This window comes from Rhodanobacter aciditrophus (assembly GCF_050026795.1).
GTDB lineage: Bacteria > Pseudomonadota > Gammaproteobacteria > Xanthomonadales > Rhodanobacteraceae > Rhodanobacter_A.
This window is the reverse complement of sequence record NZ_JALBWP010000011.1, coordinates 392,042-504,697: the sequence shown is the minus strand read 5'-3', so window position 1 is coordinate 504,697 and position 112,656 is coordinate 392,042. Positions and strand designations below refer to the sequence as shown.

Sequence of the window (112,656 nt, the reverse complement as noted above, 5' to 3'; positions counted from 1 at the left end):
CGGTCCGAGGTAGTGGAAAACCGCACTGGCCACGAAATACAGCTGCGGCGGCACCCGGCCTGCAGCAGTCGCGCGCGGCGATGGCGGTTGATCTGCCACGTGGATATCGGGGCGTGCATCCATGACTCCACTTTTGCAGACGAGTGGCGCATGATCCATCGACGATTGCAGGCGACAACCACCGATACTTCAATTTTTGAAGGTTTTCGCATCGATATGCCTCAGATTTCTACGCTACTGGCCGATCCGCGCAACATCGAGCTGCTGCAGGCCCTGCTGGACGATCCCCGCCAGCCGGTGACCAAGCTCGCCAGGCGCGTCGGCATGTCCGCTCCCGCGGTGAAGGAGCGCATGAACCGGCTGGAGGAAGCCGGCGTGATCCGCGGCTGCCGGCTGGAGCTGGAACCGAAGGCGCTGGGCTGGCCGATCACCGCCTACGTGCGCGTGCGACCGGCACCCGGCCAGTTGTCGAAGATCGCCGAACTCGCGCAGAAGATGCCGCAGGTCGCCGAGTGCCACCGCGTCACCGGCGAGGACTGCTTCGTCATCAAGGTGCATCTGGACGCGCTGGAAAACCTCGACCAGATCCTCGACCGCTTCCTGCAATACGGCCAGACCACCACGTCGATCGTGCAGTCCACGCCGGTGCCGCTGCGCGCCCCGCCGCTGCCGAAACCACCCCGGCGCCGCTGAGGCGGCACCTGCACAAGCGCGGGCGGCCCGCCAGCTGTCCCGACGCCGCCGGTTCTGGCACCATCCCCCGGTTATCCGCGCGAATCGCGCGCCTGCTGACGCACCTGCATGAACCTGCAAGCCAACTACGAACAGATCCCGCTCAAGGAATACGCCGAGCGCGCCTACCTCGACTACTCGATGTACGTGGTGCTGGACCGCGCGCTGCCGTTCGTGGGCGACGGCCTGAAGCCGGTGCAGCGGCGCATCGTGTACGCGATGAGCGAGCTGGGCCTGGCCGCCAGCGCGAAGCCGAAGAAATCCGCGCGCACCATCGGCGACGTGATCGGCAAGTTCCATCCGCATGGCGACACCTCGTGCTACGAGGCGATGGTGCTGATGGCGCAGCCGTTCTCCTACCGCTACCCGCTGGTGGACGGCCAGGGCAACTTCGGCTCGCCGGACGACCCGAAGAGCTTCGCCGCGATGCGCTACACCGAGAGCAAACTCAGCCCGATCGCCGAGGCGCTGCTGGGCGAGCTGGGCCAGGGCACGGTGGACTGGGTGCCGAACTTCGACGGCACGCTGGAGGAGCCCTCGTGGCTGCCCGCGCGCGTGCCGCACGTGCTGCTCAACGGCTCGATGGGCATCGCGGTGGGCATGGCCACCGACATCCCGCCGCACAACCTGCGCGAGCTCGCCGCGGCCTGCATCCGCCTGCTGGACGAGCCCGACGCCACGATGGCCGAGCTCTGCGAACACGTGAAAGGCCCGGACTACCCCACCGAGGCGGAGATCATCACCCCGCAGAGCGAACTGCTGGCGATGTACCAGAACGGCACCGGCTCGGTGCGCGCCCGCGCGGTGTACGTGCGCGAGGAAGGCAACATCGTGATCACCGCGCTGCCGCACCAGGTCAGCCCGTCGAAGATCCTCGAACAGATCGCTGCGCAGATGCGCGCGAAGAAGCTGCCGATGATCGAGGACCTGCGCGACGAGTCCGACCACGAGAACCCGATCCGCCTGGTGCTGGTGCCGCGCTCCAGCCGCGTCGACGCCGACGAGCTGATGCCGCACCTGTTCGCCACCACGGACCTGGAAAAGAGCTTCCGCGTCAACCTCAACATGATCGGCCTGGACGGCCGCCCACAGGTGAAGGACCTGAAGAAGATCCTCACCGAGTGGTTGGCGTTCCGCACCAGCACGGTCACGCGCCGGCTCAACCACCGCCTGGCCAAGGTGGAGCGCCGCCTGCACCTGCTGGAAGGCCTGCGCATCGCCTACCTCAACCTGGACGAGGTGATCCGCATCATCCGCACCGAGGAGGAGCCGAAGGCCGTGCTGATGGCGCGCTTCGGCCTCAGCGAGGAGCAGACCGACTACATCCTCGAGACCCGCCTGCGCCAGCTGGCGCGGCTGGAGGAAATGAAGATCAACGGCGAGCGCGACCAGCTCGAAGAGGAGCGCGCACGCATCAACGTGCTGCTGAAGTCGCCGGCCAAGCTCAAGGGCCTGATCAAGGACGAGCTGCGCGCCGACGCCGAGAAGTACGGCGACGCGCGCCGCTCGCCGCTGGTGGAACGCGAGGCCGCGCAGGCGCTGGACGAGAGCGCGCTGGTGGCCAGCGAACCGGTCACCGTGGTGCTGAGCCAGAAGGGCTGGATCCGCGCCGCCAAGGGCCACGACATCGATGCCGAGGGCCTGAGCTACCGCGAGGGCGACGGCCTGCTCGCCGTGGCGAAGGCGCGCACCACGCAACAGGTGGCGGTGATCGACTCCACCGGCCGCAGCTACTCCACGCCCGCGCACACGCTGCCGTCCGCGCGCGGCAACGGCGAGCCGCTCACCGGCCGCTTCACGCCGCCGCCCGGCGCCAGCTTCGACGCCATCGCCGCCGGCGACAACGACACGCGGCTGATCCTCGCCACCGACTTCGGCTACGGCTTCGTCACCCGCTTCGAGGCGCTCACCGGCCGCAACAAGGCCGGCAAGCAGATCATCAGCCTCAGCGACGGCGCCAAGGTGCTGGCGCCGCAGGCCAGCGCCGATCCCGCGCGCGACCGCATCGTGGTGGTCACTACTGAAGGCCACCTGCTGATGTTCTCGGTGGCCGAGCTGCCGGAGCTGGACAAGGGCAAGGGCAACAAGCTGATCGAGGTGCCGAAGAAGCAGCTCGCCGAAGGCGAGCGCGTGGCGGGCATCGCGGTGGTCACCGAAGGCAAGGGCGAGGTGACGATGTACGCCGGCGCGCGCAAGCTCACCCTGAAGTGGGCCGACCTGGTCGAGTACGGCGGCAACCGCGCCACCCGCGGCGGCCTGCTGCCGCGCGGCCTGCGCCGCGTGGAGCGCATCGAGACCACGGCTTGACCAGGGAGCCTGCTACGGCCGGAACTTCCGGCCACAGCAGGCCGTCAAAGCCATGTCGTGTCCACCACGACGCGGTGTCGCGCGTTGTGCACGCCATCTCCCGGAGCATCGCCCCATGAAACGGCTAGTCGTCGCACTCAGTGTCAGCCTGCTGGCCACCTCGGCCCTGGCGCAGAATGCCGGCCGGCCGCTCAACCTCAAGTTGCCGCCGCAGAGCGACCTGCCGCCATCCGACCTGCCCGCCCACGCGAGCAGCGCGCCCAGGCCTGCCAGCGCGCCCGGCGTGTACTACGGCGACACCAGCGGACGCATGGGCGATACCGGCGAGCGCGCCGCCGGCGTGCAAACCTGCGACGACTCCACCTACAACCAGGCGCAGGTGCACGGTAGCGTGGGCATGGGCGTGATGGCCGGCAACCACATGAGCGGCAACTACCAGACCGGCGCGGTGAACATCACCAGGAACCTCGGCGACTGCGACCACCCCCACGGCGGCGTCAGCGTCTCCATCGGCGTGGGCCAGGGGCATTTCCACGGACGCGGCTGGTAGCGCGGCGCCGCGCTAAAATCGTCGCTTCCGTCCCGGCATCGCCGGGCGACAGGCTGGCGAACGTCCGATGCACGGCGAATACAAGATGCCCGGCGGCAAGCTGGTGGTGGTCGATCTCGCGCTGCGCGACGGCCTCCTCGCCGGCGTGCGCCTGAGCGGCGATTTCTTCCTGGAGCCGGACGCGGCGCTGCCGGCCATCAACGCCGCGCTGGAAGGCCGGCCTGTTGCGGACGACGATGCCACGCTCGCCGCCGCCATCGACGCCGCCCTGCCCGCGGGCACCACGATGTACGGCATCTCCAGCGAGGCCATCGTCGTCGCGCTGCGTCGCGCGCTGCACGAAGGAGCGCCGGCATGAGCCGCAGCGGCTGGCGCGAACACGACTGGCAGCTGATCCACACCGCGCCGCAGCCGCCGCTGCTGCACATGGCGCTGGACGAGGCGCTGCTGGTGGAGGTCGGCGCAGGCCGGCGCCCGCCCACGCTGCGGCTGTGGGAATGGGCTTCTCCCGCGGTGGTGATCGGCCGCTTCCAGTCGCTGCGCAACGAGGTCGACGGCGATGCCGCGCAACGCCACGGCATCGAGGTGGTGCGCCGTATCTCCGGCGGCGGCGCGATGTTCATCGAACCGGGCAACACCATCACCTATTCGATCTACGCGCCGCTGTCGATGGTCGAAGACCTGAGCTTCCAGGAGTCCTACGCGCTGATGGACGCATGGGTGCTGGAGGCATTGCGCGAACTGGGCATCGAGGCCTGGTACCAGCCGCTCAACGACATCGCCTCCGCCGCGGGCAAGATCGGCGGCGCCGCGCAGACCCGCCGCGGCGGCGCGCTGCTGCACCACGTCACCATGGCCTACGACATCGACGCGGCAAAGATGCTGGACGTGCTGCGCATCGGCCGCGAGAAGCTCTCCGACAAGGGCACCGCCAGCGCCGCCAAGCGCGTCGATCCGCTGCGCAGCCAGACCGGCCTGCCGCGTGCGGCCGTGGTGGAACGCATGCTCGTCACGTTCCGCCGCCTGCACGGCCTCGCCGACGACCGCCTGCGCGAGCATGAACTGGCGCAGGCGCAGGCGCTGGTGCGCGACAAGTTCGGCACCGGCGGCTGGATCGCCGACGTGGTCTGACGACAGGCCGCACTCCCAGGCCACCGTCATCCGCGCTTCGCCGGCGTCGGCCTTGGTGGCCCGAGCTCCACGCGCATCCGCCCGAAGTCGACCGACCACCAGTCGAACGCATGCAGCACGTCTTCGCCAAGCAGGTTTGGCGATCCCGCGCTGCCGGCCTGCTCCACATCCAGGCTGGCCAGCACCGTCCCGCGCCCGGCCAGGCGCACGCACACGTCAGGCCAAGTCAGTGTGTGGCTGACCGTGGCGCCTCCGGCGCCGGCCACGTGCTGGCGGTGCTGCCGCAGCCCCTGCAACAGGCCCGCGTGGCGGCTGGCAAACCACGAGGACAGCGCCGAACTCGCCGCGCCGCTGTCCAGGTGCATCGCCACCGGCTGCCCGCCGACCTGCGCCCGCACGTACAGGTCGTTGCCGACCATGCGCAGGTTGCCCGTTGCCGCAGCGGCCGGCGACGCGGGCGACAGCGCGGGCTCCAGCCGGCCGGCGGCGGTGATGCGGAAGCGCTGCAGCTCGCGCAGCACCGGGTAGCCGAGGATGGCGTCGATGCGATACCCGCCGGGCACCGGCATCGCCAGCTGTTGGTCGTCCAGCACCAGGAACGCCACGTTGTGCAGGGTGAGGCCGGCAAAGCTGAGCGTGTCGGCGATGCCCAGCCGCACCGCCACCGCGGCCCGGCTCGCGCTGCCCACGCTGGCGTCGCCCTGCCGCATGCGCAGGCCCAGCCGGCGCGCGGTGGACAGTGAAACCACCGAGAGGTTGGCGCCGGTGTCCAGTACCGCCTCCTGCGCGACGCCGTCGATGACTGCCGTGGCGCGCGGCAGGCCCACCTTGTCCGTGTGCACCGGCTCCGCCTGCGGGCGGTACGACGCCACCTGCTGCGCCGGCGCGGCCGCCAGTTGCGCCGCCATCGTCGCCGTCTGCGCGGCACCGGCCCGCTCGTCCTCGCCGCCGGCGGCCGCCACGAGTGCCGCCTGCTGTTCGCGCGCGTCCCGCGCGGCGGCGGCGTAGTCGCCTGCCGCAAAAGCCGCGTCGGCAACGATCGCCCAGGCCAGCGCGCGCTGCCGCGGATCACGCGGGCGACTGGCCAGGAATCGATCCACCAGCCGGCGCGCTCCTGCCGCATCCAGCCGTGCCGCCGCCAGGCGCGCGCGGGCCAGCAAGGCCAGCGACGGCTCGCGGATGCGCGGCAGCGCGGCCTCCAGCGCGAAGATCCCGAGCCCGGGCCTGGACAGCAGCGCCGCGACCTCGGTATCGGGCAGCGGCAGGGGCTGCGGCGATTGCGCCGCCAGCGCACCGGCGTCGATCAGCAGCAGAGTCAGCCCGACAAGCACATTCACGACGATACGGCGCGGCAATCGCACGATGGATAGGCACAGCATGATAGATTCATCCCGTCAGGCAACTAAACTTTATCGTAATACAGAAAATTTTATGCAATCAACAGCAAGCCAAAAGATCATCGGGATGGCCAGTCGCCTGCGCGTGGCGGCCTGGCTGGCTGCCTTCGCCTGCCTGGCCGTCACCGCGCTTGCCGTACTGATGCCCGCGGACGGGACCGCACCGGTCGCCGCCATGCTGTCCAGCGGTGGCCTGCCCCGCGCCTGGGCCGGCGGCATCGCCCTGCTGCTGGCGGCACTCAGTGCCGCGGCATTGATCGAACTGGCGCGCATGCTGGGGCGGCTGCAGGCGCATGCATGGTTCAGCGCCGCGGTCGTGCGCCATTTCCGCCGCTTCGCCGGGCTGCTGGCGCTGGCGGCCCTGTTGCGCGTGCTGCTGCCGCCCCTGGCCACGCTCGCGCTGGCCTGGCAGGCGGGCCGGCACGCCGCCGCGCTGACGTTCGACGGCGGCGACCTGCTGGCGCTGCTGCCGGCTTCCGTGTTCTTCCTGGTGGCTCGCCTGTTCGACGAGGCGGCCCGCCTCGAGGACGACAGCCGCTCGATCGTGTGAGGCGCCGATGGCCATCATCGTCCGGCTCGACGTGATGCTCGCGCTGCGTAAGGTCCGCTCGCGCGAACTGGCCCAGTTCGTGGGCATCACCGAATCCAACCTGTCGCTGCTCAAGTCCGGGCACGTGCGCGGCGTGCGCTTCGAGACGCTGAGCCGGATCTGCGAGTTCCTGCAATGCCAGCCCGGCGACCTGCTGGCCTACGTTCCCGACGACGGAACGACGCACGACGGCGACGGCGAATAGGCGAGGCTCAGCGTCGCAGCAGCGGCAGGATGTGCTCGAGGCTCAGCTGCGCCACCGGCACGTCGGGTGCGGCGGGATCGATCCAGCGCAGCTCGGCCAGCTCGGCCTGCGCGCGGAGCGCGCCGCTCACCGCCACCTCGTAGATCTCGGCCTCCACCACGTGGCCACGCTCGTTCGCGGCCGGCGCGCTGGCGCGGCACAGGAAGCGCGCCGAGCCGGGCACCAGCGTGCAGCCCAGTTCCTCGCGCAGCTCGCGCGCCAGCGTGGCGAGGTCGTCCGCGTCGCCGGGATCGCGCTTGCCGCCGGGCTGCTGGAACACCGTGGCGCCGTGCTTGCGCACCAGCAGCGTGCGGCCCGCCTCGTCGCGGACCACCGCGGCGACGATGCGGATGCGTTTCGCCGCCTCGTTCACAACCGCGTGCACGCCCACGACTGCATGCGGCCGTCGCGGTACGGCATCACGCCGTGGAACGGGCGCGGGTCGGCGTCGAACACCAGCGGCAGGAAGTGGCGGTCGCCCTCCCACATCGGCAGTTCCAACAGCCGCTCGCGCGCCACCCATTCCAGCGTGCCCTCGGGGTTGCGCGCCAGCGGCGTGCCCTCGTAGCGGTCGACCAGGAAGATGAAACCCAGCCAGTCCTCGCCCTGCTTGCCGAAGCCGGGCCAGTTCAGCGTGCCGCGCAGCCGCATCGAGAGGCACTCGATGCCGGCCTCCTCACGGATCTCGCGGCGCATGCACGCGGCGATGTCCTCGCCCGGCTCCATCTTGCCGCCCAGGCCGTTGTACTTGCCCAGGTGCTGGTCATCGGGCCGCGCGTTGCGGTGGATCATCAGCACCTGCGTGCGATCGGGCGACAGCACGTAGCCGAGCGTGGCGACGATGGGCGTGTAGGGCATGGCGCGGCGACCACCAAAAACGGCCATTCTAATCGGTCCTGGCCGCACGGCTGGCGCCGTCCCTGCTTGCGACGGTGCCCCGGCGATCGGGGCGCCGGGCCGCGGCGTCACCTCAGCGCATAGACGTAGCCGTCGTCGCTGCTGAAATACACGCTGCCGTCGTGCACGGCGGCGGACGCGTATACCGGTCCCTCGGCCAGCTTGCCCCCCATCGGCTTGCCGTTGGCCGGGTCGATGAACATCAGGTAGGTGTTCGCGGTGCCGACGTAGAGCACGCTGCCGACCAGCACCGGGGAGGAGAACACGCGCCCCGCCGCCTTGTAGTCCCACTTCTTCTTGCCGGTGGCGGCATCCAGGGCGAACACGTTCTGCGAATCGGAGCCGCCGGCATACACCACGCCATGCGCCACGGCCGGACTGGCGAGGATCCAGGCACCGCCGTTGTCGTACGCCCAGCGCCTGGCGCCGGTCCTGGCATCCAGCGCATAGAGGTGGCCGTCGCGGCTGCCGAAATACACGGCGCCATCCGCCACGGCAGGCGAAGACTGCACTTCGCCCAGCGGGAAATCCGCGTTGCCCTCGGTCTTGAATTTCCACAGCAGATGGCCGTCACGCGCATCCAGCGCATACAGGTTGCCGTCCATGCTGCCCGCGTAGACGACGCCGTTTGCCACCGCAGGCGTGGCATCCACGCGCGCCCTGGTGCGGAACGCCCACCGGCGGCGACCGTCCGCTGCATCCAGTGCATAGACGTTGCCGTCGCGGCTGCCCACGTACACCACGCCATCGACCGGCACCGGCGAGGAGCGGAAGAAATCGAAGCCGTGCGCCGGCGCGGGCAGGGCCCTGCCCGCGCGGAACACCCAGCGCCGCCGGCCCTTGTCCGCGCTCAACGCGTAAACGCCGTCGTCTCCGCCCGTGAAGTACACCGTCCCCGCCGCGACCGCCGGCGAGGAGTTCAACGCGCCGCCGGTGTGGAACGTCCAGATCGCCTTGCCCGTATCGGCGCGCAACGCATACATGCTGCCGTTGTCGCTGCCCACGTAGACCGTGCCGTCGGCGACGACCGGGCTGGAGCGGTTGAGGCTTCCCGTCCGGAACCGCCACGCCAACGGCGGTTCGGCGAGATGCTGCTCGTCGAGGAGCGCCGCGCGAAGGCCCGCCGTCCTGCACACGCCACTGTGCGCGGCGTCGCAACGGAACATCTCCGCCGCCCACGACGGCGAAGCCACGGACAAGCCCGCCGCCATGGCCATCCCTGCCCACCTCCAGACACCTTTCGACATGCGCCCCCCTGCGATCGTGGTTGAAACCGCACGGACCATAACGCATTCCGGGCAGCTCCCGACCGCGCCCGTGGCTGGAGGGGCCTGCGTGTCGCACATGCCGGACCCGGTGCATGGCGACCGGCACGGACTTGCACCGGCAAGCGCTGGCCGGCGACCATCGCCGCATGCGCAAGCCGCCTCTCCACGCCCGACGTCCGCCCCGCCTCGGCATCCACCTGCGGCATTGGCTGCTGCTGGCGCTGATGCCCGTGGGAATCGCCGGCTGCAACGCCACGGCACGGGCGCCGAGCAGCCGCGAGCTGAGCTTCGACGGACAGAACTACCGCGTGGTGACGCTGGACCTGAAGCGCGATCCGCTCAGCCTGCACTGGCGCGACCCGGCCAGCGGCGAGGCCTATGGCGACATCGAGACGCTGCAGCAATGGGGCGAAGCGCACGGCCGGCGTCTGCTGTTCGCCACCAACGCGGGCATCTACGACCGCCGGAACGCGCCGCTGGGCCTGTACGTGGAGGACGGCAGGACCCTGGTGCCGCTGAACATGGCGCACGGCAATCCCGCCTCCGGCAACTTCTCGCTGCTGCCGAACGGCGTGTTCGCGATCTACCCCGACGGCCACGCCGCGGTGCGCACCAGCGCCGACTTCAAGGCCGACGGCAAGCCGGTGCGCTGGGCCACGCAGTCCGGTCCGATGCTGGTGATCGACGGCCAGCTCAACCCGCGGTTCGAGGACGACTCGGGCAGCCTGAAATGGCGCAGCGGCGTCTGCGCGAGGACGCCCACCGAGGTGGTGTTCGCGGTGAGCGAGGTGCCGGTGAACTTCCACGGCTTCGCGCAGCTGTTCCGTGACAAGCTCGGCTGCCGCGACGCGCTGTACCTCGACGGCAGCATCTCGCAGATCTTCGTCAACGGCGAAGGCTACGCCGGCGCGCCGGCCTTCCTGGTCAAGCCGTACGCGGGCATCTTCGCGGTGTTCGTGCCGCAATGAGGCTGCGCCGCCTGCGCTGGTGGCGCGCCCTGCTGCTCGCGGTGGCCGCGCTGCTGCTCGGTGCGTCCGGCGCGGGCTGGTACCTGCTCGCCGGCAGCCGCGCGCGGCTGGACGGGCAGGTGCGCACGGCCGGCGTGCACGCGCCGGTGACGATCCAGCGCGACGCGCTGGGCAGCGTCACGCTCACCGGCCGAAATCGCGACGATCTCGATTTCGCGCTGGGCTACGTGCACGCGCAGGAACGCTGGTTCGAGATGGACCTGAGCCGCCGCGTCGCCGCGGGCGAACTGGCCGCGCTGGTCGGCCCGGCGGCGCTGGCCGCCGACCTCGACCATCGCCGCCACCGCCTGCGCGCGGTGGCCGAGGCGGTCCTGGCACGCCTGCCGCCCGCGCAGCGGCGGGAGCTCGACCGCTACCGCGACGGCGTCAACGCCGGCCTCGCCGCGCTGCGCGTACGGCCCTGGGAGTACCTGCTGCTGGGCGCGAAACCGCAGCCGTGGCGTTCGGAAGACACGCTGCTGGTGATCGCGGCGATGTACCTCGACCTCAACCATCATGGCCGCGACACGCGCGAGCTGCGCATCGCCGAGATGCGCGCGGCGCTGCCCGGACCGCTGGTCGATTTCCTGCTCGCGCCCGATCCCGGGTGGGAGGCGCCGCTCGAGGGACCGCTGTCGCCGCAGCCGGTGCCGCCCGACGCCGGCACGTTCGACCTGCGCGCCCTGCCCGCGGCGAAGCCGGTCGCCGATCTCGCCGCCGTGCTCGCGCCGGGCCGCGACGCGCGCCGGCCCGGCAGCAACAACTTCGCGGTGGCGGGCCGCCTCACCGACACCGGCGCGGCGATGCTGGCAAACGACATGCACCTGGCGCTGCGCGTGCCCGGCACCTGGTTCCGCACCCGCCTGCGCTATCCCGACCCCACCGCCCCGCACGGCGAGCGGGTGGTGGCAGGCGTCAGCCTGCCCGGCACGCCCGCGATCGTGATGGGTTCCAACGGCCAGATCGCCTGGGGCTTCACCAACAGCTACGACGACTGGATGGACTGGGTGCGCGTCGAGCGCGATCCGCACGATCCCTCGCGCTACAGGGTGCCCGGCGGCTGGGCGCGGCTGCAGACGCACGAGGAAATCATCCGCGTGAAGGGCGCGGCGCCGCGCACGCTGACGGTGGAAGACACGCGCTGGGGCCCGATCATGGCGCAGGACACCGATGGCGCTCCGCTGGCGCTGGCCTGGATCGCGCAGCAGCCGCGCAGCTACAACCTCGGCCTGATCCAGCTGGAACGCACCGCCAGCGCCGCCGCCGCGCTGGATCTCGCCCCCACGTTCGGCATGCCGCCGCAGAACATCCTGGTGGCCGACAGCGCCGGCCACATCGGCTGGACCATCGCCGGCAACAGCATCCCGCTGCGCGCGGGCTTCGACCCGCAGCGACCCGCCGACTGGTCGCAAGCGGGTACCGGCTGGACCGGCTGGGCCGCGCCCGCGCAATACCCGCGGATCCTCGATCCCGCCGACGGCCGCCTGTGGACCGCGAACAACCGCACGACAAGCGGCGATGCGCTGGCCCTGCTCGGCAACGGCGGCCACGATCTCGGCGCACGGGCGCGGCAGATTCGCGACGACCTGTTCGCGCTCGCGGACTTCACGCCCGGCAACCTGCTCGACATCCAGCTCGACGATCGTGCGGTGTTCCTCACCCGCTGGCAGCGCCTGCTGCAGGACACCCTGGCCGGCACGCGGGAGCCGGCGCTGCGCGAGCTGCGCGGACTCACCGCCGCATGGCGCAACCGTGCCGATCCGGACAGCGTGGACTACCGGCTGGTGCGCGCGTTCCGCGATGCGGTGCACGATGCGGCGCTGGCGCCGTTCGCCGCCCGCGTCAAGGCGAAGTATCCCGATTTCGCGTGGCCCGGCCTCGGCGATCCCGAGGCCGCGGTGTGGACGCTCGTGCAACGCCAGCCGATGAACCTGCTCGATCCGCAATACGCGGACTGGCACGCACTGCTGCTCGCCGCGGCGCGCCGGGTGGCCGACACGCTCGGCAGGCAACCCGGCGGCCTCGCGGCACGCCGCTGGGGCGAGCTCAACCATGCCGGCATCGACCACCCGCTGTCGCGCGCCCTGCCCGGCTTCGCCGCGTACTTCCTCGACATGCCCGACGACGAACTGCCCGGCGACGACAACATGCCGCGCGTGGCGCGCCCCGGCTTCGGCGCTTCCGAACGTCTCGACGTGTCCCCCGGCCACGAGGCGCAAGGCATCCTGGAAATGCCCGGCGGGCAGAGCGACAACCCGCTGTCGCCGTACTACGGCGCCGGCCACGCGGACTGGGTGCGCGGCCGACCCGCCCCGCTGCTGCCCGGTCCCGCGCAACACACGCTGACGCTGGCGCCCGCGGCCGACTGAGCCACGCCGCCTGCATCCAGCGCGACGGAACCCGGCTGCAAGCACGTCGATGCGACGCGCTGCTCCCGCGCCCCGCCCTGCGGGAAACATCCACGGACCAGCCCCGGCCGCACGGCGCCCTTGCCTTTGCGCGCGTCAGCTGCCTGTGGCAACCGGCCACACGCCGTAGCGAGCACTCTTGACGGTGATCAAGGAGGCGGGGCACCGGGCTGCCCATGATCCGTCCTGCTGACCTTGCAGCTGCTTGCCCTCGGCCGCCCCGCCGGACGTTTCACCAGCCGCCGCATACCAGCCAGGCCCGACGGCGTCGTCGCCCGGCGCCTCGCCACACCGCCCAACCCCTCGACCGGGAGCTCTGCCATGCGTCGCTTGCGCGATCCATCCGCCGAACCGAACTCGCTACCGCGTCGTCGCTGGCTGAAGCTGGTCGGGCAGTCCGCACTGCTGGGCGGCCTGCTCGCCGGTGGCGGCTGGTCGCTGGCCAGGCTGGGCACCAGCCTGTGGCAAGTGCGCCGCGAGCGCACGTTGATGGGTACCTCCGTGGCGATCACCGCGCTGGCCAGCGACCCCCACGCCGCGGGCGCGGCCATCGATGCCGCGTTCGCCCACATGGCCGCCGTCGCCGCGGAGCTGAGCCGCTTCGACGCCGCCAGCCCGCTGGTGCGCCTGAACCGCGAGGGCAGCCTTGCCGTGGTTCCGCCCCATCTGCTGGCCGTGCTGCGCCAGGCGCTGGCGCTGTCGGCGCAGACCGAGGGCGCGTTCGACGTCACCGTGCTGCCCGTGCTGCGCTACTTCGAGACGCTGCGCGGCACGGCCGGCGTGGATGCCCGCGAGCACCGGGTGATCGAGCGCCGCGAACAACTGGTGGACTACCGCGGCGTGCAGCTCGATGCGCTCGGCGCGCGCCTGCTGCGCCCCGGCATGGCGGTGACGCTGGACGGCATCGCCAAGGGCTACGTGGTCGACCAGGGCGCCGCCACCCTGCGTGCCGCCGGCATCGAATACGGGCTGGTCGACGCCGGCGGCGACGTGCACGCGATGTGCGGCAACGATCCCCGCCGGCACTGGAACGTCGGCATCGTCGACCCGCGCGACACCAGCCGGGTGGCTGCGGTGCTGCAGGTGCGCAACGCAGCGATCTCCACGTCGGGCAATTACCGGGTGTTCTTCTCCACCGACCGGCGCCTGTTCCACATCGTCAACCCGCGTACCGGCCTTTCGCCGCTCGACTATTCCAGCGTGACTGTGCTGGCCGAGCGTTCGATGCTCGCCGACGGCATGAGCACCGCGTCGTTCTCGCTGGCGCTGCCGAGGCTGTCCGCACTGATGTCGGCGCAGGGGCACCGCTGGCTGGCGTTCTCGCGCGATGGCGTGCGCCGCTGGCGCTCCCGCGAACTGCCGCTGATCGCCGGCGAGGCGGTACCCGCATGAAGGCGCTGCGGAGCAACGCCGGCCAGCTCGCCCGCCTGCTGCTGGCGCTGGCACTGTGGCTGCCCGCCGCCGCGGCGATCGCCGGCATCGACGCGAAATATCCGGAACTGCGCAAGGCCTTTCCCGAGGCCACCCGCTTCGGCGACATCGAGGGCACGCCGCCGGCGGCGGCCGTGTACCGCGGCGACAAGGTCGTTGGCTACGCGTTCGAGACGGCGATGGTGGCGCCCGTGCCGGCCTATTCGGGCAAGCCGATCAACATCCTCGTGGCCATCGGCGCCGACGGCTCGATCCGCGACACGCGCGTGCTGGAGCAGTCCGAGCCCATCCTCTTGGTCGGCATCCCGGTGCAGCGGCTGTACGACTTCGTGGCGCGCTACGTCGGCCACCGCGTGGACGACCGCATCGTGGTCGGCAGCGGCGACGGCAACGTGCACATCGACGCGATCAGCAGCGCCACCGTGACCTCGATGGTCGCCAACGAGACGATCATGAACGCGGCGCTGAAGGTGGCCGCCTCCCGCCACGTGATCGCCGGCGCCGCCACCGGCGCAGGCCGGCCGGCGAACCAGGTACGCCAGGACAACTACCGCCCGGCCGACTGGGCGTCGCTGGTCGCCCACGGCGCCATCGGGCACCTGCACCTGAGCCGGCAGCAGGTCGCCGCGGCGTTCCGCGGCCAGCCCGAGAGTGGCCTGGTGGACGACCCCACGGCGCCACCGGCCGCGGGCCACGGCGCCGACACCTTCATCGACCTGTGGTTCACCGACGTCACGCCGCCCGTCGTGGGCCGCAACCTGCTGGGCGACGCGGCCTGGGCGGATCTGGCGAAGCGGCTGCAGCCGGGCGACACCGCGGTGGCGGCGATGGCGAACGGCATCTACTCGTTCAAGGGACTGGGCTACGTGCGCGGCGGCATCTTCGACCGCCTGCACCTGCTGCAGGACGGCAAGCTGGTGCTGTTCAAGGACGCCGACCTGGTGCCGATGGGCGATGCCGTGCTGCGCGGCGAGCCCGCCTTCGCCGAGCAGGCGGTGTTCATCGTCCACCACGCAGCCACCGGCTTCGACGCCACCCGCCCCTGGACGCTGCAGCTGCTGGTCAACCGCCAGATCGGGCCGTTGCGCAGCCTGTACCACACCTTCACCCGCGACTACCGCATGCCGGCCGACTACACGACCCATCCGGCAAGCGCCGCGTCCGGCATCGCGCTGCCCGCCGACGCGCCGCTGTGGCAACGCGTCTGGTACGGGCGGCGGGTCGACATCGCGCTGCTGCTCGCCGGCCTGGGCGTGCTCACGCTGATCCTCGCCTTCCAGGATTGGCTGGTGAAGTACCCGCACCTGCTCGAACGCGTCCGCGTGGGCTACCTCGTCTACACGCTGGTGTTCATCGGCTGGTACGGGCTGGCGCAGCTTTCGGTGGTGAACATCTTCACCTTCATCCAGGCGACGCTGCACGGCTTCCGCTGGTCCACCTTCCTGATGGATCCGATGATCTTCATCCTGTGGGTGTTCGTCGCCGCCACGCTGCTGTTGCTCGGGCGCGGCGTCTACTGCGGCTGGCTGTGCCCGTTCGGCGCCCTGCAGGTGCTGGTGAACAAGCTGGCGCGCAGGCTCAGGGTGCCGCAATTCGAGCTGCCGCAGTACGTGCACGAGCGGCTGTGGGCGATCAAGTACCTGATCCTCCTGGTGCTGTTCGGCCTGTCGCTGCAATCGCTTGCCACCGCCGAGCACTACGCCGAGGTGGAGCCGTTCAAGACCGCGATCACGCTGCACTTCGCCCGTTCCTGGGGCTACCTGCTGTACGCGCTGGCGCTGGTCGCGGTGTCCGCGTTCAACAACAAGTTCTATTGCCGCTACGTGTGCCCGCTGGGCGCTGGCCTGGCGATATCGGGCCGCTTCCACCTGTTCGAGTGGCTGCGCCGGCGCAAGGAATGCGGCCGCCCGTGCCAGATCTGCGCCAACGAATGCGAGGTGCGCGCGATCAACCAGATCGGCCAGATCAACTTCAACGAATGCCATTACTGCCTGGACTGTCAGGTGACCTACAACAACGACCACAAGTGCCCCCCGCTGGTCGAACGCCGCAAGAAGCGCGAACGCGCCGCACGACCGCTGCCCACGCCGGTGCTGGTGACCGGCGCGCAGACGCCGCAACCCGCAACGGAACAAGCCACCTCCACCTGACCGAATGGATGAATCGCCATGCATGACGACACCGAGAACGAACCCCGTCAGCACGACCTGATGGCCGCGCCCGGCAACCCCGCGCGCCGACAGTTCATGAGGACCAGCGCACTCGCCGGCCTGGCAGGCGCGGCGGGCCTGGCGCTGGCCGGCTGCGGCCGGCCGGGCGAGCACCCGGGCGCGGCCGGGGCTGCCGGACCGGCCGGGGCAGGCTCGGCCGCGGCCAAGGGCGAGCCCGAGGACCACGTGCCGCCCGGCCAGCTCGACGAGTACTACGGTTTCTGGAGCGGCGGCCAATCCGGCGAGGTCCGCCTGTACGGCGTGCCGTCGATGCGCGAACTGATGCGCATCCCGGTGTTCAACCCGGACTTCACCATCGGCTGGGGCGTCACCAACGAGAGCAAGCGCGTACTCGGGCCGAACTTCCCGCCCGGCGGCGACCTGCATCATCCGCACATGAGCCAGACCAACGGCCAGTACGACGGCCGCTACGTGTTCGTCAACGACAAGGCGCATACGCGTGTGGCGCGCATACGCTGCGACGTGATGCGCACCGACCGCATCGTCAACGTCCCCAACGTGCAGTCGATCCATGGCCTGCGCGTGCAGCGCGTGCCGCGCACCGGCTACGTGTTCGCCAACGGCGAGTTCCTGATCCCGGCACCCAACGACGGCCATGCGCTGGAGGATGTCGACAAGTACCAGACCATGTTCAGCGCGATCGACGGCGACACCATGGAAGTCGCCTGGCAGGTGCTGGTGGACGGCAACCTCGACAACACCGAGACCGACTACACCGGCAAGTACGCGATCTCCTCCTGCTACAACAGCGAAAAGGGCATGGATCTGTCGGCCACCATGGAGGCCGAACGCGACTGGGTGGTGGTGTTCAACATCCCGCGCATCGAGGCGGCGGTGAAGGCGGGCCAGTTCAAGACCATCGGCGATTCCAAGGTGCCCGTGCTCGACGGCCGGCACGGCTCGCCGCTGACGCTCTACATCCCGATCCCGAAGAACCCGCACGGTGTCAACGCCAGCCCGGACGGCAAGTACGTGGTGGCGAACGGCAAGCTGTCGCCCACGGTGTCGGTGATGGAATGGAGCCGCATCGACGACTACTTCGCCGGCAAGCTGAAAGACCCGCGCGATGCCGTGGTCGCCGAGCCGGAGATCGGCCTGGGCCCGCTGCACACCGCCTACGACGGCCGCGGCAACGCCTACACCACGCTGTTCATCGACAGCCAGATCGCCAAGTGGAACATCGCCGACGCGATCGCCGCGCACAACGGCAAGAAGGTCAACTACCTGCGCCAGAAGATCGATGTGGCCTACCAGCCCGGTCACTGCCACACCTCGATGGGCGAGACGCGCGACGCCGACGGCAAATGGCTGGTCTCGCTGAACAAGTTCTCCAAGGACCGCTTCCTGCCCACCGGCCCGCTGCACCCGGACAACGACCAGCTGATCGACATCTCCGGCGACACCATGAAACTGGTCGCCGACGGCCCCGTCTACGCCGAGCCGCACGACGTGATCCTGCTGCACCGCCGCTACCTGCTCGACAAGGTCAAGCGCGTATGGGACCGCAACGATCCGTACTTCGCCGACACCGTGGCCATGGCCAAGCGCCACGGCATCAACGTGCTGGCCGACAGCAAGGTGATCCGCGAGGGACGCAAGGTCTACGTCTACATGACCTCGGCCGCACCGATCTACGGCCTCAACCACTTCAAGGTGAAGAAGGGCGACGAGGTGACCGTGGTGGTGACCAACATCGATGCCGTCGAAGACGTGACCCACGGCTTCTGCATCGCCAACTACGGCATCAACATGGAGATCAGCCCGGGCGCCACCTCGTCGGTGACCTTCACCGCCGACAAGGCCGGCGTGTACTGGTACTACTGCACGTTCTTCTGCCACGCCATGCACATGGAAATGCAGGGCCGCATGCTGGTGGAAGCCTGAGGCCCGGCGGCGCCGTCGTTGCCCGCGACGGCGCCGCACCTGCGCAGCCATGTCCCTCGCCCGCCTGCTCATCCCGGTACTGGCCGCCGCACTGGCGGTGCCCTGCGTGCGTGCCGCGGACGACCTGGCCGCACGCGTGGCGGCCGCCGCGCCGGGCGCCGTGATCGAGGTGCCCGCCGGCGTGCATCACGTCCACCTGCGGCTGGACAAGCCGCTGACCCTGGCCGGCCAGCCCGGCGCGATCCTCGACGGCGACGGCCGCGGCGACGTGCTGCGCATCACCGCCGACCATGTCGTGGTGCGCAACCTGGAAGTGCGCGCCAGCGGCACCGACCTCACCGCGATGAACGCCGGCATCTACATCGAGCGCAGTGCGCATGACGTCGCCATCGAAGGCAACACGGTCGAGGACAGCCTGTTCGGCATCTACCTCGACGGCGCCGCCGGCGTGCGGGTGCGGCACAACACCGTGCGCGGCATCCGCCGCCTGCGCGTGGCCGACCGCGGCGACGGCATCCACCTGTGGAACGACACCGGCTGCCTGATCGCGGACAACGACGTGGCCGACACGCGCGACGGCATCTACGTCTACGTCAGCTCGCACAACACCATCGCCGGCAACGTGGTGCACGACGTGCGCTACGGCGTCCACTACATGTATTCCCAGCACAACCGGCTGATCGGCAACGTCAGCCGCGGCAACCTCGCCGGCTACGCGCTGATGGCCTCCGACCACCTGCGGGTGGTCGGCAACACCAGCGACGGCGACCAGGCCTACGGGTTCCTGCTCAACTACATCTCCTACAGCGAATTCGCCGGCAACACGGTGCGCGGCGTCACCGGCCAGCGCGGCATCGACGGCCAGCCCGTCGATGGCGGCGAAGGCAAGGGCCTGTTCGTCTACCTCTCGCAGTTCAACGCGATCCACGACAACCTCGTCGCCGACTCCCAGATCGGCATCCACATGACCGCTGGCTCGGAGCACAACCAGGTGTGGGACAACCGCTTCATCGGCAACCGCGTGCAGGTGAAGTACGCGCAGAACCTCGCCCAGGAGTGGTCCGAGCGCGGCCGCGGCAACTTCTGGAGCGACTACCTCGGCTGGGACCTGGACGGCGACGGCATCGGCGACGTGCCGTTCCGGCCCAACGACGGCGTCGACGTGCTGCTGTGGAAATACCCGGCGGCGCGCAGTCTGATGTCCAGCCCGTCGATCCTGCTGATGCGCTACGTGCAACGCGCCTTCCCGGTGTTCACGCCGGCCGCGGTGCAGGACAGCCACCCGCTGATGCGTGCCCCGGCACCCTTGCGAGTCGACCATGAACCACGCGATTGAATTCGAGGCCCTGTGCAAACGTTACGGCGCGCTGGCCGCGCTGGACGGCATCAGCGGCTGCGTGCCGCAAGGCAAGGTGATCGGCCTGCTCGGCCACAACGGCGCCGGCAAGTCGACGCTGATCAAGCTGGTGCTCGGCCTGATCCGCCCCAGCGGCGGACGCCTCGACGTGCTCGGCCGCTCGCCCTGGGGGGCGCCCGCGCAACGCCGCGACATCGGCTACCTGCCCGAGAGCGCGACGTTCTACGCCAACCTCACCGGCCGCGAGCTGCTCGACTACCTCGCCCGCCTCAAGCGGGCGCCCAGGAAGCAAGTGGTGGCACTGCTGGAGCGCGTGGGCCTCGCCCACGCCGCGGACCGGCGCGTGGGCACCTGGTCCAAGGGCATGCGCCAGCGACTGGGACTGGCCCAGGCCCTGCTCGGTTCCCCCGCGCTGCTGCTGCTCGACGAACCCACCACCGGCCTCGATCCGCAAGCCACCCGCGAGCTCTACCGGCTCCTCGGCGAGCTGCGCGCGGAAGGGCGCACGGTGCTGATCTGCTCGCACCTGCTGGCGGAACTGGAGCCGCACATCGACGGCGCGCTGATCCTGCGCCAGGGACGCCTGCTGGCCGCCGGCAGCCTCGCCGAACTCGATGCGCAAACCGCCCTGCCCGCCCGCGTGGTGCTGATGGCGCACGCGGGCACCGCCGACGGGCTTCAGCTGCGGCTGGCGACACGCGGTCTCGGCGTGCTGACGCGCACCGACGGCCGCCTCGAACTGGAGCTGCCGCGCGCGCGCAAGCTCGCCGTGTTGCGCGAACTGCTGGCCGATCCGGCGGTGGCCGACCTCGACGTGCGCGCCCCTTCGCTGACCCAGCTCTACGACCACCTGGGCAACCGTGCCGCGGTTGCCGCCGAGGCCCTGGCATGAATCCGATCCTCACCATCGCCTGGAAGGAATTCCGCGACGATTTCCGCAGCCGCTGGACGCTGGCGGTCAGCGTGCTGTTCGCCCTGCTCGCGCTCGGCATCGCCTGGTTCGGCAGCGCCGCCGCGGGCCGGGTCGGCCTGGCTTCGTTCGACGCGACGCTGGCCAGCCTCACCACGCTGGGCGCGTTCGTGATCCCGCTGATCGGGCTGCTGATCGCCCACGACGCCGTGGTCGGCGAGCGCAGCGACGGCACCCTGCTGCTGTTGCTCAGCTATCCGCTCGGGCGCGGCCAGCTGGTCGCCGGCAAGTTCATCGGCCACTGCGCCGCGCTGGCCGTCGCCACGCTGGCCGGCTTCGGCGGCGCCATCGCGGTGACGTTGGCGATGCGGCCCGACGCCGCCACGCCGGCCGACTACGGGAACATCGCGCACTTCGTGGCGAGCGCCACGCTGCTGGGCGCCAGCTTCGTGGCGCTGGGCTGCCTCATCAGCGTCCGCGCCAGCGACAAGGCCCGCGCCGCCGGGCTCGCCCTGATCGGCTGGCTGGCCTGCGTGGTGCTGTTCGATCTGGCGCTGCTGGCGCTGCTGGTGGCCAGCGGCGGCAATCCGGTGGAACGGGCGACCTATCCCTGGCTGCTGCTGCTCAATCCCGTCGACACCTTCCGCCTGTCCATCCTCGGCACCCTGGGCAACGGCGCCGGCAACGACCTGCTGACCGGCATGACCGCCGGCCACGCCTATCCGCCCGCCCTGCTGCTGGCCTCGCAACTGGCGTGGATCGCGCTGCCGTTCGCGCTGGCCATGCTCGCCTTCCGCCGCAAGGAAATCTGAGGATCGCCATGTCGAGCCGCCCGCTGCCACCGCTGTTTGCCTTCGTGCTGTGCGCGCTGGTCGCGACGCTGTCTGGCTGCGGCAGGACGCCAGCGTCCGCCCCTCCGGCCGTCGACGTCCACGCCGACGATGCCTGCGCCGTCTGCGGCATGTATCTGGACGGTTCGCCGGGGCCGCGCGCGCAGGCCTGGGTGGAGGGCCGCTCCCGTCCCCTGGTGTTCGACTCCACCCGGGATTTCTTCGCCTGGGTGCTGCAGCCCGAGCATCAGTCGGGCGTACAGGCGCTCTACGTGCAGGACAGCGCCCGCATCGACTGGCGGCACCCAAACGGCGCGGCGGCGAGCTTCATCGACGCCCGCCACGCGTATTACGTGGCCTGGCAACCGATGCCCGGATCGATGGGGCCCACGCTGGCGTCCTTTGCCACGCGATCGGCCGCCACGGCCTTCGTGGCGGATCACGGCGGCGCCGTGCTCGGGTTCGCGCAAGTCACCCCGGCGCTGGTCGCGATGCTCGCGAACCACTGTCCTTCGGCGTCCGCGACCGCGCCGTCGGCGCTGCCGGCCTGCCGCGCTGCCCCGTCGCCGGGCACCCGGTTGCCTGGCACGCCGGCGCACGGCGCCACGATCTTTGCCCCAACCGCCCTTTCCCACTGAATGGAACCCGCCATGTTCGGACTCGACAGCGTCTCGCACTGGATCGTCCTGCTCGTCCTCGTGCTCCTGGTCTTCGGCACCGGCAAACTGCGCAATGCCGGGCGCGACATCGGCCACGCCGTCGCCGAATTCCGCAAGGGCGTCAAGGGCGACGAGCGGCCCACGGAGTCCATCGGATCGGAGCCGGACGTCGATCGCCGGGGTTCCGGGCGACAGTGACGCCGCACGGCGCCTGCGTCGCGTTCCGCATCCCTCCGGGCGCGGCGCCTCAGGGCAAGGTGTAATCGAACGCGTACGAGTGCCCGCCCTGCGCGTCGATGTGGATCGCCAGCGTGCCGGCGAGCCCGGTCAGCTCGTCCGTGCCCGAGTCCGGCACCACGGCCACGACAAGCGTGGCCGTACCGCGGTCCATGGTGCCCGAGTGCTGCAGCACGAAGGCGCCGCGCCGCCCGTGCAGTGCGCCGGCCACGCGCTCCATCGCCACGTAGCCGGCCGAGCCGTCCACCACGCTGCGGAAGGACAGCATCTCGCCGAGGCTGTGCGCCTCGAGGTCGCCGCTGAAGCGCTTGTCGATGCTCATGCGGCCCAATCCGCTGTCGGCGGATGCGGGCGGCTGCGGTTCCAGCTTCACCGTGAACGTACCGCTGGCGTGCATGGGGTGTCTCTCCGTGTGGGGTGGCGCCGCCGCGGCCATGGCGGACGGCGGCAGCAAGGCGAACAGGCCGGGCCATCGTGCCACGGCGAGGCCTTTGCGATGATGATGGCCGTGCTCACGCATTCCAGCAGTGCTGCCCCGCCGATGATTGGAAAAACGCGACATCCCGCCGGTGCACCGCGCGGCGTGCTGCACACGCGCCTCGGCGAGGGCGCGTTCGAGCACGCGCGACGGGCACCCGCGCCGGCGCTGGCCGGCTTCGTCGAGCACTACTGGTGCGTGCGCTGGGACCTGCGTGGCCGTCCGCCGCAGCTGCAGGAGACGCTGCCACATCCGAACCTGCACCTGGTGGTCGAACGCGGCGAGGCACGCGTGTGGGGCGTGCACGACGGCCGTTTCCGCCGCGTGCTGGAAGGCCGCGAGACGGTGTTCGGGGTGAAGTTCGCCGCCGGCGGCGCGCGGCCGTGGCTGGATCGCCCGGCAGGCGCGCTGGCGAACCGCTCGCTGCCTGCGCATGAAATATTCGGCACGGCGATCGACGCGCTGGTGCCGGCGATCCCCGGCTGCGCCGACATCGCGGACATGGCGGCGCTGGTCGAGCCGCTGCTGCTGGCGACGCTGCCGCCGCCCGACCCGCTGGCGGCGCAGGCGCGCGAGCTGGTAGCACTGGCCGCGACGAACCGCGAGCTGCTGCGCGCCGAGCAGTTGGCCGGACACGCAGGTCTGGGCCTGCGCGCGCTGCAACGGCTGTTCCGCGACTACGTGGGCGCCAGCCCGAAGTGGGTGATCGCACGCTACCGCCTGCACGAGGCGGTGGCGCAACTGCAGGCGGGCCGCACGCTGGCCTGGACCGAGCTGGCGCTGGCGCTCGGCTACTACGACCAGGCGCACTTCATCCGCGACTTCCGCCGCCTCGTCGGCTGCTCGCCGGCCGGTTACGCGCGGCGCGAGAGCATGCGTTGAGGCGGCTCAACTTTCCGCTGCATGCCGGGTTGCGCCAGCACCACCGGCGGATGATTCGGACTGCCGCCTCGGCGCACGGCGCTGTAGAGCGGCACGACCTCCGGTTCGTGCGGTGCGTGCCCGTGGTTTGCGCGCGGCGTTGTGCTCGGCGGGGAGGCGGCACCGGGCAGCATGACGGGAAACAGATCGCAGGTGGCCGCCTGCGCGCATATCGGCCCGCCGCCGCCGCGCTCGACCGGGAGCGGCACGCGGCCGACGGGGCCGGTGTGCGCGTGGCTGAGCACCAGCGCGTCGATCGCCGCCGGATCGAACGCGAACGGTTCCGCGTTGTGCGCTTCCGCGTCGCGGCTGCCCTGCTCCATGCCGCGGTCGAGCAGGATGCGCCGGCCGGCCGCCTCGGGCAGGTGGCAGGAGCCGCGCCTGCCGTGCCGCGGAACTCGATCCGCGTGTCGTGCCTCATGCCGAAACCAGGCGGCGCCGGAAACCGCCGCGATCAGCCGGTGAGCAGCCGCTCGCAGATCGCCCGGTACAGATCCGGCAGGCGTTCCAGCTCGGCCACGTCCACGCATTCGTCCACCTTGTGGATGCTGGCGTTGACCGGACCGAGCTCCACCACCTCGGCACCCAGCGGCGCGATGAAGCGGCCGTCCGAGGTGCCGCCGCCGGTGCTCTGCGCGGGCTCGACGCCGCACAGCTCGCGGCACACGTCCACCACCACCTTGCGCAGGCGCCCGTCCGGCGGCGTGAGGAAGGGTTCGCCGGAGAGGTTCCAGTCCAGTACGAAATCCAGGCCGTGCCGGCACAGGATCGCCTCGGTGCGCGTGCGCAGGTCGTCGGCGCGGCTGGCGGTGCAGTAGCGGAAGTTGATCAGCGCGGTGAGCTCGCCCGGGATCACGTTGTTGGCGCCGGTGCCTGCGTTGAGGTTGGAAACCTGGAACGAGGTAGGCGGAAAGTCCGCGTTGCCCTCGTCCCAGCGTTCAGCGGCCAGCTCGGCCAGCGCAGGCGCGAAGGCGTGGATCGGGTTCAGTGCCTTCTCCGGATAGGCCACGTGCCCCTGCACGCCACGCACCGTGAGCGCGCCGGAGAGCGAGCCGCGCCGGCCCACGCGGATCAGGTCGCCGAGCCTCTCCTTCGCCGAGGGTTCGCCCACCACGCACCAGTCGATCTGCTCGCCGCGGGCGCGGAAACCTTCGGCCACCTTGCGCACGCCGTCGAGGTTGGTCGGGCCCTCCTCGTCGCTGGTGAGCAGCAGCGCCACGCGGCCGGCATGTCGCGGGTGCGTGGCCACGAACGCTTCCAGCGCCACCGCCATCGCCGCCACCGAGCCCTTCATGTCGGCGGCGCCGCGACCGTAGAGACGAAGGGTGCGGCCATGGATGGTCGCATTCCGATTCTCGCGATCAGGAAGATCGCAAAGGCGAACCACCGGCTCGAACGGCGGACTGTGCCACGAAGCCTCCGGCCCGCTCGGCACCACGTCGGTATGGCCGAGGAAAACGAGCGTCGGGCCGCCGTCGCCGTGCACGGCCCACAGGTTGTCCACGTCGCCATGGCGCAGATGCTCGATGCGGAAGCCCGCGCGCTGCAGCCGTGCGGCCAGCAGTGCCTGGCAGCCGGCGTCGTCCGGCGTCACCGAGCGGCGGCGGATCAGTTCGCAGACAAGATCGAGCACGTCGGACATGGCGGCGGCGGGTCGGCAAAGACGATGCGGCAGCATAGCAGCGCGCCGACGGCGCTCAGCCGGCGATCACCGCTCCCAGCAGGTGCCCCACGCTCCAGGTGATCGCCGCCGCGGCCACGGTGATGGCGAACTGGCGCGCGATCGCGAACAGCATGCCGCGCCCGGTGAACAACGAGGTGCCGGTGCCGATCACCGCCAGCCCCGCAGCGGTGGCGGCGATGCTGCCGAGCACGGCGGCGTGGCCGTGCAGGAACAGGTATGGCACTACCGGGAACGTCGCGCCGAACGCGAACAGGCAGAACGAGGACACCGCCGCGCCCCACGCCGAGCCGCCCAGTTCGTCGGGATCGACGCCGAGGTCCTCGCGCACCACGGTGTCCAGTGCGGCGCGCGGCGTTCCGGCGAGGTGCCCGGCGAGGTGCTCCGCCTCGGCGTGGTCCATGCCCTTGCCGCGGTAGATGCCGGCGATGTGGCGCACGCCGTCCTCCGGTGCCACTGCGAGGCGCTCGGCGCGTTCGGTGATCTGCGCCTGGTAGAACTCGCGCGAGCTGTTCACGCTGAGCCACTCGCCCAGCGCCATCGAGCAGGCACCGGCGACCAGCCCGGCGAGCCCCGCCAGCAGCACCGCACGGTCGCTGGCGGCGGCGCCGGCCATGCCCATCACCAGGCTGACGTTGGAGACCAGGCCGTCGTTGGCGCCCAGCACGGCGGCGCGCAGCGTGTTGCCGCTCTGCGCGCGGTGGCTGTGGCCACGCTCGGCACGCGCCTGCGGCGGCAGGAAATGGTCGCGGTGGCCGCTGCGGTCCACCGGCGTCGCGTCGTGGTCGGCATGCTCCAGCCGCACCACCGTCGGCATCACGAACTCGGTGCCGAAGGCCCGCGCGAACCAACCCAGCACGCGCACGCGTACGCCGGTGCGCGGTGGCGGCACGGCGACCCCAGCCTCGCGCAGCCTCGATTCCCAGAACGCGGCGTTGGCGCGCTCGCCTTCGGCGATACGCTGGTAGGCGCGCGCCAGCCGCGGATCGGCGGCCAGCCCCGCCAGCCGCGCGTACAGCACGGCGTTGTCGCGCTCGATGCGCAGGTTGATGCGGTAACGGCGAGTGCGGCGGTCGCTCATTGCGTCAGCCGTCCAGTTCGTCGTCGCGCTGGCCCAGCCACACCAGCATCGCCAGCAGCACGATGGCGAAGCGGAACGCACTCTCGATGCCGTTCCACTGGCTGGACATCCACATGCCGAACCATTCGCCACCGATCGCCACGAAGCCGCCCAGCCAGAGCAGCACGCCGGTGGCGAGACCGAGCACGGCGATGCGCTTGGCGCGCTGGAACGCCGCTGCCGTCGCGCGGTGCGCCTGCCACAGCCGCCACACGCCCAGCCAGCACAGCGCGGCGGCCAGCGTCTCGGCCGCGATGATCAGCGCGTACGCGGCGCGCTGCAGCAGCGGCGAATGGATAGCGCGGTAGCGGATCTGCGCATCGGGGAAGATCGTGTCCATCGCCAGCACGTGCTGCACGAATGGCCAGTTGCTGGCGTAGTCCGTGAGGTTGCCGAAGGCGACCAGCCCGATCCACAGCGCGATCGCCGCCAGCACCGCGACCTTGCACAGGCGCACGATCATCCGTCAGCGGCCGAACAGCTTCTTGAAGCCGTTGTCGCTGAAACCCACGCTGACGCTGCCGTCCTCCTGCAGCACCACCGGGCGGCGGACCAGCGCGGGATATTCCTTCAGCAGCAGCGTCCACTCCGGATCGGTGCCCGGGTTCTTGCGCTGCGGCAGCAGGTTGCGCCAGGTGGTGGAGGACTTGTTGACCAGCGCCTCCCAGCCGCCGAGCTGCGCCGCCCACGCCTTCAGCGTGGCCGCCGGCACCGGGTTGGCGCGATAGTCCACGAACGTGTACGGCACCGCGAAACGGTCCAGCCAGTTGCGCGCCTTGCGGCAGGTGTCGCAGGTGGTCAGGCCGTAGATGGTCGCGCTCATTCGCCGCTCCGCAGCAGTTCGTTGATCGAGGTCTTGCCGCGCGTCTTCTCGTCCACCTGCTTGACGATGATCGCGGCGTACAGGCTGTGCGAGCCGTCCTTCGCGGGCAGGTTGCCGGCCACCACCACGCTGCCGGCGGGCACGCGGCCGTAGCCGATCTCGCCGGTCATGCGGTTGTAGATGCGGGTGGACTGGCCGAGGAACACGCCCATGCCGATCACGCTGCCCTTCTCCACCACCACGCCCTCGACCACTTCCGAGCGCGCGCCGATGAAGCAGTGGTCCTCGATGATGGTGGGGTTGGCCTGCAACGGCTCCAGCACGCCGCCGATGCCGACGCCGCCGGACAGGTGCACGCCCGCGCCGATCTGCGCGCAGGAGCCCACCGTGGCCCAGGTGTCGACCATGGTGCCGGCCCCGACGTAGGCGCCGATGTTGACGTAGCTGGGCATCAGCACCGCGTCCTTCGCGATATGCGCGCCACGACGCACCAGCGCGCCGGGCACCACGCGCGCGCCCAGGCCCTGCAGCTCGGCGTCGTTGCCGTGGGCGAAGCGCAGCGGCACCTTGTCGAAGGCCTGTGCGGGGCCGCCGTCGACCACGCGGTTGCCGTTGATGCGGAAGTACAGCAGCACCGCCTTCTTCAGCCACTGGTTGACCTTCCAGCCGCCCTGCCCGTCCGGTTCGGCCACGCGGCGCTCGCCGGACTCGAGCAGATCCAGCACCTGGTTGAGCGCAGGGCGCAGGTGGGTCTCGACCTCGGCCTGGGTCAGCTCGTCGCGGCGCCCGAAGGCGTCGTCGATCAGGGATTCGATGCTCTGCATGGCGAATGGACGTCCAAATCAATCGATGAAAACTCCGCCATTGTGCCCGCCCGGGCCGTCGGGGGGAACCGCCATGGCCCGGATACCCACGGCGCAGGCGGCATGGCGCCCGCAAGGTTCGCGGATGGTGATGCCCGGTGCGGCCCGGGCTAGACCAGCGCGAGCAGCAGCGGCACCGCGACGCCGGCGAGGAAAACCGCGACGACGCGCCCCGCATGGCGCGTGTATCGCCATGCCATGTAGAGGCCGGTCAGCGTGGACACGGCCAGCGCCAGTGCGACCAGCGCGGTGAAGATCTTCAGCGGCAGCGGGTTGCCGGCCCTCCGTGCGGCCGTTCCGGCCAGCGGGCGCGCCGCTGGCACGGACGCCGCGTTTGCCGCCGGGCGCAGCTTGCGTACCGGCACATCCATGGTCTGCTTCTTGTGCAGCTGCGCCGCCACCGCCAGCCACTTCGGCGGCGCGTGGCTGCCGTCGCGGGCGCTCTCGTGCAGGCCGAAGGTCTGCAGGCCGCCGGTGATCGCGAAGAACAGCAGGGCCGGCGCCGTGAACACGCCGAGATAGAGGTGCACGAGTCGGCAGCCCTTGAGGAAGCGGTGGATCGGTGGCATGCGGCAAACCAGCAAATGAGAATCGCTATCATTTAACCAGATCGTGCCGCCGACCGGAAGCGGTGCCCGCCCGTCCCCGGAACGGCTCCCGGCGTCGCTCAAGCTTTGCCGCCTTCGGCCGATAAGGGGTACGGCAAGACTCTTGCTTGCCGGTCGGTACGGGCCCGCCGCAACGGCCAGCCCAACCCGAGACTGTGATGGATGAGAGGGCCGCCGCCGTAGAAAAGCAGAGGAAACGCCGCGCACGCCTCGCCCGGGTGCTGGCGTTCACGATGTGCTGCCTGGCTGCCGGCCCGGCGCCGGCGGCGGCCCCCACGCTCGCTGCCGGCGCATCGGCGACGCCGAACGAAGCGGGCCTGCCCTTCATCCGCAATTTCGATCCCAGAAGCTACGGCGCCGCCGCGCAGAACTGGTCCGTGGCGCAGGACAGGCAGGGCGTGATCTACGTGGGCAACGTCGACGGCGCCGTGCTGACCTTCGACGGCGCGCGCTGGCAGCGCATCCCGGTGCCCAACGGCGCCGCGGTGCGCTCGCTGGCGCTGGGCGCGGACGGCCGCATCTACGTGGGCACGGTGGGCAATCTGGGCTACCTGAAGCCGGACGCCTCCGGCCAGCTGGCCTTCGTGTCGCTGCTGGACAAGATCCCGCCCAGCGAGCGCGACTTCGCCGACGTGTGGTCGATCCATCCCACGGGCGGCGGCGTGTTCTTCGCCACCACGACGCAGCTGTTCCGCTATCGCGACGGCGCGATGACGGTGTGGAAGCCGAAGACCTCCTTCCACCTCAGCTTCCTGGTCAATGGCACGCTGTACGTCCGCGAGACGGGCCTGGGCCTGATGCAACTGGACGGCGAGCGGCTGGAACTGTCGCCCGGCGGCAGCCGCTTCGCCGACGAGAAGATCTACGCGCTGCTGCCCTGGCGCGGACCGGGTGCGCAACCGGGCGACCTGCTGGTGGGTACGCGCACCCAGGGCTGGTTCATCCGCCACGGCGACACGTTCCGGCCCTGGATCACCGAGGCGGACGCGGCGATCCGCAAAAGCCAGCTGTACAACGCCAGCTGGCTGGCCGACGGCCGGCTTGCCGCCGGCACGCTGCGGGGCGGCCTGTTCCTGCTCGACGCGCACGGCCGCCTGCTGCGCACGCTGACGCGCAGCAGCGGGCTCACCACGAACATGATGCTGGCACAGTTCCAGGACCGCGAAGGCGGCCTGTGGATCGCCGCCGGCAACGGCATCAGCCGCATCGACCTCGGCTCGCCGCTGACCCAGTACGGCGAGCGCGCCGGGCTGCCTGACGCGGTGCTGGCGCTGCGGCGCCACGCCGGCACGCTCTACGCGGGCACTTCCGACGGCCTGTACCGCCTGGCGGGCGGCGCGGGCCCCCATTTCGAGCGGCTGCCGCAGGTGACAGGGCAGATCTGGGGCCTCGCCGAGGCCGACGGCCAGCTACTGGTCGCCAGCAGCGACGGCGTGTTCGCCGGCTCCGGCGACGCGTTCCGGCAATTGCTCGACACCCGCCAGAGCACGCTGTCGATCTCGGCGCTCGCGCTGTGGTGCTCCGCGCGCGACCCCACGCGCGTGTTCGTGGGCTACCAGGACGGCATCGGCACGCTGCGCCGCGAGGGCAATCGCTGGGTCGACGAAGGCCGCATCGCCGGGGTGCAGCAGGAGGTGCGCACCATCCGGCCGGACGCCGAAGGTCATCTGTGGCTGAGCCTGTGGGTCGGTGGCGCGATCCGCCTGAGCCTGCCACCGGACTGGCAGGGGCCAAGGGACGGACGCGCCGTCAAGGTCGATCGCTTCGGCGTCGCCGCCGGCCTGCCGCCGGAACAGAACGACCTGGTCACGATCGACGGCGCGCTCCGCTTCGTCACCCCGCACGGCATCTACCGCTTCGACGAGGCGAGCGGCCGCTTCTCCGTCGACCCGGCGTTCGCCGGCCTGTTCCCCGACGGCCCGCGACCGATCGACGTGTTGCACCAGGACCGCCGCGGCGGCCTGTGGATGTATGCCGTCACCGATGCCGACGGCACGAAGGAAACCGTCCACGCCATCCGCGCCGGCAAGGGCTGGCGCTGGCAAGCCGCGCCACTGCAGCCGCTGGCGGGCAGCGACATGTCCGTGTTCCTGGACGACGCCGACGGCACCGTGTGGATAGGCGGCGACAAGGGCCTGTTCCGCTACCGCCCGGCATCCGCCCCGCTGCCGGGCGCGCCGCCGCAGACGCTGCTGCGCATGGTGGCCGGGCAAGGCGGCCGCCTGCTGTTCGTCGACCACCCGGCAGACGCGCGGCCGCCGGAAATACCCTACGCGCAGAACTCGATCCGCTTCGAGTTCGCCCTGCCCAGCTACGACCACTTCGACGCCAACCGCTACCAGGTCCGGCTGCAGGGCCTTGACCGCGGCTGGTCGCCGTGGAGCGTCGACGCCTACCGCGACTACACCAACCTGCCCGACGGTCGCTACCGCTTCCACGTGAGGGCGCGCGACGTGTACGGCCGACAGGGCCGGGAAGCCACGTTCGACTTCCGCATCCTGCCGCCGTGGTACCGCACGGCCTGGGCCTGGTTGCTGTGGATCGCCACGGGGATGCTGGCGTTGAGCCTGCTGGTGCGCTGGCGCTCCGCCGCGTTGCGCCGGCGCAACCGCGCACTAGCCACCCTGGTGGCGCGGCGCACCGGCGAGCTGGCCCGGGCCAACCAGGCACTGCAGCAGGCCAACGAGGCGCTCGCCCAGCAGATCATCACCGACCCGCTTACCGGCCTGAAGAACCGCCGCTACCTCAACGAGCACATCGAGCACGACCTGGCCGCCGCGCGCCGCCACTGTCGCGACCGCGGCGGCGCGCAGCTGCTGTTCCTGATGGTGGACATCGACCATTTCAAGCAGATCAACGACAGCTACGGTCACGCCACCGGCGACCGCGTGCTGCTGCAGTTCCGCGACGTGCTGCTGTCGGTGACCCGTGAATCGGACACGCCCGTGCGCCGGGGCGGCGAGGAATTCCTGATCGTGGCGCGCAACGCCCCGCGGGGAGCCGGCCCGCAGTTCGCCGAGCGCATCCGCGCGGCGGTGGCCGGCCAGCGCTTCGACCTCGGCAACGGCCAGCACCTGCACCTCAGCTGCTCGGTGGGCTTCGCCGGCTACCCGTTCTTCGCCAGCGAGCCGGATCGGCTGAACTGGGAGCAGGTGGTGCACGTTGCCGACGAATGCCTGTACGCGGCCAAGCGGCAGGGCCGCAACGCCTGGGCCGGGGTGGCGCCCGTGGCGACGCCTCCGGCCGGCAACGCGATCGACGCGCTGCGTGCGACACTTGCCCGTCTGCCCGCATCCGGACCGCTGCCGGTGCTGACCTCCTGGACCTGCGCGGAACCGGCGGGCGCCTGAAATGCGCGGTCCGGGTGACATCGCGCCTGAACGAAAGGGGGAGCCGTGCCGCGGCGTCCGATCGACACGACCGAACTGACCGTGGGCCTGCCCATGCGCTTCAACGCCTACGACGGGCGGGGCAATCTGCTGCTGTGCGTGGGCCAGGTGATCGGCAGCGAGGCGCAACGCGCGATGCTGCTGCAGCACGGCCTGTTCTATGGTTCCGAGGAGGAATGCCGCGGCCCCCTGCCGCCGCCGTCGGTGGATCTGTCGCCGCTGGCGCGCCTGCTGGACGCACGCCGTCGCCTGCAGGCCATGCTCGCCGGCCCGGCGCCGGCGGATTTCCCCCGCGCGGTGATGGACGTCGCCGCGCAGGTACGCGAAGCCTGCCGGATCAATCCCGACGTGGCGCTGGCCAGCATCCTGCTGCGCACCGAGGGTCCCTACAGCAGCCGCCACGCGGTGAACGCCGCGATCGCCTGCCAGCTCACCGGCACGGCCCTGGCGCTCGACGAAGGCGAGCTGGCGGCGACCGTCGCCGCCGCGCTGACGATGAACATCGGCATGTTCGAGCTGCACGACCGGCTGCTCGCCTGCGAAGGCCCGCTGTCCGACGCGCAGCATGCGGCGGTGCGCGCGCACTGCCAGCTCGGCGTGGCGCGCCTGCGCGAGTTCGGCGTCGCCGACGCCGGCTGGCTGGACGCCGTGCGCGACCACCACGAGCGCAGCGACGGCGGCGGCTATCCCGGCGGCAAGCGCGGGCCGGAGATCGGCCGACCGGCACGCCTGCTGGCCCTCGCGGACGTGTACTGCGCGCGTGTCGCCGGCCGCGACTACCGGCCGCCGCTGCAACCGACGCAGGCGCTGCGCTGGCTGTTCCTCAACGAGGGGGCCATGCTGGACGGAAGCCTCGCGCGCGTGTTCATCAAGACGCTGGGCGTCTACCCGCCGGGCACTGGCGTGCGCCTGCGCAACGGTTCGCTCGCGGTGGTCATCCAGCGCCGGCCCACCGGCCACCAGCCGGTGGTGGCTTCGCTCACCACGCACGACGGCCTGCGCCTCGGCTCGCCGATCCGGCGGCGCGGCGATGTCGAGGCGCACGCCATCGCCGAGGTGGTGGACCTGCCGGCGCTGGGCTTCCGGATCGGCATGGAGGCGCTGTGGGGCGCCGATGCGGCGGACTGATCGCGTCGGCGGCAGGCATCGCTAGGCACCCGGCCCCAGCCGCGCCAGCAGCGACTGGCGCAACCGTTCCTGGCGGGCCTCGTCGAGCGGCGCGTCGCCGCGGTCGCTGAGCTGGAAGAAGTCCTCCACCCGCTCGCCAAAGGTGGCGATGCGCGCGTCGTGCACGCGCACCTCGCAGGCCACCAGTACCTGCGCCACCGCGGCCAGCAGGCCGGGACGGTCGCTGCACACCAGCGCCATGCGGGTGCGCCCGTCGACCTGGCGGAAGTCGATGCGCGGCGGCATCTGGAAGTGCTTCAGCTGGCGCGACATGCTGCGCCGCGGCGGCAGGATCTGCCCGCCCTGCGCCAGTGCGCGCTGCATCCGCTGGCGCAATTCCTCCGCGCGGTCCGCGCTGGCCGGCTGCTGGCCGTCCGCCTCCAGCAACAGGAACGTGTCCATCGCCATGCCGGCGCTGGAACCGAGGACACGCGCCTCCACCACCGAGAAGTGCAGCCGGTCCAGCATCGCGGTGACGCTGGCGAACAGGCCGTCGCGGTCGGGCGTGCAGACGAACAGCTCGGTGCTGCCGCGCACCGACAGCGGATGCACGGCGACCAGCGGCCACGCGCCGTTCGCGCGCACGATCGCCGCGGTCTGCCAGGCGATCTGCTCGGGGCGATGGCGCAGGAAGCTGGAGGTCGGAAACGTGGCCCACGCCCGCTCGGCCGCTTCCGCGGCGATGCCCTCGTCCTGCAGCAGGATCAGCGCCTGCGCGCGGCAGGCGTCGATGCGCGCCGCGGCATCGTGGCCGGGCCGCGTGTCGCTGCGCAGTGTCTGGCGGGTGGCCGTGTACAGGTCGGCCAGCAGGCGGTCCTTCCAGCCGTTCCACAGCTTCGGGCTGGTGCCGATGATGTCGGCCACGGTGAGCAGGTAGAGCCTTCCGAGCCGTTCGCGGTCGCCCACCGCATCGGCGAAGTGCCGCACCACGTCGGGATCGGTGATGTCCTGCCGCTGCGCGGTGGTGCTCATCAGCAGGTGCCAGCGCACCAGCCAGGCCACGCGCTCGCCGTCGGCCGCAGGCAGGCCCAGCTTCGCGCAGAACGCGCGCGCGTCGCCCTCGCCCAGCACCGAGTGGTCGCCGCCGCGGCCCTTGGCGATGTCGTGGAACAGGCCGGCCAGCAGCATCAGCTCCGGCTGGCCGAGACTGGACCAGACGTCGCAGGCGACCGGGAATTCGCTGCGCGCCTCGGGGTCGGCGAAACGCGCCATCTGGCGCAGCACGCGCAGCGTGTGCTCGTCCACGGTATAGACGTGGAACAGGTCGTACTGCATGCGTCCGAACACCTGGCCGAACGCCGGCAGGATCGCGGCCAGCAGGCCGTGCCGGTTCATCCGCCACAGTGCATCCACCGCGGGCGCGCCACGCCGCAGCAGGCGCAGGAAGGCGGCCAGCACGGCGGGATCGTCAGCCAGCTTGCCGTCGTGCAGGGCGGTGGCCTGGTGGATGCGGCGCATGGTGTCGGCGGAAAAGCCGACCAGGCCCCGCTCGTCGAGCCGCGCGATGAACGCCTCTACCAGCGCGGCCGGCCGCCGCGCGAACAGTTCGGGATCGCGCGCCGACAGCCGCGTGCCGTGGCGCACGAAGTCCTCGCCCACCGGCTTCGCCTCGCCGGGCGGCTCCAGCAGCTCGACGAAACGCTCGGCGATCTGCACGCCCAGCCGCTCCACCTGGCTGGCCGCGCGGTAGTAGCCCTGCATGAATTGCTCGACGCCGAGATTCTTCTCGTGCTCGTCCTCGAAACCCAACCGCACGGCCAGCGCACGCTGGTAGTCGAACAGCAGGCGCTCTTCCGGCCGCCCCGCCTCCAGGTGCAGCGCGTAACGGTAGCGGCGCAACGTCGCTTCGGCCTCGCACAGGCTGGCGCGCTCGGCCGGGTCGAGCAGGCCGGCGTCCTGCATCGCCTCGAAGCCGCCGGCATGCGCCAGCCGTCGTCCCAGCCAGCGCAGCGAGTCGAGCGTGCGCAGCCCGCCGGGGCCGTCCTTGAGGTTGGGTTCGAGGTTGCTCGCGGTGTCGTTGTGCCGCGCGTGGCGCGCATCGCGCTCGGCCAGCCGCGCGGCGAGGTACTCGCGCGGCGGCCACAGCGCCGGGTCGTCCACGATGGCGCGCAGCTTCGCATCCATGGCCGGGTCGCCCACCAGCCGGCGCGCATCGAGCAGGCTGGTGAACACACTGGCGTCCGCGGCGGCCAGCGCACGGCACTGCGCCGGCGCGCGCACCGCATGCCCCACCTTGAGGCCCATGTCCCACAGCGTGGCGAAACATTGCTCCAGCGCACGCAGGCGCGCCGGCTCGGGCTGTTCGGCCAGCACCAGCAGGTCCACGTCCGAATGCGGAAACAGCAGGCCGCGGCCGAAGCCGCCCACCGCGAACAGCGCCGCACCGGTCACCTCGCCCAGGCAGGCCGTCCACACGTGCGCCACGATGCGCGCCACCACCTCGCCACGCCGCCGCGCCAGCGCGCTGGCATCGGCGCCGTCGCGGAACGCGGTGGCCAGTGCACGGTCCACGTCGCCGAGCAGCTGCCGCAATGCGCGCCGCGCCTCGGTCGACACGCCCGAGCGCGGCACGGCCGGGGGCAGGCGCGGCAGGAGTGGGAGCACGGCGCTCATGGGCGGAAACCGGTGCGGCGAGAGAGGGACGTCAGTCTGCCACGCCACCCGGCCTTTCCTGCATGGTCGCACCGCGTGTGCGATTGCCTTCCGCCCTGATCGGCGCATAGGCTCCATCGCACACGGGATGCGCCTCTACGCATCCGGCCAGGGCGTGAGGATCTCGAAACCGTCGGCGGTGACCGCGATGGTGTGTTCCCACTGCGCGGAGAGCGAGTGGTCCTTGGTGACCACGGTCCAGCCGTCGGGCAGCTGCTTGGTGTGCGGCTTGCCGGCGTTGATCATCGGCTCGACGGTGAACGTCATGCCTTCCTTCAGCTCCACGCCGGTACCGGGCTTGCCGTAGTGCAGCACCTGGGGCTCGTCGTGGTAGACCTTGCCGATGCCATGGCCGCAGTACTCGCGCACCACGCTGAAACCGGCGGCCTCGGCATGCTGCTGGATCGCGTGGCCCACGTCGCCCAGCGTGGCGCCGGGCTTCACTGCCTGGATGCCGCGCATCATCGCCTCGTGCGTGGTGTCGACCAGCCGCCTGGCCAGCACCGAGGGCGTGCCCACGAAGTACATGCGGCTGGTGTCGCCATGCCAGCCACCCTTGATGACGGTCACGTCGAGGTTGACGATGTCGCCGTCCTTCAGCACCTTGCCCGGGCTGGGGATGCCATGGCAGATCACGTGGTTGACCGAGGTGCACAGCGTCTTGGGAAAGCCATGGTAGCCCACGTTGGCAGGCACCGCCTTCTGCATGTTGACGATGTGCTCGTAGGCCCGGCGGTCCAGCTCCTCGGTGGTGACGCCGGGCTTGACGTATTCCTTGAGCATGGCAAGCACCTCGGCGGCCAGCCGGCCGGCCAGGCGCATGCCTTCGAGGTCCTGGGGGGATTTCAGGGTAATGGCCATGATCTCGCCTATATGGCGGCACAAACGCTGCAATTCCAGCGACTTGCCGCATCGCCGGCGCACCGGCTACAATTGCACGGTTTTGCAGGCTGCACCCGGTGCAATCCACGCCGCCGCAGCGCAAAACGGAACGGGATTGTAACCGCGCCGCGGTACAAGCCCAAACCAACGCCACACACGCATCGGCACCGTCTTCGGGGTGCCGCGCGCAGTTCGCTGCCGCGGTCGAAGCCGGGGATGCGTGGAGGTCCCAACCCCCCGGGCCACACCCAAAAGGCCCAACGCTTAAGGAGTTACACCATGGCTCAAGTCACCATGCGCGAAATGCTCGAAGCCGGCGTGCATTTCGGCCACCAGACCCGTTACTGGAATCCGAAGATGGCGCCGTACATCTTCGGCGCCCGCGGCAAGATCCACATCATCAACCTCGAGAAGACCCTGCCGCTGTTCACCGACGCGATGAACTTCCTGTCGGGCCTGGCGCAGAAGCGCGGCACCATCCTGTTCGTGGGCACCAAGCGCTCCGCCCGCGAGGCGCTGGCCGAGGAAGCCTCGCGCGCCGGGATGCCGTTCGTCACCGCGCGCTGGCTGGGCGGCATGCTCACGAACTTCCGCACCGTGAAGCAGTCGGTGGCCCGCCTCAAGGAGCTGGAGGCCGCCGAGACCGACGGCAGCTTCGACAAGCTGGTCAAGCACGAGGTGCTGGCGCTGCGCCGCGAGCGCGAGAAGCTGCAGAACTCGCTGGGCGGCATCAAGGACATGAACCGCCTGCCCGACGCGCTGTTCGTGATCGACATCGGCCACGAGGACATCGCCGTGCAGGAAGCCCGCAAGCTGGGCATCCCGGTGGTGGCGGTGGTCGACACCAACTACAACCCGCAGCTGGTGGACTACGCGATTCCCGGCAACGACGACGCGATCCGCGCGATCCAGCTGTACGCCCGCGCCGCCGCCGACTCGATCCTGGAGGGCAAGGCTGCCGCGCCGACTGCCGCCCAGGGCGACGCCGACGAGTTCGTCGAACTGGACGAGGAAGGCAACCCGGTCGCCAAGGCGGAGCGCAGCGAGCGCAAGGCCGCGCCGCGCCGCGATGCCGCCCCGCGCAAGGGCGCCGGCGCCCCGCGCCGCGAGGGCGGCCGCGAGGGCCGCGCTCCGCGCGACGCCAAGTAAGCCGATGCGGTGGCGGACAACCGCCGCCGCAGCGACAAGGAGTCTGGGCGGCAGAAACGTTCGAGGCGAAAAGCTCGCACTGTGAGGGCAGATTTTCGCCGGTTCGCCGGCCCATGGTGGTTCCATGGGCCAAGAAGCGGCGGAAATACGTACCGCAGGGCGGGCTCTGCAACCCGAACGGCTTCTGCCACCCAGACTCCGAAGCCCATCCCGGCGTCGTGGCGTGCCCCGCCACGACGCCCCGAGCATTCGAGGAATACCGATGAGCAATATCTCCGCCCAACTCGTCAAGGAACTGCGCGAGCGTTCCGGCGCCGGCATGATGGAGTGCAAGAAGGCGTTGGTCGAGAACAACGGCGACATCGAGGTCGCGATGGAGTGGCTGCGCAAGTCCGGTCTCGCCAAGGCCGACAAGAAGGCCGGCCGCGTGGCTGCCGAAGGCCGCATCGTCGCCGCCCAGGCCGGCGGCAAGGCCGTGCTGGTCGAGGTCAACTGCGAGACCGACTTCGTCACCAAGAACCCCGACTTCGTGAAGTTCAGCGACGCCGTTGCCGAGATCGCGCTGAAGTCCGGCGCCGCCGACATCGACTCGCTGAAGGCTGCCGCCTATCCGGGCGCCGCCAGTGTCGAGGAAGGCGCCAAGGCGCTGGTCGCCACCATCGGCGAGAAGATCGAAGTGCGCCGCATGGCGCGCGTCGAGACCGACGGCACCATCGGCAGCTACATCCACGGCGGCCGCATCGGTGTGCTGGTGGCGCTCAAGGGCGGCTCCGAGGAGCTGGCCAAGGGCATCGCGATGCACGTGGCGGCGATGAACCCGCCCTACGTGAAGGCCGAGGACGTCCCCGCCGACTTCATCGCCAAGGAAAAGGAAATCGCGCTGGCCGCGATGTCGGACAAGGAGAAGAACAAGCCGGCCGACATCCTCGAGAAGATCGTCTCGGGCAAGATCAACAAGATCGTCTCCGAAGTCACCCTGGTCGGCCAGCCCTACGTGCTGGACACCAACGTCACCGTCGGCGAAGCGCTGAAGAAGGAAGGCGCCGACGTGGCCTCGGTGGCGCGCCTGGCCGTGGGCGAAGGCATCGAGAAGGTGCAGGAAGACTACCTGGCCGAAGTCGCCAAGGCGATGCAGGTCTAAGCACCTCCCCCGCAAGCCCTGCGCCCACGGATGGGCGCACGCGAAGCGGAGCCGGATTCGCCTTGCGAATCCGGCGAGTCAAAAAAAGGGCAGGAGCCCCTTTTTGACCATCAGACACGGTGCTCTTCCGCTCTTGGCGACCACCCACTCCGACATGAAAAAGCCGCGGATATCCGCGGCTTTTTCATGTCTTCTGCATCGAGAGCGAAAGCCGGAGCGCCTTGCCTGATGCCTGAAAAGGGCTCCTGCCCTTTTCAGGCTCGCATGGCTCGCCAAGCGAGCCATGCTCCGTCCAGCAGGTCGTAGGCCTGCTGGACGTGGACCCATCCGTGGGCGCATCACCCCCGCAGCGCTTCCAGCGTGGGCGCCACCTGCGCCTCGCGGCCCAGCTCGCGACCGATCGCCGCCAGCCGCTGCGCCAGTTGCGTGGCATCTTGCGCACGGACCGTGGCATGCCCCACCTTGCGGCCGGCGCGCGCCGACTTGCCGTAGTCGTGCCAGTGCGCGTCGACGCCGCGCAGCACGGGCGCCGGATCGGGCAGCTCGCCGATCCAGTTGAACATCGCCGACAGCCCGCGCGCACCGGTATCGCCGAGCGGCAGGCCGAGCACGGCGCGCACGTGGTTCTCGAACTGGCTGGTGTGCGCACCCTCGATCGTCCAATGGCCTGAGTTGTGCACGCGCGGCGCCATCTCGTTGCCGAGCAGCTCGCCGTCCTTCACGAACAGCTCCAGCGCGAACACGCCCACGTAATCCAGGCGCTCGGCCAGCGTGCGCGCCAGCGCGGTGGCGCGCGGCTGCAGCGCGGCGATATCCGGCGCCGGCGCCAGGCTCATCGACAGCACGCCGTCCACGTGCCAGTTGCGGGTCAGCGGCCAGGTGCGGAAGTCGCCGTCGCGGCCACGCACGGCCAGCACCGACAGCTCGCGCTGGAACGGCACGAAGGCTTCGAGGATCAGCCCGTGCCTCGCGGCCTGCGCGCCCAGTTCCGCCCAGGCCGCGTCGGCATCCGCAGTCGTCTTCAGGCGGAACTGGCCCTTGCCGTCGTAACCCAGCCGGCGCGTCTTGAGGATCGCCGGCGCACCCACCGCGGCCAGCGCGCGGTCGAGGTCGGCGCGGGTGTCCACCGCCATGAACTCGGGCGTGGCCAGCCCGCAGTCGCGGAACAGGGTCTTCTCGGCCAGCCGGTCCTGCGCCACCGCCAGCGCACGCGGGTTCGGGAACACCGCCGCCCGCTCGGCCAGCCAGCGCGCCGTCTCGGCCGGCACATTCTCGAAATCGAAGGTGACCACGTCGACCCTGCGCGCGAAGTCTTCCAGCGCGGCGTAGTCGGTCCAGTCGGCCTTGACCAGCGGGGCGACCTGGCCGGCGCAGGCATCGGCGGCGCTGTCCACCACCAGGGTGTTCACGCCCAGCGGCGCAGCCGCCAGCGCCAGCATGCGCGCCAGCTGGCCGCCGCCCAGGATGCCGAGCACGGGTTGGCGGGACGCGCTCATGCGCGGGGGTCCGGCTGGTCGAGCACGGCCTGGGTCTGTTTGGCGCGCCAGTGCTCCAGCGCCTGCGCCAGGCGGGAATCGTGCAGCGCCAGCACCGCCGCCGCGAGCAGCCCCGCATTCACCGCGCCGGCGCGGCCGATCGCCAGGGTGCCCACCGGGACGCCGGCCGGCATCTGCGCGATCGACAGCAGGGAATCCATGCCGTTCAGGGCCTTGGACTGCACCGGCACGCCGAACACCGGCAACCGGGTCTTGGCCGCCAGCATGCCCGGCAGATGGGCCGCGCCGCCGGCGCCGGCCACGATCACCTGGATGCCGCGCCCGGCCGCCTGCTCGGCATAACGGAACAGCAGGTCCGGTGTGCGGTGGGCAGACACCACCTGCACCTCGTGCGCCACGCCCAGCTCGGTCAGCACCCCGGAGGCGTGCTCCATGGTTTCCCAGTCCGAACGCGATCCCATCACCACGCCCACCCGCGGCGTTTCCGTCGTTGCTGTCATGGCCCGGCCGTCCAAAAGTGGTTATTGTACGGGCTTTCCGGATCCGCAACGATTTCGCCCCATGGACAAGCGCCTGCTCGACATCCTGTGCTGCCCGGTGAGCAAGACGCCGGTGCGTCCGCTCGGCCGCGCCGAACTGGACGCGCTGAACGGCGCCATCGCCGCCGGCGGCGTGGCCACGACGGCCGGCACCCCGGTCCGCGGGCGCCTCGACGAAGGCCTGATTACCATCGACCACAAGCTGATCTATCGTGTCGACGACGGCATCCCGGTGATGCTGCCCGAGGAAGGCATCGGCACTACCCAGCTGAACGATTTCCCGCACGCCCCCTGAAGCCGCGTCCCCCACGCACTGACCTCCCGTCGACGGACCGACAATTCATCCGCAGGACGCCGCAGCGCCAACGACAACCTTCCGGTGTGGCCATGAACGAAGCCTTCGAACCGCCCAAGATCGTGCCCCTTGCACCGCGCCTCGACGCCACCGCGGGCGAGCGTGTGGGCGAGCTGCTCAACGCGGTGCGCGGCATCGCCGGCAAGCGGCTGCAGCAGTGCCTGGGCAACCTGTTCGAGCACGTGGACGACGCGCTGTTCGACCTCGCCGAGAAGGCCGAGAACAACGCCACCCAGACACACTACTTCGACGGCATGCGCGAGGTGCGCAAGCGCCGCCCGGCGATCGAGCGACAGTTCCTCACCGCGGTCAACCGTGAACTGGGTGGCCTGGCCAGTCGCGCCGCGCCGAACGCCTCGGCACCGACCATGGCCGAGCTGTCACTGGTGGCCGATGCCGAGCTGGAGGAATCGCTGGCGATCACCAGCATGAGCAGCAAGCACGAGAGCCGGCTGGCGCGCGACCTGTTCGCGATCAACCAGCGCCTCTCCGTGATCTGCGGCGGCCGCAAGATCGACGACGGCGGCAATCCGATCGCCCCGGCGGCGCTGTCGCAGGCGTTCCGCCAGGCGCTGAAGGAGCTGGGCGCGGACATGCGCGTGAAGCTCCTCATCTACAAGCTGTTCGACCGCTACGTGCTTTCCACGCTGGAAGACCTGTACGCCGAAGCCAATGCCGAACTGGCCCGGGCCGGTGTGCTGCCGCAGCTGCGCCCGGTGGCGCCACGCGGCGCCGGCGCGCCCCGCGGCAGTGCACAGGCGGCACCCGCCGGGGCCGCGATGGCTGGCACGGGCATGGACGAGGCCGCCGATCCCGCTGCGGCCGAGCTGCTGCAGACCCTGCACGGCCTGTTCGTCGCGCGCCGCGGCGGCGATGCCTCCCCGCTGGCCGGACAGGTCGGCGATGCCGGCGGACCGCCGCCTTCCGTCAGCGAGCTGCTGGGCGCGCTCAGCGTGCTGCAGACCCAGCTGGCGGCTGGCAGCATGCCAGCGCCGTCGCTGGTAAGCGGCGCCGGCAGCTTCGACCGCGAGGCCGTGGCGCAACTGAAGGAACAGCTGCTGGGGCAACTCGGCGCGCTGCGCGGCGCCCGCCCCAGCCATGTCGCCAGCATCGACGAGGACACCATCGACCTGGTCGGCATGCTGTTCGAGTTCATCCTCGAGGACCAGACCCTGCCGGCCGAGATGCAGGTGATGCTGGCGCGGCTGCAGATCCCCTACCTCAAGGCGGCGATCCTCGACCGCAAGATGTTCGCCCATCGCCAGCACCCCGCGCGCCGCCTGCTCGACGCGCTGGCGGAGCAGGCCAAGGGCTGGTCGCCGGAATCGGACCGCGACGGCCGCCTGCACGACAAGGTCAAGAGCATCGTCGACCAGCTGCTGCACGAATTCGACGACGACCTCGGCATCTTCGAGCGCCTGCTGCTCGACCTGCAGCAGTTCCACGAGCTCAACCGGCGCCGCTCCGAACTGGCCGAGCAGCGCGTGGCCGAGTCCACCCGCGGCCGCGAGAAGCTGGAGCAGGCGCGCCGCCGCGCCGCCCGCGAGATCGTCGATCGCATCGACGGCCGCAAGTTGCCGCCGCTGGTGCACGAGGTCCTGGCGCGCGCCTGGGCCAATCATCTGGTGCTGGTGCTGCTGCGCCAGGGCGAGGAATCGGCCGAGTTCCGCGACGGGCTGCGCTTCGTCGACGATTTCATCGCCAGCACGCGGCCGGCGCAGGACGCCACCGCACGCCAGCAGCTGCGCCAGCTGCTGCCCGGCATCGAGCGCGCGCTGCGCCAGGGCCTGGCCAACGTGGCCTTCCAGCCGCAGGACATCGAGCGCCTGCTGGCGCAGCTGCGCGACTGGTACCGCCAGCAGCTGGGCGAGCCCGTGCGGGACGCCGCACCGGCCGCCGACGCCGAGGCCGACGCCGCCAATGTCATCGCCGCGATACCGGAAAGCATCCAGCCCATCGTCGAACAGGCGGAGGCGGCGGACGAGTTGCCGGAGGAGAGCGTACCGGTCGCCACCGACAGCCCCGAGTGGCAGCAGGTGGAGGCGCTGCAGCCAGGCGTGTGGCTGGAGTTCCAGCTGCCCGACGAGCCGATGGTGCGCGCCAAGCTGTCGTGGATCAGCCCGATGAGCGGCCGCTACCTGTTCGTCAACCGGCGCGGCCTGAAGGTGGCCGATTACGCGCCGCAGGAGCTGGCCGTGCTGCTGGCCGGCGGCCACGCCCAGGTACTGGCCACCAATGCGCTGTTCGACCGCGCGATGAGCGCCATCGTCAGCCGCCTGCGCCAGCCAGGCACCCCGGACCCGAACACCGACGACGAATGAATGCCAAGCTCCCGTTCGACCCGCCGCCTCCCGAACTGATCGCTGCCGACGTGGAACGCGCCTTCGCCGAGGATCTCGGCAAAGGCGACGCCACCGCCGAACTGCTGCCGGACGCCGCCGTGGCCGAAGCCGTGCTCACCTGCCGCGACGACGCGGTGATCGCCGGTGCGCCCTGGTTCGACGCCTGCTTCCGGCGTATGGATCCGGCCGTGCGCATCGACTGGCAGACGCGCGACGGCGAACGCGTCGCGCCCGGCACGGTGATCTGCCGGCTGTCCGGCCACGCCCGCTCGCTGGTGAGCGCCGAACGCTCGGCATTGAACTTCCTGCAGTTGCTGTCCGGCACCGCCACCGCCACCGCAAGCCATGTGGCCGCCGTGGCCGGCACCGGCACGCGCGTGCTCGACACCCGCAAGACCGTGCCTGGCCTGCGCCTGGCGCAGAAGTACGCGGTGCGCTGCGGCGGCGGCCACAACCACCGCATTGGCCTGTACGACGCGATCCTGGTCAAGGAAAACCACATCATCGCTGCCGGCGGCATCGCGCCGGCGGCGGCGGCGGCACGCCGCCTGCACCCCGACCTGCTGCTGGAAGTCGAGGTGGAGAACCTCGACGAGCTGCAGCAGGCCATTGCCGCCGGCGTGGACCGCATCATGCTCGACAATTTCACCGCGCCGCTGATGCGCGAGGCCGTGCAGCTCACCGCCGGCCGCGTGCCGCTGGAGGTGTCCGGCAACGTCGACCTCTCCACCATCGGCGAATACGCGCGCACCGGCGTCGACTACGTCTCGGTGGGCGCGCTGACCAAGCACGTCCACGCGGTGGATCTCTCGCTGCGCCTGCGGGTCGGGTAGTCCGGAACGCGTCTTGCGCACCGCCCTGCCCGCCCACACACTGCGGGCATGGGCAACGTCGACGACCTCCTGGTACTGCTGGCGCTGGTCGCGGTGACCGGGCTGTGGCTGAAGCTGAGCGCGGCGCGCGAGCGCGCGGCCGCCGAGGCGCGGCAGCAATGCGAACGCCATGGCCTGCAGCTGCTGGACGAAACCGTGGGCCTGCGCGCGCTGCGCCTGCGCCACGTGGCCGGCCGGCGCCGGCTGGAACGCTGCTACGGTTTCGAGGTGAGCATCGACGGGGCGGACCGCGAGCAAGGCTCGCTGTGGATGCTGGGCGACACGCTGAGCGAGCTGCGGCTGCCCACGGTGGTGCTCACTCCGCCGGCGCCCGTGGCAACGGCCGCAACGCCGGCCTCCGCCAGGTCGGTGGAACCGGCCACCAACCAACCGGGCGGACCCGCTTCCGGCGGCAACATGGTGCCGCTGCGGCCGCGCCGGCATTCCGGCGGCGACAGCCTGCACTAGGAGCCCGTTCGCGGCCGACGGCGGCCTACTTGATCACCCGCAGATGCGGCGCGCCGCGCTTGGGCTTGTCGTCGCCGCCGCCGGACGACGGCTCGTCGGGCGCCGGCGCGGGCGGCGGGGTGTCACCGCCTTCCTCCTCGGCCGGGAACATCATGCCCTGTCCGTTTTCCTGGGCGTACAACGCCAGCACCGCGCCCACCGGAATGCGCACGACGTGGCTCACGCCGGAGAAGCGCGCGGAGAAACCGATCCAGTCGTTGCCCAGCTCCAGGTTCGCCACCGCGCGCATCGCGATGTTCAGCACCACCTGGCCGTTCTTCACCACCTGCGGCGGCACACGCACGCCCTCGGCGGTGGCGTCGATCAGCATGTACGGGGTGAGGCCGTTGTCGCTGATCCAGTCGTAGATCGCCCGCAGCAGGTACGGACGGTTGGAGGTCATCGGTTGCGTTGTTTCGCTCATCAGGGTCGCATGGCCTTCTCTTGCTCGGTCATGCTGCGCGCAAAACCCTGGCTGTGGAACAGGCGCTCGCCGTAGTCGACGATCGGCTTGCCCTCGCGGCCGAGATCCACGCCCAGCCAGGGCAGCCGCCAAACCACCGGCGCCACCAGGCAATCGGCCAGGCTCATCTCGGGGTTGAGGAAGAACTTCGCCGCCTTGAACAGCGGCAGCGCGGCCAGCAGGTGGGCCCGCAGGCGCTTGCGCGCCGGCTCGGCGGAGCGGCCGCCGGCGCGGATGGTGTCGACCTCGGTCAGCCAGTCCTTCTCGATGCGAACCGCCGCCACGCGCAAACGCGCGCGGGAGAGTGGATCGATGGGCATCAGCGGCGGATGCGGGTAGCGCTCGTCGAGGTACTCGCACACCACGCTGGCGTCGTACAGGGTGAGGTCGCGATCGACCAGGGTGGGCGTGGTGCCGTACGGGTTGAGGTCGAGCAGGTCCTCCGGCGGCTTGCTCGGGTCCACCAGTACCCGCTCGTAGCTGACGCCCTTGGCGGCCAGCACCAGACGGGCGCGGTGACACTGGATGTCATCGGCCGTGGTGTAGAGGGTGAGTGCGGTACGCGAGCGGGCGCTTGGAACCATGCGCGGTATTCCCTGTTGCGGTTGCACGGAGCGGCGCCCCGAAGGTGCGCCGCGTCCGCTGGGTGCTTCTCCCGGAAGAATCAGTGCACGTCTTTCCAGTATTCCTTCTTGAGAAAGTAGGCCAGCAGGGTGAACAGCGCGAGGAACAGCACCACCCATACGCCGTAATGGTGACGCTGCAGGGCCGCCGGCTCCGAAACGTACTCCAGGAAGTTCACCAGATCACGTGTCGCCTGCTGGTACTGCGCCGGAGTCAGCTTGCCGGGGCGGGACAGTTCCAGCTTCTCCACCTCGTCGGTGCCGGGCTTGGTCACCGCGGTCTGCTGGCCCTGCAGCTCCCACAGCGGGAACGGCATCGCCGCGTTCGGCAACGTGGTGTTGTTCCAGCCGATCGGGCTCTTCGGATCGAGATAGAAAGTGTTGAGGTAGGTGTAGACCCAGTCGGGGGTCTTCGCGCTCACTTCCAGCGACAGGTCCGGCGGCGCCTTGCCGAACCACTTCGCCGCGTCCTCCGCCGGCATGTGCGAGATCACCGGATCGTCGAACTTGGCACCGGTGAAGTCGAGGTTCTGCATCACCTGCTGCTCGGTGAGCCCGAGGTCGTCGGCGATGCGCGAGTAGCGCATGTACTTCAGCGAGTGGCAGCCCACGCAGTAGTTGAAGAACAGCTTGGCGCCGCGCTGCAGCGAGGCCTGGTCGCGCACGCTGGAGCCCGATGCCATCAACCCGCTGCCCTCGGCCCGTACTGCCGGCTGGCCGGCGAGCAGCAGACCCAGGGTCAGCGCGACCGCGGGAAGGATCCGTTTCATCAAGAGCGTCGGCTTAGTCATGCATCGTCACCCGATCCGGAACCGGCTTGGTCTTCTCCCAGCCGAAATAGGTATAGGCCCACAGGAACGCGAAGAAGCCGAAGTAGATCAGCGTCATCGTGCGGCCGAATGCGTTTTCCCAGACAGTGAGGTCGACGTTGCCGAACCAGGCCGGGATCACTTCCGCGGTGATGCCCGCGCCCACCGAACCGAGGCCGAAGAACGCGACCACGAACAGCGCCAGCGCCACCTTGTAGCCGGTGCCGCGATAGCGGATCGACTTCACCTTGCCGCGGTCGAACCACGGCAGCAGGAACAGCACCGCGATCGCACCGAACATCGCCAGCACGCCCCACACCGCGGTGCCGGCGAACGACGGAATCATGCGCACGATCGCGTAGAACGGGGTGAAGTACCACACCGGCTTGATCTCCGCCGGGGTGACCAGATTGTTCGCGGCGATCGAGTTGTCGTGCTCGAGGAACCAGCCACCGAAGGTCGGCGCGAAGAAGATGATGAAGGCCGCCACGATCAGGAAGAAGCCAACCCCGAACAGGTCCTTCACCGTGTAGTACGGGTGGAACGGGATGCCGTCGACCGGCGCGGTCGGGCTCCAGCGGTTGCCTTTGGGACCGTGCTTGACGTCCACGCCGTCGGGGTTGTTCGAGCCCACCTCGTGCAGGGCGGCCAGGTGCAGCACCACCAGCAGCAACAGCACCAGCGGCAGCGCGATCACGTGCAACGCGAAGAAGCGGTTCAGCGTGGCGTCGGCGGGCAGGAAGTCGCCCATGATCCATTCGACCAGGTCCTTGCCGATCACCGGGATGGTGCCGAACAGCGACACGATCACCTTGGCGCCCCAGAACGACATGTTGCCCCACGGCAGCACGTAGCCCATGAAGGCCTCCGCCATCAGCACCAGGAAGATCAGCATGCCGAGCAGCCAGACCAGTTCGCGCGGCTTCTTGTACGAGCCGTACATCATGCCGCGGAACATGTGCAGGAACACCACCACGAAGAACAGCGATGCGCCGGTGGAATGCATGTAGCGGATCAGCCAGCCCCACTCCACGTCGCGCATGATGTACTGCACCGAGTCGAAGGCGCCGGCCGCGCTCGGGTTGTAGTTCATCGTGAGGAAGATGCCGGTGACGATCTGGTTGACAAGCACCAGCATCGCCAGCGAGCCGAAGTAGTACCAGAGGTTGAAATTCTTCGGCGCGTAGTACTCGGTCATGTGTTTGCGGTACACGGGCGCGAGGCCCGGAGCGCGCTCGTTGACCCAGTCGCCGATGCTCGAGAATACGTTCGCCATCACGCGGCCCCCTGCGGATCCACGCCGATCTGCACGGTCGTGTCGTCGATGAAGTGGTACGGCGGGATCTCCATGTTCTTCGGCGCAGGCACGCCCTGGTACACGCGGCCGGCCATGTCGTAGCGCGAGTGGTGGCAGGGGCAGTAGTAGCCGCCCTGCCAGTTCGGGTCGAACGGCTCGGGCTTCATCTCGCCCACGTAGTTCGGCACGCAGCCCAGGTGGGTGCAGATGCCGACCATCACCAGCCACTCGGGCTTGATCGAGCGCGTCTCGTTCTGCGCGTACTTCGGCTGCTGGGTAGCGGACGTGCCGTCGGACTTCGGGTCGACGAGGCGCGGGTCCTGCTTCGGCAGCGCGGCCAGCTGCGCCGGCGTGCGGTTGACGATGAACACCGGCAGGCTGCGCCAGCCGACGATCAGCTGCTGGCCGGGCTCGATCTTCTTGAGGGATTGGGTGACCGGAGCTCCGGCGGCCTTGGCTCGCGCGCTGGGTTCCCACGACTTGATGAAGGGCACGGCCGCCGAGACGATTCCCACACCACCGACCACTGCAGTGGCCGTCGTGAGAAACCGGCGGCGGCCATGATCGACGACTTCGTTCGCCATCAGGCTCTCCGGTACTTGATGCGTCAGGAAGGGCTCGCGCCCCAGCAATGATTTGGAACCCCTGAAAATCGCGCTAGTCTAGCGTCAGCCCCCACACCGTACAATAAAGCGGCCGCGGCGTATCGACGCTACCAGCCCGTCGCCAGCCTAACCCACCGCCCGCCCGCCCGTCACGGATTGCAGCACGACATGAAACATGCCGCCGGCACGCTTGCCTTCCTCGCCCGCTGTGTCGTCGTCGGCCTGGCGGCGGCGTTCGTGATCGGCCTGTTCTGGCCGGGCAGCGGCGAGCGCCTGCGCGCAAGGCTGGGGCTGCCCGGTGCGCCAGCCGCCAGCACGCCGGCCCCGGCACCGGCCTCCTACGCCGACGCGGTGGCCGACGCGGCGCCCTCGGTGGTGAACATCTACGCCAACAAGATCGTCAACGAGCGGGCGATCAAGATGTACGACAACCCGATCCTGCAGCAGCTGCTCGGCGGCACCCTCACCACCTATGCACGCCGCGAAAAGACCCTGGGTTCGGGCGTGATCGTCAGCGCGCAAGGCTACGTGCTCACCAACTACCATGTGATCTCGCACGCCTTCGACATCCAGGTGCTGCTGTACGACGGCCGCGTGGCCAAGGCCCATGTGGTCGGCTCGGACGAGGAAACCGACCTGGCCGTGCTGAAGATCGACGCCGGCAACCTGCCGGTGATCCGGCTCGCGGAACAGAAGCCCCGCCCCGGCGACGTGGTGCTGGCGATCGGCAACCCGCTTGGCCTCAACCAGACCGTGACCATGGGTATCGTCAGCGCGGTGGGTCGCCAGTTGAACAGCTCCAGCGCCGAGGACTTCATCCAGACCGACGCGGCGATCAACTTCGGCAACTCCGGCGGCGCGCTGGTCAACGCCGAGGGCAGGCTGGTGGGCATCAACACCTTGCTGATCGGCAAGGACGCCAACGCCGAAGGCATCGGTTTCGCGATCCCGGTGGGCACCGCCAAGAACGTGCTGGACCAGATCGTCGCCACCGGCCACGTGGTGCGCGGCTGGTTGGGCGCGGACTACACCTTCGTGCCGGTGGCCGCCGACAGCGGCCTGCCCGCGGCGGCACGTGGCGCTCTGGTCACCGACGTGTACCCCGGCAGCCCAGCCGCGCTGGCCGGCATCCAGCCGCACGACATCCTGCTGCGCATCGGCAACGACAACATCCGTGATCCATCCGACCTGCGCCGGCGCGAATCGGCGATCAAGCCCGGCACCACGGTGGAGCTCTCCGGCCTGCGCAATGGCAGCCCATTCCACACCACGGCCACGCTGGCCGAACGGCCGCCGATGAACGTGGAAGCCGCGGCCGGCGACCAGCCGTGATTCAACCGGGCCGCGCCGACGCCAGCGGCGGATGCAGCGCCGCCTCGTAGCGCTTGCGCAGGGTATCCACGCGCTGCACGTAGACCTCGGTCTCCGCATACGGCGGCACCCCGTCATATCGCTGCACGGCGCCCGGACCGGCGTTGTAGGCGGCGGCGGCCAGGTGCTCGTTGCCGCCGAAGTCGCGCAGCAGCAGGGCGAGGTAGCGCGCGCCGCCGCGGATGTTCTGGCCGGTGTCGAACGCGTCGAGCACGCCCATCTCGCTGGCAGTGCCGGGCATCAGCTGCATCAGTCCCTGCGCGCCCTTCAGCGACAGCGCGCGCGGGTTGAATGCGCTTTCGGCATGGATGATCGCGCGCAGGAAGGCCTCGTCCACGCCGTACTCCGCGCTGGCTGCGCGGATCGCCTCGGCATAGGCGGTGAGGTTCAGCGGCACGCTGCCCCAGCGGATGGTCGAATGCAGGTTGCAGGCGAAACAGGTGGCGATGTAGCTGAACAGCATCGTGGCAGCGTGCGCGTTGCGACCCACCGGGCGGATATTGGTGTACTCCACGCCGCCGTCCGCGCGCACGATGCGGTACACCGCGCCGCGCAGGACGCGGTCGCCCGGCGCCGTGGCGACCGGCAGGCCGCCGGGCAGAGCGCCCGCGCCATCGCTCGACTGGCGGTAGGTCCAGTGCCCGCGCAAGGCCGCCGGCACCACCGCGCCGGCCGCTTGAGCAGGCGCCGCCGCGGCGGGCGGCAGCGGATCGGCTGCCGGCAGTGTCGTGGTGCTCAGCACGCCACCCCGCACGGCCGCCAGCGAGGCCGCCGCGGCATCGGCCCGCGGCCTGGTGCCCACCACCGCACCTCGTACCCGCTCCAGCGAGGCCCTGGGCGCGCGCCGCGCCGGCGGACCGTAGCTGCCGAGCTTGCGGCAATCGCGGTAGCCCGCCGTACTGCCGGTGAACACCGCCTCGCCGCTGGCGCCGGTGCAGCGATAGAGGTTGCCGGCGTGCGCCGCGGGCAACCACAGCGCGCCGGCGAGCAGGGCACAGCCCAGCGCGATCCGTCGCGGGATCGTACCGGGTGGCGGGGAGCCTGCAACGGGCCGGCCGGCACTCCCCCAGTGGCGCACGGCGTCGAACATGGCCGCAGTGTGCCGCTGCGCGATTCGCCCGCCAAGGGTACGCATGCCGTTTCGTGCTCCGCGTCCCTCGGGCGCCACCCCAAGTGCCTGATCCGGCAGGACCGCTCGCTGGCGGCACCCGGCCAGGCGGCGTAAACTGCGCGGTTCGGCGCCACCCGCGCGGCGCCTCGTGCAACCACGGTATCGAGCACCATGAGCGGCAAGCTTTTCATCAAGACCCACGGCTGCCAGATGAACGAGTACGACTCGGCCAAGATGGCCGACGTGCTGAGGGCCTCGCACGGCCTGGAGCTGACCCTGGACGAATCCGAGGCGGACGTCATCCTGATCAACACCTGCTCGATCCGCGAGAAGGCACAGGAGAAGGTGTTCAGCCAGCTCGGCCGCTGGAAGGAGTTCAAGCAGGGCGGCAAACCCGTACTGATCGGCGTCGGCGGCTGCGTGGCTTCGCAAGAAGGCGAGGCGATCATCAAGCGCGCACCGTTCGTGGACCTGGTGTTCGGCCCGCAGACGCTGCACCGCCTGCCCGAGCTGATCGAGGCCAAGCGCGAGACCGGCAAGCCGCAGGTGGACATCTCCTTCCCCGAGATCGAGAAGTTCGACAGGCTGCCCGAGCCGCGCGCCGAAGGCCCGACCGCCTTCGTCTCGATCATGGAAGGCTGTTCCAAGTACTGCAGCTACTGCGTGGTGCCGTACACCCGCGGCACCGAGATCAGCCGTCCCTTCGACGACGTGCTGGTGGAAGTGGCGCAGTTGGCCGAACAAGGCGTGCGCGAGGTCACCCTGCTCGGCCAGAACGTCAACGCCTATCAGGGGCCGACCCACGATGGCGGCACCGCCGACCTTGCCGTCCTGATCCATGCCATCGCGCAGATCGAGTCGATCGGCCGGATCCGCTTCACCACCTCGCACCCCTTGGAGTTCTCCGACTCGCTGATCGAGGCCTACGCCAGCGTGCCCAAGCTCGCCAACTTCCTGCACCTGCCGGTGCAGGCCGGCTCCGACCGCATTCTCGCCGCGATGAAGCGCGGCTACACCGTGCTGGAGTTCAAGCAGAAGATCCGCAAGCTGCGCGCGGTGCGCCCGGACATCTGCATCAGCTCCGACTTCATCGTCGGCTTCCCCGGCGAGACCGACGAGGATTTCGAGAAGACCATGAAGCTGATCGAGGACGTAGGCTTCGACCAGAGCTTCTCCTTCATCTTCTCCGCCCGCCCGGGCACGCCGGCGGCGAACCTGGCCGACGACACCCCGATGGCGACGAAGCACCGGCGGCTGGAGCACCTGCAGGCCGCGATCAACGCCAACGCGAAGCGGGTCAACGAGGCGATGGTCGGCACCGTGCAGCGCGTGCTGGTGGAAAAGCCGAGCACGAAGAACCCGAACGAGCTCGCCGGCCGCACCGAGAACATGCGCTACGTGAACTTCCCCGGCGATGCGCGCATGATCGGCCGCTTCGTCGACGTGCTGATCACCGACGCGATGACCAACTCGCTGCGCGGGCGCGTGCACGCGCTGGCCGACGCCGCCGCCCCGTAGAGGCGCCCCTGCGCACGCCCCGCCCCCTTCGCCCCGGGGCGAAAACGGAATGGCTCAATCCAGCCGCCGGCGGAAGCGCAGGATCGCGCCAGCCATCATCACCGCCGTGAATGCCAGCAGCGCCAACGCATCGCCCCACAGCTCGGACAGACTGGCGTTGCGCAGCATGACGCCGCGGATCAGCCGGAGGAAATGGGTCAGCGGCAACAGTTCGGCGATCCATTGCGCGACCTTCGGCATGCCCGAGAACGGGAACATGAAACCCGACAGCAGGATCGACGGCAGGAAGACGAAGAACGTCATCTGCATGGCCTGGAACTGCGACTGTGCCCGCGACGAGATCAGCAACCCCAGGGTCAGGTTGCTGGCGATCAGCAGCAGCGCGGCGAGATAGACATCGAACAGGCTGCCGCGGATCGGCACGGCGAACAGCCAGCGCCCCAGCGCCAGGATCACCGTGGTCTGCACCAGGCCGATCAGCACGTACGGCACCACCTTGCCCAGCATCAGCTCGCTGCTGGTGATCGGCATGGCGATCAGCAGCTCCATGTTGCCGCGCTCGCGCTCGCGCACAATGGCGATGGCGGTGAACAGCACCATGGTCATGGTCAGGATCACGCCTACCAGGCCGGGCACGATGTTGATCGCCGAACGCCGCTCCGGGTTGTAGAAGGAGGTGACCACGATGCGCGGCACGGGCGGCGTGCTGGCGTAAGGCGCGTGCGCGTCGGGCAGCCGGCTGTCCAACGGGGTCTGCGCCAGCTGCGCGGCTGCGACGGCCACCGTGGCGTCGCTGCCGTCGACCAGCACCTGGGCAACCGGACGACCCTCCTGCCGGCGCGCCTCGAAGTCGGGCGGGATCACCACGCCGACGTTGATCCGCCCGCGGCGGATCAGGTCGACCACCTCGTCCGGCGTGCGCGCCGTGGCCACCGGGCGGATCACGTCCGTGGCCAGCATGTCCATCACCAGCGCACGCGAGGCACTGGTCTGCGCCTGGTCGACGATCGCCGCATCCAGCCCGCGCAGGTTGAGGTTGATCGCGTAGCCGAACAGCACCAGCTGCACGATCGGCACCACCATGATCATCGCCAGCGTGATGCGGTCACGCCGCAGCTGGCGCACTTCCTTCTGCATGATCGCCCACAGGCGGCGCAGGTTCATGCGGCATGCTCCCGTTCGCCCGTGTGCGTCGCGGCAACGAACACATCCTCCAGGTTGGGCGGCGCCACGCGCAGCCGTGCGGCCTGCCCGGCCTCGCGCAGCCGCTGCTCGACCGCGGCAGCGAAGGCGTCGCCCTGCCCCTCTTCGGCGAGCAGGCGCAGCGCATGGCCGACCTGGGCGACGCCGAGCACGCCCGGCGCGTCGGCCAGGGTGTGCTGGGCACGACGCGGATCGTCCGATTCGACCAGCCAGGTGCGGCCCTCCAGCGCCCCGGTCAGCGTACCCGGCGTGCCGTCGGCCACGAGGCGGCCGCGGTCGAGGATCGCCAGCCGGTGGCAGCGTTCGGCTTCGTCCATCAGATGAGTGGACACCAGCAGCGTGGTGCCGGCGTCGGTCAACTCGAACAGCGCTTCCCAGAAGTCGCGTCGGGATTCAGGATCGACCGCGCTGGTCGGTTCGTCGAGGAACAGCAGCTCCGGCTCGTGCATCACCGCGCAGGCCAGCGCCAGGCGCTGTTTCTGGCCGCCGCTCATGGTGCCGGCAAGCTGCCGGCGGCGATCGGCGAGGCGGTAGCGCTCCATCAGCTCGGCGATGCGCACGCGCTTGCGCCCGCGCGGCACGCCGAGGATCTCGGCGATGAACTCCAGGTTCTCGCCCACCGTGAGGTCGGCGAACAACGAGAAGTTCTGCGTCATGTAGCCGATCCGCCGGCGCAGCGCCTCGGCCTGCTGCGGCACGCGCAGGCCCAGCACCTCGATCTCGCCCCCGGTCGGCGTGAGCAGGCCGCAGAGCATGCGGATGGTGGTGGACTTGCCCGAACCGTTCGGCCCCAGAAAGCCGTACACGCACCCGCGCGGCACATCCAGGTCGACACCGTCGACGGCAAGCAGCTGGCCGAACCGCTTGCTCAGCCCGCGCACGTGGATGGCCGGCGCCTCGCTCACGGCCGAACCGCCGTCACGTGCACCGGCAGTCCGGCAGGCAGATCCGCTGGCCGGTCCAGCGCCACTTCGGCGAGGTAGCTCAGCCGCGTGGCATCGTCGCCGCTCAACGCGTAGTACGGCGTGAACACCGGCTCGTCGTGCAGCAGGCGCACGTGGCCGGCCAGCGGCCGGTCGCGGCCCTGCACATGCACCTGCACCGCGCTGCCCACCTTGAGCTGCGCGCGCATCGCCACCGGCACGTAGACCCGCGCGTAGGGGCGATCGCCGACCAGTTCGATCGCCAGCGGCGCACCCACCGGAGCCTGGTCGCCGAGGCGGTACGGCACGTCGTCGATGCGGCCGTTGCGCGGCGCCACCACGTGCAGCTTGTCCAGCGTGACGCGCAGGGCGTCGGCCTGCGCCCGCGCCGCATCGACCGCGGCCCGCGCCTGCGCCAGCTGCTCGATGCGCGTGCCGTGCAGCAGTTGGTCGAGCGCGGCGCGCGCAGCGTCGGCCTGGCCACGGGCGTCCTGCGCGCTGGCGCGGGCACGGTCCAGGTCCGAGGCTGCCACGGCGTCCTTGTCACGCTGCGCGACCCGCTGCAGGCGCTCGAGGTAGCTTTGCGCATTCCGCGCCTGCGCCTCCGCAGCGGCCAGCATTGCCCGCGCCCTGGCGATGTCTTCCCGGCGCGGCCCGGCCACGCTCTCGGCCAGCACCTCCTGTTGATGCTTCACCTCGGCGCGAGCGGCATCCAGGCTGGCCTGCGTGTGCGCCGTATCGAGATCGAGCAGCGGTTGTCCGGCCTTCACCGGCTCGCCTGCCCGCACGTGCACCGCCACGATGCGCTCGGCGGCCGGCGCCGGCAGGGTGATCCGGTCGTATTCGAGTGTGCCCGGCGCCTGCTCCGTGCCCTGGTGGCATCCAGCCAGGGCAAGGGTGGCAAGACCGAACGCGAGCAGGTAGCGGGTCATGGGGAGATCTCCTTGCCGGGCGCCCCCAGGCCGTGGGCCAGCAGCGCCAGGGTATGGGATACGAGTGCCGGCATGTCGAACCCCGGCATGCCGAAAGCCTTCTGCCAGATCGGCGCGCCGGCGGCCGGGAACAGGGTCAGGCCGACCAGCGAGACCACCATCAGCCGCGGATCGATGCCAGATGCGAGTTGCCCGGCCTCGTGCGCCGCCCCGAAGCGTCGTGCCAGCACCTGCAGCAGGTTCGGCACCACCTCGCGGGACACGAATTCGCGCAGCGCGCCGCCCTCGCACAACACCTCGCGCACCCACAGCGCCGGCAGCCACGGCAGCTTCGCGACCACCGTGGCCATGCCATGGGCGAACGCCTGCGCCAGCTCCAGCGGCGTCTCGCCGACGGTGGCCAGCGCCTCGCGCAGCGGCAGCACCGCCGGCATCAGGCGCTCGGCGAGCAGGGCGCGCACCAGGGCGTCCTTGTTGCCGAAGTAGTAGTGCAGCATCGCCGGGGTCACGCCGGCCTGCTGCGCAATGGTGCGCAGCGAGGCGGCGGCGATGCCGGCACCGGCGAACTGGACAGCGGCGACGTCGAGCAGGCGGCCGCGCACATCGCTGCCGTCGCCGGCCGGGCGACCGGCCCGGCGTGGGCGAATCCTGGAAGTGGGCGATCGGACAGGCATGGCGATTAAATTAATTCATTAGTTAATTTAATTGCAAGCCCCGCCGCCGGCGCGCCTTCCCGAACCTACCTTCCCGTCGGAGCCATCGGCTTCCGCGTTATGCTGTGCGGTCTATGAGTTCCCTGAACCAGCGCGACTTCACCCTCGACCCGATCGACAACGCCCGCCTCGCCAACCTGTGCGGCGCGTTCGACGAACACCTGCGCCAGGTGGAGCTGCGCCTCGGCGTGGAGATCAACCACCGCGGCGGCATCTTCCAGGTGATCGGCGAAGAGGCCGCCACGCGTGCCGCGGAAAAGGTGCTGCATGCGCTGTACGACGCCACCGCCGCCGAGTCGCTGACCGGCGCCACGATCCACCTGCACCTCGCCGAATCGGGCATGGACGCGGCGACCGCCGAGGCGGCCGAAACGGCGCAGGAAGTGGCCATCAAGGTCAAGCGCGGCGTGATCAAGGGCCGCGGCCCGAACCAGGCGCGCTACCTGCACGCGATCTCGCGGCACGACATCAACTTCGGCGTGGGCCCCGCCGGCACCGGCAAGACCTACCTCGCCGTGGCCAGCGCGGTGGAGGCGCTGGAGGCCAATCGCGTGCAGCGCGTGCTGCTGGTGCGTCCCGCGGTGGAAGCCGGCGAGAAACTCGGCTTCCTGCCCGGCGACCTCACGCAGAAGGTCGACCCCTACCTGCGTCCGCTCTACGACGCGCTGTACGAGATGCTCGGCTTCGAGAAGGTGGCCAAGCTGATCGAGCGCAACGTGATCGAGATCGCGCCGCTGGCCTACATGCGCGGCCGCACCCTCAACGACTCCTACGTGATCCTCGACGAGGCGCAGAACACCACGGTCGAGCAGATGAAGATGTTCCTCACCCGCATCGGCTTCGGCTCGGTGGCGGTGATCACCGGCGACGTCAGCCAGGTGGACCTGCCGCGCAACGTGCGCTCGGGCCTGCGCCACGCGGTGGAGGTGCTGCGCGGCGTGGACGGCATCAGCTTCACCTTCTTCACCTCGCGCGACGTGGTGCGCCACCCGCTGGTGGCGAAGATCGTGCGGGCCTACGAGGCCTTCGAGCAGAAGGACGAGGACGCGAAGTGAGCGCGGTGACGCTGCACGTGGGCTACGCGGTGCCGCGCGCGGGCATTCCGTCGTCCGCAAGTTTCCGCCGCTGGGTGGAAGCCGCGCTGCGCGGCGCGAAGCGGCGCAAGGCCACCGAGCTTTCCATCCGCATCGTCGGCGCCGACGAGGGACGCGCGCTCAACCGCGACTACCGCGGCAAGGACTACGCCACCAACGTGCTCTCCTTCGAGGCCGGGCTGCCGCCGGAACTCAAGCTGCCGCTGATCGGCGACATGGTGATCTGCGCGCCCGTGGTGGCGCGCGAAGCGGCCGAACAAGGCAAGCGCGTGCGCGACCACTGGGCCCATCTCACCGTGCACGGCACGCTGCACCTGCTCGGCTACGACCACATCGTGGCAACCGAGGCCGAGGCGATGGAGGCGCTGGAGACGCGCATCCTCGCCGGGCTGGGCATCGCCGATCCCTACGCGTAGGAGCACACCCCGTGCGCGGCGGCTTCCGGCTTCGATCAAGCGCCGGGCCATCATGCACAAGGTGGGCTCCTACGCCCTGAATTGTCACGGATTTTCCGCTAGACTCGTGCTTCCGCCCGCACCCGGGCAGTTGCAAACCGAGTAATGAACGACGACCCCGGCAGTACCAGCGGCCCGGCCCATCGCACCTGGTGGGATCGACTGGGCCACCTGTTTTCCGGCGAGCCGCGCAACCGCGCGGAACTGATCGACGAGCTGCGCACCGCCCAGGTCAACGGCCTGCTCGGCGCCGACACCCTGCCCATGCTGGAAGGCGCGCTCAAGGTCACCGAACTCACCGTGGACGACGTGATGGTGCCCCGCGTGCAGATCGTGATGATCGCCGCCGACGCCCCGCTGCAGGACATCCTCGCCGCCGTGGTCGAATCCGGCCATTCGCGCTTCCCCGTGCACGGCGAGGACAAGGACGACATCGTCGGCATCCTGCTGGCCAAGGACCTGCTGAAGTTCTTCGGCAACGACGAGCCGTTCGACATCCACTCGATTCTGCGCCCCGCGGTGCTGATCCCCGAGTCGATGCGCCTCAACGTGCTGCTGGCCGAGTTCCGCCGCAGCCGCAACCACATGGCGCTGGTGGTGGACGAATACGGCGGCGTGGCCGGACTCATCACCATCGAGGACGTGCTGGAGCAGATCGTCGGCGAGATCGACGACGAGCACGACGACGAGGAAGTGCCCGCGCTGATCCACGCGCAGGCCGACGGCTCGTGGCTGGTCAGCGCGCTCACCCCCATCGGGGACTTCAACGAGGAAGTGGGCGCGGCGTTCTCCGACGAGGAGTTCGACACCATCGGCGGCCTGATCACCGCCGAATTCGGCCACCTGCCCGAGGTGGGCGAGGAGGCCGGCGCCGGGGAATTCCTGTTCCACGTCACCGAGGCCGACGATCGCCGCGTGCAGCAGTTCCGCGTCACGCGCCGCGAAACCTGACCCGCGGGGGCGCACCTGGCGCGATGGCCGCTCGCTTCGACCAGGCTGCCGGGGCCATCGCGCCCAAGGGACGCTCCTGCAAACCCGGACAATCATGCCGCCCCTAGCCAAGCTGCTGCCCCTGCTCGCCCTGCTCCTGCTGGCCATCGCCCCGGCCCACGCCAGCGTGGCCAACGCCCCCGGCGCGAACCTCGAAGTCTCGCTGGTCACCTACGGCCCGGGCGACATCTACTGGGAGCGCTTCGGCCACGACGCGATCGAGCTGCGCGACAGCGTCAGCGGCGAGGCGGTGAACTTCAACTACGGCGTGTTCGACTTCAACGAAAAGAACTTCTTCCTCAACTTCGCGCGCGGCCGCATGCATTACCTGATCGACGCCGAATCCACCGGCGCGGAGGAAAGCTGGTACGTGGACGTGGGCCGCTCGATCACCCGCCAGCGCCTTGCGCTCACGCCGGAACAAGCCGGCGCGCTGCGCGACTTCCTGTTCTGGAACCTGCGCCCCGAGAACGCCGGCTACAACTACGACTACTACGTCGACAACTGCACCACGCGCGTGCGCGACGCGCTGGACAAGGCGCTGGGCGGCATCATCAGGGCGCGCTTGGCCGCGCAACCCGGCGGCATGAGCTACCGCCAGCAGACCGATCGCCTGATGAGCGCGCAACCCTGGTTGATGCTGCTGATCGATCTCGGCCTCGGCCCCTACGCCGACCAACCGATGAACGCGTGGAGCGAAAGCTTCCTGCCCTACGAGCTGCAGGCGAACCTGCGCGGCATCCGCGTGCCCGACGGCCATGGCGGCACGCAGCCGCTGGTGCGCAACGAGCAACTGCTCTCGCCGAACCGGCTGCCCGTGCCGCCCGCACAGGCGCCCGACCTGCGCCTGCCGCTGGGCATGGTCGGGCTTGCCTTCGCCGTCGCGCTCGCCGCGACCGCGCGTCGCGCGCTACGCCTCCACGCCCTGCTGGCCATGCTGTACCTGCTCGTCGCCGGCCTCGTCGGCCTGCTGCTGCTGGCGCTGTGGACGCTCACCAGCCACCACGCCGCCTGGTACAACGCCAACCTGCTGCTGTTCAGCCCGCTCGCCTTCCTGTTGCTGCGCGCGGCGTGGCGCGCCCGCCGCGGAGTCGCGCCCTCGCGCTTCGCCAACACCGCACTGGTGCTGCAACTCGCCGCCGTCCTCTTCGCCGCGCTGCTGCACCTGCTGCCCGGCACCGTGCAGCAGAACCAGCCATGGTTGCTGTTCGCGCTGCCGGTCTGGCTGGCGCTGGCGTGGAGCCTGCGGCAACCGGCTTCGAACTGACAAAGTCACACGTCAGCGCGAGGATGCGCTGCTGCCCCGGGACGCGGCCGCACCACCACCCTCGCTCGCCATGCTGGCCGTGCCCAGACCCAACTTCTGCGCCATTACGGCCCCTAGTGAAGCAGCGAAGCTGCCGGCCAGATGCTGCGAATCGCGAAAAACCACCATTCCCTGCCGTTCCGCCGAACATGTTCCTCCAGGGCAAATCCATGAATTCATATCCAGTGTGCTGACGTTGGCGAAGTGACCCGCCGCCTCGCGCTGCCATCGGTACGTTGCATCCCCCTCGGGATCGGCAGCCGGAGCACTGCAGGCATGCTGCAGACCAAACCGTGCCGGGCGCCCAGCGTGCTCAGCCAGGCAATCCGGCCCATCGAAGGGTAGATGCGGCGTGTCGCGCAGGATGTAGATGTGTCCGGTGGCCGGGCTCAGCGTGGCAAGCACCTTGGTCGTACCGTCGATCCATTGCTGCTTCGTGAAACCGTATTCGGCGCTACCCATCAGCACCACGTCCGGCTTGAGCTTGGCAACTTTTTCCAACGCGTGTTCGCGCCAAGTCGCGCACACGGTGTACTCCTTGCCAATGCGTGCATAGAAGAATGGCTCGTCCACCATCGCGCAAGACGACTTGGTAAGTACCAGCAGACGCCAGCCCGGCCGATCGAACGCAGCGGCGACGGCCGGAAACCACTGTCCCACATGGCTGTCGCCCATCAGCACCGCTGTATGCCTCGCGTCGGCGGGACCGAACGCGCAGATCCGTACCCGGTCGCTGTAATACCAATCGTCGCAGCCCATGCCGTAGATCACCGGCGCATCGCCATGTGCCATGGCATACCGCTGAACGGCTGGCGACAGCATCTTTACGGAAGCGATGTTGTACCAGCGCGCGCACAGGCTATTGGCCAGCAGCATCGCCGCCAAGGCGCCGAAGATCGCCATACGGGGGCGTACCAACCACTGCCGCCGGTTGCGGATCGGCGCTTCGATGAACCAGCAGGAAAGGCAGGCCAGCGCCAGCGACAGCAATATCCAGCTCGCGCGATACACAGCAGTGTCCGAGCCCGTAAGCGCGTGACCGAGCAGCAGGATCGGCCAGTGCCACAGATACCACGAATAGGAAATTCCACCGACCCATTGCAACGGCCGCCATGACAGCAGACGCGACACCCCGATCGGCTGCGTCGCCATGCAACCCGCAGCGACGACGGCTACCGCGCCCAGCGTCGGCAGCAGAGCATAGGCACCTGGATAGGGAATGTCGGCGTTGAACAGCAGCCCCGCCAATGCGATCAAGGCCAACCCCAAGCATCCAGCCACTCGCAACAACATCGAGCGCTCACCCTGTAGCAATCCGGCCGCCGATGCGTGAGGCACCTTGAAATACAGCCAAACCAACGCACCGGCAGCAAACTGCCATGCGCGCATCGGCATCATGTAGAACGCGAGCTGCGGCGCCTTGTAGGTCAGCAGCACGCAAGTCGCCAGACTACCGAACAGCACCACCCACATGCCGACCTTCAGGCGTACAACGCCACGCTCGCCATCACGCCCGAGCAGCCACACCAGCAAGGCCGGCCACACCAGATAGAACTGCTCCTCCACGCCCAGCGACCATGTATGCAGAAACAGGTTCGTATCGGTACCCGGCGCGAAGTAGTCCAACCGAGCAAACGCGAAGTGGATGTTGCTCAGCCACAATGCCGCCATCGCAGCGGCAGATGACTGCTCCCGCTGCTCCGCCGGGGCCAGCAGCAGCGCCGCCAACGCCCCGACCACCAGCAGCATGGTCAGCAGCGCCGGCAGCAGGCGGCGCAGGCGGCGCACGTAGAATTCCGCGAAACGGAGCCGTCCCGTGGTCGACACCTCCTGCACCAACAGGCCGGTGATCAGGAAGCCTGACAACACGAAGAACACGTCAACGCCGACGAATCCACCACGCAGCCATGGCACGCCCGCGTGCACCGCCACGACCAGCAGAATCGCCACGGCTCGCAGGCCTTCCAGATCGGCCCGATAACCCAGCCGATATTCATGTCCCCTCATTTGCCACGCCCCATGCAAATTGACCGCGAGTGCGGCGATGGTACAAGGCTGTGGCCGCCACCGGATCAGCCGATGCATGAAATGTCAAAGAGCGACGGCATGCCCAACCATGATTCCGGCATTGCCCTGATGCTCGCCACAGCGGCATCATGAAGCATGGCCATGTCCACACCTTCCGCAAGCGCTCCAACCGATACCCGCATGGTGGTCAACTGCGTCGCCTACCGCAACGACGGCACGCGCATCGGCGACGTGGGCATCGACGCGATCAGCGACGTGCTCAAGGAGCCCGATACCTTCGTCTGGGTGGGCCTGCACGAGCCGGATGCGGCGCTGCTGCTGAAACTGCAGGAAGAATTCGACCTGCACGACCTCGCCATCGAGGACGCGCAGGGCGCGCACCAGCGCACCAAGATCGAGGCCTACGGCAATTCGCTGTTCATCGTGGTGCAGACCGCCCAGCTGGGCGGCGGCCACATCGCGTTCGGCGAAACACACATCTTCCTCGGCCCGCGCTACCTGGTCACCGTGCGCCATGGCGCCTCGCTCTCCTACGCGCCCGCCCGGCGCAGCTGCGAGCACACGCCCGACCTCCTCTCGCTGGGCCCGAGCTACGGCCTCTACGGCGTGCTCGACTTCGTCGTCGACAACCTGCTGCCGATCGTGCGCGATTTCCGCGAGGAACTGCAGGAGCTGGAGCAGGACATCTTCGCCGCCAGCTTCAACCGCGACACCGTGCGGCGGCTCTACGACATGCAGCGCGACCTGATGACGCTGCGCCTCGCGGTAGCGCCGCTGCAGGACGTGATCAGCCAGCTGGTACGCCTGCACCCGCAGCTGATTCCCGATGAGCTGCGTGCCTACTTTCGCGACGTGCACGACCACGTGACGCGCGTGAACGACGCGATCAGCGCGATGCGCGAGATGCTCGCCGCCGCGATCACCGTGAACCTGTCGCTGGTCACCTTCGGTCAGAACGAGGTGATGAAGAAACTCGCCGGCTGGGCCGCGATGCTCGCCGCGCCCACCCTCATCACCAGCTGGTACGGCATGAACTTCCAGCACATGCCCGAGCTGGCACAATCGTGGAGCTACCCCGCCATCATCGGCGTGGTGGCCTGCGTGGTGGGCGGCATCTATCTCGCGCTCAAGCGGGCGAAGTGGCTGTAACGCAAGGACACAGGGGTGACGGCAGGAGCGGCTTCAGTCGCGGTCGCGCGCCTCACAACACAGCCCCATAAGCGAAACGGCAGCCACGGGCTGCCGTTTCGTGCGACGACTCGCGGCTGAAGCCGCTCCTGCCATCGCTTCTATTTCGGTGTCGCCGGCTCCGCCGTCCACTGCTTCAGCCACGCGTTCACCGTGTCATGCCACAGCACGCTGTTGTGCGGCTTGAGCACGAAGTGGCTTTCGTCCGGGAAGGTGAGGAATTCGCTGGGAATGCCGCGGCGCTGCAGCGCGGTGAATGCGCCCAGCCCCTGGCTGAGCGGAATGCGGAAGTCGTGGCCCGAGTGCACCACCAGCATCGGCACGCGCCAGTCCTTGACGTGGTCGAGCGGGTTGAACTTCTCGTAGTTGGCCGGTACCTCGAACTGCGGGCCGCCGTTCTCGTGCTCCTCGAACCACAGCTCGTCGGTGGCGTAGTACATCATGCGCATGTCGAATACGCCGTCGTGGTCGACGAAGCACTTCCATGGCTGGTTCCACACGCCGGCGATCCAGTAGGTCATGTAGCCGCCGTAGCTGGCCCCCAGCGCGCAGGCGCGGTTGCCGTCGAGGAAGCCGTACTTCGCCAACGCCGCCTGCCAGCCGAGCTTGAGATCCTGCAGCGGCTTGCCGCCCCAGTCGCCCGAAATGGAGTCGGTGAATTTCTGGCCGTAACCGGTGGAGCCGTGGAAGTTGATGGTGACCACCGCGAAGCCCTGTCCCGCGTAGGTCTGCGGGTTCCAGCGGTAGCTCCAGCCGTTGGTCATCGCGCCCTGCGGGCCGCCGTGGATGATGAAGGCCACCGGGTACTTCCTGCCCGGCTGGTAATCCGCCGGCTTCACCACATAGCCCTGCACGGGCTCGTCGTGCCAGCCCTTGAAGGTGAAGAACTCGAAGTCGCCCTCGTGCGCGTTCTTCAGCAGATCCGCGTTGTAGCGGGTGACCTGTTTCAGGTTCTTGCCGTCGGCATCCACCGTGTAGAGGTCGGTGGGATGCTTGAGGTCGTTGCGCGCCAGCAGCACGCGCGAACCGGCCAGCGAATAGCCGTCCACCTCGCCATTGCCCACCAGCTTGCGCACCTTGCCGCTGACCGTGTCGACCGCGAACAGCGGATGTTGGCCCTCGTCGTCGGCGGTGACGTAGAGCGTCCTGCCGTCGGCCGAAATCCCCATGCCACCCGGCGAGCGATCCCATTGCGGGTCGACCTCGCGCTTCGCGCCGGTGGCAAGGTCCAGCGCCATGATGCGGAAGCGGTCGGATTCGAACGCCGGCGTCTTCTGCGCCAGGTAGTACAGCGTCCTGCCGTCCGGCGAAGGCACCGGCCAGGCATCCCAGGCCTTGTTACCCGCGGTGAGGTTCACCGGCCTGGCCGAGCCGTCGGCCGGCACCTTGTAGACGTCGAAGTTGGTCGACCACGGTTCGCTCGTGCCCGCGATGCGCACGTCGAAATACACCGTCCTGCCGTCGGGCGAGAACGCGAACTCGCTGTCGTCGCCGAACGGCTTGCTGGGAATGTCGCCGTCGATGCCGCGCGAGAGCAGGGTCGGCTCCGCCGGCAGCTGGCCGTTCGCACCGAAGCGGCCGAGATAGAGCTGGTTGCGCGTGCCGTCGGACCAGGTGTCCCAGTGCCGCACGAACAGTTTCTTGTAGATCGTGCCGGTGGCCTTGTCCGCCGCGCGCTTGTCCTGCCGATCCTTGGTGCAGGCCAGCGTGCCGCAATCGGTGAACACCGCGTAGGAAAGCAGCACGCTCTTGCCGTCGGGCGCGAGCTTGTAGGCCTGCACGTCCAGCGCGCCGTGGCTCACCTGCACCGGCGCGAGGCTCGTCGGCGGGCGACGCGCGCCACCCAGCAAATCGCCCACGCCGCGCCGCCACAGCTGGGTCACGCCATTCACCGCCGCAAGGAAATACAGGCTGCGCCCGTCCGCCGACCAGCGCGGCGAGGACGCCTCCATGTTCACCACCTTCACCGGCTGCGCGCCGGCCTTGGCCAGATCCAGCACATAGATCGCGTTGACACCCTTGTTCGCCGCGTAGTCCGTGCTGCGCAGGCTGTACGCGGCGTAACGACCGTCCGGCGAAAGCTGCGGATCGCTCACCCGATCCATCATCACCAGGTCGCGCACGTTGAACGGATGCGGCGCGTGATCCAGGGTGATCGCGGTATCGACCGGCGCCACCGTGCCGACATCCGCCGCCAGCACGGGCGAGGCTGCCAACGCCAGCAGCAGCGCGGCTGTCAGGGCGTTCTTCATGATCGTTCCCCCAGGTGGTTGGCAATGGGGCAAGGTAAGCAGATCGCCCCGGTGAGGCAAGCCGGGCACCGTCCCGGCCGAATATGTGATGCGCTTCACCGTGCAAGCCATCCATGCCAACGAACCCGCCCAAATGCACCACGAAACCGCATCGGGACACGGCGCTGGTACGGAACCTGCCTACGGTATGGCGAATTCCAGGGGGAATGACCATGTCACATACACGGACCACCGGCGGCTTCACGCTGATCGAACTGATGATCGTGGTGGCGATCATCGCCATACTCGCGGCCATCGCCACGCCGCTCTACCAGACCTACGTGGCGCGCGCCCAGGCCACTGCCGGCCTCAGCGATATCACGCCGGGGCGCACCGCCTACGAGACGCTGGTGAACCAGGGCGTGGTCAGCGGCGGCGTCTATGCCAATGCGGGCAACCTTGGCCTGCCCGCCGTCACGCCGAACTGCACCATCTCGGCCACCGCACCCGCCGGTGGCGACAGCAGGATCCGCTGCACGCTCATGGGCGCAACGGCCGTTCGCAACAAGTATATCGACCTGGTCCGCGACAGCAGCGGCAGCTGGCGTTGCGTTTCCGACCTGAAACCCAGCTACATGCCCCGCAGCTGCAGCCCGGGCTGAGCCAGGCGCGGGCAGGGAGTGACCCGTAGCGTCACTCCCTGCCCTGCAAGGTCAGCACGCGCAGGCACTACGCGACGCGCGCCACAGTACAACGATCTAATCCGGAATCACGACTTGCGAACGCACTGAGAAGCTCTGCACAATCCCGTCGCCTGTCCACATGCAGGCGACGTTCGAAAGCCGGCATGGCATGCAATCTGCAGCCAACCGCAACGAGCTTCCTGGTCGTTCCCGACGACGCATGGCAGGGGCCGGTTTCCATCAAGGGGTATGGAGCCGGGGCTCAGGGGGCATCAAAGGTCAGTCCATCCACGAGGAACCACCATGAAGAGCATGCAGAAAGGCTTCACCCTGATCGAACTGATGATCGTGGTCGCGATCATCGCCATCCTGGCGGCCATCGCCATTCCGCAGTACCAGACCTATGTGATCCGGTCGCAGGTGACCCGTGCCATGGGCGAAGCAAGCGACATGAAGGTCGCAGTTGAGGACTGCCTCAACAATGGCGCAGTCCAGTTTGCAACTGGCACCAATTGCGTTGACACCAGCGGCTCATCTGACATCCTGAGCCCGGCCCACCCGCAATGGACTGGCGGCACCGCGGCCGTGATCACTGCTACGCTGGGCGGCCACGCCAACACTAAGGTTGCTGGTGGCACTGTCAAGTGGACCCGCAACGGCAGCGGCTCGTGGACCTGCCAGACCGCCGGCAACATTACCCCGCAGTACGCGCCGTCCAGCTGCCCGAACTGATAGCTACGCAGCGCAGTACATCGTTTCGTGCAAGGGCCGCCGGTTGGCGGCCCTTGTCATATGGATACACAAAACTGCCAAAGCCCAGATGACCACCATGCCAAGCCGATCTGCCCGTCAGTTGCTTCTCCCTCTCGGCGTCTTGCTGATCGTCGCTATGGCTTTCTGGCCTGCTCTCTACGGCGGCCTCATTTTCGACGACTACCCGATCTTCGCCGAGAACCCGGCCATTCACGTCACTGGCTGGCATTGGGCGGAATGGCATCGCGTGTGGACGTGGTCGCGCATCAACATCGAGCGCCCGCTGGCGATGTTCTCTTACGCGCTGAACTATGCGCTGGGGGGCAGCACCTTCGGCTTCAAGCTGTTCAATCTTGTCATCCATCTATGCAACACCGTGCTGGCATGGCTGCTGGCAAGGCGACTGCTGGGCGCCGTCTGGCCGGCAGGCAACAGCGCTGGCGGCGATGCACGTCGGCGCCAGCTCGGCTGGTGGGCGCTGGGCATCGCCGCGGCTTGGGCCGCCCACCCACTGCATGTCTCGACGGTGATGTACGTGGTACAGCGCATGGAGCTGCTTGGGTTCACCTTTACCCTGCTCGCGCTCCTGGCCTACTGGCGCGCGCGTCGGCTGCAACAGGCCGGGCGGCGCGGCTGGCCATGGCTGCTGCTGTGCGGCGGCCTGGTCGTTGTTGGCTATGGCGCCAAGGAAACCGTCGTACTGGTGCCGGGCTACGCCCTGCTGCTGGAACTGACCGTCCTGCGCTTTGACGCAGCCTCGGCCGTCACGATGCGCCGCTGGCGCTGGTTCTATGCCGCGGGCTGCGTTGCCGCGGTGGGCGTGTTCCTGTTCTACCTGCTGCCTCACTACGCCACGGCAGGCGCCTACGCGGGCCGGGATTTCACCGCCTGGCAACGCGAGCTGACCCAGTTGCGGGTGCTGCCGTACTACCTGGGCCTGATCGTGTGGCCGGCCCCCAGCCACATGGTGTTCTACTACGACGATTACCTGGCCTCCACCGGCTGGCTGCATCCCGCCACCACGCTGTATGGCGGCCTGTTCCTGCTGGCCCTGCTTGGCCTCGCCGTCGCCATGCGCAAGCGCCGCCCGCTGCTGGCGCTGGGCATTGGCTGGTTCTTCATGGCGCATGCGCTGACCAGCGCGCCTATCGGCCTGGAACTGGTGTTCGAGCATCGCAACTATCCGGCCCTGTTCGGCGTGGTGCTGGCGCTGGCCGATATCGTGTACTGGCTCGCGCAACGCAGCTGCTCGCGCGTACCGGTGTTGCTCGCGTGCGTACTTATCCTCAACCTCGGCCTCCTCACTGCGCTGCGCGCCGCCACGTGGGGCGACAAGCTGCTCCTAGCCACCACCCTGGCGGATCTCAACCCTCATTCGGCCCGCGCCGCGCAAGACCTGGCCCGCAGCTACATGGCCATGTCCGGCGGCAACCCCGACTCACCGCTGTATTCGCTCAGCATCCAGCAACTGGAACGCGCCACCACTCTGCGCACGGACTCGCCGCTGGCCGAGGAGGCGCTGTTGCTGCAAGCGTCCAAGAATCCCCGCCTGCCGACCCAGCCCGCATGGGACAGCTTCAAGCACAAGCTGCGCAACCGCCCGCTGATTCCCGACACCTATCTCGCCCTCAACAAGCTGTTGACGGAGCGCGCAGGCGGCAACACCGGCATCGACGCCAAGCAACTGGCCGACGCCTATGCCATCGCCGTCGATCGCACCCCTCTTCGCGAAAGCCTGCACGCCGAATATGCCGAACTGGCTGGTGCCGTGTTGCACGACACGCCGCTGGCGATCGCGCAGTGGCAGCAGACGCTCGCGCTCGACGGGGATCTGTCGCATTACGCGCCGCGGCTGGCCGGCTACCTGGTCGAACAAGGCCGTCGGCAAGAAGCCTTGGCCGTGATTGCCAAGGCGCAGCTGCTGCAGCCAGGCTTGCGCGACAGCGCCAAGTTACATGCGCTGCAAACCCTGGCCGAGCAGCCAGCCGCACATTCGCCTATCCCGGGGCCCTGAGAGCGCGCCGCCTGCGCACGGGGATGGCCTTGCAGGTGATCCCGCCGTGGCGCCACGTCGCGGGTCGCTAAGATATATGGCCGTGCAGCCGGACATCCCCGAGCAATGAACCATCGACGCCCCGCCATATGGTTGCCACTGGTCGCCTTGCTGGTCGCTGCGGCGCTCTATTGGCCAGGCCTTTCCGGCAGCTGGCTGTTCGACGACTACCCCAACATCGTGGACAACCCTGGCGTGCAGCCGCATGCGGCCAGTGTGCCCGCCTTGGTGCGGGCCGCGTTGTCCTCGCCGGCCAGCGAATTCAAGCGGCCGCTCGCTTCGCTGAGTTTTGCCGCGAACTATCTGGTCGGTGGACTCGATCCCTGGGGCTGGAAGCTGGCAAACCTGCTTGTTCACCTGCTGAACGGCCTGCTGGTGTACCTGCTGGCAGCCGGAATCCTGCGCGCGCTCTCCCCGGGCGACGCAGCCGCCAAGGACGAACCGAAGAGGCAGACACATATCGTCGCCACCCTGATTGCCGCAGCATGGATGCTCTTGCCGATCAACCTCACCGCCGTGCTCTACGTGGTTCAGCGCGAAGAAAGCATGGCGAACCTGTTCGTGCTGATGGGTCTGATCGGTTATACGGCCGGACGGCGACGCATGCTGCAGCAATCCTCGGCCGACCAGGCATGGTCAAAGCGGGGTGGCTTTTGGCTCTGCGCAGCGAGCCTCACCCTGCCGACGGCCGTCGGCCTGCTCGCGAAGGAAACGGCGGTGATGCTGCCGCTTTACGCGTTCCTTATCGAGTGGATCGTGTTCCGGTTCCGCGCGCCAGCTGGCACTGGTCCATGGCGCCTGTATGCGCTGTACGCCATCGTGCTGGTGCTGCCCGCAATCGCGGGCCTGGCCTGGCAGTTGCCGATAGTATTCAACCCGTCCAGCTGGGCCACGCGCGACTTCACCCTGGGCCAACGCCTGCTCAGCGAGGCGCGCATCGTCTGCGACTACATCGCATGGACACTGCTGCCCACCCCGCATGCGCTGTCGTTCTACCACGACCAGTTCCGCGTCTCGACTGGCCTTTTCAGGCCATGGACCACACTGGCCGGTCTGCTTGCATTGGCATGCCTCGCCGCCTCGGTGATCTGGCTGCGCAAGCGGCAACCGCTGGCATCGCTGGGCATCGCCCTATTCCTCGGCTGCCAGCTGCTGACCGGCACCTTCTTGCCACTGGAGCTGGTGTACGAACACCGCAACTACTTCGCCAGCTTCGGCGTATTGCTGACGGTGGTGCCGTGGTTAGCGGCGGCTCCGCTGGGGTCCGTGACGCTTCCCATACCCCAGCCCCGCTGGTCGCTTCTACGGCGTACGCTGCTGGCCTGCCTCCTGCTGTGGTGGGGCGGACTGACCGCGATCACTGCCTACGCCTGGGGTGATCCGCTCCGGCTGGCCCAGGAGCTGGCTGCCCGCGCCCCCGACTCGCCCCGTGCCCAATACGAACTGGGCCGCACCTACATCGTCTACTCGCATTACGACCTGGCCTCGCCGTACACGCAGCTGGCCTATGCACCGCTGGAGAGGGCCGCCAGCTTCCCCGAGTCGTCGATCCTTCCGCAGCAGGCGCTGATCTTCATGAACTCCCGCATGGGCCTGCCGCTCAAGGCACAATGGTGGGATAGCATGATCGCCAAGCTCAGGGCGCGAAAACCCGGTGTGCAAGACGAGAGCTCGCTGGCCGCATTGACGCAGTGCGCCCGGGATCGGGCCTGTCCGTTGCCCACCGACCGAATGGTGCAGGCCTTTGAGGCGGCGCTGGATCATGCGGACCCCAGCGCGCGCCTCCAGGCCACCTATGGCGACTACGCCTGGAACGTACTTGGCAACCATGCGCTTGGGCTGCGCATGATCGAAGGCGCGGTGAAAACTGCACCGAACGAACCCGCCTATCGCATCACACAGATTCGAATGCTGGCCGCCGAAGGCCGCTGGGATGAAGCCAGGGAAGCTCTGACAAAACTCAAATCGCTCAACATCGGCGGGCGTCTGAACGATACGATTGACGACCTCAACCGCCTGCTCTCAGTCCATTGAGTCCCCCATGCCTCCAAACGCCACGAAGCGCGCACTAATCACCGGAATCACAGGGCAAGATGGAGCCTACCTGGCGGAGTTCCTGTTGGAAAAGGGCTATGAGGTACACGGCATCAAGCGCCGCGCCTCGTCATTCAACACCGACCGCATCGATCACCTTTACCAGGATCCGCACGACTCCGACCGCAGGTTCATCCTGCACTACGGCGACTTGACCGACGCCACGAACCTTATCCGTATTATCCAGCAGGTGCAGCCCGACGAAATCTACAACCTGGGCGCACAGAGTCACGTGATGGTGTCCTTCGAGACGCCCGAGTACACGGCCAACGCCGATGCACTTGGCACGCTGAGACTGCTGGAAGCCATCCGCATCCTCGGCCTCGGCAACAAGACCCGCCTCTATCAGGCGTCCACCTCCGAACTCTTCGGAAAGGTCAAAGAGATCCCCCAGTCGGAATCCACGCCTTTTCACCCCCGGTCGCCCTACGGAGTGGCCAAGCTCTACGCCTACTGGATCGCAGTCAACTATCGGGAGTCCTACGGGATCTACGCATGCAACGGCATTCTTTTCAATCATGAGTCACCGCTACGCGGCGAGACGTTCGTGACTCGAAAGATCACCCGCGGCCTAGCACGCATCCATCAGGGGCTCCAGGATCGCCTCTACCTTGGCAATCTGGATGCAAGACGTGACTGGGGCCACGCCCGCGACTACGTGGAAGCACAATGGCTCATGCTGCAACAACCTGAGCCCGAGGATTTCGTCATCGCCACCGGCATTCAGCACTCGGTACGGGAGTTTGTGTCCAAGGCGGCCTCCAAACTAGGTGTGAAACTGGATTGGCAGGGAGAGGGTGGCGAGGAGAGGGGTATTGTCACCGCCTCGCCAGAAGAATCTGCCATGCGCCCGGGCCAGTGCGTAGTCGCCATCGACCCTCGCTATTTTCGCCCTGCCGAAGTGGACACCTTGCTCGGCGACCCTTCCAAGGCCCGTGAAAAATTGGGCTGGTCGGCGCGTACTTCATTCGATCAATTGGTGACTGAGATGATGAAGCAGGATCTGGAGGAAGCTGCACGCGATGCTTACGTGCGTTCCGGTGGCTTCCGTACCTTGCGGCATCACGAGTAACATCATGAAACTCGGTGCAAGAATCTATGTAGCAGGCCACCGAGGGATGGTCGGATCGGCGCTAGTGCGCCGCTTGCAAGCGTTTAGCGCGGAGAAGCTGCTGGTCAGGACCCGTGACGAGCTGGATTTGACGGATCAGCACGCAGTCGAGGATTTCTTCAGCCAGGAGCGGCCCGAGTATGTATTCCTGGCCGCGGCGAAGGTCGGGGGTATCCATGCGAATAGCACCTATCCTGCGGACTTCATCTGGCAGAACCTCGCGATCCAGACCAACGTGATTCATTCAGCGTGGCGACATGGCTGCCGCAAGCTGCTGTTCCTGGGATCGTCGTGCATATATCCAAGAGACTGCCCCCAGCCTATCAAGGAAGGCTATCTCTTGACTGGCCCATTGGAGCCCACCAACGAAGCGTACGCGATTGCCAAGATCGCCGGCCTCAAAATGTGCCAAGCCTATCGTGCCCAGTATGGCTTCCCAGTGATCTGCGCCATGCCGACCAATCTGTATGGCCCGGGCGACAACTATCATCCGGAAAACAGTCACGTAGTGGCCGCGTTGATTCGTCGGTTCCACCAGGCCAAAGAGGAAAAAGCCGAGCAGGTGACCATCTGGGGGTCGGGCAAGCCGTTGCGGGAGTTCCTGCATGTCGACGACCTGGCCGATGCGTGCCTGACGCTTATGCGGACTCCGGATGCGCCAGAAGTAGTCAACATCGGCTCTGGCCAGGAGGTCAGTATCGACGGACTTGCAAGGCTCATCGCGGAGCTGACCGGCTACGAGGGTCGCATCGCCTTCGACCCGTCGAAACCAGACGGCACGCCCCGCAAGCGCCTGGATACCACGCTGATGGACTCCCTCCACTGGCGCGCGGCCACATCGTTGCGGGACGGCCTGCAAAGGGTGATCAGCACGTTCGCTGCGCAGCACTAAGCGATGTCGCTCGCTACACGGCTTAGCAGATTTGGTGTACTGGTCGGTAACCGCGGACAAGCGGTTCTCCGGGCCGGCGCATGGTCCATGGTGGCCAAAGCATGCGCCGCGGCAAACTTGTTCATCGCTGTCCCTTTTGTGCTCAACGCACTCGGGACGCTGCAATTCGGCGCATGGGCGACTCTGGTATCGCTGGTTGCCTTTTCGGGCTTTCTGGATTTCGGGCTTGGCAATGGCACGATGAACTTGGTTGCCGCGGCCCATGGACGAGATAACCAGCTGGAAGTGAAGGCGGTTATCTCACAAGGACAGCGAACGCTCACCAAGGTCGCGATATACCTTGCAGTGGTGGTGGCCCTCGTTTTTCCGCTCGTTCCATGGCATGACTTGGTGGGCCTGCCGGCATCGATGTCCGGCCAAAGCCGACTTGCAGCAGGAATTGTCCTTATATCGATCATCCTGGCCGTGCCACTCAACCTGGCGAGCCGAGTGCAATTGGGTCTAGGCCGCGGAGACCGGGCCTTTCGCTGGCAAGCCCTTGGACAACTGCTCGCGCTCGGCCTGGTCATCGGCCTGGCTGAACTGCACGCCTCTCTCGCCAGCCTCACGGCAGCTGCGATCTCCGCCCCGCTGGTCGGGGCGGTGGCCAATACCCTTCAGCTGCACCGCGACATGGCAGCCATTCGCAGCCCTCGGATGGATGAGCGGCGGGACTTGGCCCATACGATCCGACGTGAAGGCCTGCTGTTCTTCGTGCTGCAGTTGGCTGCGGCCCTTGCGTACGCCGGCGATCTGCCCTTGATATCGTTGCTACGTGGAGCCGAGGAGGCTGGGAGGTATGCCATCGTCCAGCGCCTGTTTGGGGTAATTCCTATGGGCCTCAGTCTGGTCTGGGTACCCCTTTGGCCCATCTACCGGCAGGCGCTCGCGGCGAGAAGCGTCGACTGGGTGCGCAGTACGCTACGCCGATCGGCACTTGCAGCCACCGGAATAGCTGCCTGTCTGGGGCTCGTGTTCGCCCTAGGCTTCCAGGCCATTATCGGCTTGTGGGTGCATCGTCCGCTCAGCGCTGACGTGCTGATACTCTCGGGCTTTGCCATCTGGGTGACCATCGACGCGCTTGGAACGGCGCTCGCCACATTCTTCAACGCAGCCAGCCTGATGCGGTTTCAAGTGACGATTGCATTGATGTTCGGCGTCCTGTGCATCGGCTTGAAGGCGCTCGTACTGACAATGTACGGCGCCAATCTGCTCCCATGGGCCACCGTGTTGGTCTACACCACCGTCAGCCTGTTTCCCACGTTGTTCCTTTTGCGCCGGCTAGTCCATACGGCGCTGCATAAGGCCTACTGAGATCCGGAACCCGTCGATGCACCAGATATCGGTTTACCAGCCTGACCTCTCCGACAAGGAGCGGGAGTACGTCCTGGAATGCATGGACAGCACCTGGATCTCATCCAAGGGCAAGTTCATCGGGCGTTTTGAGAGCGGTTTCGCCGACTTTGTTGGCGCTCCCCATGCCGCCAGCGTCTGCAACGGGACCGTTGCTCTTCATCTCGCCCTGCTGGTGCTGGGCATTGGCGCGGGCGACGAAGTGATCGTTCCGTCACTTACGTATATTGCCTCGGTCAACGCCATCCGCTACGTGGGCGCAACCCCGGTGTTTGCCGATTCCTTGCCGGACACGTGGCAAGTCGACCCCTTGGATGTGGAGCGCCGCATAACCCCTCGCACCAAAGCTGTTCTGGCGGTCCACCTCTATGGCGGCGCAAGCGACACGATTGCGCTCTCCAACTTGTGTGCGCACCACAATCTGCGATTGATCGAAGATTGCGCTGAGGCCATTGGAACACGCCTGAATGGAAGGCACGTGGGGACATTCGGCCATATCGCCACCTTCAGCTTCTTCGGCAACAAGACCATCACCACTGGCGAGGGCGGCATGGTGGTCAGCAGAGACGCAGCCATGGACAAGGAAGTGCGTCACCTGCGCGGCCAGGGACTCGCCGACGATCGCGAGTACTGGCACGACGTCATCGGCTACAACTACCGCATGACCAATATCTGCGCCGCGATCGGGACAGCGCAGCTCGAGCGAGTGGACGACATCCTGCGGCAGAAGACGCTGCTGGCGCAGCGCTATCGCGAAGCCTTGGCCGAAACGCCGATCGCTTTTCAGACTCCGACCGCCGGTGAGTTGCCGTCATATTGGATGGTTACGATTCTTACCCCGACAGCGGCAGACCGAAACGCGCTTCGCGACTCGCTAAAGATTGCCGGGATAGAAACCCGGCCCGCTTTCCACCCGGCACACACCATGCCCATGTATCTGCATGGACATGACCGCCTCCCGGTTGCGGAAGACATTGCCGCCCGTGGAATCAACCTACCTAGCTGGCACCAACTTCCGGACCCGGATCTCGAGCGAATCGTTAGCATCATCCGGTCGTTTCATTGGAGCACGCCGTGAACATCATTTTTGGTGCGGGCGGAGTCGCCAGCGAGTTGGACTGGCTGCTTGCGGAAGGCGCGGCGGGAACCACGGCGGCAGCTGACGCATTCTGCGTTCCCGACACATATATCGCGCCGGAAAACACATTTTGCGGCAAGCCAATTATTCGCGAATCCGAGCTGGATACATTCCTGGACCATCGAGAGTTCGATGCGTACATCGCAATTGGCACACCCATCATCAAGCGCAAGGTCGTCTCCTGGCTGGAGAGATATTTCTCTTGCCGTTTTCCAAACGTCATCCACCCTTCCGTAACAATGGACAGTCGTAAGGGAAAAGTTACCCTTGGCAAGGGAATTTTGATCTATCCCGGGGCCACCTTGACCACGTCTGTGGAAATCGGGAGTTTCGTTCATGTGAACCCCGGTTCCACAATCGGACATCACGCAAAAATTGGTTGCTACAGCACACTTTGTCCCGGATCGAATATCTCGGGCAGTGTATCCATCGGGAAAGACTGCTTTGTTGGAGCGGGCGCGGTAATCCGCGACGGGATACACATAACGGACGCCTGCGTTGTTGGTGCAGGGGCTGTCGTGGCTGCCAATATCGACCAATCTGGTACATGGGTCGGCGTGCCCGCACGCAGAATGGACTAGTTGAGGATGCGCATCCTATTCCCACTACATGGCTTCATCGGCTGGAATGGAGGCATTGATCTTGTGCGCCTCCTTACGGCGGCAATGGCCACTCAGCTTGGGCCAGATGTGGAGTTGCACTTCGCATTGCCTAACTCAACCCTTAAGCGTGGCTGGCTGCTCTCTGCACTCAGGCGGTGGCGGCGACTCCGAGCCGGAGTTTCTACCCGATCGGAGCAAGACACAGGAAGTGCAAGCGCCCTCCGTCGGTTGGCCTGCGAACTAATTGGAGGTCATCCCACTATTTCATGTGATCAAGGTGCAGCAGGCATTCTGGACGCTGCCGCTCGAATTCGTGCAGATATTATCTTTCCGACCATGTTCCCGCTGGGGCCATCGGGACCGCCTCGCGTGGGTTATCTGTTCGACTTCCAACATCGCCGGCTTCCGCACCTTTTCCCACCACGAACCATACGCAACCGGAATAAGCAATTCGCGCGGATCGTAGAGGACGCCGATGCGATCGTCGTGAATTCGCGTACTGTTGCAACGGAGGCGGCACAGTTTCTCGGCGTGACATCGGAACATCTGCTGGTCCTGCCGTTCACTCCCTATGCGCAACCGTGGTGGTTCGAGTCGCCCGTCGATGAAGTTTTGACGCGGCACTCCATCTCCTCTCCATACTTTCTAATATGCAATCACTTTTGGGCCCACAAAGACCACGCCACCGCACTTCGCGCGTTTTCTCTTCTTCTGAAGAGTCATGGAGGCGCTGCTATTGAAATGGTATTGACCGGCGATCCGGTCGATCACCGTGATCCATGTCATTACGCAAACCTGATTGCGCTTACTCGCGAGCTTGGCATCGAAGATCGAATTCATTCGCTCGGATTGATTCCAAAACGCGACCAAATAGCGCTGATGAGAGGATGCCAAGCACTTATACAGCCGACCCTTTTTGAGGGTGGGCCTGGTGGCGGTTCAGTCTACGAAGCAGTTGGTCTTGGAATCCCGGTCATCGTGTCTGATATCCCCATAAATCGTGAAATTGATATTGGCCGCGTCGCATTTTTCCGGGCCGGAGACCCACATTCCCTCGCTGAGCAAATGGCCCACGCCATCAATCCGACTTCGGCGATGGAAACATCAAGCGAGCTCCTGAAGGCTTCAGATCAGCGACTTGCCAAGCTGGGCGCACATATAATCAACCACCTCGCTCACCTTGCTGTTTGACTTATGGAACAACCACGACTGTCCATCATCATTGCCACCTACAATGCCGCCTCTACACTCGAAGCATGTCTTGCGTCCGTCATGGCGCAAGAATTCGATGCCTGGGAGCTGCTCATTGCCGATGGAGGCTCCACGGATGGCACCCTTGAACTGATTGAACGTTACTCTCCGACCTTGTCGTGGTGGCAAAGCAAGACCGATGCAGGCATCTACGACGCCTGGAACCAGGCACTGGCACATGCCAACGGTGAGTATGTTGCGTTCCTTGGAGCAGATGACGCTTGGCATACCCCATCGACGCTGCGCGAAATATTCAACACCGTCGGCCACAGGCAATACGACCTGATCACTGGTCGAGGCGTACTGCGCGACAGGCGCGGGCGCGGCCATGAGTTCGGGAATCCATGGAATTACTCCAAGGTTGCCAGGAGAATGACCATTTGCCATCCGGGCGCCTTGCACCGGCGCGAGCTCTTCGAACGCCATGGCTTGTTCGACATCCGTTACCGCATCAGCGCCGATTACGACTTTCTGCTACGGCTTCCCCCCGGCATACGGAGCCTCCATGTTCCGTACCCGCTAGTCGACATCGCGGACGGCGGCATCAGCAGAAGGCGCCGCCTGGCCATGCTGGGGGAGCGCTATCACATCCAGGCTCGGTGTCCGAGAATCGGCGCGACTCGGGCCGCGCTCAACTTGCTGGACAAGCTCTGGCGCATCCCCGTAGCCAAGGTGTTGGGCATACCCAACTGAGTCCAATCCATGGCTGAAATCCGAAGAATCTGCGTCGTGACCCCCGTCTTCCGCGACGCGCCGCGGGCGATTGCGCTCGTCCGCGCACTCGCGCGTCAAGACCCGCCTCCGGATACCACCGTCCGAATCGTCTTGGTCGACGATGGCTCCGGGGACGGAACTGCGGAGAAGATCGATCAAGCACTGATCGGCTTTGCCGACGCCAAGCTGTTGCGCTTGCGGGTCAACCAAGGGCGATCCATTGCCCGCAATGCGGGCGCCTTTGCCTGCGAGGGAGATCTACTGCTCTTCATCGACTGCGATTGCCTTCCCGCAGATTCCCATTTGCTCGCATCTCACCTAAAGGTCATGCGCCCAGGCGTTGCGGCAAGCGTGGGCCCGGTGACAGGGAACGATGACGGCTTTTGGCATCGGTATCAATGCGAAGCCTCCGCGCGGCGCGCCCGCTGGTACGCCAAGAACGCCTTCTACACGGGCTCCAGCCAGAACATGATGGTTCGACGAGACGCCTTCATGGCATGCGGCGGCTTCGACCCCGTGTTCAGGTCTTACGGCTTCGAGGATCGCGACCTGCTTCTTCGACTAGCCTCCGAGGGCCGTGTCACGTGGGCCGCAGGAGCTTTCGTGAAACACACCGACACGCTCGACGCACGGGTAGTTTCGTGCAAGATGGTGGAGGCTGGCGGTGAAGGGGCCAGGATATTTTCCGCGCGATATCCCGACGCCTATCGTCTGTTGGGCTACGGGATATTGGATGTGCGTAAACATCGCTGGCTCGTGCCCATCGCGGCCGTGGGTCACCGCGTGCTGAGTCGGGTCGCCAATTCGGTGGACCGATTTGTTCGCGCAAGAGGATTGCCCTACCTGCTCAAGAAGTGGCTCGTCAAGTCACTCGCTGGCCTGAGCTATCTGGTCGGCACGTACGAGAAGCGTCGTTAGCCGTAATGTCTTTGCGCACTATGTAAATCAGAGTCGGGAACACTCTTCGAAGCAGATCGAAGGACCAATCCGGAAACCACCGAAACAGCAGCCGATAAGGCAATGCACCCGGATTCTCCAACTGGTAAGTCAACTTCAGCCCTGCTCCAGTTTTCTGCTGAAAACGGAATCCCGCTTTGGTGAGCATGGCTTCGAGAGCCGGCACGGTCAGCGGACGGCAATCGTAATGACTTCCTTTGCCGACCGCACGAACGTAGAGGTCGGCCACCCAGGAGGGGAACCAGCTCAGGAATGGGAGTCGATAATGGGGCTCGACCAGCATCCAACGGCAAGGAACGGCCAGGTAGCCGACGCCACCAGGATGCAGTACACGGTAGATTTCGGCTAGGTGCCCTGCCTGCGCGGCAGCATCGCCGACATGCTCGATGACGTGGTTGCTGATGACGACATCAAAACTCGCATCGTCGAATGGCAACTCCACACTATGCACCTGTCGATAACTGTAGCCTTCATGCACAAGGCGATTGTCAGAGACATCAACGGCAGTCACATCGCAGTGCAGCTGCGGATGGGTACCGAAGTAGTGGGCGATGCCACCGGCGCCAGTGCCGATTTCCAGCATGCGCAGGGGTGGCTGGCGGCTGGCCAGATTCAGCAGACGCTCGATCTTCAACGCTTTCCGGTTGCGTGAGGCGAGGTCAAGCACGGCGTGGGGCAGGCGTTGTGGCTGCGGTGTAGTCATGGCCGGCTGGGCCTGCTTGGGTATGCCGGCATCATGGAACGAAGATGTTGCCAAAGCTGAACACCGAACTCCGACCAGGCAAATCGACGCGCAAACTCGATACACGATTGCCTCATGCTTTCCTGTCCAGCCAAGGCAGCGATAATCGCATCAGACAACGCCGTATAGTCTCCGGGCGACACAAGATGCCCGGAATGCCCCTCATCCACCGCATCAAGGATGCCGCCGGTGGCAAAGGCCACAGTTGGCAAGCCGTGGGCTGCAGCTTCCACAGCTACCATGCCGAAACCTTCAGGGTCGCCTGGTATATTGCGCACCGGAAAGACATGCACGTCGGATGCACGGTAGATTGCACCAAGTTCGGCATAATCGGTGATGACGCCAAGGAACTTCAGGTGCTCACCAACGCCCGCCTTGTCGGCCGCGGCGCGAATGGATTCGGGTGTTTGCGCTTCGGCGTACAGGGCTTGCCTGGGTGCATCGCCGACGACGAGCAGCATGGCGTCCGGCCTCGCCTCCACAATGCGCGGCAAGGCGTAACTGACAAACTCTCGCAACCCTTTCCGGGTGGACAGGCGGCCGACCGACAACAGCAAGGCGCGATCGCCGAGGCGGTGCGCCTGGCGAAACGGCGTCGCACAGCCAAGCTCGATCGAGCCTGACGCAAGAACATCGCTCCCCGGCTCTCGACGAGATGATGACTTCGGCTTGTGCTCAACCGAGCAGGCGACCTCCGCAGGCAAATCGACGCCGGGATGCACCGTAACGGTACGTGCGGGGTCGATGCCGACGCCATGACAAAGCTCGGCTGTGGCACGACTGTTGGTAATGACGCGATCCATGTTGCGGATCGTGCGCAACCAAACGGCGCCGTAGATGAGATGTTTCACCGCCACGTCGAGACCATGCACGTATACACATGTTTTCGCTCCGCACAACCGAGCAGCGGACCGTGCAATGGGTGCGGTGAGGCCACTGCCAGCAAGCACGATATCGGGCTTCCACAGCCGCGCTTCGCGGCGCGCCATGGCCCGTGCCTGCAGCAGAAATTTCCATAGTGGCCGCAGCCGCACCTCACGCACGGCAACGGCTGCAGGAGCCATTACGGCGGAACCTGACGGGCCAACAACGCGCACGTCGGCCACCTTGGCCAGCTCATCCGCCATATGCCAATTGAGCCGCTCCATCCCGCCGACCAGCGGCGGCAGGTTGCGTGTCACCAGCAGGATGCGTGGACGCTTCGCTTCAGGCATCGCGCCGATACGTCAAGGCCGTGATCTGTTCCGACACCAGCCCGATCAAAAACACGATGACCGCTGCGCTCCACAGCAAGGTGCTGCCGTTGGTGAGGCGTCCATCGTGCATGAACGTCCACGCATAGTTCAGGCAACCCAGCAGGAAGAACACCGCGCTTGCCGGCACGAACAGCTTCAACGGCGAGTACAGCGTGGCGATCTTGAAGATGATCAGCAGGAAGCGGATGCCGTCCTTGAGCGGCCTGATGTGGCTCTTGCCCACGCGTTGCGCGGCCTTGATCGGCACATAGGCCACCGGATAGGCGCTGCGGAAGAACGCCATGGTGCTGGTGGTGGGGTAGCTGAAGCCGTTCGGCAGCAGGTAGAGGAATTCGCGGAACTTGTCCGCGCGCACGGCGCGGAAGCCGGAAGTCAGGTCGGCCACCTGGTGTCCGGTCATGCGGGTGGCCAGCCAGTTGTACATCGTGTTGGCGACGCCGCGCCCCACGCCGGCCTGGCTGTCCCAGTCGCGTGCGCCGACCACCAGGTCGTGGCCTTCTTCGAGCTTGGCCAGCAGCCGTGCCACATCGGCCGGGTCGTGCTGGCCGTCGCCGTCCATGAATACCAGCACCTCGCCCGAGGCAGCACGCGCGCCCCGCTTGATCGAAGCGCCGTTGCCCATGGAGTACGGCGAGCTGAGGCAACGGACGCCGACCTCGGTGCAGATCCGCCGGGTGTCATCGGTGGAGCCGTCGTCCACCACGATGATTTCGGCCTCCGGCTGGGCGGCCCGCAGTCGCGGCAGCAGGTCGGCAAGCGCGGGGGCTTCGTTCTTGGCAGGCAGGATGATGCTGAGACGGTTCAACGGTGGGCTCCCCGGACTGCGACGAATCATAACGTGAAGCAAGCGTCACGACCGCCGATCAGGTCGCCGTGCATGGATGACCTGCCAGGCGGAGTGGGGTAGATTCGGGGCCAGAAGGTTTCGGGGGCCGCCAGTTCATGTCATCCGCAATGCAAACGTCACTTACCGGACTGACCGGCCTCGCGCGCAGGCTGGTGGCCGAAGGGTTGCTGCCGGAAGCCGATGCGCGCCGCGCGGTACTGGAAAGCGGCCAGCAGCGCGTCACCCTGACCTCGTGGCTGCTGGACCAGAACCTGGTCGACGGCGTGCGCCTGCTGCGCCTGTCCTCGCTGGAGTTCGGCATGCCGATGCTGGACGTGGCCGCGCTGAACCCTGCCCAGTTCCCGATCAACCTGATCAGCGAAGCCCTGCTGACCAAGCACCGCGCACTGCCGTTGTTCCGGCGCGGCAAGCGCCTGTTCGTGGGCATCGCCGACCCCATGCAGCTGGACGCGCTGGAGGAGATCAAGTTCCACTCCAATTGCATGGTGGAGCCGATCCTGGTCGAGCGCAGCCAGCTCAACCGCACGATCGACGCCGCACTCAGCAGCATGCACGACGTGATGCCCGACATGGGCGGCGACGAGCTGGAGGGGCTGGACACCGAGGGCGGCGAGATCGACGAGGGGCCCGGCGGCATCGATGCGACAGCCAACGACGATGCCCCGGTGGTCAAGTTCGTCAACAAGATCCTGGTCGATGCGATCCGGCGCGGCGCCTCCGACATCCACTTCGAGCCGTTCGAGAGCCAATACCGCGTACGCCTGCGCATGGACGGCATGCTGCGCGCGGTGGCCAGTCCGCCGCTGAAGCTGGCCAGCCGCATCGCCTCGCGCCTGAAGGTGATGGCGCAGCTGGACATCGCCGAGAAGCGCGTGCCGCAGGACGGCCGCATCAAGCTCAACCTCAGCAAGAACCGCGCGGTGGACTTCCGCGTCAGCACCCTGCCCACGCTGTTCGGCGAGAAGATCGTGCTGCGTATCCTGGACGGCTCGGCCGCGAAGATCGGCATCGAGAAGCTGGGCTACGAACCGGACCAGCAGAAACTCTACGTCGATGCCATCCACAAGCCCTACGGCATGGTGCTGGTCACCGGGCCCACCGGCTCGGGCAAGACGGTGTCGCTCTACACCGGCCTGAACATGCTGAACACCTCCGAGCGCAACATCTCCACGGTGGAAGATCCGGTGGAAATCCGCGTCGAGGGCATCAACCAGGTGCAGCAGAACGCCAAGCGCGGCATGACCTTCGCCAGCGCGCTGCGCTCCTTCCTGCGCCAGGATCCGGACGTGATCATGGTCGGCGAGATCCGCGACCTGGAAACCGCCGAGATCGCGATCAAGGCGGCGCAGACCGGCCACATGGTGCTCTCCACCCTGCACACCAACGACGCGGCGCAGACCGTCGCGCGCCTGATGAACATGGGCATCGCGCCGTACAACATCACCTCCTCGGTCACCCTGATCATCGCCCAGCGGCTGGCGCGCCGACTGCACAGCTGCAAGAAGCCGCAGAACCTGCCACCGCAGGTGCTGCTCGCCGCCGGCTTCAGCCAGCAGGACATCGACCAGGGCCTCACCATCTACGAGGCGGTGGGCTGCGACGAATGCAATGAGGGCTACAAGGGCCGCGTGGGCATCTACCAGGTGATGCCGATGCTGGAGGACATCCAGAAGATCATCCTGCAGGGCGGCAACGCGCTGCAGATCGCCGAGGCGGCCAAGGCCGCCGGCATCAACGACCTGCGCGCCTCGGCCCTGCTCAAGGTGAAGCAGGGTCTCACCAGCCTCACCGAGATCGACCGGGTGACCAAGGATTGACCGCCTGCACCCGATGGGTCGCAGGAGCGTGAGCCTTGCCACGAAGCTGCGGCAGCCGCCACGGTTTCACGGTAGGAAAATGACGTAAGCTTCGGTACCAGAACGGTTCCGCGGCCCGCTGGGTTCGCCGGAACGCACCACCAGGGGGACAGCGCATGGCCACGGTTTCCGCAACGGCAAAGAAGGACGCGCGCGCGCTCGGCGCCGAGCGCGCCGCGGTCAGCAAGCTCGCCGTCTACGAGTGGGTGGCGCTGGACAAGCGCGGCAAGCGCATGAAGGGCGACATGCCGGCGAAGAACGCCTCGCTGGTGAAGGCCGAGCTGCGCCGCCAGGGCATGAACCCGCAGACCGTGCGCGAGAAGGCCAAGCCGCTGTTCGGCTCCGCCGGCAGCTCGGTGAAGCCGCGCGACGTGGCGGTATTCAGCCGCCAGATCGCCACCATGATGAAGTCGGGCGTGCCCCTGGTGCAGTCCTTCGACATCATCGCCGACGGCCAGAAGAACGTCCGCTTCAAGAACATGCTGAACGACGTGAAGCAGGGGCTGGAGGGTGGCCAGGCGCTGCACGAGGCACTGGGCCGCCACCCGGTGCAGTTCGACGAGCTGTACCGCAACCTGGTGCGCGCCGGCGAGGCCTCCGGCGTGCTGGACACGGTGCTGGACACCGTGGCCACCTACAAGGAACGCACCGAGGCGCTGAAGAAGAAGATCAAGAAGGCGCTGTTCTACCCGATCATGGTGGTGTCGGTGGCCTTCCTGGTCAGCATGATCATGCTGCTGTTCGTGGTGCCGGTGTTCGCACAGACCTTCAAGGACGCCGGCGCCGCGCTGCCTGCCCCCACCCAGGTCGTGATCAGCGCCTCGGAATTCATGAAGAGCTGGTGGTGGCTGGTGCTGGCCATCATCATCGGCAGCGTGGTGGGCCTGGTGGCCGGCAAGCGCCGCTCGGTGAAATTCGCCCATTTCCTGGACCGCGTGACGCTGAAGCTGCCCGTGTTCGGCAAGATCATGCGCGAGTCGGCGATCGCCCGCTTCGCCCGCACGCTGGGCGTCACCTTCCACGCCGGCGTACCGCTGGTGGAGGCGCTGGACTCGGTCTCGGGCGCCACCGGCAGCATCGTCTACGGCGACGCCGTGAAGCAGATGCGCGACGACATCTCTGTCGGCCACCAGTTGCAGCTGGCGATGCGGCAGACCGGGCTGTTCCCGAACATGGTGGTGCAGATGACCGCGATCGGCGAGGAATCCGGCGCGCTCGACAGCATGCTGTTCAAGGTCGCCGAGTTCTACGAGGAAGAGGTCGAGAACGCGGTCGACACCCTCTCCACCCTGCTCGAACCCATGATCATGGTGATCCTCGGCGTGGTGGTGGGCGGCATGGTGGTTTCGCTGTACCTGCCGATCTTCAAGCTGGCCGGCACGGTCGGCTGATCGACCTCCGCAGGAGCGCACCCACGTGCGCGATTGCCCCACACTCCAGCCGAAGCGCAGAAGCTGGCGCGCGCACGGGTGCGCTCCTGCCGGCGAGCCCGTAAGCTTGAGCACACCGTAGCCATCGCCCGACACGCATGCCCGACTTGCCCCTGTCCGTCTGGATCGCCCTCGCCGCCGTACTCGGCCTGCTGGTCGGCAGCTTCCTCAACGTGGTGATCCTGCGCCTGCCCGAACGCATGGCCGCGGAGTGGCGCCGCGAGGCGCGCGATGTGCTGGAGCTGGGGGCCATCGACGAGGCCCTGCCGCCCGGCATCGTGCGCGAACGCTCGCATTGCCCGCACTGCAAGCACCCGCTATCGGCGGCGGACAACATCCCGCTGTTCGGCTGGCTGCTGCTCGGGGGGCGCTGCCGCTACTGCAAGGCGAAGATCTCGATCCAGTATCCGCTGGTGGAACTGCTCAGCTGCACACTCTCCGCCATCGTGGTGTGGAAGCTCGGCCCGACCTGGCCCGCGCTGGCCGGGCTCGTGTTCACCTGGACGCTGATCGCGCTGTCGGGCATCGACTTCCGTACCCAGCTGCTGCCCGACCAGCTCACCCTGCCGCTGCTGTGGCTGGGCCTGCTGCTGGCGCTCACGCCCGTGTTCGTCGCCGCACCGGCCGCCATCCTCGGCGCGGCGATCGGCTACCTCAGCCTGTGGAGCGTGTACTGGCTGTTCAAGCTGCTCACCGGCAAGGAAGGCATGGGCCACGGCGATTTCAAGCTGCTGGCCGCGCTGGGCGCATGGATGGGGCCGGTGGCGCTGCTGCCGGTCATCCTGCTCTCCTCGCTGATCGGCGCCATTGTCGGCGGCGGCCTGATCGCGCTGCGCCGGCACGACCGCGGCGTGCCGATGCCGTTCGGTCCGTTCATCGCAATGGCGGGCTGGGTGTGGTTCATCGCCGGCGACACCCTGCTGCACACCTACCTGCAGCTGACCGGGCTGCGATGAATGCGGCGGGGCATAGCTACGTCGTCGCCCTGACCGGTGGCGTCGCCGCCGGCAAGAGCACGGTGACGCACCGCTTCGCCGCGCTGGGCGTACCGGTGCACGATGCCGACGTGGCTGCGCGCGAAGTGGTCGCGCCCGGCAGCGAAGGCCTGGCGGCCGTGATCGCCGCCTTCGGCGACGGGGTGCTGGATGCCGGGGGCCGGCTTGACCGCCGGGCGATGCGCCGCCGCGTGTTCGCCGATCCGACGGCGCGGCGGACGCTGGAAAGCATCATCCATCCCCGCGTGCGCCAGTGGCTGCACGAGCGCGCGCTGGCCGATACCGCGCCCTACTGCGTGCTGGCGATCCCGCTGCTGGCGGAGAACATCGACCACTACCGCTGGGTCGACCGCGTGTTGCTGGTGGATGCCCCGGCGGAACAGCAACTGGCCAGGCTGATCGCCCGCGACGGCATCGACGAGGCACTGGCCCGGCGCATGCTGGCGCAGCAGGCGCGCCGCGAGGAGCGGCTGACGCTGGCCCACGACGTGATCGACAACAGCGGCGACGAGGCCGCACTCGACGCGGCGGTGCTGGCCCTGCACCGTCGCTACCTGGCGCTGGCCGCCGGCCGTTGAACGCTCACTGGGTGCGGAAGCCCCTCGCGCCCGCCCCGGCCGGAGCCGTTGCACACCGGCGATGCGCCTACGACGCCGACCAGAAGCCGCGTATTCCGGCCACACCCTGCGCCCCCGCCGCACGCGCCTGCGCCAGCTGCGCCGGCGTCATGCCGCCCAACGCATACACCGGCATGGCGGCGGCTTCGGCCAAGGCCTGGAACGGCGCCCATCCCAGCGGCTGCGCCTGTGGATGGCTGGCGGTAGCCGCCACCGGCGACAGCGTGGCGAAATCCGCGCCCAGCCGCAGCGCCTGCGCCAGCTGCACGGCATCGTGGCAACTGGAGCCGACGACCTGTTGCAGCGGCAGCGGCCGCTCGCCGAGCCCGGCCAGCTGTGCGCCGGTCAGCTGCACGCCGATACCCAGCTCCCGCGCGCCCTCGACGTCCGCATTGAGCAGCAGTTGTGCGCCGCACTCGCGCGCCAGCGGCAACAGGCGCGCCGCCAGTTCACGCACGGCCTCGCGCGGCCACAGCGGCAGGCGCAGTTGCACCAGTCGCTCGCCGGCCTCGATGGCGCGGGCGATCCGGCCGAACCACGGCTCGCGTTCCGCCGGCAAGGCCTCGGCCGGCGTGATGAGGTAATGCGGCGGCAGGCGCAGCACCTGCAGGATGGCGCGGTCGGCCGGTGCCAGCGTGGCCGGGTCCGCCTGCGCCGGCACGCACCATTGCAGCCCCTGCCCTTCCAGCGGACGCGGCTCGCCGCGCCAGCGCGTCACGCACCAGGCATCCAGCAACAGCTCGCGCTCGTGGTAGCGCCAGGGCACGCGGATCAATGGTGCGGCCTCGACCAGCGCGATGCCCAGTTCCTCGTCCAGCTCACGCGCCAGCGCCGCCAGCGGCGCCTCGCCGGGTTCGCGCTTGCCGCCGGGAAACTCCCACAGTCCCGCCAGATGCTTGCCGGCGGGGCGCTCGGCCAGCAGCACGCGCCCCGCGCTGTCGTGCAGCGCGCCGGCCAGCACGTGCAGCGGACTGGCCACGGCGGTACGGTCAGCTGCCGCGGACGTACTCGACCATGTCGAAGTCGTAGGCGTGCTCGGCGTCTTTCTTGTGGTGCACGCGCGAGACTTCGGTCCATTCGCTGAAGTGCACGCCGGGGAAGAAGGTGTCGGCACCGTCGATCGCCGCACTGACCCAAGTGAGATACAACCGACGCGCCATCGGCAATGCCTCGCGGAACACCTGGCCGCCGCCGATCACCATCAGGCCGGTGTGGTCGCAGCGCGCCTGCGCCTCGTCGATCGAGCGCACCGTGATCTGGCCGGGGAACGGCGCCTCGTGCCGACGCGACAACACCAGGTTGGTGCGGTCGGGCAGCGCGCGGCCGATCGACACGGCGGTGTTGTAGCCCATCAGCACGTACTTGCCCAAAGTGAGCTGCTTGAACCAACGCAGGTCGTCCGGCAGGTGCCAAGGCAGCTGCCCCTTGCGGCCGATGGCGAAGTTCTCGTCGAGCGCGGCGATCAGCGAAATGGCCATCTTGGCTCCAGGCAGGAAGTCACGGGATCTAACGGCATATGCGACGGCGCGGCGCGGCGGCTCACAATACCGCCTATTGTAGCGATTCGTGGGGATGACGAGCATGGTTATCGCAGCAGAACTCCTCGCCGCGGCGGCGCTGGCCGCCGATCCGACGGCCGCGACAGGCACCGCGCCCCAAGTGATGCCGACCGTGTATGAAGCTGGGCACTTCTATGCGGTGCCCGAAACCCGCGACGGCCAGCGGCTGAAGCTGGTGGTCGACACCGGCGGCGGCGGTGGCGGCGGGCTGTACTGGATCAGCGGAGCTGCGGCGAACCGGCTGCACCTGCAAACCCGCGACTGCGCCGCGGGTGGCAGCCACCTGACCGTGGCCCCGCTCCCCGACTATCGCCCCGGCCACGCCCTGCCGCCGCCGGATTCCGGCTTCTGTGGCGCGGTGGTGCTGGTGAACCCGCGCGGCGACGTCACCCCCGACGACGGCCAGCTCGGCGCGGGCTATCTGCCCGGCCATGTGTGGACTTTCGACTATCCCGCCGAGCGCCTCACGCTGCAAGGCTCGGCCTGGCGTCCGGATCCCGCCGCACATCCCGTGCCGCTGGGTTTTCCGCGCGACGGCGATGGTCGGCCAACCGACGGCTTTGCCCGCATTGTCATCCGGGTGGACGGCCAGCCGCTGGATATGCTGCTGGATACCGGCGCCACCGCGCATCCCACCGCAGCGGGCAAGCAGGCCAGCGGGACACCAACGGTCAACGGCTACGGCGTCGCCAGCTACATCACCCGCAACGTGCTGGAGCGCTGGCACAAGGCACATCCAGGCTGGCGCGTGGTGGAAGGCGGCGACGACTTGCTCGGCCCGAAAACCGCCTCACGCATGATCGAGGTGCCGGATGTGGAGATCGGCGGCTGGTCGGTGGGCCCGGTCTGGTTCACCGAGCGTCCCGACCGCAATTTCGGCGCCAAGGGCATGTCGAAGTACATGGACCGCGCCGTGACGGGCGCCGTCGGCGGCAACGCCTTCGAGCACTTCGTGATGACCATCGACTACCCCCACGCCACCGCCTGGTTCCGCTGCGTGACCGGCTGCAAGGCCGTCGCTACACCGCCACCGGCGCCTTGATCGCCGGGTGCGGGTCGTAGCCCTCGATGGCGATGTCCTCGTAGCGGAAATCCTCCAGCGCACGCACCCCGGGGTTCAGCACCAGCCGCGGCAGCGGGCGCGGCTCGCGGGTGAGCTGCAGCCGCGCCTGTTCGACGTGATTGCTGTACAGGTGCGCATCGCCCAGCGTGTGCACGAAGTCGCCCACGCCCAGCCCGCAGACGTGCGCCACCATGTGGGTGAGCAAGGCGTAACTGGCGATGTTGAACGGCACGCCGAGGAAGACGTCGCCGCTGCGCTGGTAGAGCTGGCAGCTCAGCTTGCCGTCGGCCACGTAGAACTGGAACAGCGTGTGGCAGGGCATCAGCGCCATCTTCGGCAGCTCGCCCACGTTCCACGCGCTGACGATCAGGCGGCGCGAGTCGGGGTTGCGCTTGATCTCGTCCACCACCCAGCGGATCTGGTCGACCGCGCCGCCGTCAGCGGTGGGCCACGCACGCCATTGCCTGCCATAGACCGGGCCGAGGTCGCCGTGCTCGTCGGCCCACTCGTCCCAGATGCTGACGCCGTGCTCCTTGAGGTAGGCGATGTTGGTGTCGCCCCGCAGGAACCAGATCAGCTCGTGGACGATGGACTTCAGGTGCAGCTTCTTGGTGGTGACCAGCGGGAAGCCCTCGGCGAGGTCGAAACGCATCTGCCAGCCGAACACGCTGCGCGTGCCGGTGCCGGTGCGGTCGGCCTTTTCCGTGCCGTGTTCCAGCACGTGGCGCAGCAGGTCAAGATAAGCCTTCATTTCCCGTCCTTGACCGGCATCGCCACTTCGTAAAGGCGCAAGGTGGGCGCGCGCCGCGACAGCCACAGCAGCCACAGGCCCACGGCGATCAGCGGCAGCGACAGGATCTGCCCCATCGTGAGCCAGCCGAACGCGAGGTAGCCGAGCTGGATGTCGGGCAGGCGCACGAATTCCACCGCGAAGCGGAAGCAGCCGTACATCAGCGCGAACAGGCCGGAGATCAGGTAGCGCGGGCGCGGCTTCATCGACACCAGCCACAGCACGGCGAACATGACCACGCCCTCCAGCGCCAGCTCGTACAGCTGCGAGGGCTGGCGCACCAGCCCGCCGAGCTGCTGCAGCTGCGCCTGCCAGGCCGGATGCGCAGCCGCGTAGGCCACGTCCTCGCCGTGCGCATGCGGGAAGATCATGCCCCATGGCAGTTGCGTGGGCTTGCCCCACAGCTCGCCGTTGATGAAGTTGCCCAGCCGGCCCAGGCCCAGGCCGATCGGCACCAGCGGCGCCACGAAGTCCACCGTGTCGAAGAAGTGCAGCTGCTGCCGCCGCGACCACCACAGCCCTGCCACCAGCACGCCGAGCAGGCCGCCGTGGAAACTCATGCCGCCGTCCCATACCCGGAACAGCGCCAGCGGATCGGTCCAGATCCAGCGCAGGCCGCCCGCGTAGTAGAACAGCATGTAACCGATCCGGCCGCCCACGATCACGCCCATCATGCCGTAGAAGAACAGGTCGCTGAGCGCTTCGCGCGTCACCGGCAGCCGGCCGCGCCGGCGCCGGTATTCGCCCAGCACCGCGGCGCTGAAGAAGCCCACCAGGTACATCAGCCCGTACCAGTGCACCTGCACCGGGCCGAGATGGAAGGCGATCGGATCGATGTTGACGACGGGTGGCTGCGCCATGCGTGCGGGATCGAGGCAGACAAGGCCGCCAGTGTAGCGGGACAGGGCTCCACACGGCGGCTACACTGGCTGGCGTCCGGTCAGCCAAGGTGCAGGGGAGCATCCGCCACGACCGGGCCACGCCAACAGGGGGAGCAAGGATGATGTCTCTGCGCAAGCTGTGCGTCGCGCTGGCCGCGGCGTGCCTGTGGTTGCCTGCCGTCGCCGCGGCAACCGACCTGATCCCGGTGGAAGCGTTCGCCCGCCACGCCAGCATATCGATGCCGCGGCTGTCGCCCGACGGCAAGCACATCGCGCTGCGCATGGACGATGGCAACAACCACGCGCTGGTGATCTTCGACGTCGCCGACACGAGCCGGCCGGTCAGCATGCTGCGCATGCCGAAGTTCGAGCTGCCGGTCGACGTGGCCTGGGTCAGTCCGACCCGGTTGGTCGTGGAAAAGGGCAGGATGCTCGGCTCCATCGACCGGCCCGTGGGTACCGGCGAGATCCTCGCCACCGACGTGAACGGCACCCACCAGGATTACCTGTTCGGCTACCAGTCCGGCTACGGCACCCGCGGCGACACTCGCCAGGCCGACGACGGCTGGGGCTCGGTGGACGGGCTGCCCGACAAGGCCAACGGCCATTTCTACCTCGGCGCCCACAACTGGATCGAACGCGACCGCAGCGAGCTGTACGACGTCGACGCCGTGAAGAACGTGCGTCACCTGATCGGCGACATCGGCGTCGGCCAGCTCGACTTCCTGGTGGGCCCCGGCGGCAAGGTGGAATTCGCTTTCGGCACGAACCCCGATTTCGAGTACGTGGCCTACCAGCGCATCGGCGACCGCTGGGCGCAGCTGGGCAAGGCACAGGCCGGCAAGCGGTTCGAGCCGTTCGCCATCGCCCCGGACGGCCGGCACGTCTATGCCTGGTACAGCGCCGACGGCGGTCCCGCCGAACTGATCGAGCAACAGCCGGACGGCAGCGGCCGCAAGGTGCTGGCGCAGGACGGCTTCGGCCGCGTCCACGACGCGCAGTGGACGGCACCGCCGCGGCAGCCGTTCGCGGTGATCACCGCCACCGGCGCGCCACGCCCGATCTACGTCGATCCGTCCCTGCCGGCGGCGAAGCTGTACATGGCGATCAGCCAGAAATTCCCCGGCGAGTTCGTCGATTTCATCAACTTCAGCGAGGACGGCCGCGAGCTGCTGTTCTCCGTGAGCAGCGACCGCGATCCGGGCGCCTGGTACCTGATCGACACCGAGCACTACAAGGTGCGCAAGCTGTTCGCGGCGGCGCCGTGGATCGACCCGGCGAAGATGGCCGAACGCGTGCCGATGCGCTTCAAGGCCAGCGACGGCATGGAACTGGAGGCGATCCTCACAGTGCCCAACGGCGTGCCCATGAACAGGCTGCCGATGGTGCTGCTGCCGCACGGCGGTCCGCACGGCATCAGCGACGACTGGTTCTTCGACTGGGATGCGCAGTTCCTCGCCAGCCGCGGCTACCTGGTGCTGCAGGTGAACTACCGCGGCTCTGGCGGCCGCGGGGCGAACTTCCAGCAGGACGGCTACCTGAAGTGGGGCACGCGCATTCAGCAGGACCTCATCGACGGCGTGAAGTGGGCCGAGGCGCAGCAGTACGCCGACCCGGACCGGGTCTGCGTGTACGGCGGCAGCTTCGGTGGCTACTCGGCGCTGATGTCGGTGATCCGCGCACCGAAGACGTTCAAGTGCGCGATCGGGTATGCCGGCATCTACGATCTGGCGATGATGTACAAGAAGGGCGACATCCGCACGCATGCCTTCGGCAGGAATTACCTCACCCACGTGATCGGCAAGGACGACGCCGCACTGGCCGAGAACTCGCCCGACAAGCTGGCAGCGCAGATCGACGTACCGGTGCTGCTGATCCACGGCGAGGCCGACCAGCGCGCCCCGTTCGCCCAGGCCAAGGCGATGCGCGCCGCGCTGGATGCCGCGCACAAGCCCTACGAATGGATGGCCAAACCCGACGAAGCCCACGGCTTCTACACCGAGGCCGACAACGTGGATCGCCTGAAGCTGATGCAGGAGTTCCTGGCCAAGTACATCGGCAAGGGCGCCACGCCGCCCTGATCCGCTGCCCGATCCGATCCGCACCGGGAAGGCGCTGCGGCGCCTTCCTCGTTTTCACGCACGCGACTTCATGCACGCGACCTCGCGCACCCACGCCGCCGCATTCGATCACGCCAGCGGCGGCACGCGTTGCCGCGGATTCGCGTGATCTTGCGGCATCGTCACGACGACACGGACGCCTACGCAAATTCATTGCGCAGCAGCTTGCGAAAATGTTTGTTTTTGCTTAACGTCGGTCTCACATCGTCCTTCCCCCAAGCTCGACGATGCCGTGGCGCGCAGGCCCTCCCCAGGCAGGGCGCGCCGTCTTGAAAGACCTTGAATGTCGACGCTCCGCGCCGGCACGCAGGTCGTTTTTGTCCGGAGTTTTCCCGCCAATGAAGAATAAGACACTGCTGGCCTCGGCCATTGCGGCAGCGCTCGTGCTGAACGCATGGTCGGCCATCGCGCAGGACACCGCCCCCCAGAACGACGCCACCGCTCCCGCCAAGGCCAAGAACCTCGCAACCGTGACCGTCACCGGTTCGCGCATCCGCAGCGTGGACGTGGAAACGGCACAGCCCGTCGTGTCGCTGAACCGCGAGCAGATCGCCGCCACCGGCCTGACCAACGTCAGCGATGTGCTGCAGCGCATCGTCGCCGCCAACTCGCCCGACATCACGCCGCAGGACACGCTGGCCTCCGGTCCCTCGGTGGGCGGCACCTACACCAGCCTGCGCAACCTCGGCTCGGCCCGCACGCTGGTGCTGGTCGACGGTCGCCGCTGGAGCACCGACATCAACGGCCTGACCGACCTGTCGACCATCCCCACCTCGATCATCGAGCGCATCGAAGTCCTGAAGGACGGCGCGTCCTCGATCTACGGCTCCGATGCGATCGGCGGCGTGGTGAACATCATCACCCGCGACCACTACGACGGCGCCGAGGCCAATGCGTACTACGGCCAGAACCAGAAGGGCGACGGCCAGCAGCAGGCCTACGACTTCACGTTCGGCAGCCACGGCGAGAAGTCCAGCACCGTCTTCACCGCCAGCTACCAGAACACCGATGCGGTCTGGGACAACGAGCGCGATCTGACCCGCTATGCCTACGGTCCGCGCCACACCGACGCCGGCTGGGGCCAGGGCCCCTGGGGCCGCGTGGTCGACCCGAACGACAAGAACCAGAGCTGGGTGCTCAACCACGGCGCCACCGACACCGCCAACCTCGGCAACTACCACCCGTACGATCCGAACAGCAACGCGGACAAGTACAACACCCAGGCCGACATGACGTTCCGCGCACCCACGCGCCTGAAGAACCTGTTCGTGCAGGAACGCTACAACCTCACCGACAACATCACGCTGCACGCCACCGGCAACTACAGCGAGCGCACCTCGTCCTCGCAGCTGGCCGGCTATCCGTTCCGCTCCGCCGGCAACCAGACCGTGCTGCTCTCCGGCCAGAACGCGTTCAACCCGTTCCCGGGCCAGGACGTGACGTTCTACCGCCGCACGGTGGAGATGCCGCGCGTCACCAGCAACAACGTGAAGATGTCGCACTTCAGCGCCGGCGCCGATGGCTACTTCAGCCTGGGCAGCCAGGAGTGGAGCTGGGATGCCAACTACAGCTACTCCAAGGCCGACCTCGACCAGCGCACCATCGGCAACATCAACCTGCTGAACGCGCAGAAGGCGCTGGGCCCGACCGCCGTCGTCGGCGGCCAGATCGTTTGCGCGAACGCCGACGACCGCGCCAACGGCTGCGTGCCGTGGAACATCCTGGCCGGCCCGGGCTCCATCACCGATGCCGTGCGCAATTACGTGCAGGCCGTCGAGCAGGCCTCCGCGGTGAGCACCACGCGCGACTTCACCGCCAACGTCAGCGGCGGCCTGTTCGACCTGCCGGCCGGCACCGTGAACATGGCCCTGGGCGTGGAGCACCGCCGCCTGGCCGGCTCGTCCACTCCCGACCAGTTCGCCTCGTCCGGCTACTCCAGCGATCTGGCCAGCGCGCCGACCAACGGCAAGTACACCACCAACGAGGCCTACGTCGAACTCGACGTGCCGGTGCTGCAGGGCCTGCCGGGCGCGCAGGAACTGGCCGTCAACGTGGCCAGCCGCTACTCGCACTACAGCAATTTCGGCAGCACCACCAACAACAAGTACAGCTTCCGCTGGAAGCCGATCGCCGACCTGCTGGTTCGCGGCACCTATGCCGAGGGCTTCCGCGCCCCCACGCTGAACGACCTCTACGGCGGCACCGGCCAGAGCTTCGAGACCTTCCTCGATCCCTGCGACAGCGCCTACGGCGCCGCGGCCTCCAACCCCGGCGTGGCTGCCGCCTGCAGGACGGCGGGCGTGCCCGCCGGCTACCGCCAGGTCGACGCCACCGGCAAGCTGATCGACAGCACGAACGGCGGCCAGACGCCGACCCCGTTCCTGTCCGGCTCCAACCCGAACCTGAAGCCCGAAACCTCGACCACCCGCACGATGGGCCTGGTGTACAGCCCGCACTACGTGCCGGGCCTGGACTTCACGCTGGACTACTACCGGATCAACGTGAACAACACCATCCAGTCGGTGGTGGCCTCGGACATCCTCAACTACTGCTACATCCAGAACGACCCGGGCTTCTGCGGCCGCTTCACCCGCGACAGCAGCGGCGCCATCAGCAGCCTGAACGAGAGCATGGCCAACCTCGGCAAGCTCGAAACCGAAGGCTACGACTTCGGCGCGCACTACCGCCTGCCGCAGCTGCCCTACGGCCAGTTCGTGGTCGCGCTGGAAAGCTCGTACCTGACCAGGTACGACATCACCAACGGCCCCGGCAAGCCCACCCAGGGCATGGCCGGCATGATCTCCGACACCAACGGCCTGTACCGCCTGCGCGCGAACGTCTCGCTGGACTGGAGCCTCGGCAACTTCGGCGCCACGTGGACCGTGCGCTACTACGGCGGCCTGCGCGACGCCTGCTGGGACGCCACCACGGAGTGCAACCAGCCGAACTACACCAACCCGTGGATCGGCACCGTCGGCGCCAGCAACAAGGGTGCGGTGGCCTTCAACGACGCGCAGTTCCGCTACAAGCTGCCGTGGAACGCGGCCGTCAGCGTTGGCGTGAACAACCTCTTCAACAAGAAGGGGCCGTTCTACTACAACGTCACCGCCTTCGGCAGCGGCAGCCCGCCGTACATGCCGGCGTTCGACATCGACCGCTACTTCTACGTGTCGTACAACCAGAAGTTCTGAGTTCCCCCGAACCCGAACCTCGAGGGCGGGCCCGCAAGGGCCCGCTTTTTTGGGGTTCTTCTTCCGACCGGGAAAGCGGCACGCGAGCGTGCCGGCGGCATGGCCTTCCGGAGACCGGCCCCATCGCCAGGCCGGCGGGCGGCCGTCAGAGCAGGGTTGGCCGATCCGGCAGTTCGTCGTGGCGCTGCTTGCCGTCGCCGGGGAAATGCCGCCGCAGCAAGGCGTGCACGTCGGCGATGCCTCGCAGGCTACCCTCGCGCCACTGCCCGCGCGCGTAGTCGTCGCGCATGTGCGTGCAGGTCTCCGCCCATTCCGCGGGCGCCACGTGACGGGCGATGCCACGGTCGGCGACGATCTCGATGTGGTGCTCGGCCAGCAGCACGTAGATCAGCACGCCGTTGCTGTGCTCGGTGTCCCAGACGCCGAGCTGGCCGAACAGCTGGCGCGCGCGCGCCGGCGCGTCCATCCCCGCCAGCACCGCGAGCGGCGACAACCGCGACTCCACCACCAGGCGCACTTCGCCCCGGTGCGTGCGCTCGCCTGCGGCCACCGCCGCGGCGATCTCGTCCAGCAGGCCGGCGGGAAAGCGTCGGCGCAGCTGGAACCAGCCTTCGCCGAGGTTCATCAGCAGACGTTGCAGGCGGGCCATCTCACCAGTTCCCCGAGGCGCCGCCGCCATTGAAGCTGCCGCCGCCTCCGCTGAATCCGCCGCCGCCGAAGCCGCCGCTTCCGCCGAAACCGCCGCCACCGAAACCGCCGCCGCCCCAGCCGCCGAACCCGCCCCAGCCGCCACCGCCGATCGAGCGGCCGGCGCCAGCGGGCAGCAGCATCAGCAGCCCGCCCACGATGCCGCCGAAAATGCCCATGCCCATGGAGGCCATCAGCCAGAACAGGCCGCCGATGATCAACCCGCCGACCGGTGCGCGCACGAACGCATGCGTGCGCCCCAGCACGCCGCGCAGGAAGATCCACACGAAGAAGCCGACCCCCAGCAGGCTGTTGAGGTCCAGGCCCCGCCGTTCGTGCGGCGCGCCCTGCACCGGCGGCGGCAGGGGCTCGCCGTCGATCAGCTGGGTCAGTGCGCCGACTGCATCCTGGATGCCGCCGTAGTAGTCGCCGGTGCGGAACTTCGGCGCGATGTATTCGCGGATGATGCGTGCGGTGGCGGCGTCGGGAATCGCCCCCTCCAAGCCTGCGCCCACCTCGATGCGCACGGCGCGGTCGTCCTTGGCGATCAGCAGCAGCACGCCGTCGTCGACGCCCTTGCGGCCGACTTTGTTGGCCATCGCCACGTCGAGGGAATAGCTTTCGATGTCCTGCGGCTTGGTGCTGCCCACCATCAGCACCACCAGTTGCGCGCCCTTGGCCTTTTCCAGCGCCACCAGCTGCGCATCGAGCTGGTCCACCTGCTGCGCGCTCAGAGTGCCGGTGAGGTCGGTGACGTGCCGCGCCAGCTTCGGCACGGCGGCATCGGCATGCAGCAATGCCGGCAGCAGCGCCGCTGCCAGCAGCCATGCCCACAGCGCCCGCGGGCGGCGCGCGATCATGTCAATGTGCCGAGGCGGCGGGCGCCGGCGCGGCACCGCCGAAGTCGACCTTCGGGGCGGTGGAGATCGCCTGCTCGTTCTGCACGCTGAAGTTCGGCTTCACGGTGTAGCCGAACATCTTGGCGGTGAGGTTGTTCGGGAAGGTGCGGATCAGCGCGTTGTACTGCTGTACCGCCTGCACATAGCGCTGGCGCGCCACGGTGATGCGGTTCTCGGTGCCTTCCAGCTGCGCCTGCAGGTTCTGGAACAGGCCGTCGGCCTTGAGGTTGGGATAGTTCTCGCTCACCGCCATCAGGCGCGACAGCGCGTTGCCCAGCTGGCCTTGCGCCGCCTGGAACTTCGCCAGCGCCGCGGGATCGTTCGCCAGTTCCGGCGTCGCCTGGATGCTGCCCACCCTGGCGCGCGCGTCGGCCACCTCGGTGAACACCTTCTCCTCGTGCTGGGCATAGCCCTTCACCGTGGCGACCAGGTTCGGCACCAGGTCCGCGCGGCGCTGGTACTGGTTCAGCACTTCCGACCAAGCGGCCTTGACCGCCTCGTCCTGCCGCTGCATGGCGTTGTAGCCGCAACCGGCGAGGCCGACGGCCAACAGCAACAGCACGAGATTGCGCAGCAGTTTCATGGCGGTGGCTCCATTCCGGTGAGGGCGCCATTGCAGCATCCCGGAACCCGCGGCGCAATCGCGGAGCCGGCGCTCAGCGCAAGCCCAGCACCAACACCCAGCTCAGCACCATCAGCACCAGCAGCAGGAACACCGCGGCCGAGCCCATGTCCTTGGCGCGACCGGCCAGTTCGTGGAATTCGGGGCTGACCTTGTCCACCACCGCCTCGATCGCGGAGTTGAGCAGCTCGGCCGACAGCACCAGGAAGGCCGGTCCCACCAGGGCGAGTTTCTCCAGCGCGCCCTGCCCCAGCCACAGGCCCAGCGGGATCAGCACCACGGCCAGCATCGCCTCCAGCCGGAACGAGGCCTCGTGCCGCCAGCCCGCGCGCAGGCCAAGCATCGACCAGCGGAGGGCGTTCCAGAGCTGGCGCGGGTGGCCGCGGAATCCGTGGCTGGGCATGACGAACGGGTCTCCTGCGGACGATGCCCGCGGCGCGGGACGAGGCGGCGATGATGCCACAGGCCGCTACCGTGCTTGCGCGCTGCATATTGCGCTGCAACGAGGCCACCGCAACGGATGGGGTACCCTGCGGCGGTTGTGGCGCCTGTCGGTACCGCAACTCGCCGGCCGCGCTCGCGCGGCCGTTGTAATCCTCAGCACGGAATCGATGCATGGCAATCCAGAATCCGCCCGTTTCGCAGACGCGGTCGTTCAGCACCGTCTTTCTCATCGAAATGTGGGAGCGCTTCGGCTTCTACGGCATGCAGGTGCTGATGGTCACCTACATGATGAAGAAGCTCGGCTTCGTCGACATCAAGGCGAACCTGGTCTGGGGCGCGGGCGCCGCGCTGATCTACGTGACGCCGGCGATCGGCGGCTGGGTGGGCGACCGGCTGATCGGCACCCGCCGCACGATGCGCATGGGCGCGATGGTGCTGATGCTGGGCTATGCGCTGCTGTGGATTCCCACCGACAACGCGAATTTCCTGTACTTCGCGCTGGGCGTGATCATCGTCGGCAACGGCATGTTCAAGCCGAACGCAGGCAACCTCGTGCGCAAGATCTACGAGGGCGACGACACCAAGATCGACAGCGCGTTCACCATCTACTACATGGCGGTGAACGTCGGCTCGATGATCTCGATGACCTTGACGCCGTGGATCCGCGACTACGTGGGCGAACACTACGGCGACGACTGGGGCTGGCACACCGCGTTCGGCGTCTGCGCGATCGGCCTGCTGCTGGGCCTGGCGAACTACGCGCTGATGAGCCGCACCCTGAAGCACATCGGCTCGCCCGCCGACCACGAACCGGTGAAGCCCGCGCGCTTCGCCGCAATGCTCGGCGGCGCCGCGGCGCTGGTGTTCGTCTCCGCCTTCATCCTGCACAACGAGCTGGTGGCGCGCATCTGCGTGTACGCCGCCGGCGTGGTGCTGCTCTTCATCTTCGGCTACCTGATCTCCAACAGCCACCGCGACGAACGCGCAGGCCTGATCGCCGCGCTGGTGCTGGTGGTGCAGACCATCTTCTTCTTCATCTTCTACCAGCAGATGTCCACCTCGCTGAACCTGTTCGCGCAGAAGAACGTGGACCTGTCGTTCGGCGTGTTCGGCTTCCACCTGTTCAACTGGATCCCCGAGCAGTTCCAGAACCTCAATGCGATCTGGATCGTGGTGCTGAGCCCGGTGCTGGTGTTCGTCTACAACACGCTGGGCAAGCTGGGCAGGGATCCGTCGATCGCGGCCAAGTTCGCCTGGGGCTTCGCCGCGGTGGCGATCGGCTACTTCATGTACGGCCTCGGCGCGCGCTTCGCGGTGGGCGGCCAGGTGTCCTCGTGGACCATGGTGTGGGGCTACGGCTTCTACTCGCTGGGCGAGCTGCTGGTGTCGGGCCTGGGCCTGGCGATGATCGCCCGCTACGTGCCCGAGCGCATGGGCGGCTTCATGATGGGCGCCTACTACGTGGCCTCGGGCATCTCGCAATACCTGGGCAGCGTGGTGGCGAACTTCGCGCACGTGCCGAAGGACGTGACCGACCCGGTGGTGTCGCTGCCGATCTACATCGACCTGTTCGACAAGCTCGGTTTCGCCGGCGTTGCCTGCACCGCGATCGCGCTGGCCATGCTGCCGATGATGAAGAAGCTGTCCGCCAGCCACGCCGACGTGGCGGCAGGCCGCGAGCCGCTGCCCGCCGTGCGCAGCGAGGAGTTCGACACGCCCTGATCCGGCCGGTCCGCCGCCGCACGGCGGCGGACCCACGGCAACGGGACGGACCGCATGTCGCATCGCCCGATCAAGAACCGCATCGGCCCGTTCGCGCTGGCACGCGCGCTGGCGTGGCTGCGCCTGTGCGCGATCGGCGGCCAGAGCGTGGCCGTGCTGGTCTGCTCGCTCTGGCTGCATCTGGCGATACCGCTGCTGCCTCTGCTGGCCTGCATCGGCCTGCTCGCGGTGTTCTCGGTGCTGGCGGCGTGGCGACTGGGCCGGCCATGGCCGGTGAGCGAATCGGAGACGATCGCCCACATCGGCCTCGACACCCTGGTGCTGGGCGTGCTGCTGTACTTCACCGGCGGCGCCAGCAATCCCTTCGTCACGCTGCTGCTGGTGCCCATTGCGCTTTCCGCGGCCGCGCTGTCGATCCGCGCCATCTTTGCGGTGGCCGCGCTCGCCGGAGCGACCTACCTGGTGCTGATGCTCTGGTACGTGCCGTTGCCGGTACTGGACGGCATGCACGACCACGGCTTTTCGCTGCACGTGATCGGCATGGGCGTGAACTTCGTCATCACCGCACTGCTGCTGGGCTTCTTCATCAACCGGCTGGCGCGCGCGCTGCGCCTGCAACAGCTGGCGATGCAGCGCGTGCACGAGCGCGCGCTGCGCGACGAGGGCATCCTCGCGATCGCCACCCAGGCCGCCGGCGCCGCGCACGAGCTCAACACGCCGCTGTCGACCATGCGCACCCTGCTGCCCGAACTGCGCCGCGAACACGCCGGCGACACCGGGCTGGCCGAGGATCTCTCCCTGCTCGAAGGCCAGGTGGACCGCTGCCGCGACATCCTGCGCGAGATGGTGGCGTTCGGCCAGGCGCAGCTCTCGCAGGAACCCGAGCGGCTGGACGTGGCGCAGTTCCTGCACAGCTGCACCGAGCGCTTCCAGCTGCTGCGCCCCGAAGCCGAACTGGAACTGCAGCTGGACGAAGACATCGCGCCGCTGCCGCTGCGCGTGCCGCCCGGCTTGCGCCACGCCCTGCTGAACCTGCTGAACAACGCCGCCGACGCCTCCGCCCAGCGCGATTCGCGCGAGGTGCTGCTGCAGGTGGAACGCGAAGGCGACTGGCTGCAGTTCCTGGTGATCGACCGCGGCCCCGGCTTCGCCAGCACCGAGGGCAACGCGCGGCTCGGCCATTCGCAGAAACAGACCGGCCTGGGCATCGGCCTCACCCTGGCCGTGGCCACCGCCGAGCGCCTGAGCGGGGAGCTGGTGGCGCGCAACAGCGACGACGGTGCGGTGGTCTGCCTGCGCCTGCCGCTGGCGGTGATCTCGCGGCACTGAACGCACGCCGCGCGTGCAAGTTCCGCCGCATGCGGCAAGAATGTGCACAGCCGCCACCCCGGATTCTCCCGCATGAACGAGCAAGCCTACCCTTCCGCCGCGCGTCCCCTGCTGCTGGTCGACGACGACGCCACCTTCGTGCGCGTGCTGACCCGCGCGCTGACCTCGCGCGGCTTCGAGGTGATCTCCGCCACCAACCTGGGCGACGCGCGCATGCTGGCGCGCCGCCATCAGCCACGCTACTGCGTGCTCGACCTGAAGCTCGGCGAGGAGAACGGCCTGCGGCTGATCCCCGAGCTGCACACCCTGGTGTCGGACATGCGCATCCTGCTGCTCACCGGCTACGCCTCGATCGCCACCGCGGTGGAGGCGATCAAGCGCGGTGCGCACGATTACCTCGCCAAGCCGGTGGACGCGGACGCCGTGGTGCGCGCCCTGCTGGACGGCGACGGCGGCGCGGAAGGCGACGACGAGGATCTGCCCGACGCCCCCGAGGCGCCGCTGGCACTGCGCCGGCTGGAGTGGGAGCACATCCAGCGCGTGCTCACCGAATGCAACGGCAACATCTCCGAGACTGCGCGCCGGCTCGGCATGCACCGGCGCACCCTGCAGCGCAAGCTGGGCAAGCATCCCGTGCGCGAGCGGCCCGACGGCGAGGGCTGATCGGCCGGGACTGCGACAACCCGCCATCTGTCGCCGCCGCAGGAGGTGGCTAGACTGAAACCTTGGACCTGGGTCAAAGGTTTCCGCTTGGACGTCCGTTTCCCCCTCGCGCTGCTGCTGGCCGCCGCCGGCACGGCATCCGCCGTCGAATCACCGCAATCCACCACGCTGGCGCCGGTGCACGTGCACGCCAGCGACACCGCCGTGCTGAACGTGCCCAGCGTGGCGGTGCGCATTTCCCGCCGGCGCCTGCGCCAGCAGAACCTCGCCGACAGCGCCGATGCGCTGCGCTATGCGCCCAACCTGCAGGTGCGCCAGCGCTACATCGGCGACCCCAACGCCACCATCAGCGGCCGCAACAGTGGCACCCTGCAGAGCGCACGCAGCCTGCTGTACGCCGACGGTCTCCTGCTCTCCAACCTGATGAGCAACGGCTGGGACGGCGCGCCGCGCTGGGGCATGGTGGCGCCCGCCGAAATCGGCGCGGTGGACGTGCTGTACGGACCCTATTCCGCGCTGTACCCCGGCAACTCGATCGGCACCACGGTGCTGATCCACACGCGCCTGCCCGAGCAGCTGATCGCCAGCGCCGACGCGCAATACTTCAGCCAGGACTACGGCGACCGCTACGGCGCCGGCGGCCGCCACGACGGCCACCGGCTCGCCGCCCAGCTCGGCGACCGGCAGGGCCGCTGGCGCTGGTTGTTGTCGCTCAACCGGCTCGACAACCACGGCCAGCCGATGCAGTACGCCATCGCGAAAGCCGGCGGCAGCGCAGCCGGCGCCGTGCCGGTGACCGGCGCCACGGCGGACCGCAACCCCAACGGCACCCCGCGCCTGATCTACGGCGCCAACAGCATCGAGCACACCCGGCAGACGCAGGCGGCGCTGCAGGTGGGTGTGGACATCACCCCTGCGATCAGCGCGCTGCTCACGCTCGGCTGGTGGCACAACCATGCCTACGACGCCACCCGCAGCCTGATCCGCGACGCCGCCGGCCGTCCGGTGTACATCGGCGGCATCCTTGCCGACGGCCGGCCCTGGACGCTGCCCGCCAATGGCCTCGCCCCCAGCGCCTTCGACCAGACCCACGTGCTCTACGGCGCGGAGCTCAGCGGCAGGCTCGGCAACGGCTGGCACTGGGAGGCAGTGGCCAGCCGCTACGACTACCGGCACAACCTCGAACACGATGCCGCCGGTCCGTCCGCCGGCGGCGCCCGGGGCGGCCCCGGCACGGTGGCCGATCTGGGCGGCTCGGGCTGGAGCACGTCCGACCTGCGGGGCTCCGGACCGCTGGGCGACGGGAACCTGCTGTACGCCGGCGCCCACCTCGACCGCTACCGGCTCGATTCGCGCGTGCGCGCCGCCAGCGACTGGCTGGGCCCGGCCGACGGCCCGCAGGTCGGCGCCTACGCCGGCCGCACGCAGACCCGTGCGTTCTACCTGCAGGACGTGTGGAGTTTCGCCGAGGCCTGGGCGCTGACCCTGGGCGGGCGCTGGGAACGGTGGCGCGCCTGGGACGGCCTGCGGGCAGCTGCCAGCACCGCGCTCGACTACCCCTCGCGCCGGCGCAGCGACTTCTCGCCCAAGGCCACGCTGAACTGGGACCTCGCCTGCGACTGGCAGCTGCGCCTGTCCTTCGGCAAGGCGGTGCGCTACCCCACCGTCGAGGAACTGTTCCAGGGCTCGGTCTCCGGCAGCGCGATCGTCAACAACAACCCGGACCTTCGGCCCGAACGCGACTGGTCGAGCGACCTCAGCCTGCTCCGCACGCTGCCGCACGGGCACTGGCGCGTGTCGCTGTACCAGGATCGCGTGGCCGACACGCTGTACACGCAGGCCGACCTCACGCTGCCGGTGCCGGTGACCAACGTGCAGAACATCGGCCTGGTGCGCACGCGCGGCGTCGAGGGCGAACTGGCGCTGAGCGACATCGGCGGCTCGGGCGTGGACCTCACCGCCAGCGCCGCCTGGAACCAGGCCATCACCCTGCGCGACCGGCAGTTCCCGGCGGCGGACGGCAAGGCGTTCCCTCGCATCCCGCGCCTGCGCGCCAGCCTGTTCGCCGACTGGCGCTTCGCGCCGGGCTGGGACGCCTCGCTTGGCCTGCGCCGTTCCGGCCGCCAGTACGGCACGCTGGACAACAGCGACGTCGTGGACACCTACGGCGCGGTGAGCAGCTTCACGGTGGCCGACGCGAAACTGCGCTGGCGCTTCGCGCCGCAATGGACGGCCGCGCTGGGCGTGGACAACCTCGGCAACGAGCATTACTGGGTCTACCATCCCTACGCCGGCCGCACCTGGTTCGGCGAGCTGCACTGGGAACTCTGAACCAAGCCGCCGGGACGCCCATGCGCACGCCGATCCTCGCCCTGCTATGCCTGCTGTCGTCCGCCACCCTCGCCCACGACATGCCCGGCATGACGATGCCTCGCGGACCCGGGCTGGGTGCCAGCGCGGCGTTCGACGCGCACGGCCGGCTGTGGGTGGTGGACGCCGCGGACGGCCACGTGCGGCTGCGCCACTCCGACGATCTCGGCAAGACGCTGAGCGCACCGGCGGACGTCAACGCCGTGGCCGAGCCGATCTACGACGAGGGCGAGAACCGGCCGAAGATCGCGTTCGGTCCCAATGGCGAGCTTTACGTGAGCTGGTCGCAGCCGCGGGCGAAGCCCTGGACCGGCTTCGTGCGCTTCGCCCGCTCGCCGGACGGCGGCGCACACTTCGCCGCACCGGTCACCGTGCACCACGACCGCGCCGAGATCACCCACCGTTTCGACGCGCTGGCGGTGGACGGCCACGGCCGCGTGGTGATCGCATGGATCGACAAACGCGACCTGGAAGCGGCGCAGGTGCAGGGCCGGCCCTACCCCGGCGCCGCGGTGTACTACAGCTGGTCAGACGACGGCGGCCGGAGCTTCATGCCCGAGCGCAAGCTCATGGACCACTCCTGCGAATGCTGCCGCATCGCGCTCGCGCGCACGCCGCAAGGCAGGGTGGCCGCTTTCTTCCGCGGCGTCTACGGCGCCGACGTCCGCGACCACGCGTTCGCCCTGCTGCCCACCGACGGCAAGGCTGCCCACCCCGCACGCACCACCTTCGACGACTGGCGGATCGCCGCGTGCCCGCACCACGGCCCCGGCCTCGCGGTCGCCGCGGATGGCGTGCGCCACGCGGTGTGGTACGCGGCCGGGCACGGTCCCGCGGTGTGGTACGGCCAGCTCGACCCCGGCCATCCGCCGCGGCACGTGCTGAAGCTTGGCGGCCCCGGCGCCAGCCACGCCGACGTGGCCGTGCAGGGCAATACGGTCTGGGTCGCCTGGAACCAGGTGGACGCGAGCGGCTACGCGCTGATGCTGCGCGCCTCCGGCGACGGCGGCCTGCACTTCGGCGCGCCGCACGCCATCGCCACCTCCGCTGCCGCGGTCGGTTCGCCGCAACTGTTGCTGCGGCAAGGCCGCGCCTACGTGGCATGGAACACCGCCGCCGGCTTCCGCCTGATCCCCGCCGGGGTGCCGTGATGCGTCGCCACGTCCTCACCGCGCTGCTCGCCCTGGCGCTGCCGGTTCCCGCCCTTGCCGGCACGCCCACGCCGCTGTCCGCGGGCGAGCTGTCTGTCCTGCTCAAGCCGCCCGCCCATGGCGTGCGCATCCTCGCCGTGTGGGCACTCGACTGCGCCTACTGCGAGGCGAACATGCAGGCGCTGGCAAAACTCCAGCGCGCGCATCCGCACGAGGTCGAACTGGTCACGGTGGCCACCGAGAGCATCGCGCGCAGCGCGGAGATCGCCGCGCGGCTCAAGGCCATGCGGATGGACGGCTATCCGGCACGCGCCTACGCGGAAGCCTCGCCGGAGCGCATCGATTTCCTGATCGACCCGGACTGGGGCGGCGAGACGCCGCGCACCGAGATCATCCGCGCCGACGGCCGCCGGCAGGGCATCAGCGGCGAACTCGGCGAGGCGCAGCTGCGCAGACTCTTGTAGGGGCGCACCCTGTGCGCGAAAGCCCTTCGCCAGGCCCCGGCCCGGGCGATCCAGGCGCAGGATGCGCTCCTACGGCTCGTCGCCGGCATCGTCCGCGCTGTCGGCCGGCGCGGGCGCCGGCGGCACGGACGTGCCGTCGTCCTCGTCGCCGCGGATCGCCACGTGCGGCACGCCGCTGGCGTCGATCCAGCCGCGGTACATGCCGTCGGTGTTGAACGGGATCGCGATGTTGCCGTGCGCGTCCAGCGCAATCGCGCCGCCATTCCCCCCCAGCGCGGGGATCTCCTGGTTGATCACCACCGCCGCAGCGCGCTTGATCGGCACGCGCATCTCGCTCACCTGCATGCAGATCGCATGCGCGGCCACGGTGCGGAGGTAGTACTCGCCCCAGCCGGTGCCGGACACCGCGCAGTCGCTGTTCGCGTAGGTGCCCGCGCCGATGACCGGCGAGTCGCCGATGCGGCCCCAGCGCATGTCGGTCATGCCGCCGGTGGAGGTGCCCGCCGCCAGGTGGCCCTGCGCGTCCAGCGCCACCGCACCCACGGTGCCGAAGTGCTTCGCGGTCTCCTCGTCGGCGTGCGGCTTGCCGGCGGCGTCTTCCTTCAGCGCCCGCTGCAGCTGCTGCCAGCGTTCCTCGGTGCGGAAATACGAGGGATCGACCAGCGGCATGCCGATGCTCTGCGCGAACGCCTCGGCGCCGTGGCCGGAGAGCATCACGTAGGGCGTCTTCTCCATCACCGCGCGCGCCAGCAGGATCGGGTTCCTGATCCGTTCCACGCCGGCCACGGCGCCGGCGCGGCGGCTGTCGCCGTCCATGATCGCCGCGTCCAGCTCGTTCCTGCCGTCGTGGGTGAATACCGCACCCTTGCCGGCATTGAAGTTCGGATCGTCCTCCAGCACCACGATCGCCGCGCTCACCGCGTCCACCGCGCTCTTGCCGGCCTTCAGTTCGGCGTAGCCGCTCTGCAGCGCGTTCGTCAGCGCCGCGCGTATCGCCTTCTCCTTCGCGGGGGTGAGGTCGCGCTTGACGCCCCCGGCGCCGCCGTGGATCACCAGCACGGGCGGCACGGCGGCGTGGCTCATCGCGGCGACTCCGAAGGCGGCAAGGGCAAGCAGCAGGCGGCGCGGCTTCACGGGCTCTTTCCCTGAGGACTGACGGGAAAGTATAGCGAGCCGCGCCGGCCACGCCGCGCGTGATTCAGCAGCCGACGCTGGGCGTCAGATCGATCCTGATCGTCTCATCCTCGGCGACCCTGCCATCCTTGTCCGCAAGCTTCCTGCCCACTTGGATGGTCCCCTGTTGCCCGGGCAGCATGCGAATCCTCGGGTTGGTGGGCCCGGCCAACGGACCGCCGCTCATGGTGGCCTGGATCTCCAGTTGTCCGTGTTCGGCGGGAACCACGGTGAAGCGTCCGTGCCAGGGCGGCAGCCTGCCAAGGTTGGTATTGGTCATGTCAAAGAACTGCCCCGGTTTCAGGCAAAACGTGCCGTGATAGCGCGGCGGCTCGCTCCCTACCCCGAGCACCAGCTTCAACGTGTAGCGTTCCGCAACGTCCGCCTGCCCTGCGGTTTTCGCCGGCGCCGCCGGTTGCGTCGCTGCGTAGACGCTGCCCGCAACCGCGAGTGCGGCGCTCAAGGCGACGAGCGAACCGCATCTGCGGCGGAGCCTTCCCGGCTCATGCTGCTTCAACATGGCGATGCGCTCCGTGAGTGGGTGACGGGGAGACCAGCTGCAGCCCACCGGCAACGCAAGTGCCGCCGACCGGGTTTTCAGCATGGCATTCGCGTAGCTGCGGCGTTGCGCGCCGTGTTCGCGCAGCACCGCGGCATCGCAGGCGAGTTCCTGGTCGTGGCGCAGCGCGGCCAGCGCCCACCATGCCAGCGGGTGGCACCACAGCAATGCGGCAAGCATCTGCGCGACCAGGCACCACCAGCCGTCACCGCGCCGCGCATGCGCGCGCTCGTGGGCGAGGATCAGCGCCTGCTCGGTGGCGTCGTAGCGCTGGAGGAAATCCGCGGGCAGCACGATGCGGCTGCGCCATGCGCCGACCAGGGCCGGGCCGACGTCGTCGGTCACGGCCCGCAGCACGGGCCAACCCACCGACGCGGTGGCCATCGGCACGGCGCCGCGCAGGCGTCTGCGGTAGCGGCGCTGCGCCGCGACGGCCGCCAGGAGCACCGCGGCGAGGCCGCCCAGCCACAGCAGCAGGGCCATGGCGCGCCAGTCGAAACCGTCGCCGGCGCCCGCCTGCGGCAGCGCCGTGCCCGCCGCCGAGGTGATCGTGTACAACAGCGGGGGCAACGGCGCCGACGCCACGCCGGCGTGCGGCAGCTGGCTGGCCAGCAGGGCCAGTGGCGGCAGCAGCCACAGCTGGAACGCACGCTCCGCACCGAACCAGCGGCGGGACGGCCTGCGCAGCGCGGCGAGCGCCAGCACCGCCGCGGTGAACGCCAGCAGGGCGAGCCAGCCTCGGGCTGTCCACGCCATTGCCAGTGTTTCGAGGCTCCGCAACTGGATCTCACTCATCGTCCAGCTCCCTGAGCAGCCTGCGCAGTTCGGCGATGTCCTTCTTCGTGAGCTTGCGCTGCTCGGAGAAGTGCGCCACCAGCGGCGCCACACGGCCGTCGAACAGGCGGTCGAGCAGGCCCTTGCTCTCCTGCGACACGTATTTCTCGCGGCTCAGCAGCGGCGTGTAGAGGTAGCGGCGCCCGTCGCGCTCGGCCTTCACCGCCTTCTTTTTCAGCAGGCGGTTGAGCAGGGATTTCACCGTGCCTTCCTGCCAATGCTGCGCCGGCCCGACCTCGGCAAGAATTTCCTCGGCGCTGCGCGGCGCCGCGCCCCACAGCACCTCCATCACCACTGCCTCGGCTTCACTGATCGCCATGGCGTCACCGTTTACGCGTGTAAGTGAATCGATGTTTACATGCGTAAATGCATACCGTCAAGCCCGGGCGGGCCCGCTTCGGAACGACCTGCGACCCTGGTACGAGTCGGTCCGGCGGCAATCCGTCGTATCCTAGGCAGCTGATTCCCCTGCATGAAGGCAAGGCAATGGACAAGGTCTACGCAACGGCTGCCAGGGCGCTCGACGGCCTGCTGTTCGACGACATGACGATCGCCGCCGGCGGCTTCGGCCTGTGCGGCATCCCCGAGAACCTGATCGGCGCGCTGCTGGAAGCCGGCACCAAGGGGCTGACCATCGTGGGCAACAACGCCGGCGTGGACGATTTCGGCATGGGCCCGCTGCTGAAGACCCACCAGGTGAAGCGCGTGTACGCCTCCTACGTGGGCGAGAACAAGGAGTTCGAGCGCCAGGTGCTGGCCGGCGAACTGGAGCTGCACCTCACCCCGCAGGGCACGCTGGCCGAGAAGCTGCGCGCCGGCGGCGCCGGCATCCCGGGCTTCTACACCCGCACCGCGTTCGGCACCAAGCTGGCCGAGGGCAAGGAAACCAAGGTGTTCGACGGCAAGGAGTACGTGCTGGAGGAGGCGATCCATGCCGACGTTTCCATCGTCAAGGCATGGAAGGGCGATCGCCTCGGCAACCTGGTGTTCCGCGAGACCGCGCGCAACTTCAACCCGATGATCGCCACCTGCGGCAAGGTCTGCGTGGCCGAGGTCGAGCACCTGGTCGAGGTGGGCGAGCTGGATCCGAACAACATCCACGTGCCGGGCATCTACGTCGACCGCATCATCCAGGGCGCGAAGTACGAGAAGCGCATCGAGATCCGCACGCTCGCCGGCGCGAACACCGGCAAGGAAAACCCCACGCGTACCGCGATGGCGCAGCGCGCCGCGAAGGAGCTGCGCGACGGCTTCTACGTCAACCTCGGCATCGGCATCCCGACCCTGGTGGCGAACTACATCCCCGCGGGCATGGACGTGGTGCTGCAGTCGGAGAACGGCCTGCTCGGCATCGGACCGTTCCCCACCGAGGACCAGGTCGACCCCGACCTGATCAACGCGGGCAAGCAGACCATCACCACCCTGCCCGGCTCCAGCTTCTTCTCCAGCGCGGATTCGTTCGCGATGATCCGCGGCGGCCACATCGACCTGTCGATCTTGGGCGGCATGGAGGTCTCCGCCACCGGCGACCTCGCCAACTGGATGGTGCCCGGCAAGATGGTGAAGGGTCCCGGCGGCGCGATGGACCTGGTCAGCGGCGTGCGCCGCGTGGTGGTGCTGATGGAGCACTGCGCGAAGGACGGCACGCCGAAGATCAAGGAGCAGTGCGAGCTGCCGATCACCGGCAAGGAGTGCGTGGATCTGATCATCACCGACCTCGCCGTGTTCGAGGTGGCCAAGGGCAAGGGCCTCACCCTGACCGAGCTCAACCCCGGCGTGACGCTGGACGAGGTGAAGGCGAAAACCGGCTGCGCATTCGCGGTGAGTCCGTCGCTGCAGCGATAATCGCGCCCGGGCAGTCCTGTGGCAGCGCACCCGCGCGCGCTGGCGTCTTCACGAGGGGCCCATCGCGCACCGGGTGCGCTGCTCCCGCGATGTTTCAGGCCGCCACCGGCAAGGTGTGCGGGAAGCGCACGCGGGCCACGCCCGGCTTGCCCGGCGCATGCAATTCCAGCGGCCAGGCGAAGCGGTCGCTGATGCGCTGGGCGATCGCCAGCTCGAAGCTGAGCCGCTCGCTGCCGCTGCGGGCGGCGGCGTCGCCCGATGCATGGCTCACGGTGATCGCATCCGGCAGCACGGTGACCACCACCCGCCCCGTCCCGGCATGCTGGCAGGCATCGCGGATCAGCTGCCAGCACAGCACCGAGAACGCGCGCACCGAGCCGCGCAGCGCGAAGCGCGCCGGCTCTTCCAGCTGCAGTTCCACCGGGCTGCCCGCCATCAGGTCGCGCGCGGTCTCCAGCTCGCGACGCAGCACGTCGTTCACCACGAATCGCTCGACGGCGCCGCCGGGATCGGATTCGCGCGCGAGGATCAGCAGCACCTCGACCAGCGCCTCCAGCTCGCGCGTGGCGCGGTGGATGCGCCGCACCGAACGCCGCCCGGAGTCGCCGAGGCCGGTCTCGTCGGCCAGCATGTCCACCGCCATGCGGATCACGGTGAGCGGCGTGCGCAGCTCGTGGCTGGCGTCGCGGGTGAAGTTGCGCTCGCGCTGGCCGTAGTCGGCGATGCGCGAGGCGAAGCCGTGCAGCCCGCGCGCAAGCATCGCGAGGTCGGCGTCGGTGCGCCGCGACAGCCGCTCGGGGCGCAGCGCGGCCGGGTCGGATTGGCCGTCGCGCCACTCGCTGATCAGGCGCGCCAGCGCGCTCACCGGTTGCCATTCGCGGCGCGTCGCCAGCCAGGCCAGCCCGGTGACGATCACGATCACCGCGATCACTGCCGGCAACGGCGCCTGGTCGTACGTGCCCATCACGCAGACGATCGCCACCGCGACGAACT

103 protein-coding genes (2 of these 103 only partly in view) are annotated in these 112,656 nt (G+C 68.5%); 59 read left to right on the top strand and 44 right to left on the bottom strand.

All coding sequences use genetic code 11. The annotated features are described in order from the left end of the window. Window positions 1-123: the beginning of an EamA family transporter gene (locus ACQGNW_RS11030; protein ID WP_426663210.1), read on the bottom strand. It extends 765 nt beyond the left edge of the window; the window shows 123 of its 888 coding nt (coding positions 1-123); it begins with the start codon at window positions 121-123; the stop codon falls past the left edge of the window. Between the two features lie 93 nt (window positions 124-216). On the opposite strand from ACQGNW_RS11030, the gene ACQGNW_RS11025 reads away from it, so the two are divergent. The 5 genes from ACQGNW_RS11025 (at window position 217) to ACQGNW_RS11005 (ending at window position 4,720) form a co-directional block, all read left to right on the top strand. Beyond that, window positions 217-693: an Lrp/AsnC family transcriptional regulator gene (locus ACQGNW_RS11025; RefSeq protein ID WP_426663209.1), complete on the top strand. Its 477-nt coding sequence runs from the start codon at window positions 217-219 to the stop codon at window positions 691-693. 108 nt (window positions 694-801) lie between these two features. After that, on the top strand, window positions 802-3,039 hold the full coding sequence (gene parC / locus ACQGNW_RS11020) for a DNA topoisomerase IV subunit A (RefSeq protein WP_426663208.1): 2,238 nt from the start codon (window positions 802-804) through the stop codon (window positions 3,037-3,039). 115 nt (window positions 3,040-3,154) lie between these two features. Further along, complete coding sequence (locus tag ACQGNW_RS11015) at window positions 3,155-3,589, top strand: hypothetical protein (protein ID WP_426663207.1); 435 nt, start codon at window positions 3,155-3,157, stop codon at window positions 3,587-3,589. 67 nt (window positions 3,590-3,656) lie between these two features. Then, entirely contained in the window at window positions 3,657-3,947 is a 291-nt protein-coding gene (lplB, locus tag ACQGNW_RS11010; protein ID WP_426663206.1) for a lipoate-protein ligase small subunit, read from the top strand. After that, window positions 3,944-4,720: a lipoate--protein ligase family protein gene (locus tag ACQGNW_RS11005; protein ID WP_426663205.1), complete on the top strand. Its 777-nt coding sequence runs from the start codon at window positions 3,944-3,946 to the stop codon at window positions 4,718-4,720. Before lplB ends, ACQGNW_RS11005 begins: the two co-directional genes overlap by 4 nt. Before the next feature lie 26 nt (window positions 4,721-4,746). On the opposite strand, the gene ACQGNW_RS11000 is transcribed toward ACQGNW_RS11005, so the two are convergent. Continuing rightward, window positions 4,747-6,057 (bottom strand): aspartyl protease family protein, encoded by a 1,311-nt coding sequence (locus tag ACQGNW_RS11000; RefSeq protein ID WP_426663204.1) that lies wholly within the window; start codon window positions 6,055-6,057, stop codon window positions 4,747-4,749. Between the two features lie 127 nt (window positions 6,058-6,184). Between ACQGNW_RS11000 and ACQGNW_RS10995 the strand changes: the two genes are divergently transcribed. Both ACQGNW_RS10995 and ACQGNW_RS10990 read left to right on the top strand, forming a co-directional pair. Next, window positions 6,185-6,667: a DUF2975 domain-containing protein gene (locus ACQGNW_RS10995; protein ID WP_426663203.1), complete on the top strand. Its 483-nt coding sequence runs from the start codon at window positions 6,185-6,187 to the stop codon at window positions 6,665-6,667. Window positions 6,668-6,674: 7 nt separating this feature from the next. Beyond that, window positions 6,675-6,911, top strand: a complete 237-nt coding sequence (locus tag ACQGNW_RS10990; protein WP_426663202.1) for a helix-turn-helix domain-containing protein — start codon at window positions 6,675-6,677, stop codon at window positions 6,909-6,911. 7 nt (window positions 6,912-6,918) lie between these two features. Here ACQGNW_RS10990 and ACQGNW_RS10985 read toward each other — a convergent pair whose 3' ends face one another. The 3 genes from ACQGNW_RS10985 to ACQGNW_RS10975 form a co-directional block, all read right to left on the bottom strand. Then, the gene (locus ACQGNW_RS10985) at window positions 6,919-7,335 is read right to left on the bottom strand and encodes an NUDIX hydrolase (RefSeq protein WP_426663201.1); all 417 of its coding nucleotides are present in this window, start codon (window positions 7,333-7,335) and stop codon (window positions 6,919-6,921) included. Next, window positions 7,320-7,808 (bottom strand): NUDIX hydrolase, encoded by a 489-nt coding sequence (locus ACQGNW_RS10980; RefSeq protein ID WP_426663200.1) that lies wholly within the window; start codon window positions 7,806-7,808, stop codon window positions 7,320-7,322. Before ACQGNW_RS10980 ends, ACQGNW_RS10985 begins: the two co-directional genes overlap by 16 nt. 107 nt (window positions 7,809-7,915) lie before the next feature. Further along, window positions 7,916-9,040 carry an outer membrane protein assembly factor BamB family protein gene (locus ACQGNW_RS10975; RefSeq protein ID WP_426663199.1) on the bottom strand — a complete coding sequence of 375 codons (1,125 nt, stop codon included), beginning with the start codon at window positions 9,038-9,040 and terminating at the stop codon, window positions 7,916-7,918. Between the two features lie 299 nt (window positions 9,041-9,339). Here ACQGNW_RS10975 and ACQGNW_RS10970 point away from each other — a divergent pair, with 299 nt between their 5' ends. The 10 genes from ACQGNW_RS10970 to tatA all read left to right on the top strand — a co-directional run bounded on the left by ACQGNW_RS10970 (window position 9,340) and on the right by tatA (window position 22,030). Next, a complete protein-coding gene (locus ACQGNW_RS10970; RefSeq protein ID WP_426663647.1) occupies window positions 9,340-10,083 on the top strand; it encodes a phosphodiester glycosidase family protein in 744 nt (247 codons plus the stop codon). Continuing rightward, window positions 10,080-12,491 carry a penicillin acylase family protein gene (locus ACQGNW_RS10965; protein ID WP_426663198.1) on the top strand — a complete coding sequence of 804 codons (2,412 nt, stop codon included), beginning with the start codon at window positions 10,080-10,082 and terminating at the stop codon, window positions 12,489-12,491. Before ACQGNW_RS10970 ends, ACQGNW_RS10965 begins: the two co-directional genes overlap by 4 nt. Before the next feature lie 360 nt (window positions 12,492-12,851). Continuing rightward, on the top strand, window positions 12,852-13,922 hold the full coding sequence (locus ACQGNW_RS10960) for an FAD:protein FMN transferase (RefSeq protein ID WP_426663197.1): 1,071 nt from the start codon (window positions 12,852-12,854) through the stop codon (window positions 13,920-13,922). Then, the gene (locus ACQGNW_RS10955) at window positions 13,919-16,111 is read left to right on the top strand and encodes a 4Fe-4S binding protein (protein WP_426663196.1); all 2,193 of its coding nucleotides are present in this window, start codon (window positions 13,919-13,921) and stop codon (window positions 16,109-16,111) included. The genes ACQGNW_RS10960 and ACQGNW_RS10955 overlap by 4 nt, the downstream gene beginning before the upstream one ends. Before the next feature lie 18 nt (window positions 16,112-16,129). After that, window positions 16,130-18,076, top strand: coding sequence for a TAT-dependent nitrous-oxide reductase (gene nosZ, locus ACQGNW_RS10950; protein WP_426663195.1), 1,947 nt, complete (start codon window positions 16,130-16,132; stop codon window positions 18,074-18,076). Between the two features lie 49 nt (window positions 18,077-18,125). Beyond that, window positions 18,126-19,412 (top strand): nitrous oxide reductase family maturation protein NosD, encoded by a 1,287-nt coding sequence (locus ACQGNW_RS10945; protein ID WP_426663194.1) that lies wholly within the window; start codon window positions 18,126-18,128, stop codon window positions 19,410-19,412. Then, on the top strand, window positions 19,396-20,325 hold the full coding sequence (locus ACQGNW_RS10940) for an ABC transporter ATP-binding protein (protein WP_426663193.1): 930 nt from the start codon (window positions 19,396-19,398) through the stop codon (window positions 20,323-20,325). The genes ACQGNW_RS10945 and ACQGNW_RS10940 overlap by 17 nt, the downstream gene beginning before the upstream one ends. After that, window positions 20,322-21,155, top strand: coding sequence for an ABC transporter permease (locus ACQGNW_RS10935; protein WP_426663192.1), 834 nt, complete (start codon window positions 20,322-20,324; stop codon window positions 21,153-21,155). The genes ACQGNW_RS10940 and ACQGNW_RS10935 overlap by 4 nt, the downstream gene beginning before the upstream one ends. Before the next feature lie 8 nt (window positions 21,156-21,163). Further along, a complete protein-coding gene (locus ACQGNW_RS10930) occupies window positions 21,164-21,811 on the top strand; it encodes a nitrous oxide reductase accessory protein NosL (RefSeq protein ID WP_426663191.1) in 648 nt (215 codons plus the stop codon). Window positions 21,812-21,823: 12 nt separating this feature from the next. After that, complete coding sequence (gene tatA, locus ACQGNW_RS10925) at window positions 21,824-22,030, top strand: twin-arginine translocase TatA/TatE family subunit (RefSeq protein ID WP_426663190.1); 207 nt, start codon at window positions 21,824-21,826, stop codon at window positions 22,028-22,030. Window positions 22,031-22,079: 49 nt separating this feature from the next. Here the strand turns inward: tatA and ACQGNW_RS10920 are convergent, their stop codons facing one another. Then, window positions 22,080-22,466, bottom strand: coding sequence for a DUF3224 domain-containing protein (locus tag ACQGNW_RS10920; protein WP_426663189.1), 387 nt, complete (start codon window positions 22,464-22,466; stop codon window positions 22,080-22,082). A gap of 186 nt (window positions 22,467-22,652) precedes the next feature. Between ACQGNW_RS10920 and ACQGNW_RS10915 the strand changes: the two genes are divergently transcribed. Then, window positions 22,653-23,429 (top strand): DUF6597 domain-containing transcriptional factor, encoded by a 777-nt coding sequence (locus tag ACQGNW_RS10915; RefSeq protein WP_426663188.1) that lies wholly within the window; start codon window positions 22,653-22,655, stop codon window positions 23,427-23,429. Here the strand turns inward: ACQGNW_RS10915 and ACQGNW_RS10910 are convergent. The 7 genes from ACQGNW_RS10910 to ACQGNW_RS10880 all read right to left on the bottom strand — a co-directional run bounded on the left by ACQGNW_RS10910 (window position 23,402) and on the right by ACQGNW_RS10880 (window position 28,524). After that, window positions 23,402-23,791 (bottom strand): MBL fold metallo-hydrolase, encoded by a 390-nt coding sequence (locus ACQGNW_RS10910; protein WP_426663187.1) that lies wholly within the window; start codon window positions 23,789-23,791, stop codon window positions 23,402-23,404. The two genes, ACQGNW_RS10915 and ACQGNW_RS10910, sit on opposite strands and share 28 nt — an antisense overlap. A gap of 131 nt (window positions 23,792-23,922) precedes the next feature. Next, window positions 23,923-25,110, bottom strand: coding sequence for a succinyl-diaminopimelate desuccinylase (gene dapE, locus ACQGNW_RS10905; protein WP_426663185.1), 1,188 nt, complete (start codon window positions 25,108-25,110; stop codon window positions 23,923-23,925). Window positions 25,111-25,165: 55 nt separating this feature from the next. After that, window positions 25,166-26,230, bottom strand: a complete 1,065-nt coding sequence (locus ACQGNW_RS10900; protein WP_426663184.1) for a VIT1/CCC1 transporter family protein — start codon at window positions 26,228-26,230, stop codon at window positions 25,166-25,168. Window positions 26,231-26,234: 4 nt separating this feature from the next. Next, window positions 26,235-26,732, bottom strand: coding sequence for a DUF2165 family protein (locus tag ACQGNW_RS10895; protein ID WP_426663183.1), 498 nt, complete (start codon window positions 26,730-26,732; stop codon window positions 26,235-26,237). A gap of 3 nt (window positions 26,733-26,735) precedes the next feature. Next, window positions 26,736-27,092: a Spx/MgsR family RNA polymerase-binding regulatory protein gene (locus ACQGNW_RS10890; RefSeq protein ID WP_426663182.1), complete on the bottom strand. Its 357-nt coding sequence runs from the start codon at window positions 27,090-27,092 to the stop codon at window positions 26,736-26,738. Continuing rightward, a complete protein-coding gene (gene dapD / locus ACQGNW_RS10885; RefSeq protein WP_426663181.1) occupies window positions 27,089-27,916 on the bottom strand; it encodes a 2,3,4,5-tetrahydropyridine-2,6-dicarboxylate N-succinyltransferase in 828 nt (275 codons plus the stop codon). Before dapD ends, ACQGNW_RS10890 begins: the two co-directional genes overlap by 4 nt. Before the next feature lie 149 nt (window positions 27,917-28,065). Further along, window positions 28,066-28,524, bottom strand: a complete 459-nt coding sequence (locus tag ACQGNW_RS10880; RefSeq protein ID WP_426663180.1) for a PepSY domain-containing protein — start codon at window positions 28,522-28,524, stop codon at window positions 28,066-28,068. 197 nt (window positions 28,525-28,721) lie between these two features. On the opposite strand from ACQGNW_RS10880, the gene ACQGNW_RS10875 reads away from it, so the two are divergent. After that, window positions 28,722-31,913: a ligand-binding sensor domain-containing diguanylate cyclase gene (locus ACQGNW_RS10875; protein WP_426663179.1), complete on the top strand. Its 3,192-nt coding sequence runs from the start codon at window positions 28,722-28,724 to the stop codon at window positions 31,911-31,913. 45 nt (window positions 31,914-31,958) lie between these two features. Beyond that, window positions 31,959-33,080 (top strand): HD-GYP domain-containing protein, encoded by a 1,122-nt coding sequence (locus ACQGNW_RS10870; RefSeq protein ID WP_426663178.1) that lies wholly within the window; start codon window positions 31,959-31,961, stop codon window positions 33,078-33,080. Between the two features lie 21 nt (window positions 33,081-33,101). On the opposite strand, the gene glnD is transcribed toward ACQGNW_RS10870, so the two are convergent. Further along, entirely contained in the window at window positions 33,102-35,732 is a 2,631-nt protein-coding gene (gene glnD / locus ACQGNW_RS10865) for a [protein-PII] uridylyltransferase (RefSeq protein ID WP_426663177.1), read from the bottom strand. 135 nt (window positions 35,733-35,867) lie between these two features. After that, window positions 35,868-36,632, bottom strand: a complete 765-nt coding sequence (gene map / locus ACQGNW_RS10860; RefSeq protein ID WP_426663176.1) for a type I methionyl aminopeptidase — start codon at window positions 36,630-36,632, stop codon at window positions 35,868-35,870. Between the two features lie 300 nt (window positions 36,633-36,932). Between map and rpsB the strand changes: the two genes are divergently transcribed. Together rpsB and tsf are read left to right on the top strand one after the other, a co-directional pair. Next, complete coding sequence (gene rpsB / locus ACQGNW_RS10855) at window positions 36,933-37,802, top strand: 30S ribosomal protein S2 (protein ID WP_426663175.1); 870 nt, start codon at window positions 36,933-36,935, stop codon at window positions 37,800-37,802. A 262-nt stretch (window positions 37,803-38,064) separates the two neighbouring features. Next, window positions 38,065-38,943 (top strand): translation elongation factor Ts, encoded by an 879-nt coding sequence (gene tsf / locus ACQGNW_RS10850; RefSeq protein WP_426663174.1) that lies wholly within the window; start codon window positions 38,065-38,067, stop codon window positions 38,941-38,943. A gap of 338 nt (window positions 38,944-39,281) precedes the next feature. Here the strand turns inward: tsf and ACQGNW_RS10845 are convergent, their stop codons facing one another. Both ACQGNW_RS10845 and purE read right to left on the bottom strand, forming a co-directional pair. Beyond that, window positions 39,282-40,439: a 5-(carboxyamino)imidazole ribonucleotide synthase gene (locus ACQGNW_RS10845; RefSeq protein WP_426663173.1), complete on the bottom strand. Its 1,158-nt coding sequence runs from the start codon at window positions 40,437-40,439 to the stop codon at window positions 39,282-39,284. After that, a complete protein-coding gene (purE, locus tag ACQGNW_RS10840) occupies window positions 40,436-40,939 on the bottom strand; it encodes a 5-(carboxyamino)imidazole ribonucleotide mutase (RefSeq protein WP_426663171.1) in 504 nt (167 codons plus the stop codon). Before purE ends, ACQGNW_RS10845 begins: the two co-directional genes overlap by 4 nt. A 61-nt stretch (window positions 40,940-41,000) precedes the next feature. Here purE and ACQGNW_RS10835 point away from each other — a divergent pair, with 61 nt between their 5' ends. The 4 genes from ACQGNW_RS10835 (at window position 41,001) to ACQGNW_RS10820 (ending at window position 45,015) form a co-directional block, all read left to right on the top strand. Continuing rightward, window positions 41,001-41,273, top strand: coding sequence for a Trm112 family protein (locus ACQGNW_RS10835; RefSeq protein ID WP_426663170.1), 273 nt, complete (start codon window positions 41,001-41,003; stop codon window positions 41,271-41,273). A 92-nt stretch (window positions 41,274-41,365) separates the two neighbouring features. After that, the gene (locus tag ACQGNW_RS10830; RefSeq protein ID WP_426663169.1) at window positions 41,366-43,654 is read left to right on the top strand and encodes a DUF1631 domain-containing protein; all 2,289 of its coding nucleotides are present in this window, start codon (window positions 41,366-41,368) and stop codon (window positions 43,652-43,654) included. After that, a complete protein-coding gene (gene nadC, locus ACQGNW_RS10825; RefSeq protein WP_426663168.1) occupies window positions 43,651-44,508 on the top strand; it encodes a carboxylating nicotinate-nucleotide diphosphorylase in 858 nt (285 codons plus the stop codon). The genes ACQGNW_RS10830 and nadC overlap by 4 nt, the downstream gene beginning before the upstream one ends. Window positions 44,509-44,556: 48 nt before the next feature. Continuing rightward, window positions 44,557-45,015: a DUF3301 domain-containing protein gene (locus ACQGNW_RS10820; RefSeq protein ID WP_426663167.1), complete on the top strand. Its 459-nt coding sequence runs from the start codon at window positions 44,557-44,559 to the stop codon at window positions 45,013-45,015. A gap of 25 nt (window positions 45,016-45,040) precedes the next feature. On the opposite strand, the gene ACQGNW_RS10815 is transcribed toward ACQGNW_RS10820, so the two are convergent. From ACQGNW_RS10815 to petA, 5 genes are all read right to left on the bottom strand, one after another. Beyond that, entirely contained in the window at window positions 45,041-45,478 is a 438-nt protein-coding gene (locus ACQGNW_RS10815) for a ClpXP protease specificity-enhancing factor (protein WP_426663166.1), read from the bottom strand. Beyond that, window positions 45,478-46,101, bottom strand: coding sequence for a glutathione S-transferase N-terminal domain-containing protein (locus tag ACQGNW_RS10810; RefSeq protein WP_426663165.1), 624 nt, complete (start codon window positions 46,099-46,101; stop codon window positions 45,478-45,480). The genes ACQGNW_RS10815 and ACQGNW_RS10810 overlap by 1 nt, the downstream gene beginning before the upstream one ends. An 80-nt stretch (window positions 46,102-46,181) precedes the next feature. Then, the gene (locus tag ACQGNW_RS10805; RefSeq protein WP_426663164.1) at window positions 46,182-46,910 is read right to left on the bottom strand and encodes a cytochrome c1; all 729 of its coding nucleotides are present in this window, start codon (window positions 46,908-46,910) and stop codon (window positions 46,182-46,184) included. A 13-nt stretch (window positions 46,911-46,923) separates the two neighbouring features. Next, complete coding sequence (locus ACQGNW_RS10800) at window positions 46,924-48,225, bottom strand: cytochrome b (RefSeq protein ID WP_426663163.1); 1,302 nt, start codon at window positions 48,223-48,225, stop codon at window positions 46,924-46,926. Next, complete coding sequence (gene petA / locus ACQGNW_RS10795; protein ID WP_426663162.1) at window positions 48,225-48,830, bottom strand: ubiquinol-cytochrome c reductase iron-sulfur subunit; 606 nt, start codon at window positions 48,828-48,830, stop codon at window positions 48,225-48,227. Before petA ends, ACQGNW_RS10800 begins: the two co-directional genes overlap by 1 nt. Window positions 48,831-49,019: 189 nt before the next feature. Here petA and ACQGNW_RS10790 point away from each other — a divergent pair, with 189 nt between their 5' ends. After that, complete coding sequence (locus ACQGNW_RS10790; protein ID WP_426663161.1) at window positions 49,020-50,183, top strand: S1C family serine protease; 1,164 nt, start codon at window positions 49,020-49,022, stop codon at window positions 50,181-50,183. Between the two features lies 1 nt (window position 50,184). On the opposite strand, the gene ACQGNW_RS10785 is transcribed toward ACQGNW_RS10790, so the two are convergent. Beyond that, complete coding sequence (locus ACQGNW_RS10785; RefSeq protein ID WP_426663160.1) at window positions 50,185-51,357, bottom strand: lytic transglycosylase domain-containing protein; 1,173 nt, start codon at window positions 51,355-51,357, stop codon at window positions 50,185-50,187. A gap of 147 nt (window positions 51,358-51,504) precedes the next feature. Here ACQGNW_RS10785 and miaB point away from each other — a divergent pair, with 147 nt between their 5' ends. Continuing rightward, window positions 51,505-52,851 carry a tRNA (N6-isopentenyl adenosine(37)-C2)-methylthiotransferase MiaB gene (gene miaB / locus ACQGNW_RS10780; protein ID WP_426663159.1) on the top strand — a complete coding sequence of 449 codons (1,347 nt, stop codon included), beginning with the start codon at window positions 51,505-51,507 and terminating at the stop codon, window positions 52,849-52,851. Window positions 52,852-52,905: 54 nt separating this feature from the next. On the opposite strand, the gene ACQGNW_RS10775 is transcribed toward miaB, so the two are convergent. Genes ACQGNW_RS10775 through ACQGNW_RS10760 form a run of 4 tightly spaced genes read right to left on the bottom strand, consistent with a single transcriptional unit; the run spans window position 52,906 to window position 56,511 of the window. Next, window positions 52,906-54,015 carry an ABC transporter permease gene (locus tag ACQGNW_RS10775; RefSeq protein WP_426663158.1) on the bottom strand — a complete coding sequence of 370 codons (1,110 nt, stop codon included), beginning with the start codon at window positions 54,013-54,015 and terminating at the stop codon, window positions 52,906-52,908. Next, window positions 54,012-54,941 carry an ABC transporter ATP-binding protein gene (locus tag ACQGNW_RS10770; RefSeq protein ID WP_426663646.1) on the bottom strand — a complete coding sequence of 310 codons (930 nt, stop codon included), beginning with the start codon at window positions 54,939-54,941 and terminating at the stop codon, window positions 54,012-54,014. The genes ACQGNW_RS10775 and ACQGNW_RS10770 overlap by 4 nt, the downstream gene beginning before the upstream one ends. A gap of 14 nt (window positions 54,942-54,955) precedes the next feature. Then, window positions 54,956-55,909 (bottom strand): HlyD family secretion protein, encoded by a 954-nt coding sequence (locus ACQGNW_RS10765; RefSeq protein ID WP_426663157.1) that lies wholly within the window; start codon window positions 55,907-55,909, stop codon window positions 54,956-54,958. Continuing rightward, window positions 55,906-56,511: a TetR/AcrR family transcriptional regulator gene (locus ACQGNW_RS10760; protein ID WP_426663156.1), complete on the bottom strand. Its 606-nt coding sequence runs from the start codon at window positions 56,509-56,511 to the stop codon at window positions 55,906-55,908. The genes ACQGNW_RS10765 and ACQGNW_RS10760 overlap by 4 nt, the downstream gene beginning before the upstream one ends. 185 nt (window positions 56,512-56,696) lie before the next feature. Between ACQGNW_RS10760 and ACQGNW_RS10755 the strand changes: the two genes are divergently transcribed. The 4 genes from ACQGNW_RS10755 (at window position 56,697) to ACQGNW_RS10740 (ending at window position 60,428) form a co-directional block, all read left to right on the top strand. Further along, complete coding sequence (locus ACQGNW_RS10755; RefSeq protein ID WP_426663155.1) at window positions 56,697-57,677, top strand: PhoH family protein; 981 nt, start codon at window positions 56,697-56,699, stop codon at window positions 57,675-57,677. After that, window positions 57,674-58,132, top strand: a complete 459-nt coding sequence (gene ybeY / locus ACQGNW_RS10750) for an rRNA maturation RNase YbeY (RefSeq protein ID WP_426663154.1) — start codon at window positions 57,674-57,676, stop codon at window positions 58,130-58,132. The genes ACQGNW_RS10755 and ybeY overlap by 4 nt, the downstream gene beginning before the upstream one ends. Window positions 58,133-58,276: 144 nt before the next feature. Continuing rightward, window positions 58,277-59,122, top strand: coding sequence for a CorC family transporter (locus ACQGNW_RS10745; RefSeq protein WP_426663153.1), 846 nt, complete (start codon window positions 58,277-58,279; stop codon window positions 59,120-59,122). 94 nt (window positions 59,123-59,216) lie between these two features. Continuing rightward, the gene (locus ACQGNW_RS10740) at window positions 59,217-60,428 is read left to right on the top strand and encodes a lipoprotein N-acyltransferase Lnb domain-containing protein (RefSeq protein ID WP_426663152.1); all 1,212 of its coding nucleotides are present in this window, start codon (window positions 59,217-59,219) and stop codon (window positions 60,426-60,428) included. Window positions 60,429-60,440: 12 nt separating this feature from the next. Here the strand turns inward: ACQGNW_RS10740 and ACQGNW_RS10735 are convergent, their stop codons facing one another. Then, window positions 60,441-62,552 carry an acyltransferase family protein gene (locus ACQGNW_RS10735; RefSeq protein ID WP_426663151.1) on the bottom strand — a complete coding sequence of 704 codons (2,112 nt, stop codon included), beginning with the start codon at window positions 62,550-62,552 and terminating at the stop codon, window positions 60,441-60,443. An 84-nt stretch (window positions 62,553-62,636) separates the two neighbouring features. On the opposite strand from ACQGNW_RS10735, the gene ACQGNW_RS10730 reads away from it, so the two are divergent. Then, window positions 62,637-63,644, top strand: a complete 1,008-nt coding sequence (locus ACQGNW_RS10730; protein WP_426663150.1) for a magnesium and cobalt transport protein CorA — start codon at window positions 62,637-62,639, stop codon at window positions 63,642-63,644. Between the two features lie 140 nt (window positions 63,645-63,784). Here ACQGNW_RS10730 and ACQGNW_RS10725 read toward each other — a convergent pair whose 3' ends face one another. Beyond that, on the bottom strand, window positions 63,785-65,935 hold the full coding sequence (locus tag ACQGNW_RS10725; protein ID WP_426663149.1) for a S9 family peptidase: 2,151 nt from the start codon (window positions 65,933-65,935) through the stop codon (window positions 63,785-63,787). 212 nt (window positions 65,936-66,147) lie between these two features. Here ACQGNW_RS10725 and ACQGNW_RS10720 point away from each other — a divergent pair, with 212 nt between their 5' ends. The 12 genes from ACQGNW_RS10720 (at window position 66,148) to ACQGNW_RS10665 (ending at window position 79,515) form a co-directional block, all read left to right on the top strand. Continuing rightward, complete coding sequence (locus ACQGNW_RS10720) at window positions 66,148-66,576, top strand: pilin (RefSeq protein WP_426663148.1); 429 nt, start codon at window positions 66,148-66,150, stop codon at window positions 66,574-66,576. 324 nt (window positions 66,577-66,900) lie between these two features. Continuing rightward, a complete protein-coding gene (locus ACQGNW_RS10715) occupies window positions 66,901-67,329 on the top strand; it encodes a pilin (RefSeq protein ID WP_426663147.1) in 429 nt (142 codons plus the stop codon). Window positions 67,330-67,486: 157 nt separating this feature from the next. Continuing rightward, window positions 67,487-69,364, top strand: a complete 1,878-nt coding sequence (locus tag ACQGNW_RS10710; protein WP_426663146.1) for a tetratricopeptide repeat protein — start codon at window positions 67,487-67,489, stop codon at window positions 69,362-69,364. Window positions 69,365-69,469: 105 nt separating this feature from the next. Beyond that, window positions 69,470-71,437 carry a tetratricopeptide repeat protein gene (locus tag ACQGNW_RS10705; RefSeq protein WP_426663145.1) on the top strand — a complete coding sequence of 656 codons (1,968 nt, stop codon included), beginning with the start codon at window positions 69,470-69,472 and terminating at the stop codon, window positions 71,435-71,437. Window positions 71,438-71,444: 7 nt separating this feature from the next. Continuing rightward, window positions 71,445-72,569 (top strand): GDP-mannose 4,6-dehydratase, encoded by a 1,125-nt coding sequence (gene gmd, locus ACQGNW_RS10700; RefSeq protein ID WP_426663144.1) that lies wholly within the window; start codon window positions 71,445-71,447, stop codon window positions 72,567-72,569. 4 nt (window positions 72,570-72,573) lie between these two features. Then, the gene (locus tag ACQGNW_RS10695; RefSeq protein ID WP_426663143.1) at window positions 72,574-73,500 is read left to right on the top strand and encodes a GDP-L-fucose synthase family protein; all 927 of its coding nucleotides are present in this window, start codon (window positions 72,574-72,576) and stop codon (window positions 73,498-73,500) included. Between the two features lie 87 nt (window positions 73,501-73,587). Beyond that, complete coding sequence (locus tag ACQGNW_RS10690) at window positions 73,588-74,853, top strand: lipopolysaccharide biosynthesis protein (RefSeq protein ID WP_426663142.1); 1,266 nt, start codon at window positions 73,588-73,590, stop codon at window positions 74,851-74,853. A gap of 16 nt (window positions 74,854-74,869) precedes the next feature. Continuing rightward, a complete protein-coding gene (locus tag ACQGNW_RS10685) occupies window positions 74,870-75,970 on the top strand; it encodes a DegT/DnrJ/EryC1/StrS family aminotransferase (protein ID WP_426663141.1) in 1,101 nt (366 codons plus the stop codon). Then, window positions 75,967-76,611: a NeuD/PglB/VioB family sugar acetyltransferase gene (locus ACQGNW_RS10680; protein ID WP_426663140.1), complete on the top strand. Its 645-nt coding sequence runs from the start codon at window positions 75,967-75,969 to the stop codon at window positions 76,609-76,611. The genes ACQGNW_RS10685 and ACQGNW_RS10680 overlap by 4 nt, the downstream gene beginning before the upstream one ends. 390 nt (window positions 76,612-77,001) lie before the next feature. Beyond that, on the top strand, window positions 77,002-77,823 hold the full coding sequence (locus ACQGNW_RS10675) for a glycosyltransferase (protein ID WP_426663139.1): 822 nt from the start codon (window positions 77,002-77,004) through the stop codon (window positions 77,821-77,823). Window positions 77,824-77,826: 3 nt separating this feature from the next. Further along, window positions 77,827-78,576 carry a glycosyltransferase family 2 protein gene (locus ACQGNW_RS10670; protein WP_426663138.1) on the top strand — a complete coding sequence of 250 codons (750 nt, stop codon included), beginning with the start codon at window positions 77,827-77,829 and terminating at the stop codon, window positions 78,574-78,576. 36 nt (window positions 78,577-78,612) lie between these two features. Next, entirely contained in the window at window positions 78,613-79,515 is a 903-nt protein-coding gene (locus tag ACQGNW_RS10665) for a glycosyltransferase family 2 protein (RefSeq protein ID WP_426663137.1), read from the top strand. Here the strand turns inward: ACQGNW_RS10665 and ACQGNW_RS10660 are convergent. From ACQGNW_RS10660 to ACQGNW_RS10650, 3 genes are read right to left on the bottom strand one after another with little or no spacing between them, the layout of a single operon-like run. Next, window positions 79,460-80,257, bottom strand: a complete 798-nt coding sequence (locus tag ACQGNW_RS10660) for a class I SAM-dependent methyltransferase (RefSeq protein ID WP_426663136.1) — start codon at window positions 80,255-80,257, stop codon at window positions 79,460-79,462. The genes ACQGNW_RS10665 and ACQGNW_RS10660 overlap by 56 nt on opposite strands. Then, a complete protein-coding gene (locus ACQGNW_RS10655; protein ID WP_426663135.1) occupies window positions 80,254-81,510 on the bottom strand; it encodes a glycosyltransferase family 4 protein in 1,257 nt (418 codons plus the stop codon). The genes ACQGNW_RS10660 and ACQGNW_RS10655 overlap by 4 nt, the downstream gene beginning before the upstream one ends. Beyond that, the gene (locus tag ACQGNW_RS10650) at window positions 81,503-82,357 is read right to left on the bottom strand and encodes a glycosyltransferase family 2 protein (RefSeq protein ID WP_426663134.1); all 855 of its coding nucleotides are present in this window, start codon (window positions 82,355-82,357) and stop codon (window positions 81,503-81,505) included. Before ACQGNW_RS10650 ends, ACQGNW_RS10655 begins: the two co-directional genes overlap by 8 nt. Before the next feature lie 137 nt (window positions 82,358-82,494). Between ACQGNW_RS10650 and pilB the strand changes: the two genes are divergently transcribed. From pilB to coaE, 4 genes are all read left to right on the top strand, one after another. After that, complete coding sequence (gene pilB / locus ACQGNW_RS10645) at window positions 82,495-84,216, top strand: type IV-A pilus assembly ATPase PilB (protein ID WP_426663133.1); 1,722 nt, start codon at window positions 82,495-82,497, stop codon at window positions 84,214-84,216. 155 nt (window positions 84,217-84,371) lie between these two features. After that, window positions 84,372-85,646, top strand: coding sequence for a type II secretion system F family protein (locus ACQGNW_RS10640; RefSeq protein ID WP_426663132.1), 1,275 nt, complete (start codon window positions 84,372-84,374; stop codon window positions 85,644-85,646). Between the two features lie 137 nt (window positions 85,647-85,783). Continuing rightward, window positions 85,784-86,641: a prepilin peptidase gene (locus ACQGNW_RS10635; RefSeq protein ID WP_426663131.1), complete on the top strand. Its 858-nt coding sequence runs from the start codon at window positions 85,784-85,786 to the stop codon at window positions 86,639-86,641. Continuing rightward, the gene (coaE, locus tag ACQGNW_RS10630) at window positions 86,638-87,258 is read left to right on the top strand and encodes a dephospho-CoA kinase (protein ID WP_426663130.1); all 621 of its coding nucleotides are present in this window, start codon (window positions 86,638-86,640) and stop codon (window positions 87,256-87,258) included. Before ACQGNW_RS10635 ends, coaE begins: the two co-directional genes overlap by 4 nt. A gap of 67 nt (window positions 87,259-87,325) precedes the next feature. On the opposite strand, the gene ACQGNW_RS10625 is transcribed toward coaE, so the two are convergent. Beyond that, the gene (locus ACQGNW_RS10625; RefSeq protein WP_426663129.1) at window positions 87,326-88,276 is read right to left on the bottom strand and encodes a Nudix family hydrolase; all 951 of its coding nucleotides are present in this window, start codon (window positions 88,274-88,276) and stop codon (window positions 87,326-87,328) included. Between the two features lie 10 nt (window positions 88,277-88,286). Further along, entirely contained in the window at window positions 88,287-88,775 is a 489-nt protein-coding gene (locus tag ACQGNW_RS10620; RefSeq protein ID WP_426663128.1) for a dihydrofolate reductase, read from the bottom strand. 103 nt (window positions 88,776-88,878) lie between these two features. Here ACQGNW_RS10620 and ACQGNW_RS10615 point away from each other — a divergent pair, with 103 nt between their 5' ends. Beyond that, window positions 88,879-89,898 carry a hypothetical protein gene (locus ACQGNW_RS10615; RefSeq protein ID WP_426663127.1) on the top strand — a complete coding sequence of 340 codons (1,020 nt, stop codon included), beginning with the start codon at window positions 88,879-88,881 and terminating at the stop codon, window positions 89,896-89,898. Here ACQGNW_RS10615 and ACQGNW_RS10610 read toward each other — a convergent pair. Both ACQGNW_RS10610 and lgt read right to left on the bottom strand, forming a co-directional pair. Then, window positions 89,876-90,670 (bottom strand): thymidylate synthase, encoded by a 795-nt coding sequence (locus tag ACQGNW_RS10610; RefSeq protein WP_426663126.1) that lies wholly within the window; start codon window positions 90,668-90,670, stop codon window positions 89,876-89,878. The two genes, ACQGNW_RS10615 and ACQGNW_RS10610, sit on opposite strands and share 23 nt — an antisense overlap. Further along, window positions 90,667-91,569, bottom strand: a complete 903-nt coding sequence (gene lgt, locus ACQGNW_RS10605) for a prolipoprotein diacylglyceryl transferase (RefSeq protein WP_426663125.1) — start codon at window positions 91,567-91,569, stop codon at window positions 90,667-90,669. The genes ACQGNW_RS10610 and lgt overlap by 4 nt, the downstream gene beginning before the upstream one ends. Window positions 91,570-91,712: 143 nt before the next feature. Between lgt and ACQGNW_RS10600 the strand changes: the two genes are divergently transcribed. Continuing rightward, window positions 91,713-93,671, top strand: a complete 1,959-nt coding sequence (locus ACQGNW_RS10600; protein ID WP_426663124.1) for an alpha/beta hydrolase family protein — start codon at window positions 91,713-91,715, stop codon at window positions 93,669-93,671. A 377-nt stretch (window positions 93,672-94,048) separates the two neighbouring features. Further along, the gene (locus tag ACQGNW_RS10595) at window positions 94,049-96,901 is read left to right on the top strand and encodes a TonB-dependent receptor plug domain-containing protein (RefSeq protein ID WP_426663123.1); all 2,853 of its coding nucleotides are present in this window, start codon (window positions 94,049-94,051) and stop codon (window positions 96,899-96,901) included. 145 nt (window positions 96,902-97,046) lie between these two features. Here the strand turns inward: ACQGNW_RS10595 and ACQGNW_RS10590 are convergent, their stop codons facing one another. From ACQGNW_RS10590 to ACQGNW_RS10575, 4 genes are all read right to left on the bottom strand, one after another. Continuing rightward, complete coding sequence (locus tag ACQGNW_RS10590) at window positions 97,047-97,550, bottom strand: TPM domain-containing protein (RefSeq protein ID WP_426663122.1); 504 nt, start codon at window positions 97,548-97,550, stop codon at window positions 97,047-97,049. 1 nt (window position 97,551) lies between these two features. After that, window positions 97,552-98,448, bottom strand: a complete 897-nt coding sequence (locus ACQGNW_RS10585; RefSeq protein WP_426663121.1) for a TPM domain-containing protein — start codon at window positions 98,446-98,448, stop codon at window positions 97,552-97,554. Window position 98,449: 1 nt separating this feature from the next. Beyond that, on the bottom strand, window positions 98,450-99,070 hold the full coding sequence (locus ACQGNW_RS10580) for a LemA family protein (protein WP_426663120.1): 621 nt from the start codon (window positions 99,068-99,070) through the stop codon (window positions 98,450-98,452). Window positions 99,071-99,143: 73 nt separating this feature from the next. Continuing rightward, entirely contained in the window at window positions 99,144-99,512 is a 369-nt protein-coding gene (locus ACQGNW_RS10575; RefSeq protein WP_426663119.1) for a diacylglycerol kinase, read from the bottom strand. Window positions 99,513-99,724: 212 nt separating this feature from the next. Here ACQGNW_RS10575 and ACQGNW_RS10570 point away from each other — a divergent pair, with 212 nt between their 5' ends. The 6 genes from ACQGNW_RS10570 to ACQGNW_RS10545 all read left to right on the top strand — a co-directional run bounded on the left by ACQGNW_RS10570 (window position 99,725) and on the right by ACQGNW_RS10545 (window position 107,252). Beyond that, window positions 99,725-101,275: a peptide MFS transporter gene (locus ACQGNW_RS10570; protein WP_426663118.1), complete on the top strand. Its 1,551-nt coding sequence runs from the start codon at window positions 99,725-99,727 to the stop codon at window positions 101,273-101,275. 54 nt (window positions 101,276-101,329) lie between these two features. Then, a complete protein-coding gene (locus ACQGNW_RS10565) occupies window positions 101,330-102,604 on the top strand; it encodes an ATP-binding protein (protein WP_426663117.1) in 1,275 nt (424 codons plus the stop codon). Window positions 102,605-102,676: 72 nt separating this feature from the next. Continuing rightward, window positions 102,677-103,267, top strand: coding sequence for a response regulator transcription factor (locus ACQGNW_RS10560; protein WP_426663116.1), 591 nt, complete (start codon window positions 102,677-102,679; stop codon window positions 103,265-103,267). 87 nt (window positions 103,268-103,354) lie between these two features. Beyond that, entirely contained in the window at window positions 103,355-105,598 is a 2,244-nt protein-coding gene (locus ACQGNW_RS10555) for a TonB-dependent receptor (protein WP_426663115.1), read from the top strand. A gap of 20 nt (window positions 105,599-105,618) precedes the next feature. Beyond that, window positions 105,619-106,788, top strand: a complete 1,170-nt coding sequence (locus ACQGNW_RS10550; RefSeq protein ID WP_426663114.1) for a sialidase family protein — start codon at window positions 105,619-105,621, stop codon at window positions 106,786-106,788. After that, window positions 106,788-107,252: a thioredoxin domain-containing protein gene (locus ACQGNW_RS10545; RefSeq protein WP_426663113.1), complete on the top strand. Its 465-nt coding sequence runs from the start codon at window positions 106,788-106,790 to the stop codon at window positions 107,250-107,252. The genes ACQGNW_RS10550 and ACQGNW_RS10545 overlap by 1 nt, the downstream gene beginning before the upstream one ends. A gap of 69 nt (window positions 107,253-107,321) precedes the next feature. Here the strand turns inward: ACQGNW_RS10545 and ACQGNW_RS10540 are convergent, their stop codons facing one another. From ACQGNW_RS10540 to ACQGNW_RS10530, 3 genes are all read right to left on the bottom strand, one after another. Beyond that, window positions 107,322-108,386 (bottom strand): isoaspartyl peptidase/L-asparaginase family protein, encoded by a 1,065-nt coding sequence (locus tag ACQGNW_RS10540; RefSeq protein ID WP_426663112.1) that lies wholly within the window; start codon window positions 108,384-108,386, stop codon window positions 107,322-107,324. A 64-nt stretch (window positions 108,387-108,450) separates the two neighbouring features. Then, window positions 108,451-109,779, bottom strand: coding sequence for a M56 family metallopeptidase (locus tag ACQGNW_RS10535; RefSeq protein ID WP_426663111.1), 1,329 nt, complete (start codon window positions 109,777-109,779; stop codon window positions 108,451-108,453). After that, a complete protein-coding gene (locus ACQGNW_RS10530; RefSeq protein WP_426663110.1) occupies window positions 109,772-110,137 on the bottom strand; it encodes a BlaI/MecI/CopY family transcriptional regulator in 366 nt (121 codons plus the stop codon). The genes ACQGNW_RS10535 and ACQGNW_RS10530 overlap by 8 nt, the downstream gene beginning before the upstream one ends. Window positions 110,138-110,304: 167 nt before the next feature. Here ACQGNW_RS10530 and ACQGNW_RS10525 point away from each other — a divergent pair, with 167 nt between their 5' ends. Continuing rightward, entirely contained in the window at window positions 110,305-111,663 is a 1,359-nt protein-coding gene (locus tag ACQGNW_RS10525; RefSeq protein ID WP_426663109.1) for a 3-oxoacid CoA-transferase, read from the top strand. 94 nt (window positions 111,664-111,757) lie between these two features. Here the strand turns inward: ACQGNW_RS10525 and ACQGNW_RS10520 are convergent, their stop codons facing one another. Continuing rightward, window positions 111,758-112,656, bottom strand: the 3' portion of a protein-coding gene (locus tag ACQGNW_RS10520) for a histidine kinase dimerization/phospho-acceptor domain-containing protein (RefSeq protein WP_426663108.1). The gene runs 82 nt beyond the window's last position; 899 of the gene's 981 nt are visible here — the last part of the coding sequence; its start codon lies beyond the right edge, outside the window; its stop codon occupies window positions 111,758-111,760.

What these genes read in the sequence shown, in the direction of transcription:
- miaB (WP_426663159.1), top strand. Translation starts at nt 51,505, where the DNA reads ATGAGCGGCAAGCTTTTCATCAAGACCCACGGCTGCCAGATGAACGAG.
- ACQGNW_RS10550 (WP_426663114.1), top strand. Translation starts at nt 105,619, where the DNA reads ATGCGCACGCCGATCCTCGCCCTGCTATGCCTGCTGTCGTCCGCCACC.
- ACQGNW_RS10525 (WP_426663109.1), top strand. Translation starts at nt 110,305, where the DNA reads ATGGACAAGGTCTACGCAACGGCTGCCAGGGCGCTCGACGGCCTGCTG.
- map (WP_426663176.1), bottom strand. Translation starts at nt 36,632, where the DNA reads ATGGCCATTACCCTGAAATCCCCCCAGGACCTCGAAGGCATGCGCCTG.
- ACQGNW_RS10890 (WP_426663182.1), bottom strand. Translation starts at nt 27,092, where the DNA reads ATGAGCGCGACCATCTACGGCCTGACCACCTGCGACACCTGCCGCAAG.
- ACQGNW_RS10600 (WP_426663124.1), top strand. Translation starts at nt 91,713, where the DNA reads ATGTCTCTGCGCAAGCTGTGCGTCGCGCTGGCCGCGGCGTGCCTGTGG.
- ACQGNW_RS10745 (WP_426663153.1), top strand. Translation starts at nt 58,277, where the DNA reads ATGAACGACGACCCCGGCAGTACCAGCGGCCCGGCCCATCGCACCTGG.
- coaE (WP_426663130.1), top strand. Translation starts at nt 86,638, where the DNA reads ATGAATGCGGCGGGGCATAGCTACGTCGTCGCCCTGACCGGTGGCGTC.
- ACQGNW_RS10670 (WP_426663138.1), top strand. Translation starts at nt 77,827, where the DNA reads ATGGAACAACCACGACTGTCCATCATCATTGCCACCTACAATGCCGCC.
- ACQGNW_RS10695 (WP_426663143.1), top strand. Translation starts at nt 72,574, where the DNA reads ATGAAACTCGGTGCAAGAATCTATGTAGCAGGCCACCGAGGGATGGTC.
- ACQGNW_RS11015 (WP_426663207.1), top strand. Translation starts at nt 3,155, where the DNA reads ATGAAACGGCTAGTCGTCGCACTCAGTGTCAGCCTGCTGGCCACCTCG.
- ACQGNW_RS10575 (WP_426663119.1), bottom strand. Translation starts at nt 99,512, where the DNA reads ATGCCCAGCCACGGATTCCGCGGCCACCCGCGCCAGCTCTGGAACGCC.
- ACQGNW_RS10980 (WP_426663200.1), bottom strand. Translation starts at nt 7,808, where the DNA reads ATGCCCTACACGCCCATCGTCGCCACGCTCGGCTACGTGCTGTCGCCC.
- ACQGNW_RS10755 (WP_426663155.1), top strand. Translation starts at nt 56,697, where the DNA reads ATGAGTTCCCTGAACCAGCGCGACTTCACCCTCGACCCGATCGACAAC.
- ACQGNW_RS10640 (WP_426663132.1), top strand. Translation starts at nt 84,372, where the DNA reads ATGGCCACGGTTTCCGCAACGGCAAAGAAGGACGCGCGCGCGCTCGGC.
- tsf (WP_426663174.1), top strand. Translation starts at nt 38,065, where the DNA reads ATGAGCAATATCTCCGCCCAACTCGTCAAGGAACTGCGCGAGCGTTCC.
- ACQGNW_RS10570 (WP_426663118.1), top strand. Translation starts at nt 99,725, where the DNA reads ATGGCAATCCAGAATCCGCCCGTTTCGCAGACGCGGTCGTTCAGCACC.
- ACQGNW_RS10790 (WP_426663161.1), top strand. Translation starts at nt 49,020, where the DNA reads ATGAAACATGCCGCCGGCACGCTTGCCTTCCTCGCCCGCTGTGTCGTC.
- ACQGNW_RS10730 (WP_426663150.1), top strand. Translation starts at nt 62,637, where the DNA reads ATGTCCACACCTTCCGCAAGCGCTCCAACCGATACCCGCATGGTGGTC.
- lgt (WP_426663125.1), bottom strand. Translation starts at nt 91,569, where the DNA reads ATGGCGCAGCCACCCGTCGTCAACATCGATCCGATCGCCTTCCATCTC.
- dapE (WP_426663185.1), bottom strand. Translation starts at nt 25,110, where the DNA reads ATGTCCGACGTGCTCGATCTTGTCTGCGAACTGATCCGCCGCCGCTCG.
- ACQGNW_RS10560 (WP_426663116.1), top strand. Translation starts at nt 102,677, where the DNA reads ATGAACGAGCAAGCCTACCCTTCCGCCGCGCGTCCCCTGCTGCTGGTC.
- ACQGNW_RS10880 (WP_426663180.1), bottom strand. Translation starts at nt 28,524, where the DNA reads ATGCCACCGATCCACCGCTTCCTCAAGGGCTGCCGACTCGTGCACCTC.
- ACQGNW_RS10655 (WP_426663135.1), bottom strand. Translation starts at nt 81,510, where the DNA reads ATGCCTGAAGCGAAGCGTCCACGCATCCTGCTGGTGACACGCAACCTG.
- ACQGNW_RS10715 (WP_426663147.1), top strand. Translation starts at nt 66,901, where the DNA reads ATGAAGAGCATGCAGAAAGGCTTCACCCTGATCGAACTGATGATCGTG.
- ACQGNW_RS10740 (WP_426663152.1), top strand. Translation starts at nt 59,217, where the DNA reads ATGCCGCCCCTAGCCAAGCTGCTGCCCCTGCTCGCCCTGCTCCTGCTG.
- nosZ (WP_426663195.1), top strand. Translation starts at nt 16,130, where the DNA reads ATGCATGACGACACCGAGAACGAACCCCGTCAGCACGACCTGATGGCC.
- ACQGNW_RS10910 (WP_426663187.1), bottom strand. Translation starts at nt 23,791, where the DNA reads ATGGAGCAGGGCAGCCGCGACGCGGAAGCGCACAACGCGGAACCGTTC.
- ACQGNW_RS10615 (WP_426663127.1), top strand. Translation starts at nt 88,879, where the DNA reads ATGGTTATCGCAGCAGAACTCCTCGCCGCGGCGGCGCTGGCCGCCGAT.
- ACQGNW_RS10830 (WP_426663169.1), top strand. Translation starts at nt 41,366, where the DNA reads ATGAACGAAGCCTTCGAACCGCCCAAGATCGTGCCCCTTGCACCGCGC.
- ACQGNW_RS10580 (WP_426663120.1), bottom strand. Translation starts at nt 99,070, where the DNA reads ATGAAACTGCTGCGCAATCTCGTGCTGTTGCTGTTGGCCGTCGGCCTC.
- ACQGNW_RS10785 (WP_426663160.1), bottom strand. Translation starts at nt 51,357, where the DNA reads ATGCGTACCCTTGGCGGGCGAATCGCGCAGCGGCACACTGCGGCCATG.
- ACQGNW_RS10765 (WP_426663157.1), bottom strand. Translation starts at nt 55,909, where the DNA reads ATGACCCGCTACCTGCTCGCGTTCGGTCTTGCCACCCTTGCCCTGGCT.
- ACQGNW_RS10545 (WP_426663113.1), top strand. Translation starts at nt 106,788, where the DNA reads ATGCGTCGCCACGTCCTCACCGCGCTGCTCGCCCTGGCGCTGCCGGTT.
- ACQGNW_RS10920 (WP_426663189.1), bottom strand. Translation starts at nt 22,466, where the DNA reads ATGCACGCCAGCGGTACGTTCACGGTGAAGCTGGAACCGCAGCCGCCC.
- nadC (WP_426663168.1), top strand. Translation starts at nt 43,651, where the DNA reads ATGAATGCCAAGCTCCCGTTCGACCCGCCGCCTCCCGAACTGATCGCT.
- ACQGNW_RS10940 (WP_426663193.1), top strand. Translation starts at nt 19,396, where the DNA reads ATGAACCACGCGATTGAATTCGAGGCCCTGTGCAAACGTTACGGCGCG.
- ACQGNW_RS10685 (WP_426663141.1), top strand. Translation starts at nt 74,870, where the DNA reads ATGCACCAGATATCGGTTTACCAGCCTGACCTCTCCGACAAGGAGCGG.
- ACQGNW_RS10935 (WP_426663192.1), top strand. Translation starts at nt 20,322, where the DNA reads ATGAATCCGATCCTCACCATCGCCTGGAAGGAATTCCGCGACGATTTC.
- ACQGNW_RS10595 (WP_426663123.1), top strand. Translation starts at nt 94,049, where the DNA reads ATGAAGAATAAGACACTGCTGGCCTCGGCCATTGCGGCAGCGCTCGTG.
- purE (WP_426663171.1), bottom strand. Translation starts at nt 40,939, where the DNA reads ATGACAGCAACGACGGAAACGCCGCGGGTGGGCGTGGTGATGGGATCG.
- glnD (WP_426663177.1), bottom strand. Translation starts at nt 35,732, where the DNA reads ATGAGCGCCGTGCTCCCACTCCTGCCGCGCCTGCCCCCGGCCGTGCCG.
- ACQGNW_RS10535 (WP_426663111.1), bottom strand. Translation starts at nt 109,779, where the DNA reads ATGAGTGAGATCCAGTTGCGGAGCCTCGAAACACTGGCAATGGCGTGG.
- ACQGNW_RS10620 (WP_426663128.1), bottom strand. Translation starts at nt 88,775, where the DNA reads ATGGCCATTTCGCTGATCGCCGCGCTCGACGAGAACTTCGCCATCGGC.
- ACQGNW_RS10725 (WP_426663149.1), bottom strand. Translation starts at nt 65,935, where the DNA reads ATGAAGAACGCCCTGACAGCCGCGCTGCTGCTGGCGTTGGCAGCCTCG.
- ACQGNW_RS10710 (WP_426663146.1), top strand. Translation starts at nt 67,487, where the DNA reads ATGGCTTTCTGGCCTGCTCTCTACGGCGGCCTCATTTTCGACGACTAC.
- ACQGNW_RS10820 (WP_426663167.1), top strand. Translation starts at nt 44,557, where the DNA reads ATGGGCAACGTCGACGACCTCCTGGTACTGCTGGCGCTGGTCGCGGTG.
- ACQGNW_RS10815 (WP_426663166.1), bottom strand. Translation starts at nt 45,478, where the DNA reads ATGAGCGAAACAACGCAACCGATGACCTCCAACCGTCCGTACCTGCTG.
- ACQGNW_RS10565 (WP_426663117.1), top strand. Translation starts at nt 101,330, where the DNA reads ATGTCGCATCGCCCGATCAAGAACCGCATCGGCCCGTTCGCGCTGGCA.
- ACQGNW_RS10960 (WP_426663197.1), top strand. Translation starts at nt 12,852, where the DNA reads ATGCGTCGCTTGCGCGATCCATCCGCCGAACCGAACTCGCTACCGCGT.
- ACQGNW_RS10705 (WP_426663145.1), top strand. Translation starts at nt 69,470, where the DNA reads ATGAACCATCGACGCCCCGCCATATGGTTGCCACTGGTCGCCTTGCTG.
- ACQGNW_RS10610 (WP_426663126.1), bottom strand. Translation starts at nt 90,670, where the DNA reads ATGAAGGCTTATCTTGACCTGCTGCGCCACGTGCTGGAACACGGCACG.
- pilB (WP_426663133.1), top strand. Translation starts at nt 82,495, where the DNA reads ATGTCATCCGCAATGCAAACGTCACTTACCGGACTGACCGGCCTCGCG.
- ACQGNW_RS11005 (WP_426663205.1), top strand. Translation starts at nt 3,944, where the DNA reads ATGAGCCGCAGCGGCTGGCGCGAACACGACTGGCAGCTGATCCACACC.
- ACQGNW_RS10800 (WP_426663163.1), bottom strand. Translation starts at nt 48,225, where the DNA reads ATGGCGAACGTATTCTCGAGCATCGGCGACTGGGTCAACGAGCGCGCT.
- parC (WP_426663208.1), top strand. Translation starts at nt 802, where the DNA reads ATGAACCTGCAAGCCAACTACGAACAGATCCCGCTCAAGGAATACGCC.
- ACQGNW_RS10930 (WP_426663191.1), top strand. Translation starts at nt 21,164, where the DNA reads ATGTCGAGCCGCCCGCTGCCACCGCTGTTTGCCTTCGTGCTGTGCGCG.
- tatA (WP_426663190.1), top strand. Translation starts at nt 21,824, where the DNA reads ATGTTCGGACTCGACAGCGTCTCGCACTGGATCGTCCTGCTCGTCCTC.
- ACQGNW_RS10590 (WP_426663122.1), bottom strand. Translation starts at nt 97,550, where the DNA reads ATGGCCCGCCTGCAACGTCTGCTGATGAACCTCGGCGAAGGCTGGTTC.
- ACQGNW_RS10775 (WP_426663158.1), bottom strand. Translation starts at nt 54,015, where the DNA reads ATGAACCTGCGCCGCCTGTGGGCGATCATGCAGAAGGAAGTGCGCCAG.
- ACQGNW_RS10900 (WP_426663184.1), bottom strand. Translation starts at nt 26,230, where the DNA reads ATGAGCGACCGCCGCACTCGCCGTTACCGCATCAACCTGCGCATCGAG.
- ACQGNW_RS10805 (WP_426663164.1), bottom strand. Translation starts at nt 46,910, where the DNA reads ATGAAACGGATCCTTCCCGCGGTCGCGCTGACCCTGGGTCTGCTGCTC.
- ACQGNW_RS10735 (WP_426663151.1), bottom strand. Translation starts at nt 62,552, where the DNA reads ATGCATCGGCTGATCCGGTGGCGGCCACAGCCTTGTACCATCGCCGCA.
- petA (WP_426663162.1), bottom strand. Translation starts at nt 48,830, where the DNA reads ATGGCGAACGAAGTCGTCGATCATGGCCGCCGCCGGTTTCTCACGACG.
- ACQGNW_RS10970 (WP_426663647.1), top strand. Translation starts at nt 9,340, where the DNA reads ATGCCCGTGGGAATCGCCGGCTGCAACGCCACGGCACGGGCGCCGAGC.
- ACQGNW_RS10990 (WP_426663202.1), top strand. Translation starts at nt 6,675, where the DNA reads ATGGCCATCATCGTCCGGCTCGACGTGATGCTCGCGCTGCGTAAGGTC.
- lplB (WP_426663206.1), top strand. Translation starts at nt 3,657, where the DNA reads ATGCACGGCGAATACAAGATGCCCGGCGGCAAGCTGGTGGTGGTCGAT.
- ACQGNW_RS10875 (WP_426663179.1), top strand. Translation starts at nt 28,722, where the DNA reads ATGGATGAGAGGGCCGCCGCCGTAGAAAAGCAGAGGAAACGCCGCGCA.
- ACQGNW_RS10635 (WP_426663131.1), top strand. Translation starts at nt 85,784, where the DNA reads ATGCCCGACTTGCCCCTGTCCGTCTGGATCGCCCTCGCCGCCGTACTC.
- ACQGNW_RS10585 (WP_426663121.1), bottom strand. Translation starts at nt 98,448, where the DNA reads ATGATCGCGCGCCGCCCGCGGGCGCTGTGGGCATGGCTGCTGGCAGCG.
- ACQGNW_RS11025 (WP_426663209.1), top strand. Translation starts at nt 217, where the DNA reads ATGCCTCAGATTTCTACGCTACTGGCCGATCCGCGCAACATCGAGCTG.
- ACQGNW_RS10995 (WP_426663203.1), top strand. Translation starts at nt 6,185, where the DNA reads ATGGCCAGTCGCCTGCGCGTGGCGGCCTGGCTGGCTGCCTTCGCCTGC.
- ACQGNW_RS10720 (WP_426663148.1), top strand. Translation starts at nt 66,148, where the DNA reads ATGTCACATACACGGACCACCGGCGGCTTCACGCTGATCGAACTGATG.
- ACQGNW_RS10690 (WP_426663142.1), top strand. Translation starts at nt 73,588, where the DNA reads ATGGTGGCCAAAGCATGCGCCGCGGCAAACTTGTTCATCGCTGTCCCT.
- dapD (WP_426663181.1), bottom strand. Translation starts at nt 27,916, where the DNA reads ATGCAGAGCATCGAATCCCTGATCGACGACGCCTTCGGGCGCCGCGAC.
- rpsB (WP_426663175.1), top strand. Translation starts at nt 36,933, where the DNA reads ATGGCTCAAGTCACCATGCGCGAAATGCTCGAAGCCGGCGTGCATTTC.
- ACQGNW_RS10945 (WP_426663194.1), top strand. Translation starts at nt 18,126, where the DNA reads ATGTCCCTCGCCCGCCTGCTCATCCCGGTACTGGCCGCCGCACTGGCG.
- ACQGNW_RS10530 (WP_426663110.1), bottom strand. Translation starts at nt 110,137, where the DNA reads ATGGCGATCAGTGAAGCCGAGGCAGTGGTGATGGAGGTGCTGTGGGGC.
- ACQGNW_RS10965 (WP_426663198.1), top strand. Translation starts at nt 10,080, where the DNA reads ATGAGGCTGCGCCGCCTGCGCTGGTGGCGCGCCCTGCTGCTCGCGGTG.
- ACQGNW_RS10835 (WP_426663170.1), top strand. Translation starts at nt 41,001, where the DNA reads ATGGACAAGCGCCTGCTCGACATCCTGTGCTGCCCGGTGAGCAAGACG.
- gmd (WP_426663144.1), top strand. Translation starts at nt 71,445, where the DNA reads ATGCCTCCAAACGCCACGAAGCGCGCACTAATCACCGGAATCACAGGG.
- ACQGNW_RS10810 (WP_426663165.1), bottom strand. Translation starts at nt 46,101, where the DNA reads ATGGTTCCAAGCGCCCGCTCGCGTACCGCACTCACCCTCTACACCACG.
- ACQGNW_RS10845 (WP_426663173.1), bottom strand. Translation starts at nt 40,439, where the DNA reads ATGAGCGCGTCCCGCCAACCCGTGCTCGGCATCCTGGGCGGCGGCCAG.
- ACQGNW_RS10955 (WP_426663196.1), top strand. Translation starts at nt 13,919, where the DNA reads ATGAAGGCGCTGCGGAGCAACGCCGGCCAGCTCGCCCGCCTGCTGCTG.
- ACQGNW_RS10660 (WP_426663136.1), bottom strand. Translation starts at nt 80,257, where the DNA reads ATGACTACACCGCAGCCACAACGCCTGCCCCACGCCGTGCTTGACCTC.
- ACQGNW_RS10895 (WP_426663183.1), bottom strand. Translation starts at nt 26,732, where the DNA reads ATGATCGTGCGCCTGTGCAAGGTCGCGGTGCTGGCGGCGATCGCGCTG.